Source organism: Mesobacterium hydrothermale, from assembly GCF_035818635.1.
GTDB lineage: Bacteria > Pseudomonadota > Alphaproteobacteria > Rhodobacterales > Rhodobacteraceae > Mesobacterium_A > Mesobacterium_A hydrothermale.
On record NZ_JAYLLH010000001.1, the window covers coordinates 169833 to 279968 of the forward strand.

The following is a 110136-nucleotide window of genomic DNA, read 5'->3' on the forward strand; positions in this document are numbered from 1 at the left end:
CGAACTGCTGGGCGATGCCGGGCGGCATGCACGCTCTGCCGTATCCGCAGCGGCGCTGCCACTGGGGGTCGCGGTCGAGATCGAAGGCATCTTCGAACTCGCATGACCCTGCCCACCGCCTTTCTCGACCGGCCGATCGCCCACCGTGCCCTGCATGACAAGGGCGATGGGCGGCCGGAAAATTCGTTGGCGGCGGTGCGGGCCGCCGTGGCCGCCGGTTACGGGATCGAGATCGACCTGCAACTGTCCAGCGACGGCGTGGCCATGGTCTTTCACGACTATGGCCTGACCCGGCTGACCGGGGAAACTGGCCCGATCCAGCAGCGCACTGCGGCAGAACTGGCCGCGATCCCGCTGCTTGGGGGCACCGAAGGGGTGCCGACGCTGGCCCAGGTTTTGCAGGACGTGGCGGGCAAGGTGCCGCTGCTGATCGAGCTCAAGGACCAGGATGGCGCGCTTGGCCCCAACGTCGGTACGCTGGAACGCGCTGCGGCGGCGGATCTTGCGGGCTATGATGGCCCCGTGGCGCTGATGTCGTTCAACCCGCATTCGGTTATCGCGCTGGCCGATCTGTGTCCCGATCTGCCGCGCGGCCTGACCACCGAACAGTTTACCAAAGCGGATTGGCCCACCGTGCCCGCTGCCACCCGTGACCGGCTGAGCGGAATTCCGGACTATGCCCAAACCGGGGCCTGTTTTGTCAGCCATCACTGGCGCGACCTGAACGATCCGCGCGTGGCGGACTTGCAGGCCGCCGGGGCGGCGGTGCTGTGCTGGACGATCCGGTCGCCCGAAGAAGAGGCAGAGGCGCGAAAGGTGGCGGCGAACATCACCTTCGAGGGCTATCTGCCTTGAACCGTGCCGGACCCGGACCAGATTGGAAAGGGCAGGCCGGACGGGGCAAAGATGGACAGCGACAACACCATTGAAATCAACATCCTGACCTCGCTGTCGCAGATCGCGGCAGAAGACTGGGATGCCTGTGCCTGCCCCGAAGCGATGCAGGGCGGGCGGCCTCTGGACCCGTTTACCACCCACCGCTTCCTGCGGGCGCTGGAACAGTCGGGGTCGGTTGGCACCGGCACCGGCTGGGACCCGCGCTATATGGTGGCGGAGCTGGGCGGCAAGGTGATCGCCGTGGCCCCGCTTTACGCCAAGTCGCACAGCCAGGGCGAATATATCTTCGATCACAACTGGGCCCATGCCTATGAGCGTGCCGGGGGGCGGTATTACCCCAAGTTGCAGATCGCGGTGCCCTTTACCCCTGCCACCGGGCGGCGGTTCCTGACCCGTCCGGGGTATGAGGTCGCCGGCATGTCGGCGCTGGTGCAGGGCGCGGTGCAATTGGCCAGCGAGAACGGGCTGTCGTCGCTACACGCCACATTTTGCACCGAGGCCGAGGCGCTGGCCGGCGCGCAGATGGGCCTGATGCACCGGGTGACGCAGCAATATCACTGGACCAACGACGGCTATGCCGATTTCGACGCCTTCCTTGCGTCGCTGTCGTCGCGCAAGCGCAAGGCGATCCGCAAGGAACGCGCCCGTGCGCAGGACTTTGGTGGAACGATCACCACCCTGACCGGCGACGCGATCCAGCCGGAACACTGGGATGCGTTCTGGGTGTTCTACCAGGACACCGGGGCGCGGAAATGGGGGCAGCCCTACCTGACGCGGGCGTTTTTCGACCATGTGCAGCAAAGCCTGCGCGATGACGTGGTGCTGGTGATGGCGGAACGTGACGGGCAATACGTGGCCGGGGCGCTGAATTTCATCGGCCGGGATGCGCTTTTCGGCCGATACTGGGGCTGTATCGAAGATCACCCCTGCCTTCATTTCGAAGCGTGTTACTATCAGGCCATCGACCTTGCCATCGCCGAAGGGTTGCAGCGGGTCGAGGCCGGGGCGCAGGGTGATCACAAGCTGGCGCGCGGGTACCTGCCGGTGCAGACCCACAGCCTGCACTGGATCGCCGACCGGGGCTTTGCCCGCGCCGTTCAAAATTACCTGGACGCGGAACGCAACGCGGTGGCCGAAGATATCGAGATCCTGACCGCCTATGGCCCGTTCAGGAAGGACCGACAGGAGGAACAGCCATGACCGAGAAACTGTCAGACACCGGGCGCGAAACCATGCTGGCCCCGCTGCTGGGAAATGGATGGACCCTGCTGGACGGTCGCGACGCGATCACCAAGACCTTTACCTTCGCCGATTTCACCGAAGCCTTTGCCTGGATGACCCGCGCGGCGCTTTGGGCGGAAAAGTGGAACCACCACCCGGAATGGTCCAATGTCTACAAGACCGTCACCGTGGTGCTGACCACCCATGACGTGAACGGGCTGAGCGCGCAAGACGCCAAGCTGGCCCGAAAGATGGACAGTCTCTAGGGGGGGCAAGGCCGGGGCGGCACCGCCGCCCCGGGGCGATTACAACGCCGCCAGCATGGATTCGCCGCCCGACATTTCGCAGGTGCCGCGCGCCTCTTCGACATGCAGGATCTTGACCACGCCGTCTTCGGCCATCAGCGCGTACCGGATCGACCGGTCGATCAGCCCGGCGGGCGGGGCGCTGAAGGTCATCCCGACAGCCTTGCTGTAGGAGGCATCCGCATCGGCCAGCAGGGTGATCCCGGCCTCGGTCGCGCCGGTGTCGTTGCCCCAGGCCTTCATCACATGTGGATCGTTGACCGAAATACAGAGGATTTCGTCGATGCCCTTTTCGGCCAGCGCGTCCTTGGTGCGGATGAAGCTGGGCACATGCGCCGAATGGCAGGTCGGGGTATAGGCGCCGGGAACGGCAAAGATCACCACCTTGCGGCCTGACAGTTTGTCGGCCAGTGAAACCTGCTCTGGCCCGTTGTCGCCGATCCGCAGCAACGTGGCATCCGGCAGGCGGTCACCCACGGAAATGGACATGTTGAACGCTCCCTCTCAATTGCGTCTTCCACGACGCTGGATATAGGGTGCAGGGGAACGCCGCCAATGGGAAAAGCAAGGGAGTGTGCGCATGCAAAAGGTCGTTGTTGTCGGGGCCGGTCAGGCAGGGGCGTCTTGCGTTGCACGGTTGCGGTCCAAGGGGTTCGACGGGTCGATCACGCTGATTGGCGAAGAGCCGGTGCCGCCCTACCAGCGCCCGCCGCTGTCCAAGGCCTACCTGCTGGGCGAGATGGAGCAAGAACGGCTCTATCTGCGGCCTGAAAGCTTTTATGCCGAAAACGGGATCGACCTGCGTGTGAACGACACCGTCAGCGCCATTGACCGGGGCGACAGGGCGGTGATCGCGGGGGGGCATCGCATCGACTATGACCACCTTGTGCTGGCCACTGGATCGGTCCCGCGCCGCCTGCCGCCCGCGGTTGGCGGGCTGCTGGACGGCGTGCACGTCGTGCGGACCCTGCTGGATGTCGATGAAATGGCGCCCCGCTTTGTCGCAGGCGCCAGGGTGCTGATCGTTGGTGGCGGCTATATTGGGCTGGAGGCGGCGGCGGTTGCGTCCAAGCTGGGGCTGGAAGTGACGCTGGTTGAAATGGCGCCGCGCATCCTGCAACGGGTGGCCGCCGAACAGACCTCGGATTTCTTCCGCGCCGAACATCAGCGCCACAACGTGACCGTTCTTGAAGGCGTCGGCCTGACGCGCCTGACGGGTGAAGACAAGGTGACCGGGGCCGAGCTGAGCGATGGCACCACGCTTGCGCTGGATTTCGTGATCGTCGGTGTCGGCATCACCCCGGCGGCGGAACTGGCCGAAGCCGCCGGTCTGGACATCGACAACGGCATCAAGGTTGACGACCATGGCCGCACCAGCGACCCGGCGATCTGGGCGGCGGGCGATTGCGCCAGCTTCCCCCATGACGGCGCGCAGATGCGGCTGGAAAGCGTGGGCAACGCCATCGACATGGGGGAACTGGTGGCCGACAACATCCTGGGCGCGGATCGGGCCTATGTCCCGAAACCGTGGTTCTGGTCGGATCAGTACGATGTGAAACTGCAGATCGCGGGGTTGAGCACCGGGTTCGACAGCGTGGTCACCCGCCGCGATGGCGCGGCGTCGGTGTCGTTCTGGTACTATCGCGGCGACCGGTTGATCGCGCTGGACGCGATGAACGATCCGCGCGCCTACATGGTAGGCAAGCGCCTGATCGAGGCCGGCAAATCGCCCGACCCGGCGGCTGTGGCCGACCCGGAAACCGACCTCAAGGTCCTGCTGAAAGCGTGAGGATCGTCGCGGGCCGGTTTCGTGGGCGCCGTCTGGCGGCCCTGGGCAAGGGCGATGCCGGCGCGCATCTGCGCCCCACGACAGACCGCGTGCGCGAGGCGCTGTTCGGCATGCTGGACGGTGGCCGGTTCGGCGATGTGATCGACGGCGCGCGGGTGCTGGACCTGTTTGCCGGGACCGGCGCGCTGGGGCTGGAGGCGCTGTCGCGTGGCGCGGTGCAAGTGACCTTCGTCGACGATGGGCGCAAGGCCCAGGCGCTCTTGCGGGAAAACATCGCTACGCTGGGCGTCAGGGACGCGGTGCGGCTGATCGCCCGCGATGCGCTGCGTCTGCCGCCCGCCGATGCGCCCTGCGACCTGGTCTTTCTGGATCCGCCCTATGGCAAGGGGCTGGGCGCCAAGGCGCTGTCGGGGGCGCAGGCGCAAGGCTGGATCGCCCCCGGCGCGCTGATCGTCTGGGAAGAAAACGCGCCGCAGCTGGCGCCCGACGGCTTCACCCTGCTGGAAACCCGCGGCTATGGTGACACCACAGTCACGCTGCTGGAGGCGATGACCGGCCCATAAGTGCGCCGGGCAAAGCAATCCGCAGCCAATGCCCCCACGTCACTTGAAGCGTGGGCAGTGCTGCTACATATTCAACCGAACGAATGGCCACGCGAGGGAGAGACGCATGACCCTGATCAAACCGACCCGCCGGGAGTTGCTGACAATTGCCGCGGCGATGCCGGCCCTGACCCTGCCCGCCAGCATCGGCCGGGCGCAGGTGGGCCCGCCCGCGATGGGCAACCCGACGCATTTCAGCTTTTCCATCGGTCAGGCGAAAATGACGGTGATTTCCGACGGATATTTCGATCTGGGCAGCGGCGGCCTGGGGGTGAACGCCTCGCGCGAAGAGGTTGAGGCGTTCCTGGCGCAATATTTCCTGGACCCGAAAAAGGGGCTGTCGCACACCAACCACCTGTATATCGAACTGGGCGACGCAAAGGTGCTGGTCGACGTTGGCTCGGGCAACCGGTTCATGCCAACCACCGGGCGGCTGATGTCGAATTTCGAGGCCGCCGGCATTGATCCATATGAGGTCACACACGTTGTCATCACCCACGCCCACCCTGACCATATCTGGGGCATCCGTGACGATTTCGACGAAGCGATCTTGCCTGACGCGGAATATTTCCTGGGCCAGGCCGAACACGACTACTGGATGACTGACGACCTGGTGAACAAGGTCGCGCCCGAGGAACAACAGTTTGTCCTTGGGGCCGTCAACTCTATCAATGTCGATGGCGCGGAATGGAACCTGACGACCAACGAACAGGAAATCGCGCCGGGTATTCGGGTGATCGACACGCCGGGCCACACCCCGGGCCACATGAGCATCGTGGTCGAAAGCGACGGCCAGCAACTGATCGCGCTGGGCGACTCGATGAGCCACGCCTACACCAACTTTGCCCATCCCGACTGGTACAACGGGTTCGACATGGACGGCGATACCACGGTGGCCACCCGCAAGCGCCTGCTGGACATGGCGGCCGCCGATCGGATGGCGGTGATCGGCTATCACTTCCCCTTCCCGGGGGTCGGTCATGTGATGCGCGACGGCGATGCCTATCGCTTTGTCCCGGCGCTCTGGCAGTTCGAATAGGTCCTGTCACCGGCGGTCGTGACAGCGTGACCGCCGGTTTTCGCCCACCGCTGCCGGTTTTTGCCCCGGGCTGCGTGGCCTGACGGCCGCGCGGTCGTCCGGGCTATTCCCTGCTGTCAATAGGTTGGGTGGAACGTCCCAGCGGGCGACAGGGTAAAGATTTCCACCCCGTCGGCGGTCACGCCGACCGAATGTTCAAACTGCGCCGACAGCGATTTGTCGCGGGTCACGGCGGTCCAGTCATCGCCCAGAACCTTCGTTTCCGGGCGGCCCAGGTTCACCATGGGTTCGATGGTGAAGAACATGCCTTCCTCCAGCACCGGCCCGCTGCCCGCGCGGCCATAGTGCAGCACGTTCGGCGGCGCGTGGAACACCCGGCCCAGCCCGTGACCGCAGAAATCGCGCACAACGCTCATACGGTGAGCTTCGACATAGGTCTGGATCGCGTGGCCGATGTCACCAAAGGTGTTGCCGGGCCTGACCGCCTCGATCCCCTTGAACAGCGCGTCATGGGTAACCTGTATCAGCCGTTCGGCCTTGCGCGGCAGCTTGCCCGCGACATACATCCGGCTGGTGTCCCCGAACCAGCCATCGACGATCACCGTCACGTCGATGTTCAGGATATCGCCATCCTTCAGCGTCTTTTCCCCGGGAATACCGTGGCAGACCACGTGGTTCACGCTGATGCAGCTGGCGTGCTGATAGCCCTTGTAGCCGATGGTGGCCGAGGTCGCGCCCAGTTCCTCCACCCGGTTGCGGATGAAGTCGTCGATCGCGCCAGTGCTCTGGCCGGGAAACACATGCGCCGCGACCTCGTCCAGGATCTGCGCGGCGACCTTGCCCGCCGCATGCATGCCCGCGAAATCCGCCGCTTCGTAGATGCGGATGCCTTGACGTGTCACTCTGCCGCCTGCGCTGTCGTTCACCGGGTTGCTCCCTTCGCTGCTTTTGCCCTTATCTAGTGGCATTTTGCGCGAAGGGCCAGAGGGGCGGCGGCGCTTGCCCGATCGGGCGTCGGAAGGTTAGGCTGGGCGCATTGATTTGCACAAACTTCAGGATGCCCTGCCATGCGTTTTGGTCTTTTGTCCGTTTGCCTGTTTTCCGCCGGTGCGGCGCTTGCCGATCCCTGCACCGATGAAATCGCGGCGCTTTACGCCGGGGGCGCGCTGGACGCCTTTGCCCAACCGCCACACCGGATCGAAACCACGTCACGGCTGGCCGATGGCACGGTGCAATACGAATACCTCACGTTCTTCGACAGCCCGCTGCGGTCGATGAACGGGCTGAAGGGGCAGGGGCTGTTCACCTTGGCCATCGGAAGCGACACCTGGACGGGGCCAACGCCCGATGGCCCCTGGACGAAGATGCCCAACCAGATGCCCGTCGACATGGAGGCGTTTCGCCGCGACATGCAGGGACAGTTCGCGCGCAACCTGACCGAGACCGACTGCCCGGGGCTGGTCGACAGCGACGGTGAAACCTTCCGCGTCTATCGCTACACCACCCAGACCGACAAGAACGACGCGCAGGGCGGCACCTTTTTCGGCGGCAGCTATACCGATTTCATCGACCCTGACAGCGGCCTGTTGATGCGGCGCGAGGAAACCGGAAGCTTTGCCCATTACAGCCCGCAGCCGGGCACGAATGTGACGGTGTCGGTCTACAGCTACGACGATGCGCGCCGGTTGGTGGCACCGGACTGACCCCTAGGGCAGCGCGAAGGGCAGACCCTTGCCCGGCAGCACCTCTTCGGGGGTGATGCGGCAGGACAGGGCCATGACCTCGACGCCGGCGGCGATCGCATCGCGCAGGGCGGCGGCATAGGTCGGGTCGATGTCGGCCGCCAGGGTCACGCGGATGCAATCGGTGCGCTGCACCAGATACAGCATCACGGCCCGGTGCCCCGCGCCCACCATGGCCTGCAATTCGTGCAGGTGCTTGGTGCCGCGCGCGGTCACGCTGTCGGGAAATTCGGCCAGGCCCGGTTGGCGGGACAGGGTGACCGATTTGACCTCGACATAGGTGTCGGGCCCGGCGCCGGTCAGCAGAAAGTCGATGCGGCTGTTCTGGCCATACCTGACCTCGGCCCGCACCATCGGCGCGGCCAGTCCCGGCACCTCGCCCGCCATCAGCGCGGCTTTCAGCATCCGGTTCGGCACCGAGGTATCGACCCCGGTGAAATTCCCGTCGCCGTGGTCGACCAGGCGCCAACCGTATTTCAGCTTTTTCTTCGGGTCGTCGTTGGGCTCCAGCCAGATCCGCATCCCCGGATCCGCCAGGCCCATCATCGAACCGGGATTGGCGCAATGGGCGGTGATTTCACGCCCGTCGGGCAGGGTGGCATCGGCCAGAAAGCGCTTGTAGCGTCTGATCAGCGTGGCAGGCACAAGGGGGGATGGAAACCGCATGGACCACGGCCTATACCTGTCCCGACCTCGCTTCAAGGAGTGCCGGAAATGCCCAACCCAACCGCCGCGATGCTGGTGATCGGTGACGAGATCCTGTCGGGCCGCACTCGCGACGCCAACATGCATTACCTGGCCGGGGAACTGACCAAGGTGGGCATTGACCTGAAAGAGGTGCGGATCGTCAGCGACGACCGCGCCGCCATCGTGACGGCGGTCAAGGCGCTGTCCGGGGCCTATGATCATGTCGTGACCAGCGGCGGCATCGGCCCGACCCATGACGACATCACCGCCGATTGCATCGCCGAGGCGTTTGGCGCCCATATCGGTGTGCGCGACGATGCCCGCGCCTTGCTGGCGGCGCATTACGACCGGCAGGGACTCGCGTTCAACGAGGCCCGCCAGCGCATGGCGCGCATCCCCGACGGGGCAACCCTGATCGACAATCCGGTGTCGGTGGCACCGGGGTTCACCCTGGGCAACGTGCATGTCATGGCGGGGGTGCCGTCGGTGTTTCAGGCCATGGTGGCCAGCGTGTTGCCCACCCTGACCGGGGGCACGCCGCTGCTGAGCCAGTCGCTGCGCATCGAACGGGGCGAAGGCGAAATCGCCGGGCCGCTGGCGCAGCTGGCAGCCGATTTCCCGGAACTGTCGATCGGGTCCTATCCCTATCAGCGCAACGGCGTTTACGGCGCGAATATCGTGATCCGGGGCAGCGATGGCGCGATGGTCGATGCCGCGATGACCCGCCTGTCGGGGATGTTCCCCGCATGAAGCCCGACGCCAAGCGCCTGTACCGCGCCGTCGAGGCGACATGGCCGCCTTACAAGGCGGTGAACGCTGGCCCCTGGACCCTGCGCGAAGGCGCGGGCGGCGGCAAGCGTGTGTCGGCGGCGACGGCGCGGGCGGCGTTTGATGCCGATATCGACTTGCCCGCAGCCGAGGACGCGATGCGCATCCTGGGGCAGGACCCGCTGTTCATGATCCGCAATGGCGAGGACGCGCTGGATGCGGCGTTGGCGGCGCGGGGATACCAGGTGATCGACCCGGTCAACATGTATCTGATCCCGACGTATCAGCTGACCGATCTGCCGATCCCCAAGGTCATGGCCTTCACCATCTGGGAACCGCTGGCCATCATGCGCGACCTTTGGGCCGAAGGTGGCATCGGGCCGGACAGGCTGCGGGTGATGGAACGGGCCAAGGGCCCCAAGACCGGCATACTGGGCCGGATCGACGACAGCCCGGGCGGCACTGCGTTCTGTGCCATCGACGACGATGTCGCGATGATTCACGCGCTGGAAATCCGCGAGGCGCACCGCCGCAAGGGGCTGGCTGGCTGGATGATCCGGGCCGCGGCGATCTGGGCGGCGGACTGGGGCACCGAATGGCTGTCGGTGGTCTGCACCCAGCACAACAAGGGCGCGAACCTGCTTTACACCTCGTTGGGGATGGAGCTGGTGGGCAGCTATCACTATCGCATCCTGCCCCGGGAGGAGGGGGGCACGACATGACCAAGACCGATCAACCGACCGCGCTGGACCTGCCGATGATGGACCCTTTGCCGGGGCCGACGCAGAAGTATTTCGACATTTGCCAGGACAAGCTGGGCCTGGTGCCGAACGTGCTGAAGGCCTATGCCTTTGACGTGGCCAAGCTGAACGCCTTTACCGCGCTGTACAACGATCTGATGCTGGCCGACAGCGGGTTGACCAAGCTGGAACGCGAGATGATCGCGGTGGTCGTATCCTCTATAAACCATTGTTTCTATTGCCTGACCGCCCATGGTGCGACGGTGCGCGAACTGTCAGGCGACCCCAAGCTGGGCGAGATGATGGTGATGAACTGGCGGGTCGCGGACCTGACCGCGAAACAGGCCGCGATGCTGGGTTTTGTCGACAAGCTGACCCGCGAATGCTGGACCGTGACCGAGGCAGACCGCCAGGCGCTGCGCGACGTGGGCTTTTCCGACCGTGACATCTGGGACATTGCCAACGTGGCGGGGTTCTTCAACATGACCAACCGGGTGGCCAGTGCCACGGATATGCGCCCGAATGACGAGTATCACGCGCTGGCGCGCTGATCTTTGCGCCGCGCTTGTCGCGGTGCTTTTGGCCGCCCCGCTTTGGGCGGCCGATCTGACGTTGCCCGCCGGGGCGCGTCTGACGCTGGAGGATGCCAGCGACCCCGACAGCTATCTTGTGCCGCTTGGTGTCTGGGCGGACGGACGCATTCCGCTGCGATCGGTGGAAGGGGCGATCACCCGGCAAAGCTGGCGGATCGAAGGGCAGGGGGCGACGACGTTGCAGGTGATGATGCCGCTGCGGTCACAACTTCTGGCACAGGGCTATGAGGTGCTGTTCGAATGCGCCGCCCAGGCCTGTGGCGGGTTCGATTTTCGCTTTGGAACCGAGGTTTTGCCGGCCCCCGAAATGTATGTCGATCTGACCAACTATCGGTTTCTGACGGCGTGGGGCGGGGATGCGAACCGGTTCGTGACCTTGCTGGTCAGCCGCAGTTCCGCGGCGACGTTTCTTCAGATCATCCGCACTGCGCCCAGCGGCTCGAAACCCGTTGCAACGGACGTGGGCAACACACCGATCCGCGCGGTTCCGCAATGCGACCTGGCGCGGCAGTTGGAGGAGCAGGGGCATATTGTCCTGTCAGATCTGGCGTTTACGTCCGGGTCGTCGGATCTGGGCGAAGGCAGCTATGGTTCCCTTGCCGCCTTGGCAGAGTACCTGCTGGCCAACCCGTCGCGGCGCGTGGCGCTGGTCGGGCATACCGATGCGGTGGGCTCGCTCGAGGCCAACGTGGCGCTGTCGCGTCGCCGCGCGGCCTCGGTCGAGGCACGGCTGGAGCGCGCCTATGGAGTGCCCGCCGCACAGTTGAGCGCGGACGGGGTGGGGTTTCTTGCGCCGCTGGCGTCGAACCTGACCGAAGCAGGCCGGATCGCGAACCGGCGGGTCGAGGCGGTTCTGATCTCGACCGAGTGAGAGGCCGAATCACGGGTTAATGCCCTGTCGGGGCAGGGTTTTCCCGGTGGCACATCCCATGCACAATGCATGCACATTCCATGCGCATGACGATGCGGGGCGGGCCGGGTAACGGGGCGCGCGTTGCGGGGCAACGGGGCAGGCAAAGAAAAAGCCCCGGACCTGGGTCCGGGGCCGTGTACTTGTCCTGGGGGCCGATGGATCAGCCGAAGACCTTGGTCAGGGCCTTGTCGACCGAGGTGATGATCTCGTCGATGTCGTCCCTGGTGGCGATCAGCGCGGGGCTGAAGCACAGGGTGTTGTTGAAACCGGGGACCGAGCGGTTGGTCGCGCCGATGATGACGCCCTGCGCGTTGCAGTCGCCGACAACGGCCTGCACGCGCTTTTCGTCCATCGGTTCGCGGCTGTCGCGGTCGGACACCAGTTCAGCGCCCAGGAACAGGCCCTTGCCGCGCACGTCGCCGATGACGGCGTGCTTGTCTTTCAGCGCGTGCAGCTGGTCGAGCATGTAGGTGCCCATCGCGGTGCAGTTGTCGAGCAGGTTCTCGTCCTCGATGATCCGCATGTTTTCCAGCGCGGCGGCGGGGCCGGCGGTGCAGCCCCCGAAGGTCGAGATGTCGCGGAAGTAGTTCAGCGGATCGCTGGCGTCGTCCTTGAACATGTCAAAGACTTCTTCCGTGGTGACAAGGCAGGCGATGGCGGCATAGCCGGAGGCCACGCCCTTGGCCATGGTCACCATGTCGGGCTTCACGCCGTATTGCTGATACCCGAACCAGGTCCCGGTGCGGCCGACACCGCACACCACCTCGTCGATGTGCAGCAGCACGTCGTATTTCTTGCAGATTTCCTGCACCCGTTCCCAATAGCCCGGGGGCGGGGTGATCACGCCGCCACCGGCGGTCACCGGCTCGAGGCAGATCGCGCCAACGGTGTCGGGGCCTTCGCGCAGGATGACCTCCTCGATCGCGTCGGCGGCGCGCTTGCCATAGGCTTCGCCGGTCAGGTCCCACTGGGCACGGTATTCCATGCAATGCGGCACCGATACGAAACCGGGGGCGAAGGGGCCGTATTGCGCGTTGCGTTCCAGCTGGCCACCGGCAGACAGGGCGCCGATGGTGGTGCCGTGGTAATCGCGGTCACGGTAGAGGATCTTGTGCTTCTTGCCGCCATAGCGCTTGTGCGCGATCTGGCGGACCATCTTGAACGCCTTCTCGTTCGCCTCGGACCCCGAGTTGGTGTAGTAGACGCGGGTCATGCCCGGCATCTTCGAGATCAGCTTTTCCGAGAACAGCGCGCCGGGGATCGAGCCCGCCGAGCCGGCAAAATAGTTCAGCTTGATCAGCTGGTCATAGACCGCCTTGGCGATGGATTCGCGGCCGTAGCCGACGTTCACCGTCCAGACGCCGCCGGACACGGCATCCAGGTGTTCCTTGCCCTTCTGGTCCCAGACGCGCATCCCCTTGCCTTCGATGATGATGCGGGGATCGTTGGTTTCAAAGGGTTTGTGCTGGATCAGGTGATGCCAGACATGCGCCTTGTCGGCGGCCACGACGTGGCTGATATCGTTTTCGTTGAAGTTGCCGTCCATTGGGAAAACCTCTTGTGCAGGATGCAGCGCCAGACCGCCGATACGCGGTGGCGGATCGGTTCATGCTATCACATGATCGGGAATCCCTGAAAGGCAGTAGGGCCAGTTCGGCCCCGCAGGTATTGCCAGTGCCCGGTTATTGACCGGCTTCGGAGCTCATCCCGTCTAGCGTGCCGAGGGCCTGGCCCAGAAGACCATCGAGCCAGACCCGCGCGGCGTCGATCGCGGCGACATAGGGGTCGATCACCGGCGCCGCCTGGGGCAAGAGATCAAGGATGCGGGGTGCCATGATATAGACCGCGGCCAGGATCACCGCCAGCAGGATGGCATAGCGAAACCCCTTGCCAAAGCCGCTTTGGCCGGGCGCGTCGAACGTGTCTTCGGCGCGGGCCTGCGCGGTTTCAAGTTCCCGCCGTTCCGAGGCCGAGCGCAGGGTCGAATTGATTTCGTCGATGTCGGGCAGCAGATCGCGGCGCGAGCCGGCCTGCTTGACCTCTGACGCGCGGGCGGCGGGGGCCTTTGCGGCGTCTTCTTCGCGCTTGCGGCGGGCGGGGGCGGCGGTGTCGGGGTCTTCCAGCCCAAGGTCGGGCTGGCTTTCCAACGCGCCGGCCTCTGCCGCGCGGGCGCGGGCCTCGCGCTCGGCTTCGGCGCGCAGGACATCTGCGACCTTGGGGTCAAGGCTGCGGGGTCTGGGCGCGGGACGTTCCGGGGCGGCGCGTTCCGGCACTGGCCGTTCGGGCACGGGGGCCGGTTTGCGCGGCGGCAGGTCTTCGTCTTCGTCCCAGTCCATGCCGGGCAGGGTTTCATCCAGTTCTTCGGCAAGGCCCGCGTCCTGCGACGGGTGCGGCTGAAACCAGGTGTGGCCACAATTGGAACATTGGACGTCGCGCCCCGCCTGGGGAATGACATCGTCGGGAACTTCGTACTGAGCGCCGCAATTCGGGCAGATAAGCCGCATGGGTGGTCCTGTCTTTCCGGGCCGCAAGGCCGCGAGGAGGTCTGCGTTTGCACAATAGGCTGATGCGGCGCGGTGGAAAAGTCCAGTAAGTATGGGCCAGCGCATTGAATCCGAGTCGCGGCTGCGGCACAACAAGACATTGTACAGGCGGGGCAGGGTAAACCGTGATCGAGCTTGAAAACGTGGCCTACAGCTATGGCGGGGGCGAGCTTTTGGCGGACATGTCGCTGAAGCTGTCGCCGGGCACATTCCACTTTCTGACCGGGCCATCGGGCGCGGGCAAGACAACCTTCATGCGGCTGTGCTATGGCGCGCTGTTGCCGACATCGGGGCATGTGCGGCTGTTCGACCGCGACGTGCGCCAGATGGACCGCGACGCGGTGGCGCGCGCCCGACGCCGGATCGGGGTGGTGCACCAGGATTGCCAGTTCCTGGATCACCTGTCGGTGGCTGAAAACATCGCCCTGCCGCTGACCGTGTCGGGGCAGGATGCCAGCGCGCAGGATGCGAACCTGAAAGAGCTGATGGCCTGGGTCGGGCTGACCCACCGAGCCGACGCGCTGCCGCCGGAACTGTCGGGGGGCGAACGCCAGCGTGCGGCGCTGGCCCGGGCAGTGATCATGTCGCCGGACGTGGTGCTGGCGGATGAACCCACCGGCAACGTCGACTGGGAAATGTCGCAGCGGCTGTTGCGGCTGCTGGTCGAACTGAACCGGATGGGCAAGACGATCATGATCGCAACCCATGACCTTGCCCTGATCCGCGCCGCGAAACAGCATGTGCAGGCCCGGGTGCTGCGCATCGCCAACCGGCGGCTGCAACTGGCGGGGGCGGACCTGTGAAATCGGTTCTGATCATGGCCCGCGCCGTTCTGGCCCGCGATGCCGCTGCCGACCGCGTGGTGCCGCCGGCGGGGTTCACCGTGCGGCTGACGCTGCTGGCTGCCGCCGCGATGGCGTTCCTGGCGGTGTTTGCGCTGGCGCTGTCGCTGGCGGCGGGGCGCATCGCCAGCCGCTGGGGCGACGAGCTGGCACGCAGCTCCACGATCCGCATTTCCGCTCCGGCGGAAGAAGCCGACGCCCAGACCGCTGCGGCGATCCGGGTGTTGGAAACGACACCGGGGATCCTGTCGGCCCGGGCGCTGAGCGATGCCGAACAACAGGCCTTGCTGGAGCCGTGGTTTGGCCCTGACATCCCGATTGCCGATCTGCCGGTGCCCCGCCTGATCGAGGTGGTGGAGACCGAGGACGGCTATGACGGGGTGGGCCTGCGGTTGCGCCTGTCGGCCGAGGTGCCGGGCGCGGTGCTGGACGATCACAGCCGGTGGCGTCGTCCGCTGGTGACATCGGCGGCGCGGTTGCGGCTGCTGGGGTGGGTGTCGATCCTGCTGATCGCGGCGGCGACGGCGGCGATGGTGACGCTGGCCGCCCATGCGGCGCTGGCCGCCAATGCCAAGGTCATCACCGTTCTGCGGCTGGTGGGGGCGACCGACAACTACATCGCCGGGGCGTTCGTGCGTCGGTTCACCCTGCGCGCGCTGACCGGAGCGGCGGTGGGCGCGGTGCTGGCCGTGGTGGCGGTGCTGCTGCTGCCCGGCGACAGCGACGGCGTGTTGACCGGTGTCGGGTTCCAGGGCCTTGGCTGGGTCTGGCCGGTGCTGGTGCCGCTGCTGATCGCGATGGTGGCCTTTGGCGCAACTCAGGCGGCCGCGCGCCGCGTTCTGGAAGGATTGTCCTGATGGGATATGCGATCCAATACCTGCGCTCGCTGGTCTTCGTGGGGCAGATGTACCTGGCGATGCTGGTGATCGGGGTGGTGTTCCTGCCCTGGGCGGCGGTGTCGCGCAGCGGTGCCTTTGCCGCGTGCAAGACCTATTGCCGCTGGGTGATCTGGACCGCGCGCTGGATGGTCAGCCTGAAGGGCGAGGTGCGCGGCACGCCCCCCACGGACGAGGTGGTGATCGCGGCCAAGCACCAGTCGTTTTTCGACATCATCCTGATTTTCAACGCGGTTCCGGCGGGCAAGTTCATCATGAAGCGTGAATTGCTGTGGACCCCGGTGATCGGGCTGTATGCCTGGCGCATCGGCTGCGTGCCGGTGAACCGGGGTAAGCGCGGGCAGGCGATCAAGAAGATGGTGGCCGATGTGGCCAAGGGCACCGCGCGGCCCGGCCAACTGATCATCTATCCGCAGGGGACGCGCGTCGCGCCGGGGGTGCGGAAACCCTACAAGGTCGGGTCCGCGGTGCTGTATACCGAGCTGGGGCAGGATTGCGTGCCCGTCGCCACCAACGTCGGCGTGTTCTGGCCGCGCACCGGGATATATCGCAAGCCGGGCCTGGCGGTGGTGGAATTCCTGCCGCGCATTGCCAAGGGAATGGACAAGGACAGCTTCCTTGCCAAGCTGGAAGACGAAGTTGAAACCGCGTCCACCGCGCTGATGCTGGAGGCCGGATTTGATGCGAAAAATCACAACGCTTGACGACTTGCACCGCCTTTACGATGCGCCGGTGCCGTCTGCCCTGCGCAAGGTCGCGGACCGCCTGACGCCGCTTTATCGCCAGTGGATCGAAGGGGCGCGGTTTTGCGTCCTCAGCACGGCGGGGCCAGAGGGCGTGCATGGATCGCCTCGGGGGGACAACGGCCCGGTGGTGCGCGTGGCCGATGCGCAGACGCTGCTGCTGCCGGACTGGTGGGGCAACAACCGGCTGGATTGCCTGCGCGACATCGTGCAGGACGGGCGGGTCGCGCTGCTGTTCCTGGTGCCGGGCACCCATACGACGGTGCGGGTGAATGGCCGGGCGGTGCTGACCGACGATCAGGACCTGCGCGACAGCTTTGCCAAGGGCGACAAGCGCCCGAAAACCGTGATCGTGATCATCGTGGCAGAGGTCTATACCTAATGCGCCAAGGCGCTGATGCGGTCTGACCTGTGGAACCGGGACGATGCGGCGGGCCTGCCCACGGTGGGGCAGATCCTGGCCGATATGTCGGACGGGGCCTATGGCGGCGCGGAGTATGACGCCACTTACCCGGAATATGCCAAGCCGCGCTTGTGGTAGGCCCAACCGCGGCCCGCATTGACCGAAACGCAAACGGCCCCGGAGTGCATCCCGGGGCCGTTTCGTTGTTGCCGCTGGCAACGCCTGCCTTACGAATGGATCGGGCCATCGCCGCAGGCCAGCGCCGCTTCGCGCACCGCTTCGGAGAAGGTCGGGTGGGCGTGGCAGGTCAGCGCCAGGTCTTCGGCAGAGGCGCCGAATTCCATCGCGACGCAGATCTCGTGGATCAGGTCGCCCGCCGCCGGGCCGATGATATGGGCGCCCAGGATGCGGTCGGTGTCCTTGTCGGCCAGAAGTTTCACGAAGCCGTCGCCGGCGAAGACCGCCTTGGCGCGGCCGTTGCCCATGAAGCTGAACTTGCCGACCTTGTAGGCGCGCCCCTCTTCTTTCAGCTGTTCCTCGGTCAGGCCCACGGTGGCGACCTCGGGGTGGGTGTAGATCACGCCGGGGATGACGCCGTAGTTGACGTGGCCCGCCTTGCCCGCGATCACCTCGGCGCAGGCCATGCCTTCGTCTTCGGCCTTGTGGGCCAGCATCGGGCCGGTGATGGCGTCGCCGATGGCGTAGATGCCCTTGACGCTGGTCTGCCAATGGGCGTCGGTCCTGATCTGGCCGCGGTCGGTCATTTCGACCCCCAGCGCCGTCAGCCCCAGCCCGTCGGTATAGGGTTTGCGGCCGGTCGCGACGAGGACGGTTTCCGCCTCGACCTCGTGTTCGCTGTCGTCCTTGCGCAGCTTGTAGGTGACTTTCGCCTTGGATTTCGAGGTCTCGACCTTCTGGACCGCGGCGCCCATGGTGAATTCAAGCCCTTGTTTTTTCAGCATGCGCTGGAAGGTTTTCTGCACCTCGCCATCCATGCCGGGGGTGATGACATCGAGGAATTCGATCACCTTCACCTCGGTGCCGAGGCGGGCATAGACCGAGCCCAGTTCCAGCCCGATGACGCCTGCGCCGATCACCACCATGGATTTCGGCACCTTGGGCAACTCCAGCGCGCCGGTGGAGGTGACGACGATCTTTTCGTCGATCTCGACGCCGGGCAGCGACGATGGGACAGAGCCGCTGGCGATGATGATGTTCTTGGCCTCGTGCACCTCGTCGCCGACCTGGACCTTGCCCGCGGCGGGGATCGACCCCCAGCCCTTGAGCCAGTCGATCTTGTTCTTCTTGAACAGGAATTCGATGCCCTTGGTGTTGCCGTCGATGACGCTGTCCTTGTAGGCCAGCATCTGTTTCCAGTCGACCTTGGGCTTGCCGACGTTCAGACCCATGGTGGCGAAGTTGTGCTCTGCCTCGTGCAGCTGGTGGCTGGCGTGCAGGAGCGCCTTGGACGGGATGCAGCCGACGTTCAGGCAGGTACCGCCGAGGGTTTCACGGCCTTCGACGCAGGCGGTTTTCAGGCCAAGCTGGGCGCAGCGGATGGCGGCGACATAGCCACCGGGGCCCGCGCCGATCACGATCACATCATATTGGGCCATGTCAGGTCTCCTTTGGAAAATTCGGGGGCGGAACGCATGCACAAACCCTGCACATCCCATGCATACGCGGTGTGGGTTTCCGGGCGGGGCGGGGGGCCAGCCCCCCGTCGCCTGCGGCGCCGTCCCCCGGAGTATTTGTGGAAAGATGAAAGGTCATGTCAGCGCCTTGACCAGCATGACGACGGTGGCGCCGAAGCCCACGGCCCAGATCAGCGAGCGCCCCGGCGTCCAGCCCCAGACATAGGCGGGCAGGTAGAGCACGCGGGCGGCGAGATAGGCATAGGACAGCAGCGCGGTGAGCGGCGTGGCCTGATCGGAATAGGTGGTCACCAGCGCGGCGATGGCGAAGAGGATCAGGCTTTCGAAATGGTTGGTGAGCGCGCGTTGCAGCCGCCCGGCCTTACCGCTGAGCTGGCGCGGTTCGTCGCGCGGGGAGAGGGCGTATTTCGACCCCACCTGCATCTGCGCGGTGACGGAGTAGAGCGCGAAATGCACCACCTGCCAGAGCGCGGCGAGGGTGAGGATGGTGAGTTCGGGGGTCATGTTTCGCCTGTGCCTGCGTAGGATGCCATCAGCGTCTCTGCCTTCGTGGTCTGTTTCTGAGTCAGCAGCGTGTTTCCGGTATCCGCCAGGGCGTCGGACAGGAGGCGATATTCGGTGTCATCGAGGATCCGCCCCCGCGCCAGGATGGCCTTGATCGCGGCATCAGGGCGCCCGGCGTCATCGAAGAAGTCGCGGCCGGTGCGCGCGCTGTAGCGGTCGAGGAAGCGGCGCCCGGAGGAAGCGTTTTCGCTGAGCGCGACCATCACGCCGGTGCTGATGTCGTTGAGTCCCTCGCGCACGCCGGACAGGATCGTGGAGGCTGTGGCCGTTCCGGCGTCATGCCACCCCAGCATCTGATCGCGGGTGATGATCAGATGCCGGGTCTTCTGGAAGTCAGGGTCCAGGTCGCATTGGATATCGCACGCCGTCTCGAATACGCCGCTCAGGCGGTGGAATTCCGCCAGCAACTCTTCCTTGGTCCGGCGTGCCATTCCAAGCGCCCTTACAGATCCATCAGCAACCGGCGCGGATCTTCCAGCGCCTCTTTCACGCGGACGAGGAAGGTCACGGCGCCCTTGCCGTCGACGATGCGGTGGTCGTAGCTGAGGGCGAGGTACATCATCGGGCGGATCTCGATCTTGCCGTTCACCACCATCGGGCGGTCCTGGATCTTGTGCATGCCGAGGATGCCGGACTGCGGGGGATTCAGGATCGGCGAGGACATCAGCGAGCCGTAGACGCCGCCGTTCGAGATGGTGAAGGTGCCGCCCTGCATTTCCGCCATGGACAGCTTGCCGTCACGGGCGCGGCGGCCTTTTTCCCCGATTTCCTTTTCGATCTCGGCAAAGCTTTTGCGGTCGACGTCGCGGATTACCGGCACGACGAGGCCCTGCGGGGTGCCCGCGGCGATGCCCATGTGCACGAAGTTCTTGTAGACGATGTCGGTGCCGTCGATTTCGGCGTTGACCTCGGGGACCTCTTTCAAGGCGTGCACGCAGGCCTTGGTGAAGAAGGACATGAAGCCCATGCGCACGCCGTGCTTCTTTTCGAACTCGGTCTTGTAGGTGTTGCGCAGGTCCATGACCGCGCCCATGTCGACCTCGTTATAGGTGGTCAGGATGGCGGCGGTGTTCTGCGCGTCCTTGAGGCGGCGGGCGATGGTCTGGCGCAGGCGGGTCATCTTGACCCGTTCCTCGCGCGCGGCGTCTTCGGCGGCGACGGGCGCGCGGGGGGCCGCTGCGGGGGCGGCGGCCGGGGCCGGTTTGGCGGCGGCGGCCACGGCGGCGCTGACGTCGGATTTCATGATCCGGCCATCGCGGCCAGTGCCGGTGACCTGATCGCGGCTGATCCCGGCCTCTGCCATCGCCCTCTTGGCGGCGGGGGCGTCTTCGACATCCTTCGCGCCGCCAGTCGACGGGGCGGGGGCCGGGGCCTCTGCCGTCTTGGCGGGGGCGGCGCCGGAGCCCGAGACCACGGCGAGCTTGCCGCCCGCGTTCACGCTGCTGCCCTCGGTCGCGACGATTTCCACCAGCGTGCCGGCGGCGGGGCTGGGCACCTCGACCGAGACCTTGTCGGTTTCCAGTTCGCACAGCATTTCGTCCTGCGCGACGGTGTCGCCGACCTTCTTGAACCAGGTCGAAACGGTGGCTTCGGTCACCGATTCACCCAGCGTGGGCACCATCACGTCGGTGGTCTCCGCGGGTTCGGGGGCGGCGGCTTCGGCCTTGGGGGCGGCGGGGGCGGCGGCTGCGCCTTCGGCCAGGGTGGCCAGCAGGGCGTTCACGCCGACGGTTTCCCCTTCCTTGGCGACGATATCGGCCAGGGTGCCGGCGGCGGGGCTGGGGACCTCGACGGTCACCTTGTCGGTTTCCAGTTCGCACAGCATTTCGTCGACGGCCACGGCATCGCCGGGCTTCTTGAACCAGGTGGCCACCGTGGCTTCGGTCACGGATTCGCCGAGGGTGGGGACACGGACTTCGGTCGTCATTGGGTTAGTTCCCTTCGATTGTCAGCGCTTCGTCGACGAGCGCGGCTTGCTGTGCTTTGTGGGCGCTGGCCAGGCCGGTTGCGGGCGAGGCCGAGGTGGCGCGGCCCACGTAACGCGGGCGCGGGTGGGTGGCCTTGATCCGGCCAAGAACCCATTCGATGTTGGATTCGATAAAGGTCCAGGCGCCCTGGTTCTTCGGCTCTTCCTGGCACCAGACCATTTCGGCCTGCGGGAAGCGTTCCAGTTCCTTGACCAGCGACAGCGCCGGGAAGGGGTAGAACTGTTCGATCCGCAGCAGGTAGACATCGTCGATGCCCCGGGCGTCGCGTTCTTCCAGCAGGTCGTAATAGACCTTGCCGGAACACATCACCACGCGCTTGATCTTGTCGTCGGGGACAAGGGCGGTTTCGGAATGGCCTTTCTGCGCGTCGTCCCAAAGGACGCGGTGGAAGGACGATCCGGTGGTGAAATCCTCGACATCGGAAACGCAAAGCTTGTGGCGCAACAGCGATTTCGGCGTCATCAGCACCAGCGGCTTGCGGAAGCTGCGGTGCAGCTGGCGGCGCAGGATGTGGAAATAGTTCGCCGGGGTCGAGCAGTTGGCGACGATCCAGTTGTCCTGGCCGCACATCTGCAGGAACCGTTCCAGGCGGGCGGAGGAGTGTTCCGGGCCCTGGCCTTCGAAACCGTGCGGCAGCAGGCAGACGAGGCCCGACATCCGCAGCCATTTCGATTCACCCGAGCTGATGAACTGGTCGAACATGATCTGCGCGCCGTTGGCGAAATCGCCGAACTGCGCTTCCCACAGGGTCAGGGCGTTGGGTTCGGCCAGCGAGTAGCCGTATTCGAAGCCCAGCACCGCGTATTCCGACAGGGCGCTGTCGATGACTTCGAACCGGCCCTGGCCTTCGCGGATGTGGTTCAGTGGGTAATAGCGTTCTTCGTCGTTCTGGTTGACGATGCCGGAATGGCGCTGAGAGAAGGTGCCACGGGTGGAATCCTGCCCGGCCAGACGCACCGGGTAGCCTTCGGTCAGCAGCGAGCCAAAGGCCAGCGCTTCGCCGGTGGCCCAGTCAAAGCCCTTGCCGGACTGGAACATGGCGCTGCGGGTTTCCAGCAGGCGGGCCACGGTCTTGTGCACCGGGAAGCCTTCGGGAACCGTCGTCAGCGCGGTGCCGATTTCGGCCAGGGTTTCGGGCTTGATCGCGGTTTCGCCGCGCTGGTAGTCGCCCGCTTTCAGCTTGTCGAGGTGGCTCCAGCGGCCATCCAGCCAATCGGCCTTGTTCGGCTTGAAGGTCCGGCCGGCCTCGAATTCCTCGTTCAGGTGGGCCTGGAACGCGGCTTTCATGTCCTCGATCTCGCCCTCGGGGATCAGCCCGTCCTTGACCAGACGTTCGGTGTACAGCGCGAGCGTCGTCTTGTGACCCTTGATCTTGTTGTACATGATCGGGTTGGTGAACATCGGCTCGTCGCCTTCGTTGTGACCGAAGCGGCGATAGCAGAAGATGTCGATGACCACGTCCTTGTTGAACTTCTGGCGGAATTCGGTTGCCACCTTGGCGGCGTGGACCACCGCCTCGGGGTCGTCGCCGTTGACGTGGAAGATCGGCGCCTCGACCACCAGCGCGTTGTCGGTGGGATATGGCGAGGAGCGTGAGAAGTGCGGCGCGGTGGTGAACCCGATCTGGTTGTTCACCACGACGTGGATGGTGCCGCCGGTGCGGTGGCCTTTCAGGCCCGACAAGGCGAAACATTCCGCCACGACGCCCTGGCCTGCAAAGGCCGCGTCGCCGTGCAGCAAAACCGGCAGCACCGCCTTGCGCTCGGGATCGTTCAACTGGTCCTGCTTGGCGCGGACCTTGCCCAGGACCACCGGGTTCACGGCTTCGAGGTGCGAGGGGTTCGCGGTCAGCGACAGGTGCACGCGGTTGCCGTCGAATTCGCGGTCGGACGAGGCACCGAGGTGGTATTTCACGTCGCCCGAACCATCGACGTCTTCAGGCTTGAAGCTGCCGCCCTGGAATTCGTTGAAGATGGCGCGATAGGGCTTGGCCATCACATTGGCGAGGATGTTCAGACGGCCACGGTGCGGCATGCCGATGACGATTTCCTTCACCCCGAGCGCGCCGCCGCGCTTGATGATCTGTTCCATCGCGGGGATCAGGCTTTCGCCGCCGTCCAGACCGAAGCGCTTGGTGCCCATGTACTTGACGTGCAGGAATTTCTCGAAGCCCTCGGCCTCGACCATCTTGTTCAGGATGGCCTTGCGGCCCTCGCGGGTGAACTTGACTTCCTTGCCGTAGCCTTCGATCCGTTCCTTCAGCCAGGTGGCCTGTTCCGGGTCGGAAATGTGCATGTATTGCAGCGCGAAAGTGCCGCAATAGGTGCGTTTGACGATGTCGAGGATCTGGCGGATCGACGCGATCTGAAGACCCAGGACGTTGTCGATGAAGATCGGGCGATCCATGTCGGCATCGGTGAAGCCGTAAGCCTTGGGGTCAAGCTCTGGGTGGTGGGACTGGCCGTGCAGGCCCAGCGGGTCGAGGTCGGCCGCCAGGTGGCCGCGGATCCGGTAGGCCCGGATCAGCATCAGCGCGCGGATCGAATCCAGCACGGCGCGCTGCACCTGGTCGTCGGTCAGGGTTACGCCCTTGGCTTCGGCCTTGGCCTTGATCTTGTCGGCGGCGCCCTTGGTTTCAGCCGGAGCGACGGGCAGCGGCCAGTCGCCGGTCAGGGCGGCGGTCAGGTCGTCGGACGGCATCGGCGGCCAGTCGCGGCGCGCCCAGGACGGGCCGCTGGCCTCTTTCTTGACATCGGTTTCTTCGTCGCCGAGCTGGCGGAAAAAGTCCTGCCAGCTTTCATCGACCGCGGACGGGTCGGCGGCGTAACGCGCATACATCTGTTCAAGGTATTCCGCGTTGTGCCCCTGCATGAAGGACGACGCCTTGAAAATATCGTTGGGGCTTTGATCGGTCATTGGGGCACCTCGTTGGGGTTGGGACCGTCTGCGTTGGGACCGGGGTGAAATGCGGTGGTTCGCGAAGTGAAAGCTGTGTCGGATGTGGGGACTGCGCGGCAATCGGCAAGTGCGCAACGCCAAACGCCCGCACGGCCCGTGGCAGGGTGCGGTGCCATTCCGGCGGTTGTCCGGCTTGCGAACACGCTTGTCTCTCCCATCGAAAGCGTCGGGAAAGCGGGTTTGGGCAACCCGCTGTCGCGGCGCTTTGCTGTGCTGCGATCCACGGGCGCGGCCCGCAGTCGGGGCAGGGCGGGTCAGAAACCCGCCCTGCCGATGTTTCAGCCGATTGCCTTCAGCACGGCTTCGCCCAGGGTTGCGGGGCTGTCGGCCACCACGATACCGGCGGATTTCATCGCTTCGATCTTGGACTCTGCGTCGCCCTGACCGCCCGAGACGATGGCGCCCGCGTGGCCCATGCGGCGGCCCGGAGGGGCGGTGCGGCCGGCGATGAAACCGGCGGTTGGCTTCCAGCGGCCCTTTTTCTTTTCGTCGGCCAGGAATTGCGCGGCTTCTTCTTCGGCGGTGCCGCCGATTTCACCGATCATGATGATCGACTGGGTTTCCGGGTCGGCCAGGAACATTTCCAGCACGTCGATGTGTTCGGTGCCCTTGATCGGGTCACCGCCGATGCCCACGGCCGAGGACTGGCCCAGACCGATGTCGGAGGTCTGCTTGACCGCCTCATACGTCAGGGTGCCGGAACGCGACACCACGCCCACGCTGCCGCGCTTGTGGATGTGGCCGGGCATGATGCCGATCTTGCAGGCGTCGGGCGTAATGACACCGGGGCAGTTCGGGCCGATCAGGCGGCTGGAGGAGGTTTCCAGCGCGCGCTTGACCTTCATCATGTCCAGAACCGGGATGCCTTCGGTGATGCAGACGATCAACTCCATCTCGGCGTCGATCGCTTCGAGGATCGAATCCGCGGCGAAGGGCGGCGGCACGTAGATGACGGAGGCGTTGGCCTCGGTCATGTGCTTGGCTTCATGCACCGAGTTGAAGACCGGCAGGCCCAGATGTTCCATGCCACCCTTGCCGGGGGTCACGCCGCCGACCATCTTGGTGCCATAGGCGATGGCCTGTTCCGAATGGAAGGTGCCCTGGCTTCCGGTGAAACCCTGACAGATGACTTTGGTGTTTTCGTCTACGAGGACTGCCATTTCGGTGGCTCCTATGTCGATTTGGGGAGGGTGGGTCAGTCCATGACCCACCACGTCATTCCGAGGGTCAGAAGGTCAGCCCTTCACCGCCTTCACGATCTTTTCGGCACCGTCCGACAGGTTGTCGGCGGCGATCACGTTCAGGCCGGACGTGGCGATGATTTCCTTGCCCTTCTCGACGTTGGTGCCTTCCAGGCGGACGACCAGCGGAACCTGAAGGCCCACTTCCTTGACCGCGGCGATCACGCCCTCGGCGATGACGTCGCAGCGCATGATGCCGCCGAAGATGTTGACCAGGATGCCTTTGACGTTGGGGTCAGAGGTGATGATCTTGAACGCCTCGGTGACCTTTTCCTTGGTCGCGCCGCCGCCCACGTCCAGGAAGTTGGCCGGCTCGGCACCGTAAAGCTTGATGATGTCCATCGTCGCCATGGCCAGGCCCGCGCCGTTCACCATGCAACCGATTTCACCGTCCAGCGCGATGTAGTTCAGATCGTATTTCGACGCTTCGAGTTCCTTGGGGTCTTCTTCGGTCACGTCGCGCAATTCGGCGATGTCGGCGTGGCGGTAGATCGCGTTGCCGTCGAAACCCATCTTGGCATCGAGGCATTTCAGGTCGCCCGCGTCGGTGACGATCAGCGGGTTGATTTCCAGCATCTCCATGTCTTTTTCGACGAAGAGCTTGTAGAGCGTGCCCATCAGCTGGACGCATTGTTTGACCTGCTTGCCTTCCAGCCCAAGGTTGAAGGCGATGCGGCGGCCGTGGAAGGGCTGGTAGCCGGTGGCCGGATCGACCGAAAAGGACAGGATCTTTTCCGGGGTGCTTTCGGCGACTTCCTCGATGTCCATGCCACCTTCGGTCGAGGCGACGAACGAGATGCGGCTGGTCTGGCGGTCCACCAGAAGGGCTAGGTACATCTCGGTTTCGATGCCCGAACCATCCTCGATATAGATGCGGTTGACCTGCTTGCCGGCGGGGCCGGTCTGCTTGGTCACCAGCGTGCGGCCCAGCATCTTCTTGGCTTCCTGCGCGGCCTCTTCGACCGACTTGGCCAGACGCACGCCGCCCTTGTCCCCGGCGTCGGCTTCCTTGAAGGAGCCCTTGCCGCGACCGCCCGCGTGTATCTGCGCCTTGACGACCCAGAGCGGCCCGTCCAGTTCGCCCGCCGCGGTCTTGGCCTCTTCGGCCTTGAGCACGACCCGGCCGTCGGACACCGGCGCACCGTAGCTGCGCAGAAGGGCCTTGGCCTGATATTCGTGGATGTTCATGGATCAACTGTCCCGTTTGGCTGCGAATTTTGGCTGTATAGGCACAGGCGAGAGCCATTTCTCAAGATTTATTTCTGGGCAGTTGGCGAAAGGCGGAAAAATCCGACATTTGTGATCACAGCTTGGAAATGCGTGATCACAAAAAATCAGAACTGTGGCGTCGCGACTCAGAACGGTGTTGGAACAGGGGTGGCGACAAACAGGATCTGGCCGCGTGGCAACAGGTCCGGCGCGGTCCGCACATCAAAGCCCGCCGCCCGGATCGCGGGCAGCACGTCGGACAGGCGACGGTGATAGGGCGGGCGGACGTCATGGGTGACGACGCCGTCGGGCTGGCGGCAGGGGGTGCCGGGGGGGTGATCGTCGGGCGCAAGGAACAGGGTGACAAGCAGTTTGCGCAAACGCGGGAAGGCCGCGCGGATGCGGGCCAGCGCGGGGGGCAGGCGGTCTGCGGGAAGGTGGGTAAAGACGGCGAAACAGATCGCCATGTCGATATCGCCGGGCACGCCGGGAAAGGCGAAATCGGCATCCTCGACAAGGTGATCGGCGGGCAGGCGGGCGGGGTCTGCCAGTTCCAGAGCGCGCCCGCGCGACATCAGCGCACCGCTGGCGTCGGTTGCCCAGTAGTTGCCGGGGGCGAGGTAGGGCACCGCCTTGCACCCCAACCGCAGCGATCCGGCGCCGATATCCAGCAGCCGGTCGTCCGGTTGCAAGCCTTCGCGCAGGAGGGCCGCCATCTGCACGCGCCCGGTTTCCTCCCAGCGCCCGCCGACGATGTCGCGGTGCCGCCCCTTGGCCAGCGCCGTGTCATAGAACCCCGGCGCGAGGTAGGGCGAAACCGGGCGTTCAGCCACCGGCACGCCGCAGGATCGACAGGCACAGGTCGGTGGCCAGCGCCATGTCCTGCACCGACACCCATTCCAGCGGGCCGTGAATGTTCTGCATCCCGGTGAACAGGTTCGGGCACGGCACCCCCATTTCCGTCAGGCGCGAGCCATCGGTGCCGCCCCGGATCGGGACCGACACCGGCTCTACCCCCAGTTCGCGGGCGGCGTTGCGGGCCAGGTCCACGGGCGTCATGTCGGTTTCCAGCCAATAGCGCATGTTGCGGTATTGCGAGGTGATCGTGCAGGTGATTTCGGCCCGCGGTTCGGTGGCGGCGACCGCGTCGCAAACCTGACGCAGCAGCGCGCCCTTGGCTTCGAGCCCGTCCAGTTCGAAATCGCGCAGGATGAATTTCAGCCGCATCTCGGACGAGCCGCCGTTCATGTCGGTCAGGTGGATGAAGCCATCGCGGTCGTCGGTGGTTTCCGGGGTCAGGGTGACATGCGGCAGGGTCATCACGATCTTTGACGCCAGATGCGCGGCGTTCACCAGCTTGTCCTTGGCCAGGCCGGGGTGGATCGACACGCCCTTGACCATAACCACGGCGCCATCGGCGGAAAAGCTTTCGTATTCGATTTCCCCCACCGCGCCGCCGTCGAACGTATAGGCGAAATCGGCGCCAAGGTCGGCGGGCAGGCGGGCATCGACGCCGCGGCCGATTTCTTCGTCCGGGGTGAAGGCGACACGCATCGTCGGGCGGGGAATATCGGGGTTTTGCAGCAGGTGGCGCGCGGCTGTCATGATGATCGCGACGCCGGCCTTGTCGTCGGCCCCCAGAAGGGTCAGGCCCGAGGCGGTGACGATGTCATGGCCCAGTTTTTCCGCGAGATAGGGAAATTCCTCGGGCGTCAGGGTCAGTTCGGGATCGTCGGGAAAGGTGATCGCGCCGCCGTTGTAGCCCTTGATGACGCGGGGTTTCACGCCGGTGGCGTTGAACTGCGGCGCGGTGTCGACATGGGCCAGGAACCCCACGGTCGGCCCCGGAACGGTGCCCGGGATCGTCGCGATGACGGTGCCGTAGTCGGTTTTCACCACATCCTGCGCGCCGATTTCTTCCAGTTCCGATTTCAGCAGATCCAGAAGCGCGTGCTGAATCGCTGTGGACGGAGCGCTGGGGCTGTCGGCATCGGACTGGCTGTCGATGGCGGCATAGCGGACAAGACGGGTTTCGAGTTCGGAATTGAAGTCGGACATGGGGCCTCCGGTCGTTTGCGCGGATCAGGCCCCCGGGGCGGGGCGGTGTCAAGGTGAGGACATGCAAAAAGGGCGCCCGACGGGGCGCCCTCTCGCATTCTTGTGCCGCGTTGGAAATCAGGCCAGCGAGGGATCGATTTCCTTGCAGGCCTTGACCAGGCCCTTCACCGCGTCGACCGACTTGTCGAACATCTCCTGCTCTTCCTTGGTGAGCTTGATGTTCACGATCTTTTCGATGCCGCCGGCGCCGATCACGGTGGGCACGCCCACGTACATGTCGTCGACACCCAGTTCGCCGTCGCAATAGGCGGCGCAGGGCAGCACGCGCTTTTGGTCTTTCAGATAGGCTTCGGCCATTTCGATGGCCGAGGTGGCCGGAGCGTAATAGGCCGAGCCGTTGCCCAGCAGGCCGACGATTTCGGCGCCGCCGTCGCGGGTACGCTGAACGATCGCGTCCATCTTTTCCTGCGTGGTCCAGCCCATTTCGACCAGGTCGGGCAGGGGAATGCCGGCAACGGTCGAGTAGCGGACCGACGGTACCATGGTGTCGCCGTGGCCGCCCAGAACGAAGGCGGTGACGTCTTTCATCGACACGCCGAATTCGACCGACAGGAAGTGGCGGAAGCGGGCGCTGTCCAGAACGCCGGCCATGCCGCAGACCTTGTTCGCGGGCAGGCCCGAGAACTGCTGCAGCGCCCAGACCATCGCATCGAGCGGGTTGGTGATGCAGATGACGAAGGCGTCGGGGGCGTTGGCCTTGATGCCTTCGCCCACGGATTTCATGACCTTCAGGTTGATCCCCAGCAGGTCATCGCGGCTCATGCCCGGCTTGCGCGGCACGCCGGCGGTGACGATGCAGACATCGGCACCGGCGATATCGGCATAGTCGGTGGTGCCTTTCAGCGTGGCGTCGAAGCCTTCCGAGGGACCGGCCTCGGCAATGTCGAGCGCCTTGCCCTGCGGCGTGCCCTCGGCGATGTCGAACAGGACGACGTCGCCCAGTTCTTTCAGTGCTGCAAGGTGGGCAAGGGTGCCACCGATCTGTCCCGCGCCGATCAGGGCGATCTTGGGTCTGGCCATGGATATCTCTCCAGTCCTTCGTGAAATTCGACGATTGCCTAAGCCTTTGTGACGCGCCGCGCAAGGGTGCTGCGCTGCGGCAGCGGGCGCTGTTAGGGCTATCGTTCCCCGTGCGGGCACGATAAAGGCAGTTTAAACGCCAGTTTAGAGGAGCCGGACGTGGAGCTTTTCACCCTGCCTGTTTTTGCCGTGACGATCCCGGCGGTGATCTTCGCGGGCATTTCCAAGGGCGGTTTCGGGTCTGGTGTGGCCTTTGCCAGTTCGTCGATTCTTGCCATTGCGCTGGATCCGGGAATTGCCATCGGGCTGATGCTGCCGCTTTTGATGCTGATCGACGTGACCAGCCTGCCGGCCTATTGGCGCAAGTGGGACTGGGGCGTGGCCAAGGTGCTGTTGTGGGGCGGGATTCCCGGCACGATCCTGGGGGCATTGTTTTATGCCTGGGCCAACCCGGATGCGATCCGGCTGATCATCGGGCTGGTGGCGCTGCTGTTCGTGGCCTGGCAACTGGCGGTGAAATACAAGCTGATCCGGCTGGGGGCAAAGTTCGGCCCGGGCGTCGGGCTTGGGGCGGGTGTCGCGCTGGGCTTTACCAGTTTCGTCAGCCATGCGGGCGGGCCCGCGGCGGCGGTTTACATGCTGGGGCAGGGGATGTCGAAGACCCGTTACCAGGCGACGACTGTGCTGATCTTCTGGGCGGTCAACCTGTTCAAGTCGGGCTTTTACGCCGGGATGGGGATTTTCACGACGCAAACGCTGTTGCTGGGGCTGGCGCTGGCGCCGTTCGCGATCCTGGGTACATGGCTTGGCATCAAGGCCCACAAGATGATCCCGGAACGGGCGTTTTTCGGCGTGACCTATGTGGCGCTGACCCTGACCGGGGCCAAGCTGGTGTGGGATGCGCTGACCTGAGGGTCAGGCATCGTCACCGGGTGTTTTCAGCGCGGCGGTCAGGGTTTCAAACGCCTGTCCGCTGGCGATCAGGCAGGTCAGACCCTGCGCCGTGGTGACGGTGATCGTCCAGCTGCCGGTCCGGGACGAGGCAAAAACCTCCATCATCTGGTTGTTGCTGCCAAGGCCGATGGATTGGCGGGTTTCGCCGTATTTTTCGGCCAGTCGCGCCACGACCTGATCACGCGGGGCGCAGTTTGCCAGAGTTTGGGCAGATGCGGGCGCGGCAAGCACCAAGAGCGCAGCCCCGGTCCGGAAAATCTGTTTCATTGCATCACCACCTTTTTCAACGGTTGAACAAAGGTCCGGAAATCCCCCTGCCGCTGGGTGCCTTGGCCCCACCGGACTGTGCTGTTAGGATGGGCAGACAGAGCTTTCGCGAAGGTTAACGCGGCGGGTGGAGGAGAGATTTCGTCGGGGCGGTTGGCCTGAGTCGCTGCGTCTGGCGCAGCATTTTTCTGCAATGCGGCAATTTCTGCTTGAACTTTTCTAAGAAAAATGCCCCTTTCCGCGCAACATTGTTACGGAGGTCTTCTCATGGACATGCGCGCGCGCCCCTATCGGTCTGTTCTTTATATCCCCGGATCCAAGGACCGGGCGCTGGACAAGGCCCGGGGCCTGGCTGTCGATGCGATCATCTTTGACCTGGAAGACGCGGTGGCGGTCGATGAAAAGCCCGCGGCGCGGGAAACGCTGAAAGCCGCGCTGGCGCAGGGCGGCTATGGCAACCGCGTGCGGATCGTGCGGATCAACGGGCTGGACACCGTCTGGGGTGCCGACGATGCCAAGGCCGCTGCCGGGATGGATTGCGACGCGGTGCTGCTGCCCAAGGTGGAATCGGCGGCGCAACTGGATGCGCTGGCGGCGATCACCGGCGACAAGCCGCTGTGGGCGATGATGGAAACTCCGCGCGGCATGATGAACGCGGCCGAAATCGCCGCGCACCCGAAGCTGGCGGGCATGGTGATGGGCACCAACGACCTGGCGAAGGAATTGCAGTGCCGCTATCGCGACGACCGGCTGCCGATGCTGACGTCGCTTTCGCTGTGCCTGCTGGCAGCCAAGGCCGAGGGGCTGGTGATCGTCGATGGTGTCTATAACGCGTTCAAGGATGCCGAGGGGCTGGCCGCCGAATGCGAACAGGGCCGCGACATGGGGTTTGATGGCAAGACGCTGATCCACCCGGCACAGGTCGAGGTGGCCAATGCCGCCTTTGCGCCCACGGCTGCCGAAATCGACCTAGCACAGCGTCAGATCGCCGCCTTTGAAGAAACCGTGGCCGCAGGTCAGGGCGTGGCCGTGGTCGATGGCAAGATCGTCGAAAATCTGCACGTTGTCACCGCACGTGAAATTCTGGCAAAAGCAGAGGCGATTGCAGCCCTTACCACGGAGTGACCCATGTATAGCCTGATCCTCATCCTTGGCGTCGCCCTGTGGAGCGGCGCCCACCTGTTCAAGCGCATTGCGCCGGAGCGCCGCGCCGCGCTGGGCGACGGGTTCAGGGGGCCGGTATCGCTGATGCTGCTGGCCAGTCTTGTGCTGATGGTGATCGGCTATCGCGGGATGGACGGGGCGTTTTTCTGGGGCCGTCACCCGGCGACGGTGGGGATCAACAACCTGCTGATGCTGGTTTCGGTTTACCTGTTTGCCGCGTCGGGCATGAAGACGGCGATGGGGCAGAAGATGCGCCACCCGATGCTGATCGGGGTCAAGACCTGGGCGCTGGCGCACCTGCTGGTGAACGGCGACGTTGCGTCGTTCATCCTGTTTGGCGGTTTGCTGGCCTGGGCCGTGGTCGAGGTGATCCTGATCAACAAGCAGACCACCTGGGTGAAGCCCGCAACCGTCACCGTCAACGCTCGCAAAGAGGTGATGGCGCTGGTCGGGACGCTGGTCGTCTATGGTGTGGCGGTTGGCATCCACTATTGGCTTGGCTACCCGACGTTTGGATAAGGCCATGAAACTGTATCGTTTTCTGACCGCCGACGACACGTCTGCCTTTTGCCACAAGGTGACCGCCGCCCTGAACAAGGGCTGGGCGCTGCATGGCGATCCGACCTATGCCTTTGACGCGGCCAACGGCGTGATGCGCTGCGGGCAGGCGGTGACCAAAGAGGTCGAGGGCACCTATACCCCTGACACCAAGCTGGGCGAGCACTGAGCCTGCCCCGACGGATCCGACAAGGAAAGACGCAGCATGACCAAGACCAACCCCGGCCGCTTTTTCGAAGACTATGCCATCGGCCAGGTGATCGACCACGCGGTGCCGCGCACGGTTTCCGGCGGCGAGCGGGCGCTGTACCATGCGCTTTATCCAATGCGGCACGCGTTGTATTCGTCGGACGCGTTTGCGCAGTCCTGCGGTCTGCCTGGCAGTCCGCTGGACGATCTGGCGGCGTTTCACGTGGTCTTTGGCAAGACCGTGCCGGACGTGTCGCTGAACGCGGTGGCAAACCTGGGCTATGCCGAAGGCCGCTGGATGACGCCGGTTTATGCCGGGGATACCCTGCGCAGCACGTCCGAGGTGATCGGGCTGAAGCAGAATTCCAATGGCAAGACCGGGGTGGTCTATGTCCGCACGCGCGGTCTGAACCAGCGCGACGAAGTGGTGATGGAATATTGCCGCTGGGTGATGGTGCGGAAAAACAACCTGGATGCGCCCGCACCAGAGGCGGTGGTGCCCGAGCTGAAGAAGGTGCTGACGGTTGCTGATCTGACCCTGCCCGAGCGGCTGGATTTCACCGGCTATGACTTTACCCTTGCGGGCGAGCCACACCGCTGGGGCGACTATGAGGTCGGAGAGCAGATCGACCACGTCGATGGCGTGACGATCGAGGAAGCCGAACACATGATGGCGACGCGGCTTTGGCAGAACACCGCCAAGGTGCATTTCGATGCCACGTTCCGCCCCGATGGCCAGAGGCTGATCTATGGCGGGCATGTGATTTCGATGGCCCGCGCGCTGTCGTTCAACGGTCTGGCGAATGCGCAGATGATCGTTGGCCTGAACGCCGGGGCCCATGCCAACCCGTGTTTTTCGGGGGATACGATCAAGGCCTGGTCCGAGGTGCTGGACAAGGCCGACACCGGTCTGCCCGGCGTCGGCGCGATCCGGCTGCGGCTGGTGGCGACGAAGGGCAGCGCACCCTTTGCCCTGAAAAGCGCGGACGGCAAGTACCTGCCCGAGGTTTTGTTGGATCTCGACTACTGGGCGCTGATGCCGAAATGACCTGATACAACTTTTTCGCGATATTATTGCCCTGACGCGATGTGACGCCACACTTCTGTCCCAATTCGATTCCAACGTAGGCTTAACGTAGCGTTAACTAACGTTATACGAGAGCGGGAAGCGGACGATGACACAAGCGTTGATCACATTCTATTCTTTGACGGCAGCAGCATTTGCTGCAATCGCGCTGGCGAACCCCGCGCTGAGAGAACAGATGATCGCGGGTATCGGCGTCTATGATGCCAACGACTCGCGGATCCTGACCCGTATTTGCACGCTGTGCCGGATGCTCATCAGCGCGGTGATGATGGCGGCAGCGGTTTATATCGGGGTGATCGCGCTGATCGCATTGGCCGAAGGAACCTATTGGGCGGTTTACGTTGTGGCATCGTTGGGCGTGATCGTTGGTGGCGGTGTGACCTCTGCCGGGTTTCGGGCGGAACGGGTTTCGGGGATGCGCACGCCCTGGCGCGCGGCGCTGGCGCTGACCACGATGCTGCCGCTGTCGGTGATTGTCGCGACCGCCTAGTTCCGGACCTTTTTTGTCAGATTTGCGCAGCGGCGCGGGCGCCTTCCCGGGGTCTGCGCCGAATTGATTCTGTTAGCGTCCAAGCTGTGATCACGCAGTCGGGAACTGTGATCACAAACGCGAATTTTCCGCAGCTATAGCGTGGAAATCCTGATTTTTCCGCAGCCTGACCCGTGACAGCAATGTAAAAAGCAATAAAAGGACCGCAGGGTAACCGAAAGGACAGACACATGGCCGATGTCAAAAAGGTGGAACGCCCGCTTTCGCCGCATCTGCAAATCTATCGCTGGCAGATCCCGATGCTCACCTCAATCCTGACGCGCATCACCGGCAACGGTCTGATCGTCGGCGCGCTGCTGGTGGTTTGGTGGCTTTTGGCGGCGGCGACCTCTCCAGAGTATTTTGCCATTGCCGACGGCGTGCTGCGCAGCTGGTTCGGTGATCTGGTGCTGGCGCTGTCGATGTGGGCGCTGTGGTATCACTACCTCGCCGGTATTCGCCATTTCATCTATGACGCGGGCAAGGGCATGGACATTCCCACCGCCGAGAAGCTGGGCCTGGCCTGCATCATCGGCTCGGTCGTCCTGACCGTCCTGACCCTGATCATCATCTGAGGAGGCCGCCATGCGTTACCTGACCGCCCGTAAACGCGCCGAAGGCAAGGGTGCCGCCCATTCCGGGACAGAGCATCACTGGTACATGACCGTCAGCGGCGTTGGCCTTGCGCTGATCGTGCCGACCTTCCTTTACGTCTTTGGCACCGCCCTTGGCGGCACCTACGAAGAGGTGCAGGCCACCTTCGCCCGCCCGATCCCGGCGATCCTGACCGGGCTGGTGCTGTTCGTCGGCTTGCAGCATTTCCGCAAGGGCGCCCAGATCATGATCGAGGACTACGCCCGCGGCATGACCCGCAAGTTCCTGGTCATCGGCACCATCGCGCTGACCTACGGGTTGACGGCCACCGGTCTGTTCGCCCTGGCCAAACTCGCGCTTTAAGACATCGGAGACGCCAAGATGGCTGCATACGAATACGAAACGCACGAATACGATGTCGTGGTTGTGGGCGCCGGTGGCGCTGGCCTGCGCGCGACGCTGGGCATGGCAGAACAGGGGCTGCGCACCGCTTGCGTGACCAAGGTGTTCCCGACCCGGTCGCACACCGTCGCGGCACAGGGCGGCATCGCGGCCAGCCTTGCCAACATGGGGCCGGACAACTGGCAATGGCACATGTACGACACCGTCAAGGGGTCGGACTGGCTGGGCGATACCGATGCGATGGAATACCTTGCGCGTGAAGCGCCCAAGGCGGTTTACGAACTGGAACATTACGGCGTGCCGTTTTCGCGCACCGAGGAAGGCAAGATTTATCAGCGTCCGTTCGGTGGCCACACCACCGAATTTGGCGAAGGCCCGCCGGTGCAGCGCACCTGCGCCGCAGCCGACCGGACCGGCCACGCCATTCTGCACACGCTTTATGGCCAGTCGCTGAAGAACAACGCCGAATTCTACATCGAGTATTTCGCCATAGACTTGGTGATGGGCGACGACGGCACCTGCCAGGGTGTGGTCTGCTGGAAGCTGGACGATGGCACGTTCCACGTGTTCAACGCCAAGATGGTCGTGCTGGCCACCGGCGGCTATGGCCGCGCCTATTTCAGTGCCACCAGCGCGCACACCTGCACCGGCGACGGTGGCGGCATGGTGGCCCGCGCGGGCCTGCCGTTGCAGGACATGGAATTCGTGCAGTTCCACCCCACCGGCATCTACGGCTCTGGCTGTCTGATCACCGAAGGGGCACGGGGCGAAGGCGGATACCTGACCAACTCTGAAGGCGAACGGTTCATGGAGCGCTATGCGCCCACCTACAAGGACCTGGCGCCGCGTGACTATGTCAGCCGGTCCATGACGATGGAAATCCGCGAAGGGCGCGGGGTCGGCGAACATGGCGACCACATCCACCTGAACCTGTCGCACCTGCCGGCCGAAGCGCTGCACGAGCGCCTGCCGGGGATTTCGGAATCGGCCAAGATCTTTGCCGGCGTCGACGTGACCAAAGAGCCGATCCCGGTTCTGCCGACCGTGCACTACAACATGGGCGGTATCCCGACGAATTATTGGGGCGAGGTGCTGAACCCCACCGCCGACAACCCGACCGCGGTTGTGCCCGGCCTGATGGCCGTGGGCGAAGCGGGCTGTGCGTCGGTGCACGGGGCAAACCGGCTTGGGTCCAACTCGTTGATCGACCTGGTGGTCTTTGGCCGTGCCGCCGCGATCCGCGCCGGTCAGGTCGTGGACCGCGCCAAGGGCAACCCGGTGCTGAACCAGGCCTCAGTCGACAAGGCGTTCGATCGGTTCGACGCGGTGCGCAACGCCAAGGGCGAAACCCCGACGGCGGAACTGCGTCTGGAAATGCAGCGCACCATGCAGGCCGATGCCGCGGTGTTCCGCACCTCCAAGACATTGGCCGAAGGCGTCGAGAAGATGACCGCGATTGCGGCCAAGATGGATGACCTCAAGGTCACCGACCGGTCGCTGATCTGGAACAGCGACCTGATGGAGACGCTGGAACTGACCAACCTGATGCCGAACGCCCTGGCCACCATCGTCGGCGCAGAGGCGCGCAAGGAATCCCGCGGTGCGCATGCGCACGAGGATTTCACCTCGCGCGACGACGAGAACTGGCGCGTGCACACCGTGGCGCGGGTCGAGGGCAGCAGCGTCGCGCTGTCCTATCGCCCGGTCATCACCGATCCGCTGACCACAGAGGACGAGGGCGGCATCAGCCTGAAGACCATCGCGCCCAAGGCGCGGACATTCTGATGCGCGCCGTCGCGGTCCTGTCCTTGTGCGCGCTGACCGCCTGCACCGCCGCGAATGACGCGGCGGATGCACTGGCGCGCGACCGGGCCAAGACCGTGGTCAACGGTGTGGTGGCCGACCGCTTTCCGGGTGTGAACGCGGCCCCCGTCACCGATTGCATCATCGACAATGCCAGCGCGTCCGAGATCCTCTCGGTCGCATCCGCTTCGGTCACGGGCGTGACCGAAGATACCGTTGAAACCGTCGTCACCATCGCACAGCGGCCCGATACCGTATCCTGCATCGCGGGCAACGGTCTGGCCTTGCTGTCGCTCTAAGGAGAGAGAAATGGTTCAGTTTTCCCTGCCGAAGAATTCGAAAATCCGCACCGGCAAGACCTGGCCCAAGCCGGCGGGTGCCACCAACGTGCGGGCCTTCCGCATCTATCGCTGGGACCCCGACACCGGGGAAAACCCGCGGGTCGATACCTATTTCCTGGACATGGACAAATGCGGTCCGATGGTTCTGGACGCGCTGATCAAGATCAAGAACGAGATCGACCCGACCCTGACCTTCCGCCGGTCCTGCCGCGAGGGCATCTGCGGGTCCTGCGCGATGAACATCGACGGGATCAACACGCTGGCCTGTATCTATGGCCTGGACGAGATCAAGGGCGACGTGAAGATCTATCCGCTGCCGCACATGCCGGTGGTCAAGGACCTGATCCCCGACCTGACCCATTTCTATGCCCAGCACGCCAGCATCATGCCGTGGCTGGAAACCAAGACCAACCGCCCCGCGAAAGAGTGGAAGCAGTCGATCGAGGATCGCAAGAAACTGGACGGTCTTTATGAATGCGTGATGTGCGCATCTTGCAGCACGTCCTGCCCCAGCTACTGGTGGAATTCCGACCGCTATCTTGGTCCGGCGGCGCTGCTGCACGCCTATCGCTGGATCATCGATTCCCGCGACGAGGCCACGGGCGAACGTCTGGACGGGCTGGAAGACCCGTTCAAACTGTACCGCTGCCACACCATCATGAACTGCACCAAGACCTGTCCCAAGGGTCTGAACCCCGCCAAGGCGATTGCAGAGATCAAGAAGATGATGGTGGATCGTCAGGTCTGAGCCTGAACGGATTAGGTGAAGACCGGGATCGGTGGTATTTTTCCCTTGTAACGAGGGAGGCCACCGATGCCCAAGACGATTTCCCTTCTGATCGGAACCACCAAAGGTGCGTTCCTTTTGTCCGCGGACCCTGACCGGCAAGATTGGCAGCTGAGCGGGCCGCATTGCGACGGCTGGTCGATCAACCACATGGCGGGCGATCCGGCCACCGGCACGCTGGCTGCCGGGGGCGGCGGCGAATGGCCCGGCGCGGGGGTCTGGATTTCAAGGGACGACGGGCAAAGCTGGACGCTGTCAAAGCTGTCCCGGGGGACCATCGACGACTGGGCCTCGAATGATGCAGAGCTTGCCAGGTTCATGAACTGGCAGGACATTCCCGCACCGTTCGACGGTTTGAAGGCGATCTGGGCGGTGGCCTATGCCCATGGCACGCTTTGGGCCGGGGCCGATCCGGGCCTGTTGCTGCGCAGCGACGACCACGGCACCAGTTGGCAGATGGTGGACGGGCTGAACCAGCATGACAGCCGCGACACCTGGATGCCGGGGGCGGCGGGGCTGGTGGTGCACACCATTGTCAGCGACCCGGATGATCCGGCCCGACTGTGGGCGGCCATTTCCGCGGCGGGGGTCTTTGCCAGCGAAGATGGCGGTGTGACATGGGAGCGGCGCAACCGGATATCCAACGTCGGGGCCTGCCAGCACCATTTCCACCCGGCAGCCCCCCGGAATGGTGAAACCGGGCATTGCGTGCACAACGTGGTGCGCGCGCCGGGGCGGGGCGACCTGCTTTATCAGCAAAACCACCACGGGGTGTTTCGCAGCGCGGATGGCGGGCGCAACTGGGATGACATGACCGAGGGGTTGCCGTCGACCTTCGGTTTTCCCATCGCGGTGCACCCGACCGATCCGCAGACGATCTGGACCTTTCCGCTGAACGGCGACACCGAGGGGCGGTTTCCGCCGGGCGCGTCGGCCGCCGTCTGGAAATCGACGGATGGTGGCCAAAGCTGGCAGGATTGCCGCGCAGGTCTGCCGCAATCGGGCTGTTTCTTTACCGTCTTGCGACAGGCGATGACGACCGACAGGCAGTCAAGTCCCGGGGTCTATTTCGGAACGAATTCGGGATCGGTCTTTGCCAGTACCGATGGCGGGGACAATTGGCGGGAAATTGCGCGCCACCTGCCGACCGTGCTGTCGGTCGAGGCGTTCGACCGCGCCTGATGTGCGCCGGGTGCATGGCGTCTATGCGGAAATGGCCGCTGTTATCGCTGCCAGCCCGCATAGCTTTCCCGCCAAGGGAGGAGCCAACAGACCGATGAAAAGGCATACCCGATGACACCGAAGTTTCCCCGCAAGGTCGACGCGCAACAGGCGCTGGACTGTCTTGAACAGGCTTGGGCCTATTACACCCCGATGCCGCGCATCGTGACCACGGCCGAGGCGCCCAAGCCCGACCAGGTCTGGCCGGACTATTTCGCCGCCGCCTGAACGCTGCAGACAGGGCACGAAAAAAGGGGCCGTTGTCGCGGCCCCTTTTGTGTTTCTTGTACCCGGATCAGCCCGCGATCATCTCGGACTGGCGGACGATGACCTCGGCCTGCTTGATGCTGGCGATGTCCACCAGTCGGCCCTTGTAGACGGTGGCGCCTTCGCCGCGGGCCTTGGCGTCTTCCATCGCTTGCAGGATCTCGCGCGCTTCGGCCACGGCGGCCTCGGACGGGGTGAAGACCTCGTTGGCCAAGGCGACCTGCTTGGGGTGAATGGCCCATTTGCCAACCATGCCCAGCGTGGCCGACCGCAGCGCCTGCGCGCGGAACCCTTCGTCATCGCTGAAGTCGCCGAACGGGCCGTCCACGGGCAGCACCCCATGGGTGCGGCAGGCGGCGACGATCGCGGCTTGTGCCCAATGCCACGGGTCCGACCAGTGTTTCACGCCGTCGCGCAGCATGTAGTAGTTTTCCTGCGTCCCGCCGATGCCGGTGGTCTGCATGCCCATCGAGGCGGCAAAGTCGGCGGCGCCCAGGCTCATCGCCTGCAGGCGCGGGCTGGCGGCGGCGATTTCCTCGACATGGGCGATTCCGGCGGCGGATTCGATGATCACCTCGAAGCTGATCGGCTTGGTCCGGCCCTTCGCGCGTTCCACGGCGGTGGCCAGCGCATCGACGGCATAGACATCCGCCGCGCAGCCGACCTTGGGGATCATGATCTGGTCCAGGCGGTCGCTGGCCTGTTCCAGCAGGTCGACCACGTCACGGTACCAATAGGGCGTGTCCAGCCCGTTGATCCGCACCGACAGGGTCTTGGTGCCCCAGTCGATATCGCCAATGGCCTGGATGATATTGGCGCGGGCGCTGTCCTTGTCCGACGGCGCGACCGAATCCTCGAGGTCGAGGTTGATCACGTCCGCGGCCGAGGCGGCCATCTTCTCGAAAATCGCGGGGCGAGAGCCGGGGCCAAACAACTGGCACCGGTTCGGGCGTGCAGGCGCGGCAGGCTGGATGCGGAAGGACATCGGGACCTCTTTCTTGTGGTAAGGAAATTTCGTTTCTGCTGGGCGAGGGGTTATTAAATTACGCTGCGCTGCGCAAGTCATTTTCGCAGGTGCAGAAACGCCCCGCATCGCCGGGGGATCAGAACCGTATCCGATCAAAGCAGAACGCGTTTCCCGAAGCGCTGTTGCGCAGGCAGGTGATCTGGTCCCCTAGGTCCGAGGCTGCGGCGATATAGTCGGACGTGGCGGAGTTGCCGTTGATGGTTTGATCGCCGTCCAGGCCAATCACGGTCTTTGCGCCGCTGGGCCACGTAAAGCTCAGCGTCACGACCATCTCTCCGGCGCCGGTGAACCGGGCAGTTTCGACGGCGCGACACGCATCGTTATCCGTCAAGGTGTCATTGGCATCAAAGACGATGCAACGGGTGTTCACGGAACGGCTGTCGCTCCAGACGGTTGCCTCTGCCTGCAAGGCACCGGTACCGTACTCACGGCTGAGGTCGGCAAAGCGCGTCCACGGTGGATAAAAGGCGGCTTGATCAAGGAACATGACCCCGCCACGCGAGAACGAGACCGCCAGGCGACGGTTGTTGTCTGCCAGCGGGTTGGCTTGTGGCCAAATCCCGCCGAAGGTGGCTTCGCAATTCAAGCCGTCTTCGGCAGGGTCGGGATCGGATACGAAACTGGCGGTGCCGAAATCGCCGGGGGCGCCAAGCGCAAGCTTCAGGACGCCCCGGTTGTAGTGCCGCACCAACAGCCCCTCTGCGTAGTCCCCCAGCCGGCGACCGGCAAAGAATCCGCTGTCCGGGCCGTCAAGGCGGTTGGCATAGCTTTCGAGATAGGAGGTTGCGGGCATCAGTGCCGATTGGGTGTTCAGGCAGACGTTGACGAAATGCGCCCGGGTCAGACGCGCGGGATGCGGCAGGCCGACGACGTCGATCATCCATTGCGCTGCCTCGCCAACGGTCGACAGGACGTACATCTCTTGCGGCGGGGTGGCGACCATGCGGTTCAGCAGCGTGGCCGGAAAGCGCAGGTCCGCCTGACGGTCGCTGAGTTCCCCGATCGAGCGCACGGCCACGGTAAACGCCTTGTCGACGGCCTCGGCGGTATAGTTGCCGTCCGGGATTGTCAGGCCTGGCGCGTGAAACCCGAGCGAGCCCTGCGCATGCAGGACGCGGTTGGGCAGGCGCCCGGCGGGGCCTTCGCTTTCAGACCCGCCTGCCATGAACAGCACGGCGCAGGCAGAGTGACAGCGTGCCCCGGCGGCGACCGCCGTACCAATGGCGGTATTGAGAGACGACCTTTCTGACTGGCGGTTGGTCAGAACGTCTGACATGCGCAAGGCCTCGGCAAGAGAGCCACCGGCACTGTCGAGACAGATCCGGGGAACGACAGTCCCTGCGCCACCGTCGAAACGGGCAATGAAGTCAGGGTTGTCCCGATAAGGGTTCGTGCCGATACTCTTGGTCAAAGCGTCGCGAAACCGTTCGGCATCGCCCGGCACGATCTGGCCGCGGATGGTCATGAAACAGCCCAGCTCGGCGTCCCCGCCCGGCAAGAATTCTGCGGCATCGGCCCGGGGCGCAAGGGCGACCAGCAGGTTCAGGCCAAGCGCGGCCAGCACAGAACCGCGCGCTTTCAGGTGACGAAATAGCATGGGCAACCTTCTGAATTGAGCCGGGTCGGGAAAGCGTAGGGGATTCGATCCGGGCCAGCAACGGCGGCGGGTGGTCCACGGTTGCACAGTTCTTCGGCGAATGGGGGGTTTCACCGCAGAAACTTGCGTCAGCGACGGTGGCCCAGACGATTTTGCAAGCGCTTTCGCCTGCGGACGCCGCAGACTGTCGGAAACGTCAGTGGAGGCGACCAGAATGATTCAGACCCCTTACCTGCTGTTCCTGGGCGACGCGCCCGACGGTCTTGCCGCCAAGGTGGCGCAGGGCATCAAGGACTGGCGGCCGGAAAACTGTGTTGGTCAGTTCCGGATGGACGGCTGCAACGCCGACATGGGCCTGCCCGACATGACCCTGGAAGAGGCCAGGGCCGCCGGTGCCAAGACGCTGGTGATCGGGGTGGCCAACCGCGGCGGGATCATCAGCCCGGCGTGGAAAAAGGTTCTGGTCATGGCGCTGGAAGAAGGGTTTGACCTAGCTTCGGGCCTGCACAATCTGCTGCGCGACGAACCCGATCTGGTCGCGGTGGCCGAGGCCACTGGCCGCAGCCTGCACGACGTGCGCGTGCCGGAGGTCGACTATCCCATCGCCAATGGCGAAAAGCGCCGCGGCAAGCGTTGCCTGGCGGTCGGAACCGACTGTTCGGTCGGAAAGATGTACACCGCGCTGTGCCTGGATCGCGAAATGCGCGAACGGGGGATGAAGGCCACCTTCCGCGCCACCGGTCAGACCGGTATCCTGATCACCGGCGACGGCGTGCCGCTGGATGCGGTGATCGCAGATTTCATGGCCGGGTCGATCGAATGGCTGACCCCCGACAACGATGACGATCATTGGGACATCATCGAAGGACAGGGCAGCCTGTTCCACGTCAGCTTTTCCGGCGTGACCATGGCGCTGATCCACGGCGGCCAGCCCGACGCGCTGATTGTCTGCCACGAACCGACCCGCGAACACATGCGCGGCCTGCCGTCCTATACCCTGCCGTCGCTGGAAGCGGTGCGGGACATGGCGCTGGCGCTGGCCCGGGTGGCCAACCCCGCGTGCCAGGTGGTGGGCTATTCGATCAACACCAAGGCGATGCCGGAAGACGAGGCACGGGCCTATCTTGCCGATGTCGAGGCCAGGCTGGGCCTGCCCGCCACCGATCCGTTCCGGTTCGGCGCGGGCAAGCTGGTCGACGCGCTGGCGGCGATCTGAGGCCGGCGGGACGGCGCTCGCTTCTGCTGAAGCGTCGCCCCGCCCACCGTCCCGCTGTTGCCTTTTGCCCGGCGTTTGCGTCGGATGGTGGGGACAGCGGGAGTATTTGGAGAAAGATGAAAGGGGCAGGGATGCGCATTGAGGTGACGCGGGACGTGTTTCGGCTGGCGCAGGTCTTTACCATCAGCCGCGGATCGCGGACCGAAGCGAAGGTGCTGACCGTGACGGTGCGGGATGGCGATTTGGCGGGGTGGGGCGAATGCGTGCCTTATGCGCGCTATGACGAGACGCTGGAGAGTGTCGAGGCCGAGATCGCCAGCTTGCCCGCCGACGTGACGCGCGCGCGCCTGCAGGAACTGCTGCGCGCAGGTGCGGCGCGCAATGCCGTCGACTGTGCGCTGTGGGACCTGGAGGCCAAGCGCGCGGGCAAGCGGGCCTGGGAGCTGGCGGGGTTGACCGCGCCGGGACCGGAGATCACCGCCTATACCCTGTCGCTGGACACGCCCGAGGCGATGATGGCACAGGCCGCGAAGAACGCGTTTCGGCCGCTGCTGAAGATCAAGCTGGGCACGCCGGATGACATGCCGCGGCTGGAAGCCGTGCGGCGCGGGGCGCCGGCGTCGAAGATCATCGTGGACGCCAACGAGGGCTGGTCAGCCGAGGTCTATGCCGACCTGGCGCCGCATCTGGTGCGTCTGGGTGTGGCCCTGGTGGAGCAGCCGTTGCCCGCCGGGCAGGATGATGCGCTGATCGGGATGGCCCGTCCGGTGCCGGTCTGCGCCGATGAAAGCTGCCATGACAGGGCGTCGCTGCCCGCGCTGAAGGGCAAGTACGACGTGGTCAACATCAAGCTGGACAAGACCGGCGGGCTGACCGAGGCGCTGGCGCTGCGCGCGGCGGCGCTGGCCGAAGGGTACGACGTGATGGTCGGTTGCATGGTCGGGTCTTCGCTGGCGATGGCGCCGGCCGTGCTGGTGGCGCAGGGTGCGTTGGTGACGGATCTTGACGGGCCGCTTCTGTTGGCGGAAGACCGGGCGCAACCGCTTCGCTTTGACTCGGCCGGGGTGCACCCGTCCGAACCCGCGCTTTGGGGCTGAGCCCCGCCCTGACTGGAGAACTGACCATGACCCGCACCGTCTTTCTGAACGGCGAGTACCTGCCCGAAACCGAAGCCAAGGTGTCGATCTTCGACCGCGCCTTCCTGATGGCCGATGGCGTCTATGAGGTAACGAGCGTGCTGGGCGGCAAGCTGATCGACTTCGACGGACACGCCCGGCGGCTGCAACGGTCGCTGGACGAGCTGCAGATGCCCGCGCCGTGCAGCATGGACGCGTTGCTGGAAATCCACCGCGAACTGGTGCGGCTGAACGGGATCGAGGACGGGCTGGTCTATCTGCAGGTCACCCGTGGTGCGCCGGGCGACCGCGATTTCACCTGGCCCGATCCGGAAACCTGCCCGCCGACGCTGGTGCTGTTCACCCAGAACAAGCCGGGGCTGGCCGACAGCCCGGCGGCCAAGGCCGGGATCAAGGTGATCTCGATCGAGGATATCCGCTGGCACCGCCGCGATATCAAGACGACGCAGCTGCTGTATCCGTCGATGGGCAAGATGATGGCCAAGAAAGCCGGTGCCGATGATGCCTGGATGATCGAGGACGGCTTTGTCACCGAGGGAACGTCGAACAACGCCTATATCATCAAGGGCAACAAGATCATCACCCGGGCTCTGTCGAACGACATCCTGCATGGCATCACGCGCGCCGCTGTCCTGCGGTTCGCGCAAGAAGCGCAGATGGAAGTGGAAGAACGCAATTTCACCATCGACGAGGCGAAAGAGGCCGATGAGGCGTTCATTTCCTCGGCGTCGATGTTCGTGATGCCGGTAGTGGAAATCGACGGCGTGACGCTGGGTGACGGCACCCCGGGGACGCGCGCCCTGCGCCTGCGCGAGATTTACCTGGACGAAAGCCGCAAGGCCGCGATCTGACGCGATCACAATCGCGGTTGATGGCTTGCGCCCGCGGCCCCTGTCCTGAACAATCGGGGCGGGGGATTCGAGAGGCGCGGCTGTATGCGCGATGTTTTTGCTATTGCTGTCATTTTCTTCGTGTTGGCCGGGTTGGGCCTGTTCGAGGTTCCCAATGACGACGCGGTGATCGAGGCCGGGATCCGTGCGCAGGCACAGGGTATCCTTGCCGATCACCCGCACGCGCTGGAACTGACGGTTGCAGGGCGCGAAATTTCCGTCACCGGCCGGGTGGACAGCCAGGCGCAGCGGCGTGCGCTGGAATCGCGTCTGCGTGCCATTGACGGGGTCGAAGCGGTGTCGGGCGCGTTCGAGGTGCTGCCGGCGGTGGACCGGTTCGAATTCCGCATGACCAAGTCCAACGACGGCACGATGCGCGCGGGGGGCCATGTGCTGCGCGGCGCGACGTCCGTTCAGGTGGCCCAGCTGGCCGCGGTCGAACGGGTGCCGCTGACCGTGGCGACCGGTGCGCCGGACGACGCGTGGGATGACGTCATCAAGATCCTGACCAGCGTTGTCGTGGCACTGGACACGGCAGAGGTTTCGTTGTCCGGGCACGATGGGCAGGTCCGCGGGGTGGCGACATGGCCGGCGCAGGCGGAACGGGCGCAGGCGCTGTTGGCCGGGCTGCCCGAGGCGTACAAGGTCGCTGCGCAGATCGACGTGCTGGATGACGGCAGGCCGTTCCTGTTCATGGCCGAACTGCACCCCCGTCTGGGCTTGACCCTGCGGGGCAAGATACCGCCGTCGTTGGGGCGCGCGCCCTTGCTGGCGGCGCTGGGGCAGCCCAGCCGGGACCTGGTGCAGGTCGCGCCAGCCGATCCCGACCTGCCGGGATTCGCCGGGGCGGTGCAGACCGGTGCGCGGTTGCTGGCGCAGGCCGGGGCGGGGCAGGTCCTGGTCACCGGCGACAGTGTTCTGCTGAGCGGGGCGCGGGCGACGCCGGCGCTGGTGCAGGCCGTCGCGGCGGCGCGGGCAGAGTTGGGTGACGGTTATCAACTCGACACCTCGCTTTTGCCGGATGAGCCGGACTTGCCGTTTGGCCTGCGGATCGAAAAGGCGGCGACAGGGGTGACGTTGTCGGGGTTCCTGCCGCAAGGCGACGCCACGACCGCGTTGTTGCAGGCGATGGCGGCGGATGACTCGGCGCTGCGACTGTCGGTCTATCCCGATCTTGACGGGGTGGCAGAGGCTGCCCGCGTCGCGGCAGAGGCGATGGGGCTGGCTGAAAACGGTGTTGCCGTGGTCAGCGAAGGTGAACTGACGCTGGATGTAGTGTTGCGCGATCCAAACGTACAGACCCGGTTCGCAACCGTACTGAACGGGTTGCCCGCGGGGTTTCATGCCACCCGCTACGTCGAACTGCTGGATGACGGGTCGAGCCCGCGGGCGCGGTTCCTTTATGACGCGGTGGCGGGGCTGCGGGTCGAGGGCAAGTTGCCGACCGGTCTGGACACGCCCGCGTTGCAGGAACTGACGGGGGTCAGCGTTCTGGACAACCGCGCCCTGACCGCGTTCGACGGGCAGATCGACGGCTTGTCAGACCGGCTGAAGGCAGTGGCGGCCTGGCTGCCCGACGCGGAACGCGTTCGGATCGACGCCAGCGCCGAGGGGTTGGAAATTGCCGGGGTCCTGTCGCCCGGCGTGGACCGCGACCTGATTGCCAATGAAACCCGCGCGCTGTTGCAGGAGGGCGATCAACTGACCCTGACGATGATGGATGCCTTTCCCGAAGAAGGCCTTCAGCGCGTGAACGCGGCCAGCGGGCAACCGCAGGTTTTCGTGGCGGGCTATTGGCTGCCGGTGCTGGATTTCGATCCGGCGCCGAAGGCCTGCGAGGACAAGACAGCCGAAGGGCTGGTCCGTGACAGGGTTCAGTTCCTGTCAGGGTCCACCCGGCTGGATGCGCGGGCGGTGCGGGCGGTGAACTGGATGTCGGCGGTCGGGCTGGTTTGTGTGAACGAAGGGCGGTTGCAACTGGAAATCGGCGGACATACCGACAACGTGGGCGGTGCTTCGGCCAATCGCCAGATCAGCGAAGCCCGTGCGCGACAGGTGGCAGAAGCGATTTTCCTGCGTGGCGTGATCCCGGATTTCGTGCAGATACGCGGTTATGGCGAAAGCCGTCCGGTGGCGGACAACGCGACAGAGGACGGACGTGCGGCGAACCGGCGGATCACGTTTGACTGGACCATCGACATGCCACAACCCGAAGCCGCAACCGAAGGGCCGGAAACCGGCGCCGGGATGGTTCCGCCAGAGGGGCCGGGCGCGTTGCCGGCACCGGATGCGGCACCGATTCTGCCCGCGCTGCCGCTGCGGCCCGACATTCCACAAACCGCGATGAATGATCCCGACATCGCCGGACCGGGTTAGGCGGCGGGCCGTACCGCAGCGTGGCGGATCAGTCTGTTGCCTCACCCACGTTTTCGCGGAACGCGACCTCGAAGGCGGCCTGTTTTTCCGGGCTGGCCGGGGTCTGGTTCTGCGCCTTCCAGTCGTCATAGGGCATGCCGTAATAGGCTTGGCGACCTTCCTCCTTGGTCATCGCGATGCCGTGGTCGTTGGCGGCTTCCTGGTACCAGCGGGCCAGGCAGTTGCGGCAGAAGCCGGCCATGTTCATCAGGTCGATGTTCTGCACGTCGGGCCGGTCTTCCATCAGGTGCTTGCGCAGGCGACGGTACGCGGCGGCCTCGATTTCGATGCGGGTCTGGTCGTCCATGTCTGGTCTCCTTTTCTTACTCGGGCACCTGTTCCAGCGCCCTTTCCAGCAGCGGGGCCAGCCGTTCGCCCCAGGCTTTCTGATGTTGCGGGTCGGTGATCAGGTCGTTGCGGACTTCGATCAGGGCATTCAGGCGGCCGTGATGCAGCGCGTGGCGGTCGATGACGTCGCCGGGCAGGTGACCGGGGTAGGGTTCGTTGCGCCCCACCACAAGGTCGGGTTCCGCGTCCAGCAGGGCGATCAACGGATCGGCCAGCCGGGCGTCATAGGCGTGCAGGATGCCGATGTGCCACGGCCGCGACGGGCGGCCCTGCAACTGGCGGGTAAAGCTGTGGACAGGCACCACAACGGTGTCGTCACGACGCGCTGCGAGCGCCTCCAGCGCGGTGTGATAGGGACGGTGATAGGCGTTCAGCCGGCGTTCCTTTTCGACGGGTCCGGCGTTGCGGTTTCCCGGGATTACCGACCCGTCGTAAAGCCGCATCAGCAGGGTTGGATCGTCCTCTCCGCGATTCGGGTCAATCACAAGGCGAGAGAAATTCGACAGAATCACCGGCGCGTTCAACGCATCGGCCAGCGCGACGGCGACCCCCGCTGCGCCCACATCATAGGCAATGTGGCGCGCCATGTCGCTTTCGGGCAGGCCAAGCGTGCCGCCAAGGTCCGGAGGAACGGTGTTGGACGCATGGTCGCAGGTGATGACCCAACGGCTGCGGCGATCCTCGCCAAGAATTTGAAAAGGCTGGTATGTCATGGTTCTGTTATCCGCTTGCCCCATTCCATAGTGCAGTTGCGCGAAGAAGGGAAATGGGCAATAACGCGCGGGACCCGATAGCGGTAACGGTCTTCTGCAAAGGCCAGAAACAGGAAAAACGCCGTATGCGTCCGCATCACGGCGGACGAGGGATGAACAGATGAGACGTCTGCGCAATATCAAGATCGTGGCCACGCTTGGCCCGGCATCGAACGATTACGACACGGTCCGCAAGCTGCATGAGGCCGGCGCCGACGTGTTCCGCCTGAACATGAGCCACGGCACCCATGAGGAAATCCGCGCCCGCCACGAGATGATCCGCCAGATCGAAAAGGACCTCGACAGCCCGATCGCGATCCTGGCCGACCTTCAAGGCCCGAAACTGCGTGTCGGCACCTTTGCCAATGGCGAGGAAGAGCTGATCGAAGGCGCGGCCTTCCGGCTTGACCTTGAGCCGGAACCTGGGGACGCGACCCGCGTACAGCTTCCTCACCCCGAGATTTTTGCGGCGCTGGAAGTTGGGTCGCACCTTCTGGTCAACGACGGCAAGATCCGGCTGCGGGTGAAATCCTGCGGCTTGGATCATGCCGATTGCGTGGTGACCACGGGCGGCACGATTTCCAACCGCAAGGGCGTCAACGTGCCCGACGTGGTGCTGCCGCTGGCGGCGCTTTCGGACAAGGACCGCAAGGACCTGGAATTTGCCGCCGCGTTGGGGGTCGACTGGCTGGCGCTGTCGTTTGTTCAGCGCCCCGAGGACGTGGAAGAGGCGCGCGCGCTCTGCGGTGGCCGGGCGGCGATCCTGTCGAAGATCGAAAAGCCGTCGGCGGTAGCGTGTTTCGACGACATCCTGGCGGTCAGCGACGGCATCATGGTGGCGCGCGGTGACCTGGGCGTGGAACTGCCGGTGCAGAACGTGCCGCCGATCCAGAAGCGCCTGATCCGCAAGTGCCGCGCCGCGGCCAAGCCCGTGATCGTGGCGACCCAGATGCTGGAATCGATGATCGACTCGCCCATGCCCACCCGGGCCGAGGTGTCGGACGTCGCCAACGCCATCTACGAAGGCGCCGACGCGATCATGCTGTCGGCGGAATCGGCCGCGGGCAGCTATCCTGTCGAAGCGGTGACGACGATGGACAATATCGCGGTCGAGGTCGAAAGCGATCCGACCTACCGCGACGTGATCGAGGCATCGCGCGCCGCCAAGCGCGTGACGATCGCCGATGGCATCGTCGCCGCCGCGCGCGAGATCGCCGAAACCACCGACATCAAGACGATCTGCTGTTTCACCCAGACCGGCACCACCGCGGCACTGGTGGCCCGTGAACGCCCCCGTGTACCGATCATCGCCATGAGCCCGCTGCGCGGCACCGCGCGGCGTCTGGCGCTGACCTGGGGTGTGAACTGCGTGATGACGGGGGAACTGGAACGGTTCAAGCAGGCCGTGGTCAACGCCGCCCGCGCGGCGCGGACACTGGGCTATGCCGGGGAAGAGGACCAGATCCTTGTCACCGCCGGCGTGCCCTTCAACCAGACCGGCACCACCAACATCCTGCGCGTCGCGCCCTGCGACGAACGTTTGATCTATCGCACCGACCCGGAGTAACCTTTTCCCGCAACCACCGGGGAGGGGCGCATGGATCCGGATACGGCACTTCTGGCGGGGATGGGTCTGTTGATCCTGTCTCTGCCCTCTGCGATTGCCGCGTTGGCGGAGTCGCGCGCGCCCCGGGTTGCTGCAGTGGTCGTGATCGCGGGCGGGGCGCTGATCGTGCACGCGCTGCGGTCGAAACCCGGCGGCTATACCTGGGAAGAAATCCCGATCGTGATCTATTCCATGGTCGCCGCCGCGCGCGACACGATTTTCTGAACGCAGTCACTTGATTTATCCCCTGCGCCCTCGTAAGAGGCGCGCTCATCCTGCGGGACCGGCCGATGTGGCATGCCGAGTCGCGCTTTTACCGTTGTAAATACCGAGGAGACGGAAATGCCCAAGATGAAGACCAAGTCGAGCGCCAAAAAGCGCTTCAAGGTGACGGCAACCGGCAAGGTTGTCACCGCCCAGGCCGGGAAACGCCACGGCATGATCAAGCGGCACAAGAAATTCATCCGCAACGCGCGCGGCACCACCACGCTGAGCGCACCCGATGCCAAGATCGTCAAGGGCTATATGCCCTACGACCGCTGATCCAGCCTGAAGGAGTACGCACATGTCCCGCGTTAAAGGTGGAACCGTCACCCACGCCCGTCACAAGAAGGTCCTGAAGGCAGCGAAAGGCTATTACGGCCGTCGCAGCACCACCTTCAAAGTGGCCCGTCAGGCCGTCGACAAGGCCAACCAGTATGCAACCCGCGACCGGAAGACGCGCAAGCGCAACTTCCGCGCGCTGTGGATCCAGCGGATCAACGCCGCTGTCCGCATGCACGACGAAGCGCTGACCTATTCGCGCTTCATCAACGGCCTGAACCTGGCCGGCATCGAAGTCGACCGCAAGGTCCTGGCCGACCTGGCCGTGCACGAGCCCGAAGCCTTCGGTGCCATCGTCGCACAGGCCAAGGCCGCGCTGCCGGCGTAAGCCAGCAAAAGCGTATCATGGAAAGGGCCGTCCCCGGGTGGGGGCGGCCTTTTTCGTTGCGCGGGGAACGTGGTGGTGTTGGCCTTTACACAGGGGCTGCGCGCCCGGGACGGTTTCCTTTGCAGGGTGTTTGCCGCATTGTGGCGGCCTGACAAAAAAGGCTGTGCCATGACCGACCCGCAGAACCCGTTCCGCCACCATCCAAGTCTGAAGGGACTGATCACCCCGCTGGAGGAGTCGTTCTTTGGCGATTTCACCGTCGAACAGGTGGTGGAGGACATGAAGGAACGTGGGCAGGACACCAGCTGGATCACCCCGCGCGAGGAACGCGAAGCCTGCCGCCATGCGACGCTTGACGGGCGGTGGGACAGCGACCTTTGGGTCTTTGCCTATGGCTCGCTGATCTGGGACCCAGCGCTGCGGTTCAGCGAGGTGCGGCGCGGGTTTGCCCCCGGCGTCGAACGAAAGTTTTGCCTGTACGATGATCGCGGCGCGCGCGGTTCAGCCGAAGCGCCGGGCGTAATGGCCGGGCTGGACGAAGGCGCGGGCTGCCACGGCGTGGTATTTCGCATCGACCGCGACAGGCTTGACGCGGAAACCTATCGCCTGTGGAGCCGTGAACGCATCGGCCCGGCCTATATCCCGCGCTTCATCCCGGTTGAAACCGCTGAGGGCGATGTCGAGGCGGTGACCTTCATGGTCAACCATGCCGCCGAGAACATCCGCCTGGACCTGAGCCACGAAGACCAGGTGCGGCTGTGCGCGCTGGGCGTGGGTGAGCTTGGCAGCAGTTACGACTACGTCGCCAACCTGGCCCGGCATTTCGAGGAATTGAAGATCGAGGATGCGAAAGTCACCCGGTTGCTGACCGATGCGACAGCATACCGTGACGCCATGAGCGCCTGAACCCGTCGCAGCGGTTGCAAAGCCTCTCTGCGGGCGATAACTCCCTGTGCGAACCAGACGAGGGCCAGGGCATGGACGAACTGCGAGACAAGTATATCGGCCTGATTGCCGCCGCTGCCGACGAGGCCGCGCTGGAAGACCTGCGCGTGCAGGCCGTCGGCAAGAAGGGCGAGATCAGCCTGCAAATGCGCGAACTGGGCAAGATGAGCCCCGAGGACCGGCAAGTCGCCGGGCCGAAGCTGAACGCGCTCAAGGACGAGATCAATTCGGCGCTTTCGGCCAAGAAATCCGCGCTGGCCGATGCCGCGCTGGACGAACGGCTGCGGGGGGAATGGCTGGACGTGACCCTGCCGGGCCGTGGGCGCCGTCAGGGCACCATCCACCCGATTTCGCAGGTGACCGAGGAAGTCACCGCGATCTTCGCCGATATGGGGTTTTCGGTGGCCGAAGGGCCGCAGATCGACAGCGACTGGTATAACTTCGACGCGCTGAACATCCCCGGGCACCATCCGGCGCGGGCGGAAATGGACACGTTCTATATGGCGCGGGCCGTGGGCGACAATCGCCCGCCGCATGTGCTGCGCACCCACACCAGCCCGGTGCAGATCCGCACGATGGAAAAGCACGGCGCGCCGATCCGCGTGATCGCGCCGGGGCGGGTCTATCGTGCCGACTATGACCAGACCCACACGCCGATGTTCCATCAGGTCGAGGGGCTGGCGATCGACCGCGATATTTCCATGGCCAACCTGAAATGGGTGCTCGAGGAATTCGTGAAGGCGTATTTCGAGGTCGACAACGTCGAACTGCGCTTCCGCGCGTCGCATTTCCCCTTCACCGAACCCTCGGCCGAGGTCGACATTCGGTGCAGCTGGGAAGGCGGCACGCTGAAAGTGGGCGAGGGCGACGACTGGCTGGAAATCCTTGGCTCTGGCATGGTGCACCCCAAGGTTCTGATGAACGCCGGCGTGAACCCCGACGAGTGGCAGGGCTTTGCGTTTGGCATGGGCATCGACCGGATCGCCATGCTGAAATACGGCATCCCCGACCTGCGCGCGTTCTTCGATTCAGACCTGCGCTGGCTGCGGCACTACGGGTTTGCGAGCCTCGACGTGCCGACGCTGCATGGGGGGCTGTCGCGCTAAGGGGCAGCCTTGAATTGCTACGACGCAGGAACAGGCAGAGACCGGGATTTCCGACACATCAGGACCTTACAATGCCCATCTTCTACCATGAAAACCGGGACAAGTCCGAGGCCAGCAAACGGCTTTATGCACGCTACGAGATGGCCCACACGGCAGTGGATTTCCTTGCGGCGATTGCCTTCCTCGTAGGGTCAGTGCTGTTCTTCGATGACGCAACCCAATACACCGCGACCTGGCTGTTTGTCATTGGGTCGCTTTTCTTCGCGATGAAGCCGACGTTGCGGCTGACCCGCGAAATACGCCTGTACCGCATGGGCAAACTGGACACTCTCGCCAAACGGGCGGAAAGCTGAGGACTGACACATGAAATTCACCCTCTCCTGGCTGAAAGAACACCTCGACACCTCGGCCTCGGTCGATGAGATCGCCGAGGCGCTGACCGACCTTGGGCTTGAGGTCGAAGGGATCGAGAACCCCGCCGCCAAGCTGGCCACCTTCACGCTGGCCAAGGTGAAACACGCCGAGCAGCACCCCGATGCCGACCGGCTGCGGGTCTGCGTGGTGGAAACCGACGAGGGCGACCGCCAGATCGTCTGCGGCGCGCCCAATGCGCGGGCGGGGATCACGGTGGTTCTGGCCAAGCCGGGCGACTATGTCCCCGGGATCGACGTCACGCTGAGCGTCGGCAATATCCGCGGCGTTGAAAGCCACGGGATGATGGCCAGCGAACGCGAACTGGAACTGTCGGACGAACACGACGGCATCATCGAACTGCCGTCGGGTGAGGTCGGGCAGAAATTCACCGACTGGCTGGCGGCGAATGATCCGGCCCGCGTGGACCCGGTGATCGAGATCGCCATCACCCCCAACCGCCCCGATGCGCTGGGCGTGCGCGGTATTGCGCGCGATCTGGCCGCGCGGGGGCTGGGCGCGCTGAAACCCGCCAACCAGGCGCGCGTGCCGGGCACCTTCCCGTGCCCGATCGACGTGACCATCGACCCCGACACGCTGGAAAACGGCTGCCATGTCTTTGCCGGACGGTTGATCCGGGGGGTGAAGAACGGCCCCAGCCCGAAATGGCTGCAGGACCGTCTGCGCGCCATCGGGTTGCGCCCGATCTCGGCCCTGGTCGATGTGACCAACTTCTTCACCTATGACCGCAACCGCCCGCTGCACGTGTTCGACGCCGACAAGGTGCAGGGCAACCTTGTGGTGCACCGCGCCAAGGATGGCGACACGCTGGTCGGTCTGGACGACAAGACCTATACGTTCAGCGACGGGCAGGTGGTGATTTCCGACGAGAACGGGATCGAATCCATCGCCGGCATCATGGGCGGCCTGGAAACCGGCTGTACCGAGGACACGGTGAACTTGTTCCTTGAGGCCGCGGTCTGGGATCACATCCAGATCGCGCACACCGGGCGTGCGCTGAAAATCAACTCGGACGCACGGTATCGCAACGAACGCGGCATCGACCCGGGCTATAACATGCAGGCGATGGAAGACGCGGCGCAGATGATCATCGACCTGTGTGGCGGCGAGGCGTCCGAGATCGTGGTCGCCGGGCAGGTGCCCGATGTGTCCCGCGCCTACAAGCTGAACCCCAAGCGGGTGATCTCTCTGGTCGGGATGGAAATCCCCGAAGCCGAGCAGCGCCAGACCCTGACCGCCCTGGGCTTCCGTCTGGAAGGCGACATGGCCTGGGTGCCGTCCTGGCGCCCCGATGTCCTGGGAGAGGCCGACCTGGTCGAGGAAGTTGCGCGGATCGCGTCCCTGACCAAGCTTCAGGGCAAGCCGATGCGCCGGGTTCAGGCCGGGGTGCCCAAGCCCATCCTGTCGCCGATGCAGCGGCGTGAACAGGCCGCGCGGCGGACCTGCGCGGCGCTGGGCTACAACGAATGCGTGACCTATTCCTTCATCGACCAGGCGTCTGCCGCGCTGTTCGGCGGCGGGGACGAAACCACCATGTTGGCCAACCCGATCTCGACCGAGATGAGCCACATGCGCCCGCAACTGTTGCCCGGCCTGCTGCAGGCCGCCGCCCGCAACCAGGCGCGCGGTTTCCTGGACCTGGCGTTGTTCGAGGTCGGCCATGCCTTCCACGGCAGCGAGCCCGAGGAACAGCACCTGCAGATCACCGCCCTGCTGGTCGGCCGCACCGGCCCGAAGGACGTGCATGGCGGATCGCGCGGCGTTGACGTGTTCGACGTGAAAGCGGATGCCGAGGCGGTCCTGTCCGCCATCGGCGCGCCCGCCAAGGTGCAGATCCTGCGCGGCGCCGAAGGCTGGTGGCACCCGGGCCGTCACGGCAAGATCTGCCTTGGCCCCAAGAAGGTACTGGGCGTTTTCGGCGAACTGCACCCCAAGGTGCTGGCCGCGATGGACGTGAAGGGCCCCGCGATGGCCTTTACCCTGTTCCCGGGGGAAATCCCGCTGCCGCGCAAGACCAACGCAACCCGCCCCGCGCTGGTGCTGAACGATCTGCAGGCGGTGGAACGTGACTTTGCCTTTGTCGTCGATGCCGGGGTCGAGGCGCTGACGCTGGTCAACGCCGCAGCCGGAGCCGACAAGGCGCTGATCGCCGACGTGCGTGTCTTCGACGAATTCATCGGCGGGTCTGTGGGCGAGGGCAAGAAATCGCTGGCCATCACCGTGCGGATGCAGCCCACCGACAAGACGCTGAAAGATGCCGATATCGAAGCGGTGTCGGCCCGGATCGTCGAAAAGGTCGGCAAGGCCACCGGCGCAACCCTGCGCGGCTGATCTGCGCCCGCGGCCAGGAACCGCAACCTGATCAGTGGGGAGGCGACGCATCCCTTTGGTCCGCGTTCCGGTCGCCCTGACAGCATGGCAATCGCCCGAGGCGACGTTTCCCCGGCAAAAAACCGGCTCCGACTGCCCGCGACCGCTGACCGTTCCGGCACCGGGGTCTGCAACCGTTGCCCGCGGGTGGACATCCGCGGGGAAACCCATATCTACGACGAAACCAATGGAAACGGAGAAACCCATGCCCTTGAATGTCTACCTGTCCGGGGAAATCCACACCGACTGGCGCGAACAGATCATCGACGGCGCGCAGGGGCTCGACGTGACCTTCAACAGCCCGGTCACCGATCACGCCGCCAGCGACGATTGCGGCGTGGCCATCCTGGGGGCGGAACCCGACAAGTTCTGGCACGATCGCAAGGGCGCCATGGTCAATGCCATCCGCACCCGCAAGGGGATCGAAGATGCCGACGTGGTTGTTGTCCGCTTCGGCGAAAAATACAAACAGTGGAACGCCGCCTTCGACGCGGGCTTTGCCGCGGCATTGGGCAAGTCGCTGATCATCCTGCAACAACCCGACCACGACCACGCGTTGAAAGAGGTCGATGCCGCCGCGCTTGCGGTGACTCGCAGCCCGGACCAGGTGGTTGAAATCCTGCGGTACGTCCTGACCGGCAAGCTGCCGGGCTAAGTCAGGACAGCCGCAAACCTGTCCTTCTTCTGGGCCGAAATATCCCGGAGAGCGCGAGAGGCAGAGCCTCTCGCATGCGCGGCACGTGTATTCCCCCGCCAACAGCAAAAGGGCCCCGCCGACGGGGCCCTTTGTGTCCGTGATCGCGGGTCTCAGCCGCGCAGGAACGCCTGCGCCTGGAAGGCCCGCAGCATCGGCCGGGCCGCCGGGTAGTCGCGGTCGAACCGGCCATCGCGCAGCGCGGGGAAGATTTCATAGACCTCGGCCCGCTGCGCGCTGTCCAGCCCCGAAAGCGACAGGTCGCCGGGCTGGAAGCTTTCTGTCCAGGCCCCGTTTGACACCACGACCTCGTGCTGGTCGAACAGGATGTGCAAATACGTCACCCCGTCTTCGGGGAAGACACGGCTGACCCCGTCCAGAACCAGCAGGTCCTTTGCGGCAACCAGAACTTCGCTTGCGCCGAACCACAACTCGGTGCGCGCGCCCGAGATCAGAACCCGGTGCTGCGGCGAGACCACAAGATCGGCCTGCGGCTGGCCGTCGCCCAGACACCCTGCGGGGATGCGGATCGGGGCCAGGTGCGGGCGCGCCCGCAGTTCTGCCGCGGTGAAGGACCGCCCGCCCTTCCAGCGCACCGGCTGAAAGCCGTTGTCACGGGTCAGAACCTGCGCGCTTTCGCGCAGCGCTTCCACCGGGACATCGCCCTGCAGCGTGCGAATGCGCGTACCGGCGGCGAAACAGGCTGTATAGGTGACGTGTTCGATGTTGCTGAAGGTCAGCACGGAGCCATCGAGCCATGTCGCGGTGCCGCCTTCGGTGCTGGTCATGACAATGGTTGCCGGACCGGTGATGTTCAGCGTGTCGCCAAGCACCTCTCCGGTTTCACCGCCGTCGATGCTGAAGGCCGTGCCGTCGACGTCGCCGGGGCCGACGTTGAACACGTCGTCGCCGCCGTCGCCGGTGATCGTGTCGCCAGAGCCACCGGTGATCGTATCGTTGCCGTCCCCGCCCGAGACCACGTCGCCGCCAAGCGCACCGGACAGCAAATCGTCGCCCGCGCCACCGTCGATGGTGTCGCCGCCGGCGCCACCAAGAACGGTGTCGTTCCCGCCGCCGGTGTTGATCGCCGCACCGCCGGTGGCCGCGCCCACGTTCACCGTGTCGTCGCCGGCGTCGGTCAGGATGGTTTCGATCTCGCTGAAGCTGAGGGTATCGGTGCCATCGGTCAGCGTGCCCGCCTCGGTCCCGGTGAAGGTCACGCTGACGGTTCCGGTCAGGCCTGTGGCGTCGATGGTATCCTGATCGGCGCCGGTGGTAACGGTTTCGCCACCAACGATCACGTCGGTGCCCATGCCGTCTGTCAGGGTGAACAGGTCCTGGTCGGCCCCGCCGGTCAGGGTGTCGTTGCCGGCATCGGAATTCAGCGTGTCCTGGCCATCGCCGCCGTCCAGCGTGTCATTGCCCGCACCGCCGGAGATCACGTCATCCCCTGCGCCACCTCGGACAAAGTCGTCGCCCGCTCCGGCCAGGATGGTGTCGTTCCCGGCCCCTGCGACGATCACGTCATTGTCGTTGCCGGCCAGGTTGTCGGCGGCATCCACGCGGTCGCCCTCGGGGTCACCGGTATAGGTGGCGTCGATCAGGTCTGCGCCGGTGGTGCCTTCGACGATGTCGTTCAACGGTGTGGCACCTGCCGGGATGCCCATCGCCTCCAGTTGCGTCGGGCTCGACACGTCAGACGGATCGACCCCCGCCAGCGTGATCGATTCCCCGCCCGGGAAGGTCAGGATCGCGTCGCCGGTGCCGTCGCCATTGGTGTCGGTCACGGTCACATCGTCGGTGGTCACCGGCGTGGTGCCGCCGTCCGAGGTCAGGCTGCTGACATCCAGCAGGTCGTTGCCGGAATAGGTGCCGTCGCCGTTGTCGGTGGGGGCGAGGAAGCCCGACACCGTATCGTTGCCGTCGCCGTCCTCGAACAGGATCTGATCCGCAACGCCGTCGCCCGCGCCGATGTCGATGACATCGTCGCCGGTGCCGCCGTCGACCAGGTCGGCGCCGTTGCCGCTGTTGATCGTGTCATTGCCGGTAGCGCCGGTCACGGTATCCGCGCCATCACCCAGAACCAGCGTTTCGATTTCTTCGAACGTCAGCGTGGCGGTGCCGTTCGACACGGTCCCCATTTCCAGCGCGGCATAGGCGACCGACATGTTGTCGCCAAGGGCAGACAGGTCAAGCGTATCGCCCAACACCTCGGCGGTTTCGCCGCCGATGATGCTGTCGGCATCCAGTGTCCCGGTGGCAACGATCAGGTCGTCGCCGCCTTCGCCAAGAATCGTGTCCGCCGCGGCGCCTGCGTTGATCGTATCGTCGCCTGCCCCCGCCTCGACCAGGTCGGCATTGTCGCCGGTGGCGTTGTCATTGGCATCGACCATGTCGCCTTCCGGGTCGCCGGCGTAGGCACCGTCGATCAGGTCGCCGCCCGTTGTGCCCGACACGATGTAGTCGGGGCCAACTGCCGGAATGCCCATGGCTTGCAACTGTGTCGGAGTCGACACATCCGCCGGATCGACCCCAACCAGAGTCAGGGATTCGCCGCCAGGGAAAGTCAGGATCGCATCGCCGCTGCCGTCGCCCACGGTATCGGTCACAGTCACGTCCGCGACGTTGACCGGTGTGGTGCCGCCGTCCGACGTCAGGTTGGTGACCTCCAGCAGGTCGACACCGGTAAAGGTGCCGTCGCCGTTGTCGATCGGGACTTCGAAGCCGGTGATGGTGTCATTGCCATCGCCATCGGTCAGGATCAGCAGATCCTGGTCGCCGTCGCCGACGCCGATATTGAACACGTCGTCGCCCGCGCCGCCATCGATCACGTCTGCGCCCGCGCCGGTGCTGACGGTGTCGTTGCCGGCCGAGCCGGTGATGTTGTCATCGCCGCCGCCAAGGGTGAAGTTCTCGATCTCGCTGAACAGGGTCGCGGTGGCGCCGTCGACCAGGACGCCGCTTTCCGTCGTAGACAGGTTCAGCGTCAACAGCGTGTTCAGCGCCGAGGCATCCAGGGTGTCCCCGGTGGTTTCGCCGGTTTCGCCGCCGATGATGCTGTCATCGCCGTGTCCGCCGGTCAGAACAAACGTGTCGTCGCCCGCGCCGCCGTCAATCGTGTCCGCGCCTGCGCCGGCGTTGATGGTGTCGTTGCCCGCGCCCGCCAGGACGGAATCCTGGTTCAGTCCCATCAGGTTGTCGTTGGCGTCGATCAGGTCGCCTTCGGGGTCGCCCAGATAGGCGGTGTCGATCAGGTCGTCGCCACTGGTGCCTTCGACGATGTAGTTCAGCGGAACCGCACCGGACGGAATGCCGATGGATTCCAGCGCCGCCGGGGTCGACAGCTGGGCCGGGGTCACGCCGGTCAGGACGATGGTTTCGCCCCCCGGGAAGGTCAGCAGCGCGTTGCCGCTGCCATCGTCTGTCACCGTCACGTCGCCGCTGTTCACCGGGGTGGTGCCGCCGTCCGAGGTCAGGCCGCTGACATCCAGCTGATCGTTGGTGGTGCCATCGCCGCTGTCGGTCATGTCGAAGCCCTGCACCGTATCGGCGCCAGAGCCATCGGCCAGCACGATCGTATCGCGGCCCGCGCCCAGAACGATATTCTCGATCTCGGCAAAGCTGGTGGTGCCGGTGCCGTCGCTGACAGTGCCGGCTTCGGGATCGCTGGCCGTCAGGTTGACAGTCAGATCGGTGGTCACGGCCGACATGTTCAGCGTGTCACCCAGGGTTTCGGCGTCTTCGCCGCCGGTGATGCTGTCGCTGCCAAATCCGTCGTTCAGAACAAAAAGGTCGTCGCCCGCGTCGCCCATCTGGGTGTCGTCGCCGGCGTCGCCCGTCAAGGTGTCGTTGCCCGCGCCGCCCAGCATGACGTCATTGCCCGCGCCGCCCGACAGGCTGTCGTTGGCGGCATCATCGGCAGCCATGATAAGGTCGTAGTCGGTGGTGCGGGTGCCCGCGCCTTGTTCGCCGATCAGGTTTGTATGCGCATAGCCGACAAGATAATCGTCGCCAGCGCCGCCCAGCAGCGTGTCGGCCCCGTCGTCGCCTTCGACATAGTCGGCGCCATCGCCCGCGTCGGCACTGTCGTCGCCAGCGCCTGCCTTGACGATGTCGTCGCCACCCCCGGCCTGGATCACGTCGTCATCGTCACCGGTGGCGTTGTCGGCGTTGTCGATGCGGTCGCCCTCGGGGTCGCCGGCATAGCCGGCATCGATCTCGTCGTTCCCGGCGGTGCCTTCGACGATGTAGTCGGGCGTAAAGCTGGGAATGCCCATCGCCTGCAACTGTGCTGGGCTGGACACGGCGCTGACCGACACGCCGGTCAGCGTCAGGCTTTCGCCCTGCGGGAAGGTCAGGATCGCGTCGCCGGTGCCGTCTCCGTTGGTGTCGGTCACGGTCACGTCGCTGACATAGACCGGGGTGCTGCCGTCCGAGGTCAGCGCGGTGACGTCCAGCAGGTCGTTGCCGGTAAAGGTGCCGTCGCCATTATCGGTTGGGACGCTGAAGCCATCGACGGTGTCGGCCCCGGACCCGTCCGCCAAAACCAGCGTGTCAACGCCGGAAGATAGCAGGATGTGTTCGATTTCCTCGAAGGTCGCGGTGCTGGTGCCGTCGGTAAAGCTGCCCGCCTCGCCGTTGATATCGGTCAGGTCGATGGTCAGGGCGGTGGTCACCGCGGTCAGGTCCAGCGTGTCGCCCACCGTCTGGTCGACGTCTTCGGCGCTGATCGTGTCATTGCCGAAGTTGTTTTCGACCATGATCGTGTCGTCACCCCAGCCGCCCCAGACATAGTCGTTGCCTTCGCCGCCATAGAGCACGTCGTTGTTGTACGAGCCGCGGACAAAGTCGTCACCCGCGCCGCCATACAGCGTGTCGTTGCCAAGGTCGCCGTTGACCCAGTCGTCGCCGTCGCCGCCGTACCAAAGGTCGTTGCCGTCGCCGGATTCCAGGCTGTCGTTGCCTGCACCGCCGTAGACCGTGTCGTCGCCTTCGTCGCCGTAAAGCGAATCGTTGCCGTCGCCGCCGTCCAGCCGGTCGCCCTCGGTGCCGCCGCGCAGGGTGTCGTCGCCACCGCCGCCCGCAATGGTGTCGGACCCGCCCGCGCCCAGCAGGCTGTCGCCCGCGCTGCCGCCGGTCAGGTCGTCGTTGCCGTCGCCTGCGTCCACGTCCAGGCCGGCACCATCGTTGGTGCCGTCCAGCGTGTCATTGCCCGCGGTCAGGGTCAGTTGTTCGATTTCGCTGAACGTGGCGGTGTCGGTGCCGTCAGTCAGGGTCCCGGCCTCATCGCCGGAATAGACCACGTTGACCGCGGTTGCACCGTTTTCCACACTCAGATGGTCGGCGTCGGTGCCGGTTTCGCCACCGATGATGGTGTCAGACCCGCCCATATCCCCGGCATAGGTGACAAGGTCGGAATCCGCGCCGGTGGAAATCACGTCATCGCCATTGTCGGCGATGATGGTGTCATCGCCCGCGCCGGCGGTGATGGTCATCTGGCCGCCTGCGCCACCCAGGCTGAACTGGTCGCCCAGATCGGTCAGCAGGATTTCCTCGATTTCCGAGAAATAGACTGCGTCCGCCCCGGTGCTGACAACGCCCGACGCATCGGCGGTCCGCGCGCCGTTGACCGCCGTGGTGACGGCGCTGAAATCCAGGATGTCGTGGTCTGTGCCGGTGGTGGCGGTTTCGCCGCCAGTGACGTCATCGGTGCCAAAGCCATCGGCGAAGAAGATCGTGTCGCCATCGGCGGCGCCGTTGATGCTGTCGTTGCCCAGATCGCCATAGATGCTGTCGGCACCGTCGCCGGACAGCACGGTGTCGTCGCCGTCGCCGGCATAGACCGTGTCATCGCCGTTGCCCGACACCACGCTGTCGTTGCCGGTGCCTGCGGTCACAAGGTCATCGTCGTTGCCGGTGGCGTTGTCGCCGGCATCGATCATGTCGCCTTCGGGGTCGCCGGCATAGGTGGCGTCGATCACGTCATCGCCCGCGGTGCCTTCTACGATGTAGTCCAGCCCGTTGTTGGGGATGCCCATTGCCTGCAACTGTGCCGGGCTGCTGACCTGCGCGGCGCTGACGTTTTCCAGGATGATCGATTCGCCACCGGGGAAGGTCAGGATGGCATTGCCGGTGCCGTCGCCTATGGTGTCGGTGACAACCACATCCGCCACGGTCACGGGCACGCCGCCGTTGGTCAATCCGCTGACATCCAGCTGGTCCTGCGAAGTATAGGTGCCGTCCCCGTTGTCGGTGGGGGCCTTGAAGGCGACCACCGTATCCGTGCCGCTGCCATCCGCCAGAACTACGGTGTCGATGCCACTGGACAGGAAGATATGCTCGACGCCGCTGAAGGTGACCGTGCCATCGACACCGGCCACCGTGCCCGTGCCCGCCGTGCCAGAAGTCAGGTCCACCGTCACGTTGGTGATGACACCCGACATGTCGATCACGTCGCCGTTCGATTCGCCCGTGTCGCCGCCGATGATCGTGTCGTCGCCATAGCCGTCTTCGACGACGAAAACGTCATCGCCGTCGCCGCCCGACATCTGGTCTGCGCCCAAACCACCGTGGAACACGTCGGCGCCCGCGTTGCCGCTGATCACGTCGTCGGCGTCGCTGCCGGTCAGCGTGTCGTCGCCGCCGGTGCCCGACAAGGTGGTGAAGAAATCAAACAGCGTCGCGCCGCCCAACGTGGTATCCGTTGCCCCGACATAGCCGGATTCGCCAACCGCATAGGTCGTCGTTCCATCGCTCAGGGTCAGCAGTCCCGGCGTGGTGTCGAAGTCAATGGTATAGCCCGCACCAAGAGCGCTGAAATCAAGCGTGTGGCCTGCCGCCGCTTCGGAAATCCCCGACCAGAACGTCGGATCGTTCCAGTTTGCTGTGGTAACGGTATACAAGGCCATGACGCGACACTCTCCACTCGGACGGGCCTGCGCGTCTTAAAACGCCCCGACCCGAATCTTTGATTGATCAGCACGGCACAAAACGCACCGGCTCGGGGGGGTTGTCGCTTTCAACAGGGGCCGATTGAGGGCGGGTTTCGGATCAATTTGGGGCAAATCGCCCAACCAAGGCCTTTTTCGAAACACTTGGGCGCGGGCGTGCCAAAACCGTCAAGAGGCGGCGAAACAAAAACACCCGCGTCAGGAACGCGGGTGTCTGCGCGGGTGTCGTTTGGCCGGTGTGTGTGTCAGTGCACGGTGACCGGTGCCAGATCGTTCTGCCGGGCCAGCACAAAGGCCATCTTGCGGTCGCGCACCAGCGCCAGCCGTTCGCCATTGGCATTGTGCACGGCATACAGCTCTTGCTTGCCGCCCAGTTGGGTGCGGATTTCATCGGGCAGGTCGGCGGCTTTTACCGGCCGGACGTAAACGATCCGATCCTGTTCATGGGCCGCAAAAGGTACTTTGGAATTCATCGCATTACCCCTTTCTGATCTGGATGGTCTGCACCACGGTTTCCGGGCGCATCAGTGTCAGGTCGATGTGCAGCAGGCCGTTTTCCATGATGGCCTCGCCCACTTCGACCCCGTCAGCCAGCACGAAACTGCGCTGGAACTGGCGCGCAGCAATGCCCCGATGCAGGAAGACACGGTCAGCGCCGTCGTCGCGCTGGCGGCCGCGGATCACCAGTTGCCGGTCCTCGATGGTGATCGACAGGTCGGCCTCTGAAAACCCGGCCACGGCCAGCGTGATTCGGTAAGAGTCGGCGGAGGTTTGTTCGATATTGTAAGGCGGGTAGCCTTCGTTGCCGGATTTCGCGGTGCGTTCCAGCAGGCGTTCCAACTGCTCGAAGCCGAGCATGTGGGGATAAGCCCCAAGACTGAGTTTGCTCATGGACATGTCCTTCATCAAGCGACCGTCAGCGCGGGCCCCTTTCGGCGACCCGGCCACACGAATATGGGAAGACTGTCTGCGGCGTGCAAGGGCTTTGCGGAAGGCACTGAAATTGCTATCTTAGAGTTTGTCACACAGGGAAAGACCGCCATGAATGCGCCAACGGACATTTCTATGAAAACCGACGAAGTGTTGCGCGTGGAACTGGAAGTTTTCCGCCGCGAACACCGCGAGCTGGACGAGGCGATCCGCGTGATGCAGGAACGCGGCACTGCCGATCAACTTATGCTGCAACGGCTGAAGAAGAAAAAGCTGCGGCTCAAGGACAAGATTGCCCTGATCGAGGACCGCCTGCTGCCGGATATCATTGCGTAAGGCAGGCAGTCGCTTATAACGGCGCCCCATGTGAAGGGGAATGCCATGATCGAACCGCAGACCGTCAAAGTGGGCATCATCATGGGCAGCCAGTCGGACTGGCCCACGATGAAGGAAGCCGCCGACATCCTTGATGCGCTGGGCATCGCCTATGAGGCCAGGATCGTGTCGGCCCATCGCACGCCCGACCGGCTGTGGGACTATGGCAAGACCGCCGTGGACCGGGGGCTGCAGGTGATCATTGCCGGGGCTGGTGGCGCAGCGCACCTGCCGGGGATGATGGCGTCCAAGACCCGCGTGCCGGTTGTGGGCGTCCCGGTGCAGACGCGGGCGCTCTCGGGCGTCGACAGCCTGTATTCCATCGTCCAGATGCCGCGCGGGTTCCCGGTGGCGACCATGGCAATCGGGGCTGCCGGTGCCGCCAATGCCGGGCTGATGGCGGCAGGAATCCTTGCGTTGAACGATCCCGCGCTGGCACAGCGGCTGGACCATTGGCGCGCCGATCTGTCCGCCTCGATTCCCGATTCCCCGCAGCACGACTGAGCGCCGGAGACACCAAGATGACAACTCCCCTTCCCGCGGGCGCCGTGATCGGCATTATCGGTGGCGGCCAGCTGGGCCGGATGCTGTCGGTTGCCGCCAGCCGTTTGGGCTATCGCACGCATGTCTTCGAACCCGGCGCCAACCCGCCCGCAGGCCATGTGGCCGACCGGGTGACGACGGCCGGTTACGACGATCACGCCGCGCTGCGCGCCTTCGGGGAGTCGGTCGACGTGATCACCTATGAATTCGAAAACATCCCGACCGAGGCGCTGGACGTCCTGGAAGGCGCGGCCCCGATCCGTCCGGGGCGCGAGGCGCTGCGCGTCAGCCAGGACCGGCTGACCGAAAAGACGTTCCTGCGGGACCTAGGGCTTGCGACGGCCCCCTTCGCAGATGTCCCGGATGCCGCCGCGCTGGATGCGGCGCTGGGCCGGATCGGGGCCCCCGCGATCCTGAAAACCCGCCGGTTCGGCTATGACGGCAAGGGACAGGCGCGGATCATGGCGGCGGGTGACGCGGCAAGCGCGCTGGCCGACATGAACGGCGCGCCTGCGATCCTGGAAGGGTTCGTGAGCTTCAGTGCCGAGGTGTCGGTTATCGCCGCGCGCGGGCAGGGCGGTGACGTGGCCTGTTTCGATCCGGGCGAAAACGTGCATCGCGACGGGATCCTGCGCACCACCACTGTCCCGGCGCGGCTGTCCGCCGCGCAACGCACCGACGCGGTGCTGCTGGCGGCCCGGATCCTGAACGCGCTGGACTATGTCGGCGTGATGGGGGTCGAGTTGTTCGTGACGCCGCAAGGGCTTGTGGTGAACGAAATTGCCCCCCGCGTGCACAATTCGGGCCACTGGACGCAGAATGGCTGCGCCGTGGACCAGTTCGAACAGCACATCCGCGCCGTGGCGGGCTGGCCGCTGGGCGATGGCAGCCGCTATGCCGACGTGGTGATGGAAAACCTGATCGGTGACGATCTGGACCGCGTTCCGGGCCTGGCGCGCAACGCCGATGTGGCGATCCACCTCTATGGCAAGGCAGAGGTGAAGGCCGGCCGCAAGATGGGCCATGTGAACCGGATCATCCGGGGCTGATCCGGGTCAATCGTTTCGCTTGGTCTTGTTTCTAAAGCAAGAACCGCCGCCCCGCCTCGCCGCTGAGATAGGTCAGACGTCCCCCGGCAAAGGTCGCGCCAACGCGGCCGGTGGCCTGTTCCAGCACCACCAGATCGGCCCTGAGCCCCGGCACGATGCGGCCGCGATCGGTCAGGCCAAGGATGCGGGCAGGGGTTTCCGACACCATCGCCCAGGCGGTCGGCAGGTCGCACAGGCCGGCCTCTGCCAACTGCCACGCGGCATGGCGCAGGGCGGGATAGTGGTAATCAGAGGCCAGCGCATCGCAAAGCCCCATCGCCACCAGATCGCGCGCCGACACGTTCCCGGCATGGCTGCCGCCACGCATCACGTTGGGCGCACCAAGGATCACCGGCGCGCCGCTGTCCTTCGCGGCCTGTGCGGCCTCGGTCGTTTCGGGGAATTCCGACACCATGACACCACGCCCGGCCCAGTCGGTGCGGGTGGCGGCATCGTGGTCGTCGTGGCTGCCCAGGGTAATGCCGCGCGCCAGCAGTTGCGCACACAGCTTGTCCAGCGCGGCGGGCACCGCGACGCCCTTTTGGTGCAGCGCGATCATGTAGGCGAAATGGTCCTCGGGGCTGCGCCCGCTCTTGAGCGCCTGTCCGGTCAGCCGCTTGGGCCTGCGGCCGGTGGCAAGCCGGTCGTGCTGAAGGTGGTCGTTGAACACCACATAGCGGATGCCAAATCGGTCGATGGCCCGCAAGGCGCGATCGAAATTTTCCAGAAGGTGGGTTTCCAGCCGCAATTGCAGGCGCAGGTCGGTGTCGACCTGACGGGAAATATCCGTCACGATTTCAAAGACATGTTCGGCAAAATCCGGGCCACGCATGCCGCCTTCCCAGCTGAAGAACTGGGCCAGAACGGCTGTGGTGATCCCGTTGGCGGCCAGTTCCGCCTCGGTCGCCAGCATGCCGTTCCGCGCCTCTTTCAGGGCACCGCGACGGGGGGCCATATGGCGTTCGAACCCGTCGCCGTGAATGTCGACCAGACCCGGCAGGATCAGGAACCCGCGCAGGTCGATTTCGCGGCCCGCGGGGGCGTCTGCGATCACGCTGTCCGCAAGGCACAGGCGCGTGTCGGCCAGCCCTTCTGGCAACAGCACTTGCGCGCCGGACAGGGTCAGGTCAGTCATCGGTGCATATCCCGATCAGGCACGCCAGTTCCCGTGCGGTAAAGCTTTTGGTCCAGTCGAGGTCCGGGTCGAACCGCCCCTCTTGCAGGAACAGCAGGACCTGCGCGATGACCGCGGGGGCCTGCATCATGAAGGTGTGTGTCACCGGCAAAGAGATGTGCGCCGCCATCCCGGCCACCCTGGTCGAGGCGACGGTGACCTTACCGTCGTCGGCACCCGGCAACATCGCGGAATAGATCGGGTTCAGCGACCGGTCCCCGGCGACCACGCCAAGGTCGAAATCGACCGGCGGCAGTTGTTTGGGAAAGCTGTCGGCACCGGTGCCCAGTTGCAATCCGGCGGGTCCGTTGATCCATTCAAACAGCTCGATCCCGCCCAATTCGTCAACGATTTCGCTGCCTTGGTTCGGTGGGCCCAACATCACGACGCGGCCCAGATGGTCTGGGCGGTGATCCTTCAGCCACGCACGCAGCAGGATGCCGCCCATGGAATGGGTGACGAAATGCACGGTGTCGGTCCCGCATGCCGCGACCGCGCGGGGCAGGGTCTGATCCACCAGCGTCTGGATCCGCGCGCTGGTCGAGGGGTAGCCGGGGACGATGGTCTTGTAGCCGTGGACCTCCAGCACCCGGGCCATCAGCGCGAAGGAGAATTCGCTGCGCGCCAGGCCATGCAGCAGGACCACGCAATCGGCGCGGGCCGTGGGGGCGATCAGCAGAAGGCAAAGGGCAAGGATCAGGCGCATAGGCTTGGCATACGCTGCAATCGGCGCCTATGAAAGGGGGCGCAAAGAAGGAGAGGCAGGATGTCGCCACGGTTGGCTGTCAGGGCGGTTTTGTTGCATCAAAACAGGTTGTTGCTGGTCAATGCCTATGCCGGGGGGATCAGCGACCTGTGGTGCGCGCCAGGCGGTGGCGTGGAAAAGGGCGCATCGCTGCCCGACAACCTGCGGCGCGAGGTTTTCGAAGAAACCGGGCTGACGGTGAAGGTCGGGCCGCCCTGTCTGGTCAATGAATTTCACAGTCCTGGCAAGGGGTTCCACCAGGTTGAGCTGTTTTTTCGCTGCACGCTGGAGGCGGGTGCGCTGGACCCGGACTGGCAGGACCCCGAGCGCATCGTGGACCAGCGCCGGTGGGTCACACAAGAGGAGGTGGCGGGGATCCGGCTGAAGCCCGACAGCCTGCCGCGCGTCGCCTGGCACCGGGGGTTCGGGTATGACCCGCTGGAGCTGATCGTGTCGTAAAACCGCGATGCACAATCCATGCACATCCGATGCACAGTCCATGCGCATGAGCATGTGTTTCGCGGCGGGGGCGGCTGTCAGTCCAGAACCACGATCCCGGTGTGCTTGGCCTTGTCCTCTGGCTCGACATGGATGGTGATGTTGGCGTCGGGGATCGCGGATTTCAGCGCGGTTTCGATCCGGTCGCAGATCGCGTGCGAGGCCGATACGGTGGTTTCGCCCGGCACCACGAGGTGGAAGTCGATGAAGGTGACGCGCCCGGCATGGCGGGTGCGCAGGTCGTGCGCCTCGACCGCGCCGCCGGCTTCGGTCGAGATCACGTCGCGGATGGTTTGCAGGGTTTCCGCCGGCACGGCTTCGTCCAGCAGGCCCGACAGGCTGTCGCGGATGACCTTGAAACCGGACCACAGGATATGAATCGCGACGATGATTGCCATCAGCGGATCAAGCAGCCACCAGCCGGTGGTCAGCGCCAGCAGGATGCCGATCGCCACGCCGACCGAGGTGACCACATCGGCCATCAGGTGTTTGCCATCCGCCGCCAGCGCGGGCGAGCGCAATGCCCGGCCCCGGGTGATCAGGATCCAGCCCCAAAGCGCGTTCAACACCGTCGCGCCGCCGTTGATGAGCAGACCGTTCAGAGGTTCGGCCACCGGCTGCGGATCGAGGATCGTTCCGGCGGCTTCGCGCAGGATCAGCAGCGCGGCGATCACGATCATCACGCCTTCCAGAACGGCGCTGAAGAATTCCGCCTTGTGGTGGCCGTAGGGGTGGTTGGCGTCCGCCGGCATGGCGGCAACGCGCACCGCGATCAGGGCGGCCACGGCGGTGGCCAGGTTCACCGTGCTTTCCAGCGCGTCGGACAGCAGTGCGACAGACCCGGTGACCCACCAGGCCGACGCCTTGAGCGCAAGCACGGCAAGGCCAACGATCAGGCTGCCAACAGCAAGTTGCATACGTTTGGTCACGGCGGCACCGTTCCGGTTGCTGGGTCTGCCTTGATAGCCATGCGGCGTGCGGGCTTCAACCGAAGCTTGGCGGCAATTCGTGACCTGGGGGTGAAAAAATTCAGGTGCTGCGCGGTTGATCCAGCTTCCAGCGCAGGTTTGCCCGAACCGCGGGCCATTCCGCGGCGGTGATCGAATAAACCGCGGTGTCGCGCAGCGTGCCTTTCGCCATGACCATGTGCGACCGCAAGATCCCGTCAAGCCTGGCGCCCAGCCGTTCGATGGCGCGGCGGCTTTGGTGATTCAGGAAATGGGTGCGGAATTCGACGGCGATGCAATCGAGCGTTTCGAAAGCCCGGGTCAGCAGCATCAGCTTGCAGTCGGTGTTGATCGGGGTGCGCTGCACGGCGGCGCGGTACCATGTCGATCCGATTTCCACCCGGCGGTTGGCGGCGTCGATGTTCATGTAGGTGGTCATGCCCACGGCCCGGCCCGTGGCGTTTTCGATCACGGCAAAGGGCAGCATGGAGCCAGCGCTGCGCAGCGACAGACGGCGGTCGATTTCCTTGGCCATGTCCTCGGGACGGGGGATCGAGGTGTACCACAGCCGGTACAGATCGCCATCGGCGGCGGCTTCGGTCAGGTCGGCGCAATGCGCCTGCGACAGGGGTTCCAGCGTGGCGTGGGGACCGGTGGCGGTGAAGGCTTCGGGCCAGGGGGACATGGATCATTCCTGCGTTTGCGAAGTTTCATGCACCATGGGTGCAACGGACTTTGGTCGCAACGCAGAAAAATGGCGCCCGGAGGCGCCATTTTCCGGTCCGGGGTCAGCCGTCCTGTTCGGCCAGCCAGCGTTCCGCTTCCAGCGCCGCCATGCATCCCATGCCCGCCGAGGTCACGGCCTGGCGGTACTTGTGGTCGATCAGGTCGCCCGCCGCAAAGACGCCGGGGATCGAGGTGGCGGTGCTGTCGGGTTCGGTCACGACATAGCCGCCCATGTGGGTTTCCAGCTTGTCCTTGACCAGTTCGTTGGCCGGGGCGTGGCCGATGGCGATGAACACCCCCTTGCAGGGGATTTCCGTGACCTCGCCGGTCTTGACGTTCTTGACCTTGACGCCTTCGACGCCCAGCGGGCTTTCGGTGCCGATGACTTCTTCGAGTTGGTGGAACCAGAGAGGTTCGATCTTGGGGTTCTTCATCAGGCGGTCTTGCAAGATCTTTTCGGCGCGCAGTTCGTCGCGGCGGTGGATCAGCGTGACCTTCGAGGCGAAGTTGGTCAGGAACAGCGCCTCTTCCACGGCGGTGTTGCCGCCGCCGATGACAACGATTTCCTGCCCGCGATAGAAGAAGCCGTCACAGGTGGCGCAGGCCGAGACACCGAAGCCCTTGAACTTGTCCTCGGACGGCAGGCCCAGCCATTTGGCGCGGGCACCGGTGGCCAGGATGATCGCATCCGCTTCGAACGTGGTGCCACTGTCGGCGTGGGCCTTGAACGGGCGGCTGTCGAGGTCGAGCGAGGTGATGTAATCCGACACGATTTCACAGCCCATGGCGCGGGCGTGGGCCTCCATCTTGACCATCAGGTCGGGGCCCTGGATTTCGGATTCGCCCGGCCAGTTCTCAACCTCGGTCGTGGTGGTCAACTGGCCACCGGGTTCCATCCCCTGCACGAGGATCGGTTCCAGCATGGCACGGCTGGCATAGACGCCGGCGGTATAGCCCGCGGGGCCAGAGCCAATGATCAGGACCTTGGTGCGGCGCGTGTCAGACATTTGGGGCCTCTTGTCTTGGAATGACGTATTCAACGGACCATATATCGTCGCGCCCGCTGCCGTTAAAGCCCCCTTGGCGTGGGGTGCCTGGTTCCTGCGTCGAATTGTTCAAGTTAAGATTGTTGCGCGTTCGCGAAATATTATTGCGCACACCCGCGGAGATGCTATAAGATTCGCACAAAACAAGAGGACGACAATGCCCGGTAACCGCCTTGATCCCATCGACCGCAAGATATTGTCCGAGCTTCAGGCCGACGGGCGGATGACGAATGTCGAACTGGCCAAGCGCGTGGGGATTTCCGCACCGCCCTGCCTGCGGCGGGTGCGGGCGCTGGAAGACCAGGGGTTTGTCCGGGGCTATCACGCCGACATCAACAGCCGCGAACTGGGGTTCGAGGTGCAGGTTTTCGCGATGGTGGGGCTGCAAAGCCAGGCCGAATCCGACCTGCGTGCATTTGAGGGACGCTGCCGGTCGTGGCCGCTGGTCCGGGAATGCCACATGCTGAACGGCGAGGTGGATTTCATCCTGAAATGCGTGGCACCCGACCTGAGCACGTTCCAGACCTTCCTGACGTCGGAACTGCTGACGGCGGACAACGTGGGCAGCGTCAAGACATCGCTGGTGATCCGCTGCGCCAAGGACGAACCGGGCGTGCCGTTCGACGTACTGGAAGAGCGGCTGAGCCGCTCTGCCTGACAGGGGTTTCCCGGGATTGAACTGAACGGATGGATGCCCGGCGATCAGCCGGACATCAGGTTGTCGATGACTTCGCGGGTGGTGCGGGTCATCGTCAGTTCGCCGAAATCTTCCAACATTTCCAGATTGGGGAACATCGACAGGAACAGGGCGCGCATGTTCTGTCCCAGGTCGGTCGCGATCGAGCGGCCGGGGTGATAGGTTTCCATTTCAAAACCGCCGGCGTTGATCGTGCCGTGGCGTTTCAGCGCCAGGTGATACAACTGCACGGAACTGGGTGGGGTCACGGCAAAGATGCGGTCATCGTCCTCGAAGTCGCGCACCGGGGCCAGAACGGTGGCGTTGCCGATCAGGCTTTGCAGTTTTTCGCGGCGCACGGTCATGCGGGCAGCGGGGCCGACCAGCAGATCGACCATCGGGCGCCCAAAGCCGAAGGTTTCCGCGGTGACCCGGTACAGGCTGGTGAGCGAGCTTTCCGAGGCCGGGGTGTTCGGCACGAAGACGGTAGAGCCGATCCAGACCACGGTTTCCAGGCCGCGGGTGGTTTCCAGGCGGTCGCCGGGCAACAGATCCTCGACCGCGATCGGGCCGGTTTCGGTTGCGATCAGCGTACCGCGGGCAAAGGCGCTGGCGGTTTCTTCGAACAGGGGGGTGGCCGGGGCAATCACCTGTTTGCTGGTGATCGACATGTCGGGCTGAAGGGCGGCGACTTCGTATTTGCGCATCAGCGACACGGGGCGGCGCTGGGGGGCTGGTCTGGTTTCGGCAGATTTGCCGGGAACCGGAAGTGCGACGGCGGTGTGCGCGCCAAGCGCACGGTGCTGGAGGCTGGCCATGTGATCACCCTGTGCAGTGGTCACAGTCGTGCTGGCCCCCACCAACAACAACGAAAGGACGAGTTACGGAACATGTAAAGTAAGGACAAAATGGCGTGAATTTCCCCATTCTGTCAAAACTGAAGCGCCGTAACCCGTGTTTCGCGTGTCAATCCCGAGGTCGGAACGCGGATTGTTCGGGGGGCGGGGACAAGTTTGCCACAATCTGGATCACGCCTGTCGAATCGCCTTGGAGGTCATCGGCTGGGCCTTCCACGGCAGGGTGACCTTTACCTCTTTCGAGGTCTTGAGGATGGACTTTGTAAAGCGGGACGTCTTGGTCTTCATGACACTGCTCCTTGTCACTGGTTACTTGAACACGTCACGGCCTGTTTTCGTGACAAGACCAGGATCGTTAACCAATGTGACCGGTTTGGGGCAGGGGCGGGACAATTCCGCGTTTTGGAAACAATTGTCCCGGATTCGGAATAAGTAATTGAAAGACATAAAAAATCCGACAATTCGCCTTGGAATCGCCGGGTGCGGATGGGATCGGACTGGTCTGGGTACCGGGCCGATTTGGCCGGGTGTGCGGGATGTCCCGTCGGGGATCAGATCCTTGCGCGATGCAGGGCGGGGATCGCCCGGGTTACGCCGCGCCCCTGATCTGCGGGGCGCGCGGTTCGCGTAGGGATCGGATCAGGCGCTCTTGAGTTCAAGCGGCTTGGCAACGCGCTTTTCGATCATGGCGGCCCGACGGGCACCGCGTTCCCACGGCATTGCTACGTCAGTGGTCTTCGAGGTCTTGACGATCGACTTAACGAAACGACGGGTTTTCATGGTCTTGCTCCTTGGGTTCGGCGCCCGGGCTGTTTACCGCTCGGACAGGATCAATATCGCGTTCCATTGGGGCGGGTCTTGGACCAGTTTTGGTTAATTTTGCGAAGTTTGTGCCGCAATTCAGACGCAATTGGTTAACGGCTTTAGGTCGTTGTAATTGCTTGTGAAAATGCCGCTTTTGGCCTGCTTTTGGCAGGTTTCAAAAGGGTAAATGTGGTCAGGAAATTGGTGAATCGGACAGATTCAGAGCCGGATCGTCGAAATCAGGCGGCCATAGTCGGCCTCTTTCTCGTGAACGGAGCGGCGGTAGGAGTAGAATCTCTTGGAATCACTGTAGGTGCAGTGACGGGTCCATTCCGAGTCGATTCCCGCCGCGCGCAGGCGGTGCAGACCAAAACCCGGAAGGTCGAAATGCAGGCGGTCGCCCGCGCCGCCGGCGAAGAAGCGCGAATAGGTCGGATCCTGTTCCATGAACGTGTCGAAGAATTCCGGCCCGACCTCGTAGTTGCGCTGGCTGATGCAGGGGCCGATGACGGCAAAGATGTTGTCGCGGTCGGCCCCCAGCGCGATCATCGCGTCCACGGTGTTTTCCAGAACCCCGTCCAGTGCACCGCGCCAGCCGGCGTGCGCGGCCCCGATCACCCCTGCCTCGGCATCGGCGAACAGCACCGGCTGGCAATCGGCGGTCAGGATTCCCAGTGCGATGCCGGGGGTGTTGCTGACCATCGCGTCGGCGCGGGGCTTGTCGGTGCCGAAGGCTTCGGTGACGGTGACCACATCCGGGGAGTGGACCTGATGCACGGTCAGCAGGCTGTCGAGGGGGACATCCATCGCGCTGGCCACGCGGCCGCGGTTGATCGTCACGATCTCGGCCTGATCGGTGGAGCCTGCGCCGCAGTTCAGACCCGCGAACACGCCAGAAGATGCGCCGCCGCGCCGGGTGAAGAACCCGTGACGCAGGGGGGCGAGGCAGTCGGACGTGATGATCTCGAGCGTCATGGGTCCAGTCCCGGTGGCGGTTGCGATCCGTCGGGATAGAGCCCGAGAATCTTGAACAAGGTCCCCATTTCCTTGGGGTGGGTCAACCGGCGATGTGCGGCAATATGCTGATCCAGCGTAGCGCCTTGCAGGCCGCGCGCAAGGGCCTGCGCGCGCTGGGTGAGGCCCAGCCGTTCAAGGAAGATGCCCTGCGGTGTCAGGCGGGTGAAACGGCAGGGAACGGCCTGTGCCAGCGCCTCGAAATCGACATGGGCGGTCAGGTCGCACTGGCCGGGGGCGGCCAGCGGATCGACAGGCTTGTGGGCCTGCACGGCCTGGAACGTGTCCCCGAGGGAACGCCAGTCGCCATAGTCGATCAGCAGCGCGGCGCCGCCATGCGCCTTGATCCGCGTGCCGATGGTAGCGGCGATGGCCTGCGCGGGGGCGCAGGTTTCGATCAGGTCGCCGTCTTTCGTGTCTTGCAGGCGGTGCGCCAGGGCGGCGTGCGGGACCGGGGCGGTTTCGCCGAAACTGAGTGCGCCGCCTGACAGGCCGATCACCCGTTCGGCCCAGCCGTCGCCGCGCCGGATGAACTGGCGGATCGGCAGGGCGTCGAAAAATTCGTTGGCCACCAGGAACAGCGGGGCGTCGGGCAGGGCGTCGACGCTGTCTGCCCAGGTGACGGGAGAGGTCTTCAGCGTCTCGCGCTGGGTGGCGCGCAGGGCGGGGCTGGCTTCGACCAGAACGATCCGGGCGGCGGCGTGAAAGCCGGGGACACGGGCGGTTGCGCGCAGGATATCGGCCATCAGCGTGCCGCGCCCGGGGCCGGGTTCGGCCAGGACGAAGGGCGTGGGCGCGCCCTGGTCCAGCCAAGCTTGCGCCAGCGACAGGCCGATCAGTTCGCCGAACATCTGGCTGATCTCTGGCGCGGTGACGAAATCCCCGGCAGCGCCGAAGGGCTGCGCCGTGGTGTAGTAGCCGTGTTCGGGGTGCAGCAGGCAGGTTGCCATGTATTGCGCCACGGTCAGCGGGCCGCTGGCGGCGATCTGTGCCCTGAGGATCGGCGCAAGCGCGGTCATGGGCGGGCTGCGCGGCTGCGCCAGATGGCATAGGCGCCGATCACGACCATCGGCAGGGACAGCAGTTGGCCCATGGTAAGGCCATAGCCGTTCAGGTGCAGCGCCAGTCCCAGCGGGTTGCCCGGAGAAATGAACTGTGCATCCGGCTGGCGAACGAATTCGACAAGAAAACGCGACAGGCCATAGCCCGCGAAGAACGTGCCGAAGACAAGGCCCGGGCGTTTCAGCGCGCCGCGGCGATAGGCCAGCCAGACCAGCACGACGGTCAGCAGCGCGCCTTCCAGCAGCGCTTCGTACAGTTGCGACGGGTGGCGGGCGCAGAGTTCGCCCAGCGGCTGGCCACAGTCTTGTGCGGCCGCGCCCGGGAAGATCACGGCCCAGGGCACATCGGTGGGGCGGCCCCAAAGCTCGGCGTTGATGAAATTGGCGATGCGCACAAGAAACAGCGCTGGCGGGGTGCCAAGCGCCATCATGTCGGCGGTGGACCACAGCGGCAGGGCCTGGCGGCGACAGTAGATGAAGACCGCCAGAATCACCCCGGTCAGCCCGCCGTGGAAGGCCATCCCGCCTTCCCACAAGTGCAGGATTTGGCCGGGGTTTTGCAGGTAGTAGCCAGGCTGGTAGATCAGCACGTAACCCAGCCGCCCGCCGAGGATGATGCCGATGACGATCCATGTCAGCAGGTCTTCCAGCTGTGCGGGCGTCATCGCGGGCCTGTCTTGCGGCCAGAGCGCAGGGCGGCGCAGCGCGTGCGTCGCCAGTTTCCAGCCGATCACGATGCCGACGATATAGGACAGCGCGTACCAGCGCAGGGCGAACTCCATCCCGAACAGCGTGATCGAGAAGATTTCGGGCGAAATGTTCGGAAAGGGAATACCGGCCTGCATGTGCGTCTCTGTGCCTCTGACAATCGGGGGAAGTCAACCTTGAGCCTCGGGGCGATGAGGCCCATATAGGGATCAAATGCAACGGCGGAGTAAGCGATGCAGACGCGGAACAAGGTGCTCGACGATATTTCCCAGCTTTTTACCAACGCCATGGGCGTGGCGCAGGGCGCGCGGGAAGAGGCCGAGACGGCGGTGAAGTCGATGATGGACCGCTGGCTGGCGGATCGCGATTTCGTGACGCGCGAGGAATTCGATGCCGTGCGTGCCATGGCCCAGAAGGCCCGCGAAGAGAACGAGGCTCTGAAAGCGCGTCTGGATGCCTTGGAGTCCGCGAAAAAGTAATCCGGGCATTTGCTGAAAATTTTCTGCTTAAGCCCGGTTTAACCTGCCTTCTGTCATGACGGTTCTGTCGAGATTGAGGGGCAAGGATCATGACGGGATTGGGCAATGGCCCCCTTGGGCCACAAAGCGCGCTGGCGCAGGCGGTTGCGGTGCGCGACCGTGGCACCATGGCCATGGTGAAGGCGGCGGTGCAGCATCGGAACGTACTGTTGGCCTATCAGCCGATCGTTCAGGCAGGGCGGCCCGACAAGATTGCCTATTACGAGGGGCTGATCCGGGTGCTGGATGAAACCGGGCGGATCATCCCGGCCAAGGATTTCATCGACGCGGTCGAGGAATCGGAAACCGGGCGGATGCTGGATTGCATCGCGCTGGAAAAGGGGTTGGTGGCGCTGTCGCGGGTGCCCGACCTGCGGCTGGCGATTAACATGTCGGCCCGGTCGATCGGCTATCGCCGCTGGATGCGGCTGTTGACCCGGGCGCTGGACCGCAATCCGACGATCGGCGAACGGCTGATTCTTGAGATTACGGAAACCAGCGCGATGCTGGTGCCGGAACTGGTGGTCAGCTTCATGGCCGGGTTGCGCGACCGTGGGATCGCCTTTGCGATTGACGATTTCGGGGCGGGGTATACCGCGTTCCGGTATTTCCGTGATTTCCAGTTCGACATCCTGAAAATCGATGGCCAGTTCATCCAGGGAATCGCCCGTGACCCGGACAACCAGGTGCTGACCCGCGCCATGGTGGCGATTGCCCAGCAATTCGATATGTTTTCCGTCGCTGAAAAGGTCGAACGCGACGAAGACGCGCGCTTTCTGACCCAGATCGGGGTGGATTGCCTGCAAGGATTCTATTTCGGTGCTCCGACGGTCCGACCGCCGTGGGAAGATCAGCCGCGAAATAAAATTTCCGCCTGAGACAAAGTTTCCTGTATGCTGTCGTACACTGATCGGGTACTGCCCCTGCGTAAACCGGGGTTGTTTCTGCGGCGCAGCAGAGTCATGGTCCCGGCGTCACATGACTGGTGGAGGACACATCAATATGACCAATGTCGTGATCGCATCTGCTGCCCGGACCGGTGTCGGCAGTTTCCTGGGAACATTCGCCAACACCCCGGCCCACGAACTGGGTGCCGCCGTGCTCGAGGCTCTGGTGGCCCGCGCGGGTGTGGAAAAGGGCGAAGTTTCGGAAACCATCCTGGGCCAGGTGCTGACCGCCGGTCAGGGCCAGAACCCGGCGCGTCAGGCGCATATCCATGCCGGCCTGCCGCTTGAATCCGCGGCCTGGGGCATCAACCAGGTCTGCGGCTCGGGCCTGCGCGCGGTGGCGCTGGCAGCCCAGCACATCCAGCTTGGGGACGCGGACATCGTTTGCGCCGGTGGCCAGGAAAACATGTCGATGTCGCCGCATTGCGCAACGCTGCGCCAAGGCCAGAAGATGGGCGACATGAGCTATATCGACACGATGATCCGTGACGGTCTTTGGGATGCCTTCAACGGCTATCACATGGGGCAGACCGCGGAAAACGTGGCCGAGCAGTGGCAGATTTCCCGCGACGTGCAGGATGAATTCGCCGTTGCCAGCCAGAACAAGGCCGAGGCCGCCCAGAAGGCCGGCAAGTTCGCGGACGAGATCATCCCCTTCACCATCAAGACCCGTAAGGGCGATGTGGTGATGGACAAGGACGAATACATCCGCCACGGCGCCACCATCGAAGCGATGCAGAAATTGCGTCCGGCCTTTACCAAGGACGGTTCGGTCACCGCGGCGAACGCCTCGGGTCTGAACGACGGCGCGGCCGGAGCCCTGCTGATGACCGCCGACAACGCCGAAAAGCGCGGGATCGAGCCGCTTGCGCGGATCGTGTCCTATGCCACTGCGGGTCTGGACCCGAAAATCATGGGCGTCGGCCCGATCTATGCATCGCGCAAGGCGCTGGAAAAGGCGGGCTGGTCGCCCGAGGACCTGGACCTGGTCGAAGCCAACGAAGCTTTTGCCGCACAGGCCTGTGCCGTGAACAAGGACATGGGCTGGGATCCCGCAATCGTGAACGTGAACGGCGGCGCCATCGCCATCGGTCACCCGATCGGCGCATCGGGCGCGCGGATCCTGAACACGCTGCTGTTTGAAATGCAGCGCCGGGGCGCGAAAAAGGGTTTGGCGACCCTGTGCATCGGCGGCGGCATGGGCGTGGCCATGTGCCTGGAGCGCCCGTAACGGACGGCTGAACGGAAATGGGCGCTTCGGCGCCCTTTTTCATACAATGCGACGTGAGGAATGCCGCGTCGCAGCAAAATATTCACGCAACATTGTTGCGCATCGGGATGAACTTGGGTAACGACGTTACCAAGGAATGCCAAAGGTTGGAGGAACATCATGGCACGAGTTGCACTTGTCACCGGGGGAAGCCGGGGGATCGGGGAGGCGATTTCCAAGCGGTTGAAAGCAGACGGCTTTGAGGTTGCCGCGACCTATGCCGGCAACGACGAGAAGGCCGCGGCCTTCACCGCCGAAACCGGGATCAAGACCTACAAATGGAACGTGGCCGATTACGAGTCGTCCAAGGCGGGCATCGCGCAGGTCGAAGCCGACCTGGGCCCCGTTGACGTGGTCGTGGCCAACGCGGGTATCACCCGCGACGCGATGTTCCATCGCATGACCCCAGACCAGTGGAACGAAGTGATCGCCACCAACCTGACCGGCGTGTTCAACACCGTGCACCCGGTCTGGAACGGAATGCGCGACCGCAAGTTCGGCCGGGTGATCGTGATTTCCTCGATCAACGGGCAAAAAGGCCAGGCGGGGCAGGTGAACTATGCCGCGACCAAGGCGGGCGACCTGGGCATCGTGAAATCGCTGGCGCAGGAAGGCGCGCGCTTTGGCATCACCGCCAACGCAATCTGCCCGGGCTATATCGCAACCGAAATGGTGATGGCGATCGACGAATCCGTGCGGGAAAAGATCATCAAGGGCATCCCGGCGGGTCGCCTGGGCGAGCCCGAGGAAATCGCGCGTTGCGTGGCGTTCCTGGCTGCCGACGATGCCGGCTTTATCAACGGTTCGACGATTTCGGCCAACGGGGCGCAGTTCTTCGTCTGATCCCGTTCGGGCTTTGAAAAACAGCAAAGGGCCGGTCGTCTGACCGGCCCTTTCTGCATCCCGTAAGAGCGTCGCGCGCAGGCTCAGCGGGACTGGGTGCGGAACATCCAGCCGAAAGCGGCGGCGAAGGCCTTGGCGCGTTCGTGGTGGGCGGCGCGCATTGCGTCGTGGCGGCTGCGGGTGGTGGGGGCTTCGATCATGTCAGTATTCCTTATCTGGGTGTGGGGCGCCTTGGGCGCTGTTGTCTTTCTGATCCCAATATGGGTTGATTTTCACGGCGCGACAAACGAGAGTTTTCTGACATCAGTTAAGGAAAACTTGTGTGAATGAACGTCTGCCCCCGCTGACCGCCTTGCGCGCGTTCGAGGCCGCTGCGCGGCATTTGTCCTTTGCCAAGGCGGCGGCAGAGCTGCATGTGACCCCCGCCGCGCTGTCGTTCCAGATCAAGTCGCTGGAGGACCACCTGGGCGCGCCGGTGTTTCGTCGGTTGAACCGCGCGGTGGAACTGACAGAGGTGGGGGCGCAACTGGCGCCGGGGGTCTCGGACGGGTTCGACCGGCTGAACGTGGCCTGGCGCGCGGCGCTTCGGTCGCAGCAAGAGGACATGCTGACTGTGACGGCCGGCCCGGCCTTCACGGCGAAATGGCTGGCACCGCGGCTCTATGATTTCGCACAGGCGCATCCGGGGATCGAACTGCGCGTATCGGCCACGTTGCGGCGCATGAGCTTTGAGCGGGACGATATCGACGTGGCGATCCGCTTTGGCTATGGCCCCGATGCCGGGCTGTTTTCCGTTCCGCTGATCGACGAGGTGTCGCTGCCGGTTATGGTGCCACGCCTGACCGAGGTTTACGGCGATCCGGCGACCTTGCCGCGCGCCCCGCTGATCTATGACGATTCGGTCGATTTCCTGGACCCGCCCGCCGATTGGGCGGCCTGGTTCCGGGCGGCGGGTGTGCCCGGCACCCCGCCGGGGGGGACCCATTTCAGCCAGGCCGATCACGCCATCGACGCGGCGCTGGCCGGGGCGGGGGTGCTGCTGGGGCGCAAATCGTTGCTGGCCAAGGCGCTGGCAGAGGGGCAGTTGGTGGCCCCGTATGACGTGGCGCTCGCGACCGAGGCGCGGTTCCGGTTTCTTTGTCGCAAGGGGCAGGAAACCCGCCCGGCGATTGCCGCCTTCCGCCGCTGGATCCAGGCGGAGGCCGCGCGCTACGCCCATGTGCTGGAAGGCAAGCGCATCGTTGTCACCGGACTACCCGCGTGAGCGCTGGCAGAAACAAGAAGGGCCGGTCAGATGACCGGCCCAGCGTTTTGGGTTGGAAAAGAGGCGGCGCGCCGTTTTGGCGGCCTCAGTTCGCGGACAGTCGCGCGATTTCCTCTTTCAGTCTGAGCTTCTGCTTTTTCAGATCCGCAATATGAAGGTCGTCCACGCCAGGGGAGCGTTGCGCCATTTCCACTGCCTCTGACAGGGATTGGTGCTTTTTCTTCAGTTCCTGCAAATGTGAACTCAAGCTCATGGATTCCTCCTGTTGATGGTGTAGGCCTTCAGGACACCACAGATTTTTCGTTCTGTCACGAAAACTTCGCAATTGTCCGTGGTTTTCGGCTGTTTCGAGCCTAAAGCGGCGTTTTGTCATCGGGAAAGGGCAGCGCGGCGGCGTCGCGCATCACAGCGTTGACCGGGGCGGAATAAGGGTTGGCGTCGGGCTGATGATCCGTGGCCCTGTGCAGGATCAGCGGGGCGTGGAACCGGAACGGCGCACGCCCGGCGCGACGCCCGCGCAGCAGGATCAGGCGGGGCGGGCGGTTGGGCCGAGGGGCCAGCGGTAACAGCTCGACCGAGCCGAGGTGTGCGGTGAAATGGGTCAGCAATTCGGGCAGGCGTTCGGCGCGCTGAATGAAGGTGGCGGTGCCACCCGGCGCCAGCCGTTTGGCCGCGATTTCCACCCATTGAGCCAAAGGCGTCTGGCCGGCCAGCGCGATTTCGCGGTCTGCGGCGGTGGCGCCCTTGCGGGTGCTGGCCTGAAAATACGGTGGATTTGCAAACACATGGTCAAACTGAACCTGTCGGACGTGCCCGGGCAGGGCTGTCAGGTCAGCGGTTTCAATCGTGCCGTCCAGCGCATTTTCGGCAAGGTTGCGGCGGGCCAGATCGGCATAGCCCGGTTGCAGTTCGACCCCGGTCAGATGCAGCCCCGGCACCCGTGTGCCAAGACACACCAGCGCCGGGCCGCCGCCGCAGCCCAGTTCCAGCACGGTCTGCCCAGGCTTGGCCGTCACCGCGGCGGCCAGCAAGACCGGATCGGTGCCGGCGCGGTAGCCGTTTCGCGGTTGCCAGACCCGCGCCCGCCCGCCCAGGAAATCGTCGCAGGTCAGTTCATCCGTGGTGAAGGGGGCGTCCCTCAATATTTCACCCCGCTCAGGCGCAGGATGCGGCGGGCATCATCCAGTTCGTCGCGCCGGACCATCAGGCGGCGCGGCAATATGCCGATCGATCCTTCGAGGACGCTCATATTTACGTCCATTTCAAAGGTGGCTATACCCTCCTCTTCAAGAAGGGTCTTCACCAGGGGGATCAGCGTGATGTCGTTGGTGCGCAGAAGCTCTTCCATGTTGGGGACATAAGGACAAGGCATGGCCCTTGTCGAGAGCGGTTACGGGGGAGTGATGAGCCTGGATAGCCCGATTACAAAGCCGCACGAGCGACTGGCTGCTGCGCTGGCAGATGAAATGGGCGCGGTCAACGCGCTGATCCGTGATCGCATGGCGTCGGAACACGCGCCCCGGATTCCCGAGGTGACGGCGCACCTGGTCGAGGCGGGGGGGAAACGCCTGCGCCCGATGCTGACGCTGGCGACGGCGAAGATGTGCGGCTATGACGGGCCGTTCCATATTCACCTGGCGGCGACGGTCGAATTCATTCACACCGCCACGCTGCTGCATGACGACGTGGTCGACGAAAGCAACCAGCGCCGGGGCCGGCCCACGGCGAACCTGCTTTGGGACAACAAGTCCAGCGTGCTGGTGGGCGATTACCTGTTCGCGCGGTCGTTCCAGTTGATGGTGGAAACCGGCAGCCTGCGGGTGCTGGACATCCTGTCGAACGCCGCCGCCACGATCGCCGAGGGCGAGGTGCTGCAACTGACGGCCGCGCAGGATCTGCGCACGACAGAGGCGACCTATACCCAGGTGGTGCGCGGCAAGACCGCCGCGCTGTTTGCCGCCGCGACCGAGGTGGGGGGCGTGATCGCCGGGCGCAGCGAGGACGAGATCAAGGCGCTGTTCGACTATGGCGACGCGCTGGGCATCGCGTTCCAGATCGTTGACGACCTGCTGGATTACTGGGGCACCGATGCGACCGGCAAGAACGTTGGCGACGATTTCCGCGAACGGAAACTGACGCTGCCGCTGATCAAGGCGGTGGCCAAGGCCGACGACACGGAACGTGCGTTCTGGAAGCGGGTGATCGAAAAGGGCGACCAGCGCGACGGCGATCTTGAACACGCGATCGAACTGCTGAACAGGCATGGCGCGTTGGAAGAGACCCGGCAGGATGCGCTGGCCTGGGCCGCCAGGGCGAATACTGCAATGGCGTCGCTGCCGAAATCGGATCTGCGCGACATGCTGATCGACCTGAACGATTACGTTGTGGCACGGGTCAGCTGATCCGCGCGTGCCGTGTTGGAAACGACCCGCCCCGGAGGTGATCCGGGGCGTTTTCACGTCCGAACGCTATTTCAGGGCGCAGGCGGTCACCCACCAGTCGGGGTGATCCGCGGCCAGTCGTGCTGCCCCGGCCTGCGCGTCCTGTGCCGTCGCGAACAGGGCAAAGCAGGTGGCGCCCGATCCTGACATCCGCGACAGCGCGCAGCCCTGCAGCGCGTCCAGTGCCGACAGAACCGTGCCGATTACCGGTTGCAGCGCAATGGCGGGCGCCTGCAGGTCGTTGCGCTGTTCTGACAGCCATCGCACCACCGCCGGAAAGCCGCCACCTTCGGGCCAGGGCGTCATCGGAGGGTTGTCCTTGCGCGGCAGGGCGCGGAAGACCTCGGGCGTGGAGACAGCGATGCGAGGGTTCACCAGCACCGCGTTCAGCGGCTCTTGATACAGCGGCAAGACCCAGTCGCCGATGCCCTGCATATGCGCGGCATGGGCCACCATGCAGACCGGCACGTCGGCCCCAAGCGTGATCGGGTCAAACGGCGCGGGCTGGTTGTACAGTTTTTCCATTGCCTTGAGGGTTGCGGCGGCGTCGGACGATCCGCCGCCGATCCCCGCCGCCATCGGCAGGTGTTTTTCCAGCGTGATCGCAACCGGCTGTCCAAAGGCATCCGCCGCGCGCCAGCACAGGTTGCCGGGATCGGCAGGCACACCTTCGGCCATCGGGCCGGTGATGGTCAGCGAGGTGTCTTCTGCCTTTGCCACCGTGACGCGGTCGCCCACGTCGGCAAAGACGACATAGCTGTCGAGCAGGTGATATCCGTCTTCGCGTTGTCCGGTGACATGCAGTGTCAGGTTGATCTTGGCCGGGGCAAAGACCTTAGTTGTCGCCATCGGCCACCTTCAGCGGGTCGGCGCCTTCTTCGATCAGGACTTCGTCCAGCCCGACCTCAAGCTTGCGGCGAATGCGGTCTGGGTCGACCTCTTCCGAGGCGGTGCCGTGATCGAGGAAGGACAGTGCGCGGCGCCACATGAAGCGGGCTTCCATGTGCCGGCCCACGGCCCAGTAGACATCGCCCAGGTGGTCGTTCACCACCGGGTCCACCGGCATCAGTTCTGCCGCACGTTCCATGTGGCCGACGGCTTCATCATAGCGGCCCAGCGTGTAAAGCACCCAGCCGAGCGAGTCGACGATATACCCGGAATTCGGGCTGGCATCGACGGCGCGTTCGATCATGTCCAGCGCCTCGTCCAGCTTGATATGCTGTTGAACCAGGGAATAGCCAAGGTAATTCAGGATATTGGGCTGGTTCGGGTTCAGCTCCAGCGCCTTGCGCAGGTCGGCTTCGGCGTTCGGCCAGTCCCCGACGCGCTCATTGCATATGCCACGGGCGTAATACAGGAACCACTGGCGTTGGGGGTCGCCTTCGTAAAGGTCCAGCGCCTTGGTATAGGCGGTCACCGCCTCGGCAAAGCGTTCCATCTTGCGCATGGTGTCGCCCAGGGTGGATTGCACGATGGCCATGTCGCCATGGGTCTTGGCCAGGCTTTCCAGCACTTCGATCGCGGCCTCGTCCCGACCGCTGTCGCGCAGGGCGGCGGCGCGGCCGATTTCGGCGGCGTGGAAGGACGGATTGTCGCTTGGCACCTTGCGATAGGTTTCCACCGCCAGATCCGACTGGCCGATCTTTTCCAGCAGTTCGGCGGTCAGCAGGATGGCCGGCACATGATCGGGGCGCAGGTATTCGGCCAGCCGGGCATAAAGCAGGGTGAAATCGTCATCCGCTTCGTCGCTGAGCGCGCCGGCCAGCGTGTAGAAGGTTTCCGCCATCCCGTCGCGGGCGCTGCGCACGGTGGTGAAGGGCAGGGCGTCGCCGGCCTTCAGGGTGTCCACCATCTGGGTCAGTTCAGGGTCCAGGTCGCCCCGGAACTGTTGGTTGATCAGCGTGACGGCATCGTCGTAGCGTTGCAACTGGCTGAGGATCTGGGCGCGCGCGACCACTGCCCGGCGGGTGTTGCGCATTGGACCGACCGCCGGGTCCGACAGGATGTCGATCGCGGTTTCGAAATCCCCGACAGAGGCGAGCGCTACCGCCTTGTGATACATGGCAAAGCCGGTCAGGACACGTTCCTGCCCGACTTCGTCAAAGGCGACCAGCGCGGCAGTCATGTCGCCTTCGCCCAGTGTGGCCCAGGCCTTGACCAACCCGTCGGCCAGCGGGCCGACGCCCCGGTCTTCGTCCAGGCGCTTGAGGATCTCGGCATAGTTGCCCTTGGCCCCCAGCGCCCCGATTTTCGCCATCTGGGCGATCTGGCTGCGGTGGCCGTCGGCTTCGAGCTTGTCACCGAACAGCGTGGCGCGGTCGATGTTGCCCAGCGAAAGATAGGACAGGGCAGCGCGTTCCAGCAGTTCCGGCTTGCCGGGGTCGTGCATGATCGCTTCTGAGTAATAGCGTGCCGCGGCTTCGAAATCGCCCAGGAAGCTGGCCTGCCGTCCCGCCAGATAAGCGCCGGATACCCCCTGGGCGACGGCGGGTTGGGTCAGGGCGAGGCACAGGCCAGTGGCGGCAAGGGCGAATATGCGGCGCAACGCGGATCTCCTTGTAAATCAATTCGGCAAGCGTAGAACGCGGTGGGTGCAGAGGCAACATGGCAGACCCACAATCGCGTGAGTGACGCAGGCTGGCTTTCCTTGCCGGTTGATCTGTTGACTTCGCTGCGAATCCCCATATAAGCGCGGCTTCATTGGTGTTGGTGGCCCCCGCAAGGGGATGCCTGTCATGGGTTTCGGCCCAAGAGGACAACGCCCTTCATAGTCGCCCGCTGGGCGACGCCCTATCGAAGGAGATCAGCCGTGACCAAACGCACGTCTGCCAAGTACAAAATTGACCGCCGGATGGGCGAAAACATCTGGGGTCGTCCGAAATCCCCCGTCAACCGCCGCGAATACGGCCCCGGCCAGCACGGCCAGCGCCGCAAGGGCAAGATGTCCGACTTCGGTCTGCAGCTGCGCGCCAAGCAGAAGCTTAAGGGCTACTACGGTGACCTGACCGAGAAGCAGTTCCGCCGCATCTATGCCGAAGCAGAGCGGATGCGTGGCGACACCGGCGAGCTGCTGGTTGGCCTGCTGGAGCGCCGCCTGGACGCCGTGGTTTACCGCGCCAAGTTCGTGCCGACCGTGTTCGCCGCCCGTCAGTTCGTGAACCATGGCCACGTGCTTGTGAACGGCAACCGCGTCAACATCCCGTCCTACCGCGTGAAGGAAGGCGATGTGATCGAGGTTCGCGACAAGTCCAAGCAACTGGCTTCGGTCCTGGAAGCGACCCAGCTGGCAGAGCGTGACGTGCCGGAATACATCGAGGCCGACCATTCCAAGATGACCGCGACCTTCGTGCGCACCCCGGGCCTGAGCGACATTCCCTATGCCGTTCAGATGGAACCGAACCTGGTCATCGAATTCTACGCACAGAACTAAGCGCAGCGGTGGGCGGGTCCCACCTTGCGCTCACGGCGGGCCGACCCGCCTGACAGAACGAGTATCAAGGCCTGCCGCCACCCGCGGCGGGCCTTTTCGATAGCAGGAGCCGCCGCATGGACACCCGCAAGAACCCGCTTGAGAACGGACTGGAAAGGACGCTGTTCGCGTCGCGCTGGCTGATGGCGCCGATGTACCTGGGGTTGTCGGTGGCGATGCTGATGCTGACGATCGTGTTCCTGCGCGAACTGGCCTACTATGTGCCGCAGATGATGGAGCTGACAGCAGAAAAGACCATTTTGGCGGTCTTGACGCTGATCGACCTGACGCTGGCGGCCAATCTTTTGACCATTGTGCTGTTTTCGGGGTACGAAAACTTCGTGTCGAAAATGGATATCGGCGATACGGTCGATCGCGCCGACTGGATGGGGACCGTCGATTTCGCCGGTCTGAAGATGAAGCTCATTGCCTCGATCATCGCGATTTCGGGGATTCACCTGCTGAAGCGGTTCATGGAAATCGGGCAGGCCAGCGCCGATGCTGTCTTTGGCGACCGCGAGCTGATGTGGCTTGTGGTGATTCACATGGTCTTTGTCCTGTCGGGCGTCTTCATGGCGCTGATGGACTGGCTGAGTGCCAAGGCCAAGAAAAAGTAACCGGCCCGCTGCTGGGCTGAAACCCACCTGACGTTTCAAAGGAAGGGGTGCGCCATGTCGCAGGACTATCCCGTTTACGGCCGTATCGATGGCCCCATCGTGATGATCGGCTTCGGCTCGATCGGCAAGGGGACGTGGCCGTTGATCGAACGGCATTTCGAATATGACGCAGACCAGTTCGTTGTGGTCGAGCCCAACAGCGCAAACCACAATTTCCTGCGCCAGCACAAGCTGCGCTTCGTGGATACCGCGCTGACCCCGGACACCTATGTCGAGGTGCTTTCGGCGCTGTTCCCCGAAGGCAAGGGTGGGTTCTGCGTGAACCTGTCGGTCGATACCTCGTCGCTTGACCTGATGAAATGGTGCCGGGAACGCGGTGTCCTTTATATCGACACGGTGGTCGAGCCCTGGGCAGGTTACTATTTCGACACGCAGGACAACGCGGCGCGCACCAACTACGCGCTGCGGCAGGCGGTGCGCGACGAAAAGGCGGCCAACCCTGGCGGCCCCACCGCGGTCAGCTGCTGCGGCGCCAACCCGGGCATGGTCAGCTGGTTTGTGAAAGAGGCGCTGCTGACGCTGGCCCGGGACACCGGCCGCGACGCAACAGCGCCGGCGGACCGGGACGGCTGGGCCAGGCTGATGCAGTCACTGGGCGTCAAGGGCGTGCATATCGCCGAACGCGACACCCAGGCCCGTCGCCTGCCGCGCCCGCGCGGCGTGTTCGTCAACACCTGGTCTGTCGAAGGCTTCATTGCCGAAGGGTTCCAGCCGGCTGAACTGGGTTGGGGCACGCATGAAACGTGGTTCCCCGAGAACGGCCATCGTCAGGATACCGGGTGCAAGGCCGCGATCTGGCTGGAACGGCCTGGCGCGATCACCCGCGTGCACACCTGGTGCCCGACGCCGGGGCCGCAGTTCGGGTTCCTTGTGACGCACAACGAGGCGATCTCGATTTCCGACTATTACACCGTGGGCGAAGGCGACGCGCCGGAGTTCCGGCCGACCTGCCACTATGCCTATCACCCCTGCGATGACGCGGTGCTGAGCCTGCACGAGATGTTCGGCTCTGGCCGCCAGCAAGCGGTGCATCACATCCTGGGCGAAGATGAGATCGTCGAGGGCATCGACGAGCTGGGCGTGCTGCTTTACGGCCATGAAAAGAACGCGCTGTGGTTCGGCTCGCGCCTGTCGAATGCCGAAACCCGCGATCTGGCGCCGTATCAGAACGCCACGGGCATGCAGGTGACCTCGGCCGTGCTGGCGGGGATGGTCTGGGCGCTGGAAAACCCCACTGCCGGCATCGTCGAGACCGACGAGATCGACCACGCGCGCTGCCTTGAGGTGCAACGCCCCTACCTGGGCCCGGTCGAGGCGCATTACACCGACTGGACGCCGCTGGTGGACCGCTGGGAACATTTCCCCGAGGACATCGACGAAAGCGACCCCTGGCAGTTCCGCAACGTGCTGGCGAGCTGAGCCGTTTTCAAATTGTGTGCTTCCGCACGCTTTCGGTCAGCGGGCCGGCAAAGCGACGCCCTTGCCGGCCCGTTTTGCGTTTGTCGATGGGCGCGGGGGTGGCGCTGACGGGCGACACCCCCGCGCAGGCGGCGATGTTGGTGCTTTTCCTTGGCCAGAGGGGCCGCTATGGAGGGGCGGGCAAGGAGACGCCAAGATGAGCCAGATCACGCCGCAACCGGGCATCATGGACATTTCCCTATACGTCAGCGGTCAGGCGACCGTTGCCGGGAAGGAAGATGTGCTGAAACTGTCGTCGAACGAGAACCCTTACGGGTTCAGCGATGCAGCGCGCGAGGCGTATATCCGTGCGGTGCAGAACCTGCATCGCTATCCCAACACCGACCACGGGCCGCTGCGCGCGGCCATCGGCGAAATCCACGGGCTGGACCCGGCGCGGATCATCTGTGGCGTGGGATCGGACGAGGTGCTGCAATTCGTGGCGCAGTGTTTTTCCGGCCCCGGAGATGAGATCATCACCACCGAACACGGGTTTTCGATGTACCCGATCCTGGCCAAGGCTGCGGGTGCGACCCCGGTCGAGGTGCCGGAAAAGGACCGCCGCATCGACGTGGACGCGATCCTGGGGGCGGTAACCGACAAGACCCGGATCGTGTTCATCGCCAACCCGGCCAATCCGACCGGCACCTTTCTTGAACGCGACGAGGTCGTGCGGCTGGCCAGGGGGCTGCCGGAAAACGTGCTGCTGGTGCATGACGGCGCCTATACCGAGTTCGTTGAGGGGTTCGACGGTGGTGCGTCGGTCGTGGACGACTGCCCGAACGTCATCATGACCCGGACCTTTTCCAAGATCTACGGGCTGGGTGGGCTGCGCATCGGCTGGGGCTATGCGAGCCAGGAAATCATCGACGTGCTGAGCCGCGTGCGCCAGCCCTTCAACCTGTCAGAACCGCAGATGGCGGCAGCGATTGCCGCGGTACGCGACGTGGTCTTTACCGAACGCTGCCGGGCGGACAACGCGCGCTGGCGCGACTGGCTGCGCAATGCGCTGGTGCAGATGGGCGTGGGCTGTGACGAGAGCTTTGCCAACTTCGTGCTGGCCCGGTTCGACAGCCCGGAAGAGGCCGAAGCCTGCGATGCCGCATTGAAAGAGGATGGAATCATCGTACGCCGGGTGGCGGGCTATAACCTGCCCGACTGCCTGCGCATCACCGTAGGTGACGAGGCCGCGTGCCGCCGGGTGATCCATGTCATCGCCACCTTCAAGGGAATGCGGTGATGACGCAAATCTATCCCAAGGTCGCGCTGATCGGGCTGGGCCTGATCGCGTCGTCAATGTTCTGGGCGATGAAACGCCGGGGCGTGGCGGGGCATGTTTCGGGCTATGCCCGGTCGCAGGAAACCCGCGACACCGCGCGCCGGATCGGGCTGTGTGACACGGTTTGCGACAGCGCCGCCGAGGCGGTGACGGAAGCCGACCTGATCGTCTTGGCGGTGCCGGTGGGCGTGATGGGCAAGGTGGCTGCGCAAATTGCGCCGTATCTGAAACCGGGGGCAACGGTGACCGACGTCGGGTCGGTCAAGGCGTCGGTCGTGGGGATGGTCGCCCCGCTGATCCCCGAAGGCGTGCATTTCGTCCCGGCGCACCCGATGGCGGGGACAGAGCATTCCGGGCCGGAATCGGGCTTTGCAACGCTGTTCGACAACCGCTGGTGCCTGATCGTGCCGCAGGACGGCGGTGACGAGGCCGCTGTCGAACGGCTGGAGTCCTTCTGGCAGGCGCTTGGGTCCAATACCGAACGGATGGAACTTGAGCATCACGATCTGGTTTGCGCCGTGGTGAGCCATATTCCGCACCTCATCGCCTATACCATGGTGGGCGTGGCAGATGATCTGCGCCGCGTGTCGGACCAGGAGGTCATCAAGTTTTCGGCTGCCGGTTTCCGGGATTTCACCCGGATCGCGGCGAGTGACCCAACCATGTGGCGCGACGTGTTCCTGACCAACAAGGATGCCACGCTGGAAATCCTTGGCCGGTTCACCGAAGAGCTGTTCGCGTTGCAACGGGCGATCCGCACCGGGGACGGGGAACAGCTTTTTGATTATTTTACCCGGACACGGGCGATCCGCCGTGGCATTATCGACGCGGGGCAGGATACCGAGGCCCCGGATTTCGGACGGACGAAGATCGAGAGATGAAACGGCTGATCGCGGCAGTTCTTTTGTTGGCCACTCCGGCGTTTGCAGCAGCGCCCGAAGCATCGCTGCGCCCGGTGGCGCGCACGGTGGCGCCGGTGATCTCGACCCGGTCGGTGCCGAATGTCCGGCCTGCCTTGCGCCCCGAGGGATTGGTGCCGGTGGCCCCGCTTCCAGCGATGACACCCTACATGCAGGCGCCCACGTCCGAGGATTTGGCGGCAAACACCGCCGGTGTTGCCGTGGTGCCGGCGTCGATGGGGCACGCCCGGTCGTTGCGCCCGATGGCGCGGCCCGGGGTCATCGTCGAACAGGCCATGGCCAAGCGCCGCGCGCTGAACCGTGGCAAGGTTTGCGGTGACCGGGATTTGCAAGGCGAAGAGATCGGCTTTGTTCCGGGCAAGATCGCGGGCTGCGGCGTGGAGAACGCGGTCAAGCTGCGGTCGGTGTCGGGCATTCCGCTGAGCCAGCAGGCGATCATGGATTGTACAACCGCGAAGGCGTTGAAAACCTGGGTCGATCGCGGGCTGGTGCCCGCTGTCGGGACCCGCGGGCGCGGCATCGCGGAAATCAAGGTCGCGGCGCATTACGCCTGCCGGACCCGCAACAACCAGCCCGGTGCCAAGATTTCCGAACACGGACGTGGCCGGGCGATCGATATTTCGGGGGTCCGGTTGAAGGACGGCACCACCGTCACCGTTCTGAACGACTGGAACAACCGCACCTACGGCCGTATCCTGCGCCGCGCGCATGAACGCGCCTGCGGGATTTTCGGCACCGTGCTGGGCCCGGGGTCGGACGGGTATCACGAGGACCATTTTCATTTCGACACCGCCCGCTATCGCAGCGGGCCCTACTGCCGCTAATCCGCTTGCCCGCCTGCGGCGCGCGGCGCATTCTGGCGCGGCGCAACAGGAGGACGCCCCATGTACAAACTGATCGGAACCGCGGGCACCCGTGCCTTTCGGGTGCTGTGGATGCTGGAAGAACTCGGGGTCGACTATGACCATCTCGGGGCCGCGCCCCGATCGCCCGACGTGACGGCGGTCAGCCCCTTGGGCAAGGTGCCGGTGCTGATGGTCGATGACGTGGCGATTCCCGATTCGACGGCGATCCTGACCTTTCTTGCCGACAAACATGGCGCGCTGACCTTTCCGGCGGGTTCGCTGGAGCGCGCACGACAGGATGCGATGACGTTCCGTGCGCTGGACGAACTGGACGCGGTGCTGTGGGTCGCAGCGCGGCATTCCTTCATCCTGCCCGAGGAACACCGCGTGCCCGAGGTGAAGAACAGCCTGAAGCACGAATTCCAGCACAACCTGGCGCGCATTGCCGCGGAGATCGAAGGCCCGTTCGTGATGGGCGAGACCATGACGATCGCCGACATCGTGCTTTGCCATTGCGGCAGCTGGGCGCGCGCGGCGCAGTTCCCCGATGCCCCGCCGGCCTTTGTCGAGTACATGCGCGGTCTGCGCGGGCGCGAGGCGTTCAAGCGGGCGTCGGCAAAACGGGCGTAGGCAGGGGGCGCTGCCCCCTCTGCCGCCTTTGGCGGCATTCACCCCTGGAGTATTTGCAGAAAGATGAAAGGGTCAGACGGTTTCCAGCCACCGGGCGGCGTGCTGCCCGGCCCAGAGACCGGTGGCCAGGCAGGCGGTCAGCAGGTAGCCACCCGTGGGGGCTTCCCAGTCCAGCATTTCACCGGCGCAGAAGGTGCCGGGGCGCGATGTGAGCATCAGGGTCTGGTCGAGCGCTTCGAACGGGAGGCCGCCCGCAGTCGAGATCGCCTCGTCCATCGGTCTTGGCCCGCGGTGCGGGACGGGTAGGGACTTGAGCGCATGGGCGAGGTGCGCGGGGGTGTCAGGCAGGGGAGCCAGGCAGTCGCGGATCAGGGCCAGTTTCGCCTTGTCGATCCCAAGGGCCTTGCGCAGGAAATTGCTGAGCGATTGCTTGCCTCTGGGGCGGGACAGGCGGCGGGTGAGCGTGTCCTCGTCGAGGTCGGGGAAAAGGTCGAGCAAGAGGGGGGCGCCGGCGCGCAAGGCGGGGGTGAGCGGGTAGATCCCGCCGCCTTCCAGCCCGCGGGCGGAGAGGACGATTTCGCCACGGGAGCGGAGCGGGCCTGCGCTGAGGCCGATATTTTTCAGCGGGGTGCCGAAATGCGCGGCGATGTGAGGGCTCCAGTTGACACACAGACCGGCGTTTGACGGTGCGAAAGGGGCAAGCGGGAGCCCATCGGACCGGAAGATTTCCGCCCAGGCGCCATCTGAGCCAAGGCGGGCCCAACTGGCGCCACCGAGCGCCAGAACGGTGGCGCGGGGGCGCAGGCAAACCGGACCGTCGGGGGTGACGAAGCGCAAACCCGCATCGTGCCAGCCCGTCCAGCGCCAGCGGGTGTGGCGGTCAAGCCCCATCGCGTCCAGCCGTTCCAGCCAGGCGCGCAGCAGCGGCGAGGCTTTCATCGATTGTGGAAACAGCCGTCCGGTCGAACCGGTAAAGGTGGCCTGTCCGAGCGACTCGGCCCAGGCGCGTACGTTTTCGGGGCCGAACTGATCGAGCACCGGTCGCAGGCGCCATGCGCGTGTACCATAGGCGGAAAGGAAGGTGTCGAAGGGTTCGACCTTGGTCAGGTTCAGCCCGGATTTTCCGGCCATCAGGAACTTGCGGCCCAGGGACGGCTTGGCTTCGGCCAGGACTACGCGATGCCCGGCGCTGAGCAGCGCGTCGGCGGCCATCAGCCCGGCGGGACCGCCGCCGATGACCAGCGCGTCGGTCATTCCTCTTCGAAACCGCGCAGTTCCACGACGCGACGGGGGTAGGGAATCTCTATATCCGCGTCTTTCAGCGCGTTCCAGATCAGGAAGCGGATCTGCGAGGTGTACTTGTTCTTGCCGTCATCCAGCCCGTTTACCCAGAATTCGACCGCGAAATCGACGCCCGAGTCGCCGAATCCTCGCAGTTCCACATCAGGCGGTTCGGGCGTGTCCAGAACGGCGGGGTGGGCGGCGACCGCGGTGCCGACGATGTCGGGTACCCGGTTGATGTCGGTGTCATAGCTGACGGAAAACTCGACCTCGTATCGGTTGGACGAGCCCTGATCGGAATAGTTGATGACCCGTGTGGTGATGAAGTCTTCGTTCGGGACAACGATCCAGCGCCCGTCGAAGGTTTCAAGGATCATCGCGCGGGCGGTGGTTTTCACGATCGTCCCGGCCATCCCGTTGTCGAGTTCGACATAGTCGCCGACCGTGGCCTGCCCTTCGACCAGAAGAATCACCCCGGAAATGAAGTTGGACGCGATTTTTTGAAGGCCGAAACCAAGACCCACACCGATGGCACCGCCCAGTACGGCAAGCGAGGTGAGCGGGATACCCATGATGTTCATCAGCAGCAGGAAGGCGAGGCCGAAGATCGTGATTTCCGCCGCCTTGGCCGCGAGCTGCCGGGTGGCGGGACGCATTTCCTCTTGCTTGTGGATGTAGGTGCCGGTCTGGTCGTTTGACCATCGGCCCAGCCAGAACAGGATCGAGCCGGAAATCACCCCGCGGATCAGCGCCATGACCGAGAACGAGATATTGCCGAGACTGACGGTGGTGTCATTCAGCCGGTCGGTGACGAGATCCAGCAAGCCAACGGTGTATAGCGCGATGATCGGCAGCAGGATGTAGCGCCCAAGCACCTTGAGGAACGGATCGGTAATGATTTCACGCACAAGGCTGCGGGCCGCGAGGAAGAGGAAGAATCGCTTGCCGAAGGCGATCACGTCGCCAGAGCCAAACAGCGTGCGGGTGATGCCTTCGCCGACGCCGGTGAGGACATAAGCCAGAAGCGGCAGCAGAAGCGGTACGAAGATCAGCAGGAAACGCCGGATCGTGGAGAGGATCGAGGTCGCGTTTTCCTTGGGGGTCAACAGGTGTGTGAGCAGTGGGCGCAGACGCTTGGAAACCAGCCAGGCGGCCAGGAAGGCCACCACCAGCAGGCCGAACTGTGACCACGCCGCCGGGCTGAGCAGCCATTTCGAGGTGACGTCCCAGCCCTGCAACACGTAGCCCGCGGCCGTTTGGACGATCTGCGGCTGTTCTGACAGGTCCCACGCCATGGCTGGCCCCTTGATACCATTTTACAATCCGTCAGACTTTTGCCGAATCCGAGGTTGCGATACAAGGCGCGCTTTCGTGGACAATCCGATTTGCCCCCTGTGTGGGCGCCCGATTCCGCCGGGGCGCCAATCTTTGCACCACCTGATCCCGCGGCTGAAAGGCGGCAAGGGCGGGCCGACCGTGCTGTTGCACCAGATTTGCCACAAGGAAATTCACGCCACGCTGACCGAAGCAGAACTGGCGCGCGACTTTCACACGGTGGCGGCGCTCAAGGCGCATCCGCGGCTGGCAAGGTTCCTTGCCTGGGTCGCCAGGCGCCCGCCAGAGTTTCACATCAAGTCCGCGGGTGGGCGGCGCAAGCGCTGATCTGGTGCGCTTGCGCCACTTAGGTGTCAGCGTGGCCCGATTGCCGATTGGACGCCCACGCGACCCGTGGCTATATGGCGGCGGGCAGTCAGAACAAGAAAGGCGCGGCGCATGAGAATTCTGTGCATCCACCAGAACTTTCCCGGGCAATACAAGCATCTTGCGCCGGCACTGGCCAAGCTGGGCCATCACGTTGTCGCACTGACGCCCAAAGTGGACAAGCCGGTGACATGGAACGGCGTGCATATCGTGCCCTACAAGGTGCAGGGCGCGAGTACCAAGGGCATACACCCCTGGCTTGCGGATTTCGAAACCAAGATCTTGCGTGGACAAAGCTGCTTTGCCGCGGCGCGGCAGTTGAAGGCCAAGGGATACGCCCCGGACATCATCCTTGCGCATCACGGTTGGGGCGAAAGCCTGTTCCTGAAAGACGTCTGGCCCGAGGCGAAGCTGGGCCTCTACTGCGAGCTGTATCACCGGGCGACACAGGAATTTGTCGGCTTCGACCCGGAGTTCCCCAGCCGTACACCGGAAACCGACGCGCTGCGGCTGCGGCTGAAGAATCTGAACAACCGCCTGCACGAAGAAGTCATGGATGCGGGAATCAGCCCGACCCAGTTCCAGGCTAGCACGTTCCCCGACCATCATCAGGACCGGATCACGGTTTGCCATGACGGGGTGAACACCGAAGTTGTCGTGCCCAGGGAAGACGCCGAACTGGCGCTGGACAACGGCACGGTGCTGACCCGCAAGGATGAGGTCATCACCTTCATCAACCGCAACCTGGAACCTTATCGCGGCTATCACATCTTCATGCGGGCCTTGCCGGACCTACTGAAGCGGCGACCGAACGCGCAAATCGTGATGCTGGGCGGGGACGAAGTCAGCTATGGCGCGCGCGCGCCCGAGGGCAAGACCTGGAAACAGATATACATCGACGAGGTGCGCGGCCGAATTCCAGACGAAGACTGGGCGCGGGTGCACTACCTGGGTCGTGTGCCCTATGACCGATTCCTTGCGTTGATGCAGGTCAGCCGGGTGCATGTCTACCTGACCTATCCGTTCGTTCTGTCGTGGTCGCTGCTAGAGGCGATGAGCGCGGAATGCGCCATCGTAGCCAGCGACACCGCCCCGGTGAAAGAGGTCATCACCGAGGACGAAAATGGCAGAATGGTGAACTTTTTCGACCGCGCGGCGCTGGTGGAAAAGGTCTGCGATTTGCTGGAGGACGAAGCGGCCCGCAAGCGTCTGGGTCGGAACGCGCGTGCATTCGTCACACAGAATTACGATCTGCGCACCGTCTGCCTGCCGCAACAGTTGGAATGGGTGGGGCGGCTGGCGCAGACAACCCCGCGCCTTCCGATGGAATGATCAGAGCCTGCTGTCCTGCGCGCGCAACTGGCGGGCGCGGGTCAGAATCGCGTCTTCGATCGCACGGGTGGTCGCCGCGTTGGCCGGACCAGAGCGCGTCATCAATGCCAGGTTCAACGAGCGCGCATCCAGTGCCGGATCGGAAATATGCACGGTGGCGCGATAGGCACGACCGCCCCCCGGCGGGGTGCCATACCCGGTTGTGATAACGCCGGTGAAGGGGTCAACTGTCTGAACCGGCAGGAAATCCAGCACGTCCAGCGCCGCGAACCAGATGTACTTGTTCACCGCGCCGACCTTGCCGGCATCGTCGCGTTTCTTGAACAGATCCCACAGCGTGCTCGTCGGGCGGGGCTTGTCCTGATAGATGATGTCCTGGACCAGTTCGTCCGCCGGTGGCGTTTCAACAGGGGCCCGGGCCGCGCCACGGTTCGCGCATCCAGAGGTGACCGCGAGGGCAGCGGTGAGTCCGGCGATCACGGCGATACGCAAGTGAGTCATTTCTGGCGGCTCCTTGTGGGTCTGACTGGTCTGAACCATGTCCGAAAACCTCTTACCTGCCGAGCGTTGCGGCGACAAGTCAGAGATTCCTGCGCGGGGATCTGCCGATATGGGCCTTGGCAGGGCAATCTTGTGGCAAATGCGCATCACTGATCCACTTGCTGGACTTCTGCCCGGGACACCCGCTTGCAAACCGTTGGGCTGAAAGAGCATAGAAAGCCCATCAACGCCGGGCATCCGGAATGATACGTGCCTTTCGAACACATGAGGGAAACAATGAAAAAGATCCTGTTCGCGACCACTGCTCTGGTTGCAACCGCGGGTGTCGCTTCGGCAGAGATTGCCATCACCGGCTCCGCAGAAATCGGTATCCTGGGCGGCGACGGCCTGTCGGCAATCGCTGGCGCATACGGCAACAACACCCAGTTCCACACCGACATCGACGTGAACTTCTCGATGTCCGGCACCGCAGACAACGGTCTGACCTTCGGTGCGTCGGTTGACCTGGACGAAAACGGTGCATTCAGCAACACCACCCAGGGTGGCGAAACCTACTTCATCGCTTCCGGCCCGTTCAAGCTGTCGATGGGTGACACCGACGGTGCATTCGACGCAGCCCTGACCGAAATCGGCATCGGTGGCTCGATCGACGACGCACACACCACCCACGCTGGCTACAACGGCAACTCCGGCCTGGACGGCACCTACGACGGCCAGATCGCAACTGCTTCGTACTCCGCTTCGGGCTTCACCGGCTACCTGTCGGTTGAAATCGATGACACCGGCACCGGCGACGCAGTCTACGGCCTGGGCTTCAAATACGCAGCCAACATGGCTGGCCTGGACCTGTCCGTTGGCCTGGGTTACCAGACCACCGACACCAACGGCGGCGCAGCCGGCGGCGACATCGACATCTGGGGTATCAGCCTCGCAACGACCTTCTCGAACGGTCTGCAGGCAATCCTGAACTACTCCGACCGCGATGCAGCTGGCGTCAGCACCACCTACACCGGCATCGGCCTGGGCTACTCCATGAACGCCCTGACCATCGGTGTGAACTACGGTGAATTCGACACCGCAGGCGCAACCACCAACGGTTACGGCCTGGCCGTGAACTACGACCTGGGCGGTGGCCTGGTTGCTCAGTTCGGCTACGGTGCAGAAGACCTGGCAGGCCCGGGCGGCACCTCGGACCAGTGGTCGATGGGTCTGGCAATGAGCTTCTAATAGCTCATAACCAACTCGGTTAAGGGAAGAGCGGGCTTTGGCCCGCTCTTTTCTTTTGTGGCGCTGATATGTAGTCAGGGGCAGGGCAGTCCAATAAACGAGGCAAGCATGTTAGGGGTGACGCGCGCGCAGGTGCCCAAGCTCTATCAGCAGGGGCTGGGCCTTGTGGCAAAAGGAGATCACGAGGCCGCAGAGCAGGTGTTCCGGTCGCTGCTGGTGGTCGCGCCAGAGGTTGCCGAAATCCATTATCAGCTTGCTCGGATTGCGAAATCCGGTGGTGATGCCCCGGCGGCGATCGCGCATCTGGAACAGGCGCTGGCGCTGAAACCCAAGGAAACCGCCCTGTGGGAGCTTGCGGCAGAGATCCACGGCTTGGCCGGCGACACCGACCGCGCCGTTGCAGCGTTTGACGCAATGATCAAGCTGGCACCGGCAGCGTTGAAACCCAAGGTCGAAAAGGCGCATTTTCTGCAAACCGCCGGGGATTTCGAAACCTCGGAGCGGCTGTTCCGCCGCTTGCTGAAGCAAAATCCCTATGAGGGCGAACTCTATCGGTTGTTCCTGGCCAGCAAAAAGGTGACGCCCAGCGATCCGCTGGTGGCGGCCATGGTCAAGGCGCTGAAACATCCGCGCATGTCCGAAGCGGGCAAGATGCACCTGAATTTCGCCATGGCCAAGGTGATGGAGGACAATGGCGAGCCGGCCAAGGCTTTTGCGTTCCTCGACCGGGCCAACGCGCTCCAGCAGAAATCCTTCCCCCGTGACGCGGAGGCCAGTGAACGTGAACGCGTGGGTGTTCTGGCCGCGCAAGCCCACGGGTTGGACCGGCAGATCGAAGCGCGGGGTACGCCGACTCCGATCTTTGTGACCGGCATGCCGCGTTCCGGCACCACTCTGGTGGAACGGATCATCGCGAGCCATTCGCTGGTCGAGGCCGGTGGGGAAACCGGGCACGCGATGAAACTGGCCTATCAGAATTTCGGAGTCGGAGAAAAAATACGCCAGCTCAGGGACATACCGGATGATGCACTGGCGCGCTACGCGGCGCAGTACCGGCGCAGCCTGCGGGGGGTAACGCACAAGGACGCCCTCTATGTCACCGACAAGTCGATCCGCAGCGAATATGTTTTTGGTTTTGTCCACGCCGCGCTGCCCGACGCGCGGGTGATCGTGGTGCACCGTGACCCGCGGGATATCGCGTTGTCGATCTACAAGAACTATTTCAAGGATGGCACGCATCGCTATGCCAACGATCTGCGGGACATTGCGGAAACCATCCATGCGTTTCACCAGTCGGTGGCGCTTTGGAAGGACCGTCTGCCCGGCATGATCCACGAGGTGCAATACGAGGACCTTGTTACCGATCCGGAACCCCAGGCGCGCGCGCTGATCGCGGCGGCGGGACTGGACTGGGAAGACGCCTGCCTTGAATTCCACAAGGTCAAGGGCACGGTAAAGACCCTGAGCTTCCAGCAAGTGCGTCAACCCATTCACAAGGGCCGGGCCGAAGCCTGGCGTAAGTGCGAGACCGAATTGAAACCGTTTACAGACGCATGGGAGGCACTGACGACATGAGCCTGTCAGAGATCAAGACCCGACTTGAGAAAGCCTGTTACGATGCCGGGCGCAGCTTGGACGACGTGGCGCTGATTGCTGTGTCCAAGGTCCAGCCGCTGGACCGGGTCGAGGCCGTCCTGTCGGAAGGGCACCGCCTGTTCGGCGAGAACCGGGTGCAGGAGGCTGCGGGCAAGTGGCCGGAGTTTCAGCAGACATACCCCGATGCACGGGTGCATCTGATCGGGCCGTTGCAGACCAACAAGGCGCGGCAGGCGATGGGCCTGTTCGAGGCGATCCATTCGGTCGACCGGCCCAAGCTGGCGCAGACGCTGGCGCGGCTGGCGCAGGAACTGGGCACTTGCCCCGATCTGTTCATTCAGGTCAACACCGGCGAAGAGCCGCAGAAGGCGGGGGTTCTGCCCGCAGAGGCGGATGCCTTTGTCGCCGAGTGCCGGGGGCTGGACCTGCCGATCCGCGGGCTGATGTGCATTCCGCCGTCGGAAGAAACGCCGTCACTGCATTTCGCGCTGCTGGCGAAGATCGCCGAACGCAACGGGTTGAGCGGGCTGTCGATGGGCATGAGCCACGATTTCGAACAGGCGGTGGCGTTTGGGGCAACCCATGTTCGCGTGGGGTCGGCCATTTTCGGCGCGCGCGTGGCGGCGGGGTGACGTGAGTATTTGGAGAAAGATGAAAGGACGCGGTCAGCGCGCAAGGTTCGGCGCGACAATCAGTCGGGTGCCGGGATGGATCATCTGCGCGATCCTCAGCAGGTGGTCGCGGCGAAAGGCGATGCAGCCCGCGGTCGGGTAGCCGGGGCGACGCCACGGATGCAGGAAGATGGCCGAACCGAGGCCGGGCACGGCATCGGGCCAGTTCCAGTCGGTCAGCAGCACAAGGTCGTACATCGGATCGGCGCGACGCAGGTTTTCGTAGCTGTGCCGGTAAGGCGCGCGGACGAACTGATTGTAGTCGGGCGCTGAGGGGTCGTCCGACCACAGGTCGCCGGGCAGGATCGGGGCTGCCCAGTGGCTTGGGCGCGGCACGCGGTCTGGCCGGTAGAGCATGCCGGTAATGTGGTGCACGCCCACGGGGGTTGTGCCATCGCCTTCGCGTTTTGCCGCGCGGATGTTGCCGCGCCCGACGGTGCAGGGCCACAGCCGACCGGCGAACCGCAGCCCCTGTCGGGTGAGGACGAGGTCTGCCGGGCTCACAACAGGTGGCCCGATTTCGCGGCCTTGGTGGCGAGGTACTGCGCGTTGTGCGGGTTGATGCCGACCTGAAGCGGCACACGTTCGGCCACGGTGATGCCGCAGGCTTCCATCATAGCGATTTTCGCGGGGTTGTTGGTCAGCAGGCGGACCGCGGAAAACCCCATGCGGCGCAGGATTTCCGAGCCGATGCGGAAATCGCGCTCGTCATCTTCGAAGCCAAGGCGGTGGTTGGCGTCGACGGTGTCGAAGCCCTGGTCCTGCAGCGAATAGGCACGCATCTTGTTGGCAAGGCCAATGCCGCGGCCTTCCTGGTTGAGGTAGAGCAGCACGCCCGCGCCTTCCGCGCCCATCTGACCAAGGGCCGCGTTCAGTTGCGGGCCGCAGTCGCATTTCAGGCTGCCCAGAAGGTCGCCGGTGAAACAGGCGGAATGCAGGCGCGACAGCACGGGGTGTGCGCGGTCGGGGCGGCCGATTTCGATGGCATAGTGCTCTTCGCCACCATCCTCGGGGCGGAAGATGTGCAAGCGCGCGTTTTCGGCGGCGCGCAACGGGACTCGGGCGGAAATGACTTCGTGCAGCACGGGCGCGGCGGAGAGCGCGGGGCCGGTTTCCACTGCATCGACAAGGGTCAGGTTTTCGGACCTGGCGAGCGCGTCGGCGTCGTCAAGCGCAACCACCACCGCGGCGGGGAGCAGACGCGCGGCTTTACACAGAAGGATCGCCAGCCGGTGCAGGTCTGCCGGCCCCTCGCGACGGGTGGACAGGGGGCCTTTCATCGGCACACGCAGGTCATCTGCCGGGTCGGCCAGCGCCTGCACCCAATCAAGGGTGGCGTCCGACGGCAGTTGCACCCGGGCCAGGTCACCGTCGTAGGCGCGGGCCTTCAGCGTGGCGGCGCGACGGTCGGTCAGGGCCAGATCCGCGGTGCCGGGCAGGGCGCGCAGGTCCGCCAGACGGGTGGATGACAGGGTTTCCGTCGCGGCCATTATGGCCGCACCAGACGGGCCGCGCAGCACAACGGGCACCCCCATGCGCAGGTCAGCGCGAGCGCGGGCAAGGATATCCGAGGCGTCGGGGGCAAGGGTCATGGCCGTTGCGATAGCCTTTGCGCTGAAACATTTCCACCGCAATCTGTAACATTCGGTCCCCCGGTACACGAGGGCGTGAAACGATTGCAGCAAATCTTGTCCAGTTGTGAGCCGTGCCACATCTGACTGTGAACAAGAAGGAGGACACCGATGGCTCAGCTCAAGAATATTCTTCTGGTAGACGACGATGACGACCTGCGCGAGGCCTTGGCCGAGCAGCTGATCATGACCGAAGACTTCGAGGTTTTCGAGGCCGAGAACGGCGCGCATGCCATGGGCCGGGTCAAGGACCAGTTGTTCGACCTGATCATTCTTGATGTGGGCCTGCCGGACACTGACGGGCGCGAATTGTGCAAGCTGATGCGCAAGCAGGGGGTCAAATCGCCGATCCTGATGCTGACCGGGCACGATTCCGATGCCGACACGATCCTTGGCCTCGATTCGGGCGCAAACGACTATGTCACCAAGCCGTTCAAGTTTCCGGTGCTGCTGGCCCGGATTCGCGCCCAGCTTCGCCAGCATGAGCAATCCGAAGACGCGGTATTTGGCTTGGGGCCCTACACCTTCCGGCCGTCGGTCAAGATGCTGGTCACCGAAGACGACCGCAAGATCCGGCTGACCGAGAAGGAAACCAACATCCTGAAGTTCCTGTACCGGTCGAACGGCGGCGTTGTGCCGCGCGATACGCTGCTGCACGAGGTGTGGGGCTATAACGCCGGGGTTACGACCCATACGCTGGAAACCCACATCTATCGTTTGCGCCAGAAGATCGAGCCAGATCCGTCGAATGCCCGTCTTTTGGTCACCGAGTCCGGGGGGTATCGTCTGGTGGCCTAAAGGTGTGGCCAGGTTGATCCATATCAAAGCCGCATTTCGCGGGCATCTTAAATTCACTGTATACCGTCGCATATGCGGGTTATCATATGCACCTCCCTGTTGGACTGGCCCGGGCCCTGCCCGGGCTATTTTTTTGCCGGTTTCCGAGGTTGATTTCGGGCCCTGATGCCCGCAGTCTTCGGCCAAGGGCAGGGGAGAGCCGGATCATGAAAATGCAGTTTCACCACGTCAACCTGTCAACGGACAACGTGTCGGGAATGGATGCCTTCTATCGTGACGTGATGGGGCTTGCGGTTTGCGAACAAGACCTGCCTGGGCTGGAAAAAAGCAGGGCTATTCCGGCGACGTGGCGATTGTCATCGATGGCGAGGTGCAGTTTCACCTGGCGCAGAAGGATGTGCTGGCGGGTTTCAAGACCGGGCAAGTCGTCAATCCGCTGGAACGCGGGCACATCGCGTTCCGCACCGATGACCTTGCGGCGTTCAAGGCGCGGCTGGACGAGAAGGGCATCCCCTATGCCGACTGGGGCAACCGTGCCGTGAAGGGGTGGGCGCAGATCTTTTTCTATGACCCCGACGGCAACATCATCGAGGTGCACGAAGTCCAGGGCTAGGGCCCGATCCGGTCGAGCACGTCTTTGCGCCGGTTCCGCGACACCGGGATTTCCGCACCGTTGCTCAGGGTCAGCACGAGGTTGCCGTTCTGGCGGTCGATGGCCGTGACCGCACCGGCATTGACCCAATAGGACCGGTGGGTCTGCACCCCATGTCGCGCGGCGGGTTGGTTCAGAAAATCCGCCAGACGTGCCCGGACCAGATCCGTGCCGTCGTCTGTCACGATTTCCACATAGTGTTCGACCGACCGCAAATACAGAACCCGATCCGTCGCAATCGCGCGGTCCTTCCAGTGAAAGACCGGGTCCGGGGCTGTGGCGGGCCGGGGGGGCTCAAGCGGTGTCGTTGCGGTGTTTTCGGGGGCGAAATCCATGACGCGGGGCAGGACAAAGGTCTGGATCACCGCCTCGAACACGATCACCAGCAGGCTGTAGCGCACCATGTCGCTCAGGACTTGCGGACCCAGAAGCTCCGGCCGGTTCAGAACCACCGCGGCCGTCCAGTAGTTCAGCGCCACAGCGGCCACGACCGATGGCACGATGAACAGCGCTGACGGTACCACCGCGCGCGGGTTCTGGGCAAACAGCCAAAGCGACAATGTGAACAGCAAGATCCAACATATTGCCAGAAAACCAGCGTTGCTTAGCCAGAACAGCACCCGCAGGGGCAGGATCACCTGATGTTGGAACAACAGCGGATCGGCCAGCGCAACCAGAATGCTGAACAGGAGAACGGAAATGACATACAATCTTGACGAGAAGATTCCCAAAATCGTCTCTTGTCGAAAGAGAAACACCCGACCATTCGTGCCAAGGACGCGCAGTTCATGACAATCGGGATTATTTTCGGTGCTGTTCATGTCAAAAACGGACTGCGTCAGGGTGAATGTGAGTGTGTATGTTAGCGAACGATCCCCGGAGGAGGCAATCCATCCGGCTCTGTGAATGTACCTGGCGGAGCCCGGAGACCGTACCTCTCCGGGCCTGTTTTCCTTGTGGCGGCCCCTTGCATCCGTTGATAGCGTGCGCGGCGACCGATACGGGAAGGAACGCAAATGCCCTTTACGCTTGCCACCTGGAACATCAACTCTGTGCGGCTGAGAGAGCCGATCGTCACGCGGCTGATGCGCGAAGAGGCGCCCGATGTGCTGTGCCTTCAGGAATGCAAAAGCCCGGTCGACAAGATCCCGATGGAGCAGTTCCGGGCGCTTGGCTATGCCCATATCGTGGCACGCGGGCAGAAGGGCTATAACGGGGTCGCCATCCTGTCGAAACTGCCGATCGAAGACATGGGTGATATGGATTTTGCCGGTCTGGGGCATGCGCGCCATGTGGCGGGGAGGTTGGAGAACGGCTTGGTGATTCACAATTTCTATGTTCCCGCCGGGGGCGACATTCCCGACCGCGACCAGAACGAGAAATTCGGCCAGAAGCTGGATTACCTGACCGGTATGCGGGATTGGTTCAAGGCAGAGCGCCCGGAAAAGGCGATCCTTGTGGGGGACCTGAACATTGCCCCGCGTGAAGACGATGTCTGGAACCACAAGCAACTTCTGAAGATCGTCAGCCATACGCCCGTCGAGGTCGAACACTTTGCGCAAGTGATGGAGGCGGGCGGCTGGGTTGACGTGACCCGCAAGGACATTCCCGCAGGTCCGCTTTACAGTTGGTGGAGCTACCGCGCGCGCGACTGGGATACGGCCGACAAGGGGCGGCGGTTGGATCACGTCTGGGCGACGCCGGATATTTCAGGCGCCACCCATTCCAGCCGGATCCTGCGCGATGCGCGCGGTTGGGAAAAGCCATCGGACCACGCGCCCGTCTTTGCGACGGTTGATTTGTAGACGCGGCTGATGCCACGGGCCATGCCCCTTGCAACACTGGGTGCCATGCGCCATCTAAGGGACAACACCCATTCAGATATGGAGTTTGGAATATGATGGAACTGGGTACTGCTCCCGCCGGTAACGACCTGATCAAGGATGTGTCCGAGGCGGACTTCATGGCCGAGGTGGTCGAGCTGTCTCAGACCGTGCCGGTCATCGTGGATTTCTGGGCGCCATGGTGCGGCCCGTGCCGCCAGCTTGGCCCGGCATTGGAGGCAGCGGTGAAGGACGCGCGCGGTGCCGTGCGCATGGCCAAGGTCAACGTCGATGAAAACCAGATGATCGCCGGGCAACTGCGGGTTCAATCGATCCCGACGGTCTATGCCTTTTGGCAGGGTCAGCCGGTGGACGGTTTCCAGGGTGCGCTGCCTGGCTCTCAGATCAAGGCGTTTGTCGACGGCGTGATCGAAAAATCCGGCGGGGCCGCTGGCGGCGGTCTGGAGGATGCCGTGGCCGAGGCCGACGCGATGCTGGAAGACGGGGCCGCGGTAGACGCCGCGCAGGTCTATTCCGCGATCCTGGGCGAAGACCCCAAGCACGCTGGCGCCTATGCCGGGCTGGTGCGCGCGCATATTGCCATGAACGATCTGGACCAGGCCGAAGCAATCCTGAACGGGGCCCCGGCCGAGATTTCGACCGCGCCGGAACTGGAAGCCGCCCATGCCCAGCTTGTGCTGGCGCAGAAAGCCGCCAATGCCGGTCCGGTGGCGGACTTGCAAGCCAAGGTCGATGCCGACCCGAACGACCATCAGGCGCGGTTCGATCTGGCGCAGGCGCTTTATGCCAAAGGCGAAGGCGAAGCCGCCATAGACCACTTGCTGGACCTGTTCCGCCGTGATCGCGAATGGAACGATGGCGCTGCCAAGGCAGAGCTGTTCACGATCTTCGAAGCCCTCAAACCCAACGATCCGCTGGTTCTGAACGGGCGGCGCAAGCTGAGTTCGATGATATTTGCCTGACCCCGGATCGGGGCTAGGTACGACGATATGAAACTTAATGGCGATCTGCCGGACATCGTTCCGGTCTTTCCGTTGCCGGGCGCGTTGCTATTGCCGCGCGCCCGTCTGCCTTTGCATATCTTCGAACCGCGCTATCTGGCGATGCTGGACGATGCGCTTAAGACGCCCGCGCGTCTGATCGGGATGATCCAGCCCAACCCGGGACCGGGGGGCAACAAGGACGGGCTGCACCGTATCGGCTGTGCCGGGCGCGTGACGCAGTTTTCCGAAACCGAGGACGGGCGGTACATGATCACCCTGGCCGGGGTGTCGCGGTTCCGCGTGGTCGACGAGGTCGAGGGATTCCATCCGTATCGCCGCTGCAAGGTCAGCTGGTCAGGGTTCGAAGCCGACCGTGCCACCGAGGAGCACGATCCCGGGTTCGACCGGGCGACGTTCCTGACGCTGCTGGACCGCTATTTCAACGCGCTGTCCCTGTCCGCCGACTGGGACACGCTGAAAGACGCCGAAGACGAGCTGCTGATCAATTCGCTTTCGATGCTGTTGCAGTTCGACCCGGAGGAAAAACAGGCGCTGCTCGAGGCGCCGTCGCTGACCACCCGGCGCGAGACGCTGGTGACGCTGATCGAATATGCCCTGCATGGCGGGCAAGGAGAGGACATGATCCAATGACCGAACAAGGGTTCGATCGTCATATGTTGGAGGCACTGGTCTGCCCGCTGACCCACACGCGGCTGGACTATGACGTGGAAAAACAGGAACTGGTCAGCAAGGCTGCCAATCTGGCCTTCCCGATCCGCGACGGGATCCCGGTGATGCTGCGGGACGAAGCCCGCGCGCTGGACTGACCCAAGGAGCGGCTGAGCGCCCGCCCGGCGTGGCCGATCCAGACAGGGAAATGGCGGGGGGCGCTGCCCCCCGCACCCCCCGGGATACTTCCGGCAAGATGATGGTCAATCGGTCGCCCTAGGCCGGGCGCAGGCCCAGCATGTCACGGGCCTGAACCCAAGTGGCGACGGGGCGTTCGTATTTTTCGCAAAGCGCTGCCGCGCGCCTGACCAGCGCGGCGTTCGAAGGCGCCAGCGTGTCGCGGTCGAGCTTCACGTTGTCTTCGAGCCCGGTGCGGGTGTGGCCACCGGCGGCGATGCACCATTCGTTGACCTCGAGTTGGTGCCGACCGATGCCCGCGCCGCACCAGTCGGCATCGGGTGCCAGACGCTGAACCGTCTTGATGTAATAGTCGAACACGTCCTTGTCGCAGGGCATGGCATTTTTTACCCCCATCACGAATTGGATGTAGAGCCGTCCGGGAATGCGCCCGTCCCGGTTCATTTCTGTCGCCTTGTGGATATGCGACAGGTCGAACGCCTCGATTTCCGGCTTGATGTCGTAGCGGCGCATTTCCGAGGCCAGCCATTCGACCAGGTCGGGCGGGTTTTCATAGACGCGGGTCGGAAAGTTGTTCGAGCCCACCGAGAGCGAGGCCATGTCAGGTCGCAGCGGCAGCATGCCGCCGCGCGCCTGACCGGCACCTGAGCGGCCGCCGGTCGACAGCTGGATGATCATGCCGGGGCAGTGTTTCCTGACGCCTTCGACCAGCCGGGCGAAGCGGTCCGGGTCCGAGGTTGGCGTGCCGTCTTCAAGCCGGACATGAGCGTGCATGATGCTGGCGCCCGCCTCGAAAGCTTCGTGCGTGCTTTCGACCTGTTCCGCGATGGTGATCGGGACCGCCGGGTTGTCGGATTTCTGCGGGACCGATCCGGTGATCGCGACGCAGATGATGCAGGGTTTGGTCATGGCAGCGCCTTTCCTTTTGGGGCGCATCATGCGGCTTTGGCGCGGCCTGTCAAACGATTGACAGTGCGGGGCAAGGGGGTAGCGTGACGGCAAGGCCAAAAGGGAGGATGAAATGAATCCGGCAGAATGGTTGCGCCGCACGGCGATCCGGTGCGGGCAGGCGCCCGCGTTGTTCGCGGGTGAAACGCTGCGGATGGACTATGCGGGCTTTGACCGCGCCGCGGCGGGGCTGGGCGCGGCCTTGCAGGCGCGCGGGCTTGGGCCGGGCGCGCGGATTGGCATCTTCATGAAGAACCGGGTCGAATACCTGATTGCCCTGTACGGCATCTGGTACGC

Annotated in this window: 118 protein-coding genes (2 of these 118 running past the window's edge); 73 read left to right on the plus strand and 45 right to left on the minus strand. The window is 64.3% G+C overall.

The window, feature by feature from the left end; translation table 11 throughout:
• The 4 genes in view from VK792_RS00795 to VK792_RS00810 are tightly spaced (at most 51 nt apart) and all read left to right on the plus strand, a layout consistent with a single transcriptional unit that may run on beyond the window.
• A protein-coding gene (locus VK792_RS00795; RefSeq protein WP_326295351.1) for a RidA family protein crosses the window boundary here: on the plus strand, nt 1-106 show its 3' end. It extends 359 nt beyond the left edge of the window; only the last 106 of its 465 coding nucleotides appear in the window; its start codon lies off the left edge, out of view; the stop codon is at nt 104-106.
• Nucleotides 103-855 (plus strand): glycerophosphodiester phosphodiesterase family protein, encoded by a 753-nt coding sequence (locus tag VK792_RS00800; protein ID WP_326295353.1) that lies wholly within the window; start codon nt 103-105, stop codon nt 853-855. Before VK792_RS00795 ends, VK792_RS00800 begins: the two co-directional genes overlap by 4 nt.
• Nucleotides 856-906: 51 nt before the next feature.
• A complete protein-coding gene (locus VK792_RS00805; protein WP_326295355.1) occupies nt 907-2097 on the plus strand; it encodes a GNAT family N-acetyltransferase in 1191 nt (396 codons plus the stop codon).
• The gene (locus VK792_RS00810; RefSeq protein WP_326295357.1) at nt 2094-2384 is read left to right on the plus strand and encodes a 4a-hydroxytetrahydrobiopterin dehydratase; all 291 of its coding nucleotides are present in this window, start codon (nt 2094-2096) and stop codon (nt 2382-2384) included. Before VK792_RS00805 ends, VK792_RS00810 begins: the two co-directional genes overlap by 4 nt.
• 39 nt (nt 2385-2423) lie before the next feature.
• On the opposite strand, the gene VK792_RS00815 is transcribed toward VK792_RS00810, so the two are convergent.
• Nucleotides 2424-2912: a peroxiredoxin gene (locus VK792_RS00815; protein WP_326295360.1), complete on the minus strand. Its 489-nt coding sequence runs from the start codon at nt 2910-2912 to the stop codon at nt 2424-2426.
• A 91-nt stretch (nt 2913-3003) separates the two neighbouring features.
• Here VK792_RS00815 and VK792_RS00820 point away from each other — a divergent pair, with 91 nt between their 5' ends.
• The 3 genes from VK792_RS00820 to VK792_RS00830 all read left to right on the plus strand — a co-directional run bounded on the left by VK792_RS00820 (nt 3004) and on the right by VK792_RS00830 (nt 5853).
• Nucleotides 3004-4212 (plus strand): NAD(P)/FAD-dependent oxidoreductase, encoded by a 1209-nt coding sequence (locus tag VK792_RS00820; RefSeq protein WP_326295363.1) that lies wholly within the window; start codon nt 3004-3006, stop codon nt 4210-4212.
• Nucleotides 4209-4775, plus strand: coding sequence for a 16S rRNA (guanine(966)-N(2))-methyltransferase RsmD (gene rsmD / locus VK792_RS00825; protein ID WP_326295366.1), 567 nt, complete (start codon nt 4209-4211; stop codon nt 4773-4775). The genes VK792_RS00820 and rsmD overlap by 4 nt, the downstream gene beginning before the upstream one ends.
• 106 nt (nt 4776-4881) lie before the next feature.
• On the plus strand, nt 4882-5853 hold the full coding sequence (locus VK792_RS00830; RefSeq protein WP_326295369.1) for an MBL fold metallo-hydrolase: 972 nt from the start codon (nt 4882-4884) through the stop codon (nt 5851-5853).
• 116 nt (nt 5854-5969) lie between these two features.
• Here the strand turns inward: VK792_RS00830 and map are convergent, their stop codons facing one another.
• Nucleotides 5970-6821 (minus strand): type I methionyl aminopeptidase, encoded by an 852-nt coding sequence (map, locus tag VK792_RS00835; RefSeq protein ID WP_326295371.1) that lies wholly within the window; start codon nt 6819-6821, stop codon nt 5970-5972.
• A gap of 99 nt (nt 6822-6920) precedes the next feature.
• Here map and VK792_RS00840 point away from each other — a divergent pair, with 99 nt between their 5' ends.
• Nucleotides 6921-7556, plus strand: a complete 636-nt coding sequence (locus VK792_RS00840; RefSeq protein WP_326295373.1) for a hypothetical protein — start codon at nt 6921-6923, stop codon at nt 7554-7556.
• Between the two features lie 3 nt (nt 7557-7559).
• Here the strand turns inward: VK792_RS00840 and sfsA are convergent, their stop codons facing one another.
• On the minus strand, nt 7560-8261 hold the full coding sequence (sfsA, locus tag VK792_RS00845; RefSeq protein ID WP_326295375.1) for a DNA/RNA nuclease SfsA: 702 nt from the start codon (nt 8259-8261) through the stop codon (nt 7560-7562).
• Between the two features lie 48 nt (nt 8262-8309).
• Here sfsA and VK792_RS00850 point away from each other — a divergent pair, with 48 nt between their 5' ends.
• The 4 genes from VK792_RS00850 to VK792_RS00865 are packed head-to-tail and all read left to right on the plus strand — an operon-like array spanning nt 8310 to nt 11254.
• Nucleotides 8310-9032: a competence/damage-inducible protein A gene (locus tag VK792_RS00850; RefSeq protein WP_326295377.1), complete on the plus strand. Its 723-nt coding sequence runs from the start codon at nt 8310-8312 to the stop codon at nt 9030-9032.
• Nucleotides 9029-9772, plus strand: coding sequence for a GNAT family N-acetyltransferase (locus tag VK792_RS00855; protein WP_326295378.1), 744 nt, complete (start codon nt 9029-9031; stop codon nt 9770-9772). Before VK792_RS00850 ends, VK792_RS00855 begins: the two co-directional genes overlap by 4 nt.
• Nucleotides 9769-10341, plus strand: coding sequence for a peroxidase-related enzyme (locus VK792_RS00860; RefSeq protein ID WP_326295380.1), 573 nt, complete (start codon nt 9769-9771; stop codon nt 10339-10341). Before VK792_RS00855 ends, VK792_RS00860 begins: the two co-directional genes overlap by 4 nt.
• The gene (locus VK792_RS00865; RefSeq protein ID WP_326295382.1) at nt 10313-11254 is read left to right on the plus strand and encodes an OmpA family protein; all 942 of its coding nucleotides are present in this window, start codon (nt 10313-10315) and stop codon (nt 11252-11254) included. Before VK792_RS00860 ends, VK792_RS00865 begins: the two co-directional genes overlap by 29 nt.
• A 202-nt stretch (nt 11255-11456) precedes the next feature.
• On the opposite strand, the gene VK792_RS00870 is transcribed toward VK792_RS00865, so the two are convergent.
• Both VK792_RS00870 and VK792_RS00875 read right to left on the minus strand, forming a co-directional pair.
• Complete coding sequence (locus VK792_RS00870; protein WP_326295384.1) at nt 11457-12842, minus strand: aminotransferase family protein; 1386 nt, start codon at nt 12840-12842, stop codon at nt 11457-11459.
• A 136-nt stretch (nt 12843-12978) separates the two neighbouring features.
• Nucleotides 12979-13800: a zinc-ribbon domain-containing protein gene (locus VK792_RS00875; RefSeq protein ID WP_326295387.1), complete on the minus strand. Its 822-nt coding sequence runs from the start codon at nt 13798-13800 to the stop codon at nt 12979-12981.
• A gap of 164 nt (nt 13801-13964) precedes the next feature.
• On the opposite strand from VK792_RS00875, the gene VK792_RS00880 reads away from it, so the two are divergent.
• From VK792_RS00880 to VK792_RS00900, 5 genes are read left to right on the plus strand one after another with little or no spacing between them, the layout of a single operon-like run.
• Nucleotides 13965-14642 (plus strand): cell division ATP-binding protein FtsE, encoded by a 678-nt coding sequence (locus VK792_RS00880; RefSeq protein WP_326295388.1) that lies wholly within the window; start codon nt 13965-13967, stop codon nt 14640-14642.
• A gap of 14 nt (nt 14643-14656) precedes the next feature.
• Nucleotides 14657-15538, plus strand: coding sequence for a cell division protein FtsX (locus VK792_RS00885; RefSeq protein WP_326295503.1), 882 nt, complete (start codon nt 14657-14659; stop codon nt 15536-15538).
• Entirely contained in the window at nt 15538-16281 is a 744-nt protein-coding gene (locus VK792_RS00890; protein WP_326295389.1) for a lysophospholipid acyltransferase family protein, read from the plus strand. The genes VK792_RS00885 and VK792_RS00890 overlap by 1 nt, the downstream gene beginning before the upstream one ends.
• Complete coding sequence (locus tag VK792_RS00895) at nt 16259-16702, plus strand: MSMEG_1061 family FMN-dependent PPOX-type flavoprotein (RefSeq protein WP_326295390.1); 444 nt, start codon at nt 16259-16261, stop codon at nt 16700-16702. Before VK792_RS00890 ends, VK792_RS00895 begins: the two co-directional genes overlap by 23 nt.
• A 15-nt stretch (nt 16703-16717) precedes the next feature.
• Nucleotides 16718-16861: a PNPOx family protein gene (locus VK792_RS00900; RefSeq protein ID WP_326295391.1), complete on the plus strand. Its 144-nt coding sequence runs from the start codon at nt 16718-16720 to the stop codon at nt 16859-16861.
• Nucleotides 16862-16950: 89 nt separating this feature from the next.
• Here VK792_RS00900 and lpdA read toward each other — a convergent pair whose 3' ends face one another.
• From lpdA to mdh, 10 genes are all read right to left on the minus strand, one after another.
• The gene (gene lpdA, locus VK792_RS00905; RefSeq protein ID WP_326295392.1) at nt 16951-18339 is read right to left on the minus strand and encodes a dihydrolipoyl dehydrogenase; all 1389 of its coding nucleotides are present in this window, start codon (nt 18337-18339) and stop codon (nt 16951-16953) included.
• A gap of 153 nt (nt 18340-18492) precedes the next feature.
• Entirely contained in the window at nt 18493-18882 is a 390-nt protein-coding gene (locus VK792_RS00910; RefSeq protein WP_326295393.1) for an MAPEG family protein, read from the minus strand.
• Nucleotides 18879-19373: a hypothetical protein gene (locus tag VK792_RS00915; protein WP_326295394.1), complete on the minus strand. Its 495-nt coding sequence runs from the start codon at nt 19371-19373 to the stop codon at nt 18879-18881. Before VK792_RS00915 ends, VK792_RS00910 begins: the two co-directional genes overlap by 4 nt.
• Before the next feature lie 11 nt (nt 19374-19384).
• Entirely contained in the window at nt 19385-20869 is a 1485-nt protein-coding gene (gene odhB, locus VK792_RS00920) for a 2-oxoglutarate dehydrogenase complex dihydrolipoyllysine-residue succinyltransferase (RefSeq protein ID WP_326295395.1), read from the minus strand.
• A gap of 4 nt (nt 20870-20873) precedes the next feature.
• Nucleotides 20874-23846 (minus strand): 2-oxoglutarate dehydrogenase E1 component, encoded by a 2973-nt coding sequence (locus tag VK792_RS00925; RefSeq protein WP_326295396.1) that lies wholly within the window; start codon nt 23844-23846, stop codon nt 20874-20876.
• A gap of 320 nt (nt 23847-24166) precedes the next feature.
• Entirely contained in the window at nt 24167-25048 is an 882-nt protein-coding gene (gene sucD, locus VK792_RS00930; protein ID WP_326295397.1) for a succinate--CoA ligase subunit alpha, read from the minus strand.
• Between the two features lie 75 nt (nt 25049-25123).
• On the minus strand, nt 25124-26317 hold the full coding sequence (gene sucC / locus VK792_RS00935) for an ADP-forming succinate--CoA ligase subunit beta (RefSeq protein ID WP_326295398.1): 1194 nt from the start codon (nt 26315-26317) through the stop codon (nt 25124-25126).
• A gap of 167 nt (nt 26318-26484) precedes the next feature.
• Complete coding sequence (locus VK792_RS00940; protein ID WP_326295399.1) at nt 26485-27171, minus strand: class I SAM-dependent methyltransferase; 687 nt, start codon at nt 27169-27171, stop codon at nt 26485-26487.
• Entirely contained in the window at nt 27164-28396 is a 1233-nt protein-coding gene (gene pepT / locus VK792_RS00945; RefSeq protein WP_326295400.1) for a peptidase T, read from the minus strand. Before pepT ends, VK792_RS00940 begins: the two co-directional genes overlap by 8 nt.
• Before the next feature lie 117 nt (nt 28397-28513).
• Nucleotides 28514-29476, minus strand: coding sequence for a malate dehydrogenase (mdh, locus tag VK792_RS00950; protein WP_326295401.1), 963 nt, complete (start codon nt 29474-29476; stop codon nt 28514-28516).
• Between the two features lie 159 nt (nt 29477-29635).
• On the opposite strand from mdh, the gene VK792_RS00955 reads away from it, so the two are divergent.
• Nucleotides 29636-30388: a sulfite exporter TauE/SafE family protein gene (locus VK792_RS00955; RefSeq protein ID WP_326295402.1), complete on the plus strand. Its 753-nt coding sequence runs from the start codon at nt 29636-29638 to the stop codon at nt 30386-30388.
• A gap of 3 nt (nt 30389-30391) precedes the next feature.
• On the opposite strand, the gene VK792_RS00960 is transcribed toward VK792_RS00955, so the two are convergent.
• Nucleotides 30392-30697: a hypothetical protein gene (locus tag VK792_RS00960; RefSeq protein WP_326295403.1), complete on the minus strand. Its 306-nt coding sequence runs from the start codon at nt 30695-30697 to the stop codon at nt 30392-30394.
• Nucleotides 30698-30964: 267 nt separating this feature from the next.
• Here VK792_RS00960 and VK792_RS00965 point away from each other — a divergent pair, with 267 nt between their 5' ends.
• The 12 genes from VK792_RS00965 to VK792_RS01020 all read left to right on the plus strand — a co-directional run bounded on the left by VK792_RS00965 (nt 30965) and on the right by VK792_RS01020 (nt 39600).
• Nucleotides 30965-31822 (plus strand): HpcH/HpaI aldolase/citrate lyase family protein, encoded by an 858-nt coding sequence (locus VK792_RS00965; RefSeq protein ID WP_326295404.1) that lies wholly within the window; start codon nt 30965-30967, stop codon nt 31820-31822.
• A 3-nt stretch (nt 31823-31825) separates the two neighbouring features.
• Nucleotides 31826-32380 carry an NnrU family protein gene (locus tag VK792_RS00970; protein WP_326295405.1) on the plus strand — a complete coding sequence of 185 codons (555 nt, stop codon included), beginning with the start codon at nt 31826-31828 and terminating at the stop codon, nt 32378-32380.
• A 4-nt stretch (nt 32381-32384) separates the two neighbouring features.
• Complete coding sequence (locus tag VK792_RS00975) at nt 32385-32588, plus strand: DUF1737 domain-containing protein (RefSeq protein WP_326295407.1); 204 nt, start codon at nt 32385-32387, stop codon at nt 32586-32588.
• Between the two features lie 36 nt (nt 32589-32624).
• Nucleotides 32625-33656, plus strand: a complete 1032-nt coding sequence (locus VK792_RS00980) for a MaoC family dehydratase (RefSeq protein ID WP_326295408.1) — start codon at nt 32625-32627, stop codon at nt 33654-33656.
• Nucleotides 33657-33783: 127 nt separating this feature from the next.
• Nucleotides 33784-34185: a hypothetical protein gene (locus tag VK792_RS00985; protein WP_326295410.1), complete on the plus strand. Its 402-nt coding sequence runs from the start codon at nt 33784-33786 to the stop codon at nt 34183-34185.
• A gap of 230 nt (nt 34186-34415) precedes the next feature.
• A complete protein-coding gene (gene sdhC, locus VK792_RS00990; protein WP_326295412.1) occupies nt 34416-34799 on the plus strand; it encodes a succinate dehydrogenase, cytochrome b556 subunit in 384 nt (127 codons plus the stop codon).
• A gap of 10 nt (nt 34800-34809) precedes the next feature.
• Nucleotides 34810-35181 (plus strand): succinate dehydrogenase, hydrophobic membrane anchor protein, encoded by a 372-nt coding sequence (gene sdhD, locus VK792_RS00995; protein WP_326295413.1) that lies wholly within the window; start codon nt 34810-34812, stop codon nt 35179-35181.
• Between the two features lie 18 nt (nt 35182-35199).
• Complete coding sequence (gene sdhA, locus VK792_RS01000; RefSeq protein ID WP_326295414.1) at nt 35200-37005, plus strand: succinate dehydrogenase flavoprotein subunit; 1806 nt, start codon at nt 35200-35202, stop codon at nt 37003-37005.
• The gene (locus VK792_RS01005) at nt 37005-37322 is read left to right on the plus strand and encodes a succinate dehydrogenase (RefSeq protein ID WP_326295415.1); all 318 of its coding nucleotides are present in this window, start codon (nt 37005-37007) and stop codon (nt 37320-37322) included. Before sdhA ends, VK792_RS01005 begins: the two co-directional genes overlap by 1 nt.
• A 10-nt stretch (nt 37323-37332) precedes the next feature.
• On the plus strand, nt 37333-38112 hold the full coding sequence (locus tag VK792_RS01010) for a succinate dehydrogenase iron-sulfur subunit (RefSeq protein WP_326295417.1): 780 nt from the start codon (nt 37333-37335) through the stop codon (nt 38110-38112).
• Between the two features lie 66 nt (nt 38113-38178).
• Nucleotides 38179-39333, plus strand: coding sequence for a WD40/YVTN/BNR-like repeat-containing protein (locus VK792_RS01015; RefSeq protein WP_326295418.1), 1155 nt, complete (start codon nt 38179-38181; stop codon nt 39331-39333).
• 111 nt (nt 39334-39444) lie between these two features.
• On the plus strand, nt 39445-39600 hold the full coding sequence (locus VK792_RS01020) for a hypothetical protein (protein ID WP_326295419.1): 156 nt from the start codon (nt 39445-39447) through the stop codon (nt 39598-39600).
• A 67-nt stretch (nt 39601-39667) separates the two neighbouring features.
• Here VK792_RS01020 and VK792_RS01025 read toward each other — a convergent pair whose 3' ends face one another.
• Nucleotides 39668-40624, minus strand: coding sequence for an L-malyl-CoA/beta-methylmalyl-CoA lyase (locus tag VK792_RS01025; RefSeq protein WP_326295420.1), 957 nt, complete (start codon nt 40622-40624; stop codon nt 39668-39670).
• 118 nt (nt 40625-40742) lie between these two features.
• Nucleotides 40743-42263, minus strand: coding sequence for a COG3904 family protein (locus tag VK792_RS01030; RefSeq protein WP_326295421.1), 1521 nt, complete (start codon nt 42261-42263; stop codon nt 40743-40745).
• Nucleotides 42264-42477: 214 nt separating this feature from the next.
• Here VK792_RS01030 and dgcN point away from each other — a divergent pair, with 214 nt between their 5' ends.
• The 4 genes from dgcN to VK792_RS01050 all read left to right on the plus strand — a co-directional run bounded on the left by dgcN (nt 42478) and on the right by VK792_RS01050 (nt 47881).
• Nucleotides 42478-43479 carry an N-acetyltransferase DgcN gene (dgcN, locus tag VK792_RS01035; protein ID WP_326295422.1) on the plus strand — a complete coding sequence of 334 codons (1002 nt, stop codon included), beginning with the start codon at nt 42478-42480 and terminating at the stop codon, nt 43477-43479.
• 131 nt (nt 43480-43610) lie between these two features.
• On the plus strand, nt 43611-44576 hold the full coding sequence (gene dgcA / locus VK792_RS01040) for an N-acetyl-D-Glu racemase DgcA (protein ID WP_326295423.1): 966 nt from the start codon (nt 43611-43613) through the stop codon (nt 44574-44576).
• A gap of 26 nt (nt 44577-44602) precedes the next feature.
• Nucleotides 44603-45466 carry a D-amino-acid transaminase gene (locus tag VK792_RS01045; RefSeq protein ID WP_326295424.1) on the plus strand — a complete coding sequence of 288 codons (864 nt, stop codon included), beginning with the start codon at nt 44603-44605 and terminating at the stop codon, nt 45464-45466.
• Nucleotides 45467-45550: 84 nt separating this feature from the next.
• The gene (locus tag VK792_RS01050; protein ID WP_326295425.1) at nt 45551-47881 is read left to right on the plus strand and encodes an OmpA family protein; all 2331 of its coding nucleotides are present in this window, start codon (nt 45551-45553) and stop codon (nt 47879-47881) included.
• 28 nt (nt 47882-47909) lie between these two features.
• Here VK792_RS01050 and VK792_RS01055 read toward each other — a convergent pair whose 3' ends face one another.
• Both VK792_RS01055 and VK792_RS01060 read right to left on the minus strand, forming a co-directional pair.
• Entirely contained in the window at nt 47910-48227 is a 318-nt protein-coding gene (locus VK792_RS01055) for a DUF1244 domain-containing protein (protein WP_326295426.1), read from the minus strand.
• Between the two features lie 16 nt (nt 48228-48243).
• A complete protein-coding gene (locus tag VK792_RS01060; protein WP_326295427.1) occupies nt 48244-48981 on the minus strand; it encodes an N-formylglutamate amidohydrolase in 738 nt (245 codons plus the stop codon).
• A 160-nt stretch (nt 48982-49141) separates the two neighbouring features.
• Here VK792_RS01060 and pyk point away from each other — a divergent pair, with 160 nt between their 5' ends.
• From pyk to VK792_RS01105, 9 genes are all read left to right on the plus strand, one after another.
• Nucleotides 49142-50587 (plus strand): pyruvate kinase, encoded by a 1446-nt coding sequence (gene pyk / locus VK792_RS01065; protein ID WP_326295428.1) that lies wholly within the window; start codon nt 49142-49144, stop codon nt 50585-50587.
• A gap of 30 nt (nt 50588-50617) precedes the next feature.
• The gene (locus tag VK792_RS01070) at nt 50618-50851 is read left to right on the plus strand and encodes a hypothetical protein (protein WP_326295429.1); all 234 of its coding nucleotides are present in this window, start codon (nt 50618-50620) and stop codon (nt 50849-50851) included.
• A gap of 117 nt (nt 50852-50968) precedes the next feature.
• Nucleotides 50969-51169: a 50S ribosomal protein L35 gene (gene rpmI, locus VK792_RS01075; protein ID WP_172299095.1), complete on the plus strand. Its 201-nt coding sequence runs from the start codon at nt 50969-50971 to the stop codon at nt 51167-51169.
• Between the two features lie 22 nt (nt 51170-51191).
• Nucleotides 51192-51557 (plus strand): 50S ribosomal protein L20, encoded by a 366-nt coding sequence (gene rplT / locus VK792_RS01080; RefSeq protein ID WP_326295430.1) that lies wholly within the window; start codon nt 51192-51194, stop codon nt 51555-51557.
• Between the two features lie 168 nt (nt 51558-51725).
• Nucleotides 51726-52463: a gamma-glutamylcyclotransferase gene (locus VK792_RS01085; RefSeq protein ID WP_326295431.1), complete on the plus strand. Its 738-nt coding sequence runs from the start codon at nt 51726-51728 to the stop codon at nt 52461-52463.
• 71 nt (nt 52464-52534) lie between these two features.
• Complete coding sequence (pheS, locus tag VK792_RS01090; RefSeq protein WP_326295432.1) at nt 52535-53608, plus strand: phenylalanine--tRNA ligase subunit alpha; 1074 nt, start codon at nt 52535-52537, stop codon at nt 53606-53608.
• Between the two features lie 71 nt (nt 53609-53679).
• Entirely contained in the window at nt 53680-53961 is a 282-nt protein-coding gene (locus tag VK792_RS01095) for a YrhK family protein (RefSeq protein ID WP_326295433.1), read from the plus strand.
• Between the two features lie 10 nt (nt 53962-53971).
• On the plus strand, nt 53972-56371 hold the full coding sequence (gene pheT / locus VK792_RS01100; RefSeq protein ID WP_326295434.1) for a phenylalanine--tRNA ligase subunit beta: 2400 nt from the start codon (nt 53972-53974) through the stop codon (nt 56369-56371).
• Nucleotides 56372-56615: 244 nt separating this feature from the next.
• Nucleotides 56616-57065, plus strand: a complete 450-nt coding sequence (locus VK792_RS01105; RefSeq protein WP_326295435.1) for a YtoQ family protein — start codon at nt 56616-56618, stop codon at nt 57063-57065.
• Between the two features lie 152 nt (nt 57066-57217).
• Here VK792_RS01105 and VK792_RS01110 read toward each other — a convergent pair whose 3' ends face one another.
• The 3 genes from VK792_RS01110 to VK792_RS01120 form a co-directional block, all read right to left on the minus strand.
• Nucleotides 57218-64006 (minus strand): Hint domain-containing protein, encoded by a 6789-nt coding sequence (locus tag VK792_RS01110; protein ID WP_326295436.1) that lies wholly within the window; start codon nt 64004-64006, stop codon nt 57218-57220.
• 293 nt (nt 64007-64299) lie between these two features.
• Entirely contained in the window at nt 64300-64527 is a 228-nt protein-coding gene (locus VK792_RS01115) for a DUF1150 domain-containing protein (protein WP_326295437.1), read from the minus strand.
• Between the two features lie 4 nt (nt 64528-64531).
• On the minus strand, nt 64532-64945 hold the full coding sequence (locus tag VK792_RS01120; protein WP_326295438.1) for an Hsp20 family protein: 414 nt from the start codon (nt 64943-64945) through the stop codon (nt 64532-64534).
• A gap of 150 nt (nt 64946-65095) precedes the next feature.
• On the opposite strand from VK792_RS01120, the gene VK792_RS01125 reads away from it, so the two are divergent.
• Genes VK792_RS01125 through VK792_RS01135 form a run of 3 tightly spaced genes read left to right on the plus strand, consistent with a single transcriptional unit; the run spans nt 65096 to nt 66951 of the window.
• A complete protein-coding gene (locus tag VK792_RS01125; protein ID WP_326295439.1) occupies nt 65096-65320 on the plus strand; it encodes a YdcH family protein in 225 nt (74 codons plus the stop codon).
• Between the two features lie 45 nt (nt 65321-65365).
• The gene (purE, locus tag VK792_RS01130; protein WP_326295440.1) at nt 65366-65863 is read left to right on the plus strand and encodes a 5-(carboxyamino)imidazole ribonucleotide mutase; all 498 of its coding nucleotides are present in this window, start codon (nt 65366-65368) and stop codon (nt 65861-65863) included.
• A gap of 17 nt (nt 65864-65880) precedes the next feature.
• Nucleotides 65881-66951, plus strand: coding sequence for a 5-(carboxyamino)imidazole ribonucleotide synthase (locus VK792_RS01135; RefSeq protein ID WP_326295441.1), 1071 nt, complete (start codon nt 65881-65883; stop codon nt 66949-66951).
• 31 nt (nt 66952-66982) lie between these two features.
• Here the strand turns inward: VK792_RS01135 and VK792_RS01140 are convergent, their stop codons facing one another.
• Together VK792_RS01140 and VK792_RS01145 are read right to left on the minus strand one after the other, a co-directional pair.
• Nucleotides 66983-68125 (minus strand): alpha-D-ribose 1-methylphosphonate 5-triphosphate diphosphatase, encoded by a 1143-nt coding sequence (locus VK792_RS01140; protein ID WP_326295442.1) that lies wholly within the window; start codon nt 68123-68125, stop codon nt 66983-66985.
• Nucleotides 68118-68870, minus strand: coding sequence for an alpha/beta fold hydrolase (locus tag VK792_RS01145; protein WP_326295443.1), 753 nt, complete (start codon nt 68868-68870; stop codon nt 68118-68120). Before VK792_RS01145 ends, VK792_RS01140 begins: the two co-directional genes overlap by 8 nt.
• 60 nt (nt 68871-68930) lie before the next feature.
• On the opposite strand from VK792_RS01145, the gene VK792_RS01150 reads away from it, so the two are divergent.
• Nucleotides 68931-69368, plus strand: a complete 438-nt coding sequence (locus tag VK792_RS01150; protein ID WP_326295444.1) for an NUDIX domain-containing protein — start codon at nt 68931-68933, stop codon at nt 69366-69368.
• Between the two features lie 77 nt (nt 69369-69445).
• Here VK792_RS01150 and VK792_RS01155 read toward each other — a convergent pair whose 3' ends face one another.
• The 3 genes from VK792_RS01155 to trxB form a co-directional block, all read right to left on the minus strand.
• The gene (locus tag VK792_RS01155) at nt 69446-70324 is read right to left on the minus strand and encodes a cation diffusion facilitator family transporter (protein WP_435404818.1); all 879 of its coding nucleotides are present in this window, start codon (nt 70322-70324) and stop codon (nt 69446-69448) included.
• Between the two features lie 112 nt (nt 70325-70436).
• Complete coding sequence (locus VK792_RS01160) at nt 70437-71039, minus strand: GNAT family N-acetyltransferase (RefSeq protein ID WP_326295446.1); 603 nt, start codon at nt 71037-71039, stop codon at nt 70437-70439.
• 103 nt (nt 71040-71142) lie between these two features.
• The gene (gene trxB, locus VK792_RS01165) at nt 71143-72087 is read right to left on the minus strand and encodes a thioredoxin-disulfide reductase (protein WP_326295447.1); all 945 of its coding nucleotides are present in this window, start codon (nt 72085-72087) and stop codon (nt 71143-71145) included.
• Between the two features lie 196 nt (nt 72088-72283).
• On the opposite strand from trxB, the gene VK792_RS01170 reads away from it, so the two are divergent.
• Nucleotides 72284-72784: an Lrp/AsnC family transcriptional regulator gene (locus VK792_RS01170; protein WP_326295448.1), complete on the plus strand. Its 501-nt coding sequence runs from the start codon at nt 72284-72286 to the stop codon at nt 72782-72784.
• A 44-nt stretch (nt 72785-72828) separates the two neighbouring features.
• On the opposite strand, the gene VK792_RS01175 is transcribed toward VK792_RS01170, so the two are convergent.
• The 5 genes from VK792_RS01175 to lgt form a co-directional block, all read right to left on the minus strand.
• Nucleotides 72829-73620 carry a Hint domain-containing protein gene (locus VK792_RS01175; RefSeq protein ID WP_326295449.1) on the minus strand — a complete coding sequence of 264 codons (792 nt, stop codon included), beginning with the start codon at nt 73618-73620 and terminating at the stop codon, nt 72829-72831.
• Between the two features lie 678 nt (nt 73621-74298).
• Complete coding sequence (locus tag VK792_RS01180) at nt 74299-74439, minus strand: hypothetical protein (protein WP_326295450.1); 141 nt, start codon at nt 74437-74439, stop codon at nt 74299-74301.
• A gap of 243 nt (nt 74440-74682) precedes the next feature.
• Complete coding sequence (pgeF, locus tag VK792_RS01185) at nt 74683-75438, minus strand: peptidoglycan editing factor PgeF (RefSeq protein WP_326295451.1); 756 nt, start codon at nt 75436-75438, stop codon at nt 74683-74685.
• On the minus strand, nt 75435-76496 hold the full coding sequence (locus tag VK792_RS01190) for a class I SAM-dependent methyltransferase (RefSeq protein WP_326295452.1): 1062 nt from the start codon (nt 76494-76496) through the stop codon (nt 75435-75437). The genes pgeF and VK792_RS01190 overlap by 4 nt, the downstream gene beginning before the upstream one ends.
• Nucleotides 76493-77383, minus strand: coding sequence for a prolipoprotein diacylglyceryl transferase (lgt, locus tag VK792_RS01195; protein WP_326295453.1), 891 nt, complete (start codon nt 77381-77383; stop codon nt 76493-76495). The genes VK792_RS01190 and lgt overlap by 4 nt, the downstream gene beginning before the upstream one ends.
• Before the next feature lie 96 nt (nt 77384-77479).
• Here lgt and VK792_RS01200 point away from each other — a divergent pair, with 96 nt between their 5' ends.
• The 5 genes from VK792_RS01200 to VK792_RS01220 all read left to right on the plus strand — a co-directional run bounded on the left by VK792_RS01200 (nt 77480) and on the right by VK792_RS01220 (nt 82088).
• Nucleotides 77480-77725: an accessory factor UbiK family protein gene (locus VK792_RS01200; RefSeq protein ID WP_326295454.1), complete on the plus strand. Its 246-nt coding sequence runs from the start codon at nt 77480-77482 to the stop codon at nt 77723-77725.
• Between the two features lie 89 nt (nt 77726-77814).
• A complete protein-coding gene (locus tag VK792_RS01205; RefSeq protein ID WP_326295455.1) occupies nt 77815-78642 on the plus strand; it encodes an EAL domain-containing protein in 828 nt (275 codons plus the stop codon).
• A 124-nt stretch (nt 78643-78766) separates the two neighbouring features.
• Nucleotides 78767-79942: an acetyl-CoA C-acetyltransferase gene (locus VK792_RS01210; RefSeq protein WP_326295456.1), complete on the plus strand. Its 1176-nt coding sequence runs from the start codon at nt 78767-78769 to the stop codon at nt 79940-79942.
• A gap of 159 nt (nt 79943-80101) precedes the next feature.
• On the plus strand, nt 80102-80824 hold the full coding sequence (gene phbB / locus VK792_RS01215) for an acetoacetyl-CoA reductase (protein WP_326295457.1): 723 nt from the start codon (nt 80102-80104) through the stop codon (nt 80822-80824).
• A gap of 322 nt (nt 80825-81146) precedes the next feature.
• Nucleotides 81147-82088 carry a transcriptional regulator GcvA gene (locus VK792_RS01220; protein WP_326295458.1) on the plus strand — a complete coding sequence of 314 codons (942 nt, stop codon included), beginning with the start codon at nt 81147-81149 and terminating at the stop codon, nt 82086-82088.
• Between the two features lie 85 nt (nt 82089-82173).
• Here VK792_RS01220 and VK792_RS01225 read toward each other — a convergent pair whose 3' ends face one another.
• From VK792_RS01225 to VK792_RS01235, 3 genes are all read right to left on the minus strand, one after another.
• Nucleotides 82174-82341: a YdcH family protein gene (locus VK792_RS01225; protein WP_326295459.1), complete on the minus strand. Its 168-nt coding sequence runs from the start codon at nt 82339-82341 to the stop codon at nt 82174-82176.
• A 100-nt stretch (nt 82342-82441) separates the two neighbouring features.
• Nucleotides 82442-83230: a tRNA1(Val) (adenine(37)-N6)-methyltransferase gene (locus VK792_RS01230; protein WP_326295460.1), complete on the minus strand. Its 789-nt coding sequence runs from the start codon at nt 83228-83230 to the stop codon at nt 82442-82444.
• Nucleotides 83227-83436: a putative signal transducing protein gene (locus tag VK792_RS01235; protein WP_326295461.1), complete on the minus strand. Its 210-nt coding sequence runs from the start codon at nt 83434-83436 to the stop codon at nt 83227-83229. The genes VK792_RS01230 and VK792_RS01235 overlap by 4 nt, the downstream gene beginning before the upstream one ends.
• Nucleotides 83437-83491: 55 nt before the next feature.
• Between VK792_RS01235 and VK792_RS01240 the strand changes: the two genes are divergently transcribed.
• On the plus strand, nt 83492-84490 hold the full coding sequence (locus tag VK792_RS01240) for a polyprenyl synthetase family protein (RefSeq protein WP_326295504.1): 999 nt from the start codon (nt 83492-83494) through the stop codon (nt 84488-84490).
• 66 nt (nt 84491-84556) lie between these two features.
• Here the strand turns inward: VK792_RS01240 and VK792_RS01245 are convergent, their stop codons facing one another.
• Entirely contained in the window at nt 84557-85378 is an 822-nt protein-coding gene (locus VK792_RS01245) for a 4-(cytidine 5'-diphospho)-2-C-methyl-D-erythritol kinase (RefSeq protein WP_326295462.1), read from the minus strand.
• Entirely contained in the window at nt 85365-87074 is a 1710-nt protein-coding gene (locus tag VK792_RS01250) for a tetratricopeptide repeat protein (protein ID WP_326295463.1), read from the minus strand. The genes VK792_RS01245 and VK792_RS01250 overlap by 14 nt, the downstream gene beginning before the upstream one ends.
• A gap of 264 nt (nt 87075-87338) precedes the next feature.
• Between VK792_RS01250 and rpsD the strand changes: the two genes are divergently transcribed.
• From rpsD to VK792_RS01285, 7 genes are all read left to right on the plus strand, one after another.
• Entirely contained in the window at nt 87339-87959 is a 621-nt protein-coding gene (rpsD, locus tag VK792_RS01255; protein ID WP_326295464.1) for a 30S ribosomal protein S4, read from the plus strand.
• Nucleotides 87960-88075: 116 nt separating this feature from the next.
• Nucleotides 88076-88615, plus strand: a complete 540-nt coding sequence (locus VK792_RS01260) for a TIGR00645 family protein (protein ID WP_326295465.1) — start codon at nt 88076-88078, stop codon at nt 88613-88615.
• 54 nt (nt 88616-88669) lie between these two features.
• A complete protein-coding gene (locus tag VK792_RS01265; protein ID WP_326295466.1) occupies nt 88670-90094 on the plus strand; it encodes a homospermidine synthase in 1425 nt (474 codons plus the stop codon).
• Between the two features lie 196 nt (nt 90095-90290).
• Nucleotides 90291-91373: a histidinol-phosphate transaminase gene (gene hisC / locus VK792_RS01270; protein WP_326295467.1), complete on the plus strand. Its 1083-nt coding sequence runs from the start codon at nt 90291-90293 to the stop codon at nt 91371-91373.
• Nucleotides 91373-92293 carry a prephenate/arogenate dehydrogenase family protein gene (locus VK792_RS01275; RefSeq protein WP_326295468.1) on the plus strand — a complete coding sequence of 307 codons (921 nt, stop codon included), beginning with the start codon at nt 91373-91375 and terminating at the stop codon, nt 92291-92293. Before hisC ends, VK792_RS01275 begins: the two co-directional genes overlap by 1 nt.
• Nucleotides 92290-93156: an extensin family protein gene (locus tag VK792_RS01280; RefSeq protein ID WP_326295469.1), complete on the plus strand. Its 867-nt coding sequence runs from the start codon at nt 92290-92292 to the stop codon at nt 93154-93156. The genes VK792_RS01275 and VK792_RS01280 overlap by 4 nt, the downstream gene beginning before the upstream one ends.
• Before the next feature lie 60 nt (nt 93157-93216).
• A complete protein-coding gene (locus VK792_RS01285; RefSeq protein ID WP_326295470.1) occupies nt 93217-93807 on the plus strand; it encodes a glutathione S-transferase family protein in 591 nt (196 codons plus the stop codon).
• A gap of 72 nt (nt 93808-93879) precedes the next feature.
• On the opposite strand, the gene VK792_RS01290 is transcribed toward VK792_RS01285, so the two are convergent.
• Both VK792_RS01290 and VK792_RS01295 read right to left on the minus strand, forming a co-directional pair.
• On the minus strand, nt 93880-95061 hold the full coding sequence (locus VK792_RS01290) for a TIGR03862 family flavoprotein (RefSeq protein ID WP_326295471.1): 1182 nt from the start codon (nt 95059-95061) through the stop codon (nt 93880-93882).
• On the minus strand, nt 95058-96383 hold the full coding sequence (locus VK792_RS01295) for a mechanosensitive ion channel family protein (protein WP_326295472.1): 1326 nt from the start codon (nt 96381-96383) through the stop codon (nt 95058-95060). Before VK792_RS01295 ends, VK792_RS01290 begins: the two co-directional genes overlap by 4 nt.
• Before the next feature lie 76 nt (nt 96384-96459).
• On the opposite strand from VK792_RS01295, the gene VK792_RS01300 reads away from it, so the two are divergent.
• Both VK792_RS01300 and VK792_RS01305 read left to right on the plus strand, forming a co-directional pair.
• A complete protein-coding gene (locus VK792_RS01300) occupies nt 96460-96750 on the plus strand; it encodes an HNH endonuclease (RefSeq protein WP_326295473.1) in 291 nt (96 codons plus the stop codon).
• Nucleotides 96751-96861: 111 nt separating this feature from the next.
• Entirely contained in the window at nt 96862-98121 is a 1260-nt protein-coding gene (locus VK792_RS01305) for a glycosyltransferase family 4 protein (protein WP_326295474.1), read from the plus strand.
• On the opposite strand, the gene VK792_RS01310 is transcribed toward VK792_RS01305, so the two are convergent.
• Complete coding sequence (locus VK792_RS01310; RefSeq protein WP_326295475.1) at nt 98122-98622, minus strand: DUF3576 domain-containing protein; 501 nt, start codon at nt 98620-98622, stop codon at nt 98122-98124.
• Nucleotides 98623-98898: 276 nt separating this feature from the next.
• Here VK792_RS01310 and VK792_RS01315 point away from each other — a divergent pair, with 276 nt between their 5' ends.
• From VK792_RS01315 to VK792_RS01325, 3 genes are all read left to right on the plus strand, one after another.
• A complete protein-coding gene (locus VK792_RS01315) occupies nt 98899-99849 on the plus strand; it encodes a porin (RefSeq protein ID WP_326295476.1) in 951 nt (316 codons plus the stop codon).
• 108 nt (nt 99850-99957) lie between these two features.
• Nucleotides 99958-101424, plus strand: coding sequence for a tetratricopeptide repeat-containing sulfotransferase family protein (locus VK792_RS01320; RefSeq protein WP_326295477.1), 1467 nt, complete (start codon nt 99958-99960; stop codon nt 101422-101424).
• On the plus strand, nt 101421-102077 hold the full coding sequence (locus VK792_RS01325) for a YggS family pyridoxal phosphate-dependent enzyme (protein WP_326295506.1): 657 nt from the start codon (nt 101421-101423) through the stop codon (nt 102075-102077). The genes VK792_RS01320 and VK792_RS01325 overlap by 4 nt, the downstream gene beginning before the upstream one ends.
• Nucleotides 102078-102110: 33 nt before the next feature.
• On the opposite strand, the gene VK792_RS01330 is transcribed toward VK792_RS01325, so the two are convergent.
• The gene (locus VK792_RS01330) at nt 102111-102620 is read right to left on the minus strand and encodes a L,D-transpeptidase family protein (protein ID WP_326295478.1); all 510 of its coding nucleotides are present in this window, start codon (nt 102618-102620) and stop codon (nt 102111-102113) included.
• A complete protein-coding gene (ribA, locus tag VK792_RS01335; protein WP_326295479.1) occupies nt 102617-103708 on the minus strand; it encodes a GTP cyclohydrolase II in 1092 nt (363 codons plus the stop codon). The genes VK792_RS01330 and ribA overlap by 4 nt, the downstream gene beginning before the upstream one ends.
• 150 nt (nt 103709-103858) lie before the next feature.
• On the opposite strand from ribA, the gene VK792_RS01340 reads away from it, so the two are divergent.
• Entirely contained in the window at nt 103859-104545 is a 687-nt protein-coding gene (locus VK792_RS01340) for a response regulator transcription factor (RefSeq protein WP_326295480.1), read from the plus strand.
• 295 nt (nt 104546-104840) lie between these two features.
• On the plus strand, nt 104841-105158 hold the full coding sequence (locus VK792_RS01345) for a VOC family protein (RefSeq protein ID WP_326295482.1): 318 nt from the start codon (nt 104841-104843) through the stop codon (nt 105156-105158).
• On the opposite strand, the gene VK792_RS01350 is transcribed toward VK792_RS01345, so the two are convergent.
• Complete coding sequence (locus VK792_RS01350) at nt 105155-105907, minus strand: LytTR family DNA-binding domain-containing protein (protein WP_326295483.1); 753 nt, start codon at nt 105905-105907, stop codon at nt 105155-105157. The genes VK792_RS01345 and VK792_RS01350 overlap by 4 nt on opposite strands.
• 306 nt (nt 105908-106213) lie before the next feature.
• Between VK792_RS01350 and VK792_RS01355 the strand changes: the two genes are divergently transcribed.
• The 4 genes from VK792_RS01355 to VK792_RS01370 all read left to right on the plus strand — a co-directional run bounded on the left by VK792_RS01355 (nt 106214) and on the right by VK792_RS01370 (nt 108851).
• Nucleotides 106214-107002 (plus strand): exodeoxyribonuclease III, encoded by a 789-nt coding sequence (locus VK792_RS01355; RefSeq protein WP_326295484.1) that lies wholly within the window; start codon nt 106214-106216, stop codon nt 107000-107002.
• A 92-nt stretch (nt 107003-107094) separates the two neighbouring features.
• Nucleotides 107095-108003, plus strand: coding sequence for a co-chaperone YbbN (locus VK792_RS01360; RefSeq protein ID WP_326295485.1), 909 nt, complete (start codon nt 107095-107097; stop codon nt 108001-108003).
• 27 nt (nt 108004-108030) lie between these two features.
• The gene (locus tag VK792_RS01365; protein WP_326295486.1) at nt 108031-108675 is read left to right on the plus strand and encodes an LON peptidase substrate-binding domain-containing protein; all 645 of its coding nucleotides are present in this window, start codon (nt 108031-108033) and stop codon (nt 108673-108675) included.
• Nucleotides 108672-108851: a Trm112 family protein gene (locus VK792_RS01370; RefSeq protein WP_326295488.1), complete on the plus strand. Its 180-nt coding sequence runs from the start codon at nt 108672-108674 to the stop codon at nt 108849-108851. The genes VK792_RS01365 and VK792_RS01370 overlap by 4 nt, the downstream gene beginning before the upstream one ends.
• A gap of 118 nt (nt 108852-108969) precedes the next feature.
• Here VK792_RS01370 and VK792_RS01375 read toward each other — a convergent pair whose 3' ends face one another.
• Nucleotides 108970-109800 carry a 3-oxoadipate:acetyl-CoA acetyltransferase gene (locus tag VK792_RS01375; protein ID WP_326295489.1) on the minus strand — a complete coding sequence of 277 codons (831 nt, stop codon included), beginning with the start codon at nt 109798-109800 and terminating at the stop codon, nt 108970-108972.
• 112 nt (nt 109801-109912) lie between these two features.
• Here VK792_RS01375 and VK792_RS01380 point away from each other — a divergent pair, with 112 nt between their 5' ends.
• Nucleotides 109913-110136: the 5' end (the start) of a class I adenylate-forming enzyme family protein gene (locus VK792_RS01380; protein ID WP_326295490.1), read on the plus strand. It continues 1279 nt past the right edge of the window; the window shows 224 of its 1503 coding nt (coding positions 1-224); its start codon is at nt 109913-109915; the stop codon falls past the right edge of the window.

What these genes read in the sequence shown, in the direction of transcription:
- VK792_RS00800 (WP_326295353.1), top strand. Translation starts at nt 103, where the DNA reads ATGACCCTGCCCACCGCCTTTCTCGACCGGCCGATCGCCCACCGTGCC.
- VK792_RS00805 (WP_326295355.1), top strand. Translation starts at nt 907, where the DNA reads ATGGACAGCGACAACACCATTGAAATCAACATCCTGACCTCGCTGTCG.
- VK792_RS00810 (WP_326295357.1), top strand. Translation starts at nt 2,094, where the DNA reads ATGACCGAGAAACTGTCAGACACCGGGCGCGAAACCATGCTGGCCCCG.
- VK792_RS00815 (WP_326295360.1), bottom strand. Translation starts at nt 2,912, where the DNA reads ATGTCCATTTCCGTGGGTGACCGCCTGCCGGATGCCACGTTGCTGCGG.
- VK792_RS00820 (WP_326295363.1), top strand. Translation starts at nt 3,004, where the DNA reads ATGCAAAAGGTCGTTGTTGTCGGGGCCGGTCAGGCAGGGGCGTCTTGC.
- VK792_RS00830 (WP_326295369.1), top strand. Translation starts at nt 4,882, where the DNA reads ATGACCCTGATCAAACCGACCCGCCGGGAGTTGCTGACAATTGCCGCG.
- map (WP_326295371.1), bottom strand. Translation starts at nt 6,821, where the DNA reads ATGCCACTAGATAAGGGCAAAAGCAGCGAAGGGAGCAACCCGGTGAAC.
- VK792_RS00840 (WP_326295373.1), top strand. Translation starts at nt 6,921, where the DNA reads ATGCGTTTTGGTCTTTTGTCCGTTTGCCTGTTTTCCGCCGGTGCGGCG.
- sfsA (WP_326295375.1), bottom strand. Translation starts at nt 8,261, where the DNA reads ATGCGGTTTCCATCCCCCCTTGTGCCTGCCACGCTGATCAGACGCTAC.
- VK792_RS00850 (WP_326295377.1), top strand. Translation starts at nt 8,310, where the DNA reads ATGCCCAACCCAACCGCCGCGATGCTGGTGATCGGTGACGAGATCCTG.
- VK792_RS00855 (WP_326295378.1), top strand. Translation starts at nt 9,029, where the DNA reads ATGAAGCCCGACGCCAAGCGCCTGTACCGCGCCGTCGAGGCGACATGG.
- VK792_RS00860 (WP_326295380.1), top strand. Translation starts at nt 9,769, where the DNA reads ATGACCAAGACCGATCAACCGACCGCGCTGGACCTGCCGATGATGGAC.
- VK792_RS00865 (WP_326295382.1), top strand. Translation starts at nt 10,313, where the DNA reads ATGACGAGTATCACGCGCTGGCGCGCTGATCTTTGCGCCGCGCTTGTC.
- VK792_RS00870 (WP_326295384.1), bottom strand. Translation starts at nt 12,842, where the DNA reads ATGGACGGCAACTTCAACGAAAACGATATCAGCCACGTCGTGGCCGCC.
- VK792_RS00875 (WP_326295387.1), bottom strand. Translation starts at nt 13,800, where the DNA reads ATGCGGCTTATCTGCCCGAATTGCGGCGCTCAGTACGAAGTTCCCGAC.
- VK792_RS00885 (WP_326295503.1), top strand. Translation starts at nt 14,657, where the DNA reads ATGGCCCGCGCCGTTCTGGCCCGCGATGCCGCTGCCGACCGCGTGGTG.
- VK792_RS00890 (WP_326295389.1), top strand. Translation starts at nt 15,538, where the DNA reads ATGGGATATGCGATCCAATACCTGCGCTCGCTGGTCTTCGTGGGGCAG.
- VK792_RS00895 (WP_326295390.1), top strand. Translation starts at nt 16,259, where the DNA reads ATGCGAAAAATCACAACGCTTGACGACTTGCACCGCCTTTACGATGCG.
- VK792_RS00900 (WP_326295391.1), top strand. Translation starts at nt 16,718, where the DNA reads ATGCGGTCTGACCTGTGGAACCGGGACGATGCGGCGGGCCTGCCCACG.
- lpdA (WP_326295392.1), bottom strand. Translation starts at nt 18,339, where the DNA reads ATGGCCCAATATGATGTGATCGTGATCGGCGCGGGCCCCGGTGGCTAT.
- VK792_RS00910 (WP_326295393.1), bottom strand. Translation starts at nt 18,882, where the DNA reads ATGACCCCCGAACTCACCATCCTCACCCTCGCCGCGCTCTGGCAGGTG.
- VK792_RS00915 (WP_326295394.1), bottom strand. Translation starts at nt 19,373, where the DNA reads ATGGCACGCCGGACCAAGGAAGAGTTGCTGGCGGAATTCCACCGCCTG.
- odhB (WP_326295395.1), bottom strand. Translation starts at nt 20,869, where the DNA reads ATGACGACCGAAGTCCGTGTCCCCACCCTCGGCGAATCCGTGACCGAA.
- VK792_RS00925 (WP_326295396.1), bottom strand. Translation starts at nt 23,846, where the DNA reads ATGACCGATCAAAGCCCCAACGATATTTTCAAGGCGTCGTCCTTCATG.
- sucD (WP_326295397.1), bottom strand. Translation starts at nt 25,048, where the DNA reads ATGGCAGTCCTCGTAGACGAAAACACCAAAGTCATCTGTCAGGGTTTC.
- sucC (WP_326295398.1), bottom strand. Translation starts at nt 26,317, where the DNA reads ATGAACATCCACGAATATCAGGCCAAGGCCCTTCTGCGCAGCTACGGT.
- pepT (WP_326295400.1), bottom strand. Translation starts at nt 28,396, where the DNA reads ATGTCCGACTTCAATTCCGAACTCGAAACCCGTCTTGTCCGCTATGCC.
- mdh (WP_326295401.1), bottom strand. Translation starts at nt 29,476, where the DNA reads ATGGCCAGACCCAAGATCGCCCTGATCGGCGCGGGACAGATCGGTGGC.
- VK792_RS00960 (WP_326295403.1), bottom strand. Translation starts at nt 30,697, where the DNA reads ATGAAACAGATTTTCCGGACCGGGGCTGCGCTCTTGGTGCTTGCCGCG.
- VK792_RS00965 (WP_326295404.1), top strand. Translation starts at nt 30,965, where the DNA reads ATGGACATGCGCGCGCGCCCCTATCGGTCTGTTCTTTATATCCCCGGA.
- VK792_RS00970 (WP_326295405.1), top strand. Translation starts at nt 31,826, where the DNA reads ATGTATAGCCTGATCCTCATCCTTGGCGTCGCCCTGTGGAGCGGCGCC.
- VK792_RS00975 (WP_326295407.1), top strand. Translation starts at nt 32,385, where the DNA reads ATGAAACTGTATCGTTTTCTGACCGCCGACGACACGTCTGCCTTTTGC.
- VK792_RS00980 (WP_326295408.1), top strand. Translation starts at nt 32,625, where the DNA reads ATGACCAAGACCAACCCCGGCCGCTTTTTCGAAGACTATGCCATCGGC.
- VK792_RS00985 (WP_326295410.1), top strand. Translation starts at nt 33,784, where the DNA reads ATGACACAAGCGTTGATCACATTCTATTCTTTGACGGCAGCAGCATTT.
- sdhC (WP_326295412.1), top strand. Translation starts at nt 34,416, where the DNA reads ATGGCCGATGTCAAAAAGGTGGAACGCCCGCTTTCGCCGCATCTGCAA.
- sdhD (WP_326295413.1), top strand. Translation starts at nt 34,810, where the DNA reads ATGCGTTACCTGACCGCCCGTAAACGCGCCGAAGGCAAGGGTGCCGCC.
- sdhA (WP_326295414.1), top strand. Translation starts at nt 35,200, where the DNA reads ATGGCTGCATACGAATACGAAACGCACGAATACGATGTCGTGGTTGTG.
- VK792_RS01005 (WP_326295415.1), top strand. Translation starts at nt 37,005, where the DNA reads ATGCGCGCCGTCGCGGTCCTGTCCTTGTGCGCGCTGACCGCCTGCACC.
- VK792_RS01010 (WP_326295417.1), top strand. Translation starts at nt 37,333, where the DNA reads ATGGTTCAGTTTTCCCTGCCGAAGAATTCGAAAATCCGCACCGGCAAG.
- VK792_RS01015 (WP_326295418.1), top strand. Translation starts at nt 38,179, where the DNA reads ATGCCCAAGACGATTTCCCTTCTGATCGGAACCACCAAAGGTGCGTTC.
- VK792_RS01020 (WP_326295419.1), top strand. Translation starts at nt 39,445, where the DNA reads ATGACACCGAAGTTTCCCCGCAAGGTCGACGCGCAACAGGCGCTGGAC.
- VK792_RS01025 (WP_326295420.1), bottom strand. Translation starts at nt 40,624, where the DNA reads ATGTCCTTCCGCATCCAGCCTGCCGCGCCTGCACGCCCGAACCGGTGC.
- VK792_RS01030 (WP_326295421.1), bottom strand. Translation starts at nt 42,263, where the DNA reads ATGCTATTTCGTCACCTGAAAGCGCGCGGTTCTGTGCTGGCCGCGCTT.
- dgcN (WP_326295422.1), top strand. Translation starts at nt 42,478, where the DNA reads ATGATTCAGACCCCTTACCTGCTGTTCCTGGGCGACGCGCCCGACGGT.
- dgcA (WP_326295423.1), top strand. Translation starts at nt 43,611, where the DNA reads ATGCGCATTGAGGTGACGCGGGACGTGTTTCGGCTGGCGCAGGTCTTT.
- VK792_RS01045 (WP_326295424.1), top strand. Translation starts at nt 44,603, where the DNA reads ATGACCCGCACCGTCTTTCTGAACGGCGAGTACCTGCCCGAAACCGAA.
- VK792_RS01050 (WP_326295425.1), top strand. Translation starts at nt 45,551, where the DNA reads ATGCGCGATGTTTTTGCTATTGCTGTCATTTTCTTCGTGTTGGCCGGG.
- VK792_RS01055 (WP_326295426.1), bottom strand. Translation starts at nt 48,227, where the DNA reads ATGGACGACCAGACCCGCATCGAAATCGAGGCCGCCGCGTACCGTCGC.
- VK792_RS01060 (WP_326295427.1), bottom strand. Translation starts at nt 48,981, where the DNA reads ATGACATACCAGCCTTTTCAAATTCTTGGCGAGGATCGCCGCAGCCGT.
- pyk (WP_326295428.1), top strand. Translation starts at nt 49,142, where the DNA reads ATGAGACGTCTGCGCAATATCAAGATCGTGGCCACGCTTGGCCCGGCA.
- VK792_RS01070 (WP_326295429.1), top strand. Translation starts at nt 50,618, where the DNA reads ATGGATCCGGATACGGCACTTCTGGCGGGGATGGGTCTGTTGATCCTG.
- rpmI (WP_172299095.1), top strand. Translation starts at nt 50,969, where the DNA reads ATGCCCAAGATGAAGACCAAGTCGAGCGCCAAAAAGCGCTTCAAGGTG.
- rplT (WP_326295430.1), top strand. Translation starts at nt 51,192, where the DNA reads ATGTCCCGCGTTAAAGGTGGAACCGTCACCCACGCCCGTCACAAGAAG.
- VK792_RS01085 (WP_326295431.1), top strand. Translation starts at nt 51,726, where the DNA reads ATGACCGACCCGCAGAACCCGTTCCGCCACCATCCAAGTCTGAAGGGA.
- pheS (WP_326295432.1), top strand. Translation starts at nt 52,535, where the DNA reads ATGGACGAACTGCGAGACAAGTATATCGGCCTGATTGCCGCCGCTGCC.
- VK792_RS01095 (WP_326295433.1), top strand. Translation starts at nt 53,680, where the DNA reads ATGCCCATCTTCTACCATGAAAACCGGGACAAGTCCGAGGCCAGCAAA.
- pheT (WP_326295434.1), top strand. Translation starts at nt 53,972, where the DNA reads ATGAAATTCACCCTCTCCTGGCTGAAAGAACACCTCGACACCTCGGCC.
- VK792_RS01105 (WP_326295435.1), top strand. Translation starts at nt 56,616, where the DNA reads ATGCCCTTGAATGTCTACCTGTCCGGGGAAATCCACACCGACTGGCGC.
- VK792_RS01115 (WP_326295437.1), bottom strand. Translation starts at nt 64,527, where the DNA reads ATGAATTCCAAAGTACCTTTTGCGGCCCATGAACAGGATCGGATCGTT.
- VK792_RS01120 (WP_326295438.1), bottom strand. Translation starts at nt 64,945, where the DNA reads ATGAGCAAACTCAGTCTTGGGGCTTATCCCCACATGCTCGGCTTCGAG.
- VK792_RS01125 (WP_326295439.1), top strand. Translation starts at nt 65,096, where the DNA reads ATGAATGCGCCAACGGACATTTCTATGAAAACCGACGAAGTGTTGCGC.
- purE (WP_326295440.1), top strand. Translation starts at nt 65,366, where the DNA reads ATGATCGAACCGCAGACCGTCAAAGTGGGCATCATCATGGGCAGCCAG.
- VK792_RS01135 (WP_326295441.1), top strand. Translation starts at nt 65,881, where the DNA reads ATGACAACTCCCCTTCCCGCGGGCGCCGTGATCGGCATTATCGGTGGC.
- VK792_RS01140 (WP_326295442.1), bottom strand. Translation starts at nt 68,125, where the DNA reads ATGACTGACCTGACCCTGTCCGGCGCGCAAGTGCTGTTGCCAGAAGGG.
- VK792_RS01145 (WP_326295443.1), bottom strand. Translation starts at nt 68,870, where the DNA reads ATGCGCCTGATCCTTGCCCTTTGCCTTCTGCTGATCGCCCCCACGGCC.
- VK792_RS01150 (WP_326295444.1), top strand. Translation starts at nt 68,931, where the DNA reads ATGTCGCCACGGTTGGCTGTCAGGGCGGTTTTGTTGCATCAAAACAGG.
- VK792_RS01155 (WP_435404818.1), bottom strand. Translation starts at nt 70,324, where the DNA reads ATGCAACTTGCTGTTGGCAGCCTGATCGTTGGCCTTGCCGTGCTTGCG.
- VK792_RS01160 (WP_326295446.1), bottom strand. Translation starts at nt 71,039, where the DNA reads ATGTCCCCCTGGCCCGAAGCCTTCACCGCCACCGGTCCCCACGCCACG.
- trxB (WP_326295447.1), bottom strand. Translation starts at nt 72,087, where the DNA reads ATGTCTGACACGCGCCGCACCAAGGTCCTGATCATTGGCTCTGGCCCC.
- VK792_RS01170 (WP_326295448.1), top strand. Translation starts at nt 72,284, where the DNA reads ATGCCCGGTAACCGCCTTGATCCCATCGACCGCAAGATATTGTCCGAG.
- VK792_RS01175 (WP_326295449.1), bottom strand. Translation starts at nt 73,620, where the DNA reads ATGGCCAGCCTCCAGCACCGTGCGCTTGGCGCGCACACCGCCGTCGCA.
- VK792_RS01180 (WP_326295450.1), bottom strand. Translation starts at nt 74,439, where the DNA reads ATGAAAACCCGTCGTTTCGTTAAGTCGATCGTCAAGACCTCGAAGACC.
- pgeF (WP_326295451.1), bottom strand. Translation starts at nt 75,438, where the DNA reads ATGACGCTCGAGATCATCACGTCCGACTGCCTCGCCCCCCTGCGTCAC.
- VK792_RS01190 (WP_326295452.1), bottom strand. Translation starts at nt 76,496, where the DNA reads ATGACCGCGCTTGCGCCGATCCTCAGGGCACAGATCGCCGCCAGCGGC.
- lgt (WP_326295453.1), bottom strand. Translation starts at nt 77,383, where the DNA reads ATGCAGGCCGGTATTCCCTTTCCGAACATTTCGCCCGAAATCTTCTCG.
- VK792_RS01200 (WP_326295454.1), top strand. Translation starts at nt 77,480, where the DNA reads ATGCAGACGCGGAACAAGGTGCTCGACGATATTTCCCAGCTTTTTACC.
- VK792_RS01205 (WP_326295455.1), top strand. Translation starts at nt 77,815, where the DNA reads ATGACGGGATTGGGCAATGGCCCCCTTGGGCCACAAAGCGCGCTGGCG.
- VK792_RS01210 (WP_326295456.1), top strand. Translation starts at nt 78,767, where the DNA reads ATGACCAATGTCGTGATCGCATCTGCTGCCCGGACCGGTGTCGGCAGT.
- phbB (WP_326295457.1), top strand. Translation starts at nt 80,102, where the DNA reads ATGGCACGAGTTGCACTTGTCACCGGGGGAAGCCGGGGGATCGGGGAG.
- VK792_RS01225 (WP_326295459.1), bottom strand. Translation starts at nt 82,341, where the DNA reads ATGAGCTTGAGTTCACATTTGCAGGAACTGAAGAAAAAGCACCAATCC.
- VK792_RS01235 (WP_326295461.1), bottom strand. Translation starts at nt 83,436, where the DNA reads ATGGAAGAGCTTCTGCGCACCAACGACATCACGCTGATCCCCCTGGTG.
- VK792_RS01240 (WP_326295504.1), top strand. Translation starts at nt 83,492, where the DNA reads ATGAGCCTGGATAGCCCGATTACAAAGCCGCACGAGCGACTGGCTGCT.
- VK792_RS01245 (WP_326295462.1), bottom strand. Translation starts at nt 85,378, where the DNA reads ATGGCGACAACTAAGGTCTTTGCCCCGGCCAAGATCAACCTGACACTG.
- VK792_RS01260 (WP_326295465.1), top strand. Translation starts at nt 88,076, where the DNA reads ATGGACACCCGCAAGAACCCGCTTGAGAACGGACTGGAAAGGACGCTG.
- VK792_RS01265 (WP_326295466.1), top strand. Translation starts at nt 88,670, where the DNA reads ATGTCGCAGGACTATCCCGTTTACGGCCGTATCGATGGCCCCATCGTG.
- hisC (WP_326295467.1), top strand. Translation starts at nt 90,291, where the DNA reads ATGAGCCAGATCACGCCGCAACCGGGCATCATGGACATTTCCCTATAC.
- VK792_RS01275 (WP_326295468.1), top strand. Translation starts at nt 91,373, where the DNA reads ATGACGCAAATCTATCCCAAGGTCGCGCTGATCGGGCTGGGCCTGATC.
- VK792_RS01280 (WP_326295469.1), top strand. Translation starts at nt 92,290, where the DNA reads ATGAAACGGCTGATCGCGGCAGTTCTTTTGTTGGCCACTCCGGCGTTT.
- VK792_RS01285 (WP_326295470.1), top strand. Translation starts at nt 93,217, where the DNA reads ATGTACAAACTGATCGGAACCGCGGGCACCCGTGCCTTTCGGGTGCTG.
- VK792_RS01290 (WP_326295471.1), bottom strand. Translation starts at nt 95,061, where the DNA reads ATGACCGACGCGCTGGTCATCGGCGGCGGTCCCGCCGGGCTGATGGCC.
- VK792_RS01295 (WP_326295472.1), bottom strand. Translation starts at nt 96,383, where the DNA reads ATGGCGTGGGACCTGTCAGAACAGCCGCAGATCGTCCAAACGGCCGCG.
- VK792_RS01305 (WP_326295474.1), top strand. Translation starts at nt 96,862, where the DNA reads ATGAGAATTCTGTGCATCCACCAGAACTTTCCCGGGCAATACAAGCAT.
- VK792_RS01310 (WP_326295475.1), bottom strand. Translation starts at nt 98,622, where the DNA reads ATGACTCACTTGCGTATCGCCGTGATCGCCGGACTCACCGCTGCCCTC.
- VK792_RS01315 (WP_326295476.1), top strand. Translation starts at nt 98,899, where the DNA reads ATGAAAAAGATCCTGTTCGCGACCACTGCTCTGGTTGCAACCGCGGGT.
- VK792_RS01320 (WP_326295477.1), top strand. Translation starts at nt 99,958, where the DNA reads ATGTTAGGGGTGACGCGCGCGCAGGTGCCCAAGCTCTATCAGCAGGGG.
- VK792_RS01325 (WP_326295506.1), top strand. Translation starts at nt 101,421, where the DNA reads ATGAGCCTGTCAGAGATCAAGACCCGACTTGAGAAAGCCTGTTACGAT.
- ribA (WP_326295479.1), bottom strand. Translation starts at nt 103,708, where the DNA reads ATGACCCTTGCCCCCGACGCCTCGGATATCCTTGCCCGCGCTCGCGCT.
- VK792_RS01340 (WP_326295480.1), top strand. Translation starts at nt 103,859, where the DNA reads ATGGCTCAGCTCAAGAATATTCTTCTGGTAGACGACGATGACGACCTG.
- VK792_RS01355 (WP_326295484.1), top strand. Translation starts at nt 106,214, where the DNA reads ATGCCCTTTACGCTTGCCACCTGGAACATCAACTCTGTGCGGCTGAGA.
- VK792_RS01360 (WP_326295485.1), top strand. Translation starts at nt 107,095, where the DNA reads ATGATGGAACTGGGTACTGCTCCCGCCGGTAACGACCTGATCAAGGAT.
- VK792_RS01365 (WP_326295486.1), top strand. Translation starts at nt 108,031, where the DNA reads ATGAAACTTAATGGCGATCTGCCGGACATCGTTCCGGTCTTTCCGTTG.
- VK792_RS01370 (WP_326295488.1), top strand. Translation starts at nt 108,672, where the DNA reads ATGACCGAACAAGGGTTCGATCGTCATATGTTGGAGGCACTGGTCTGC.
- VK792_RS01375 (WP_326295489.1), bottom strand. Translation starts at nt 109,800, where the DNA reads ATGACCAAACCCTGCATCATCTGCGTCGCGATCACCGGATCGGTCCCG.